Below are 89334 nucleotides of genomic sequence, written 5' to 3'. Positions count from 1 at the left end.
GTATTTCTAGATCGGCATCAGCAGTTAAACCTTGTAAAACTACTTCCAAAGATGAAGGTGTATCAAGTGTAAATCTGAAGTAATCTTCCGGGTCAGAATTCCCGATCTCGCCGAAAGCACCACCATCTACTCCGGGAGTTAGTCTTCCTAAATCCACGGCTGTTTCTAGAGTATTATTATTGTCGTTTGAAGTGGATGTGGGAATTAAAACGAGGTCATATGGTGTCGGGCTTCCTAATTCATATACACGTGCAAAATAATCACCCGCTTCCAGTTCAAGTTGAAGATTTTCGCTGGTAGACCCGTAATTAATTGACGAAGTTATAAAGTTACCATTGCTGTCAAGTATTTCTAGATCGGCATCAGCAGTTAAACCTTGTAAAACTACTTCCAAAGATGAAGGTGTATCAAGTGTAAATCTGAAGTAATCTTCCGGGTCAGAATTCCCGATCTCGCCGAAAGCACCACCATCGACTCCGGGAGTTAGTATTCCTAAATCCTGTGCTGTTTCTAGAGTATTACCTGACATAATTTATTTATCCTAAAGTTAATCAATCAGTTTATTTCATTAAAAAGATAGAAAATACTCTACCCTTTCCCTTTATTACGCGATCGCAAAGTGTAGCGTTAAAGGGAAGCGTAACTTAAAACTATCTTCTTTGCTGAAGTTTGAACAAAAATTCTTCCTAAATTTCTTAAGATAGATGATGCTTGAGCGGGTTGAGAAACAAATACAGTGGCAGCTGTAACTGATAGTGAATAAAAGATGTATTTGAAAAGCTTCATTTTTTGTATTTCTCCTACTGATCTCATCCTGTTTCAATATTAACAAACTCTAAAGCCCAATGTCACCTAACAACTATTAGGAGTTTTCGATAAATTTTGTTAGGTAAACTAGACAAGGTGTTAGGTAACGTGTTAGGTTTATTAGGTACGGTAAAAACTATCCGGTAAAGTTTAAGTATTTTTACGGAGTATTTAGGGGTGGTTACATTAGCTTCTCCGTAATTTCACGCTCGTTCTGAGAAGAATACAAATAAGCTTTACAGGGTGCTATCAGCTTATTGTTATAACAACAAAAATTGAAATGGCAACTTCAACCAGTCAATCGAACCGTTCACTGGGCCAGAAGTTTCTCGAAGCGGAGGACAACTGGAACCTTGAACAACTCTACTCAGACCTCACCACCGCCAAACAATTCCATAAGAATAGTGAGAAACAAAAACTCACCAAAACAGAAAAAACTGTCCTGCGGGGATTGCTGTGTGGTTCGAGTCCCTCGGAAATTGCCACTGCACTTCATCGAAATTGTTCGGGTTTAAGGGTGGATTTATCCAGGGGATTGTATCGTTATATAGAAGTCATAACCCAGAAATCCCTACATCATTGGAAAGATGTTTCTGTATTTCTCGAAGCAGCAGAATATAAACTAGAAATTCATCTTAATAACGAAGAAATTCCGACTTCTGAAGCTGTAAATATCGCCCAAAAAATAGCCGAAAATCATCCACAACAACCCCTGACAACCTCGACTCCCCTCACAACCCCTTCACCTGTTAAACCCCAAAAAATTGACTGGATAGAAGCGATAGATGTTTCAACATTTTACGGACGGGAGACGGAACTGACGACACTCAAACAATGGATAATCGATGATCGCTGTCGGGTTGTAGCAATTTCGGGAATACAAGGGATTGGAAAAACTTCAATTGCTTCTAAATTAGCAGGACAAATACAAAACGACTTTGAATATATTATTTGGCGAAATCTCGATCATGCTCCGCCTTTTACTCATCTTCTCACAGATTTGATTCAATTTTTCAGTAAATCTTCAACCCCAGATAATCCCGAGGAATATTTAATCAGTCAGTTATTTAAGAAATTAGTTCAATCTAGAGTCTCGACCTCAAACTTTAACCAATCTGTTATTATTGCTGACGGGATACGAACCCTAATCAAGTTTCTCGAAAAACATCGCTGCTTAATAATTTTAGATCATTGGGAATCCCTATTTCAACCCAATACTTTAGTCGGTCACTACAAAGAAGGATATCAACCCGACGGAGATTTTCTCAACAAAATAGGTCAACTTATCCATCAAAGCTGTTTGCTGATTACTAGCAGTGAAACCCCGAGAACAATTAGTAGATTAACCGGGAAAAATCAAGCCGTTTGTTACTTAAAAGTTAAGGGTTTAAAACCCCAAAATGCACAAAAAATCCTCAAACATGAAGGAATAGTTGAGGAGGAAAATCTGGAACAGCTAGTGAGTGAATATCACGGAAATCCCCTGGCTTTACAAACCATTGGAAAAACGATTCAAACAGTATTTGCAGGTAATACAACCGAGTTTATCAACTATCCCGCCTTTTTTGGGGAGTTTGGCGATCGCCTCAGTTGTCAGTTTCAGCGACTCTCTAAAACTGAAAAAAAGCTTCTCTATAAAATAGCAGGTTCAACAGATTGTATAACTTTAACTCAACTTTGCGACCCTTCTCAATCCTGCGATTATTCAGAACTGATCCAAGTTTTGGATTCATTAGAAAAGCGATCCTTGATCTCCATAAAAATTGAACTAGATCAATGTTACTACTCGATCAATCCTCTGATTAATTACTATTTGCAAGAAGTTTTACCCTCTATTTCTTAACTCATTCATACAGTACAATTAATTCTAACCCCTAACACTTCTGCATCTATCTCCGAGTTGCGAAATCTCTACAAATCTGCCAAAAGTTAGAAAAATCTTGTAACAATCTGATAAAATACTCACAATACCCCAACCCTGGGCTATCTTAAAAAAAGTCCCAGTGGAGGAACCGCCATGTCATCTACTCCTCGTCCTCCGGCGTCGGGTTCAGAACAGTCCCCAGAAGAAACCCCTTCTCTGGAAATGGGGTTAGCGGCGCTGAAACAAAAACAATATCAAACAGCGATAACTCATCTCGAAGCGATCGCACAGTCTCAGTCTAACCGATCAGCCGGAATACAGGCGCAAATGGCGTTAGTTGTCGCCTATGAACGAACTCGCAACGTCAAAAAAGCGATCGCCCTTTGTCAAACTCTGACACAACATCCCAAACCCAAAGTAAAAACTTGGGCTGAAAATACTTTACAAGAATTAAAAGTCCGTTATTCGTTAGAAACTCAACCTCAACAAGACCCCGGTTTTGTTGCTTTTGAACCTTCCTCGCAACCCCCAAATATTCAACCCCCAAAAGATGCAGGTTTTGTTCCCTTTGAACCTCCTAAAAAACAGTCTTCTGTTGACGAACAACTGAATAATTACCGTTCAAAATCAGCCCAAAAACAATCCCATATTTTTAAAGAAATTAATAGTAATAAATCTGATTTTTTAGAAAAAAATGTCATTAATAAAATGGCTACTGACACTTCTTTAAAAAAAGAAAATAATATTCAATCTCAAGAAACATTAGATAAATTTTCAACAAAATTTGAACAATTAACTTGGCGACAAGCAGAACGAGCAACCGAATGGCGGCGTTTAAAATCGTTGAATCTAACGCGATTTTATCTCGAACAAGCTCTAACCGTTTTAGCGTTTCTTTGGTTCACGCCTCGTTTGATAGAGTTTTTAATGGATACCACGAATAATGTGTTATTGTGGTTGCCACTTCTTCAACCTCTACAACTATTTTATCAGAATCCGACTGAATCTGTTTATATCAGTTTAGCGGTATTATTTATGTTGTCGCCTTGGCTATTAGATAGCTTGCTAAAATTTGCCTATCGGATGAAACCCTTACCAATGACAGCGTTATTTAACTACAGTCAAGAAGCCAATCGAATTTTAAGAAGTTATTGTCAGCAACGCAATTGGAAAGTTCCCGCGTTGAGAGTATTACCGACAAATGCACCGATAGCCATCACCTATGGTTGGTTGCCCAGATTTGCTAGAATTGTTGTTAGTCAGGGATTACTTGATCAACTCTCGGAAGATGAAATTGCAGTCATTTATGCCCGAGAAATTGCTTCAGTCGGTCAGTGGGATTTTCGAGTGATGTCTTTTGCCGCTATTATTACTCAAATCCCCTATCAGCTTTATTGGCAATCTGCACAATGGGTTGAACAGTCTGGAGATTTGATCAACAGATTACCCGAAAAAGTCCCCAATTTTGTTCGGTCTATTCTATCGTTGATTATCCCAATCCTCAACGGAATTTTCACAATTATTTCACCTTTGAGTTATGGGTTGTATCGAATTTTGCGATTGCCCACATTGTGGCTGTCTCGCCGACGAGTTTACTACAGCGATCGCACCGCTTGCAACCTGACGGGAAATCCAAACGGACTAACTCGCGCGATTGTCAAAATAGCGATAGGAATGGCTAAGGAAATTCAGCAGCAAGGTACTAGCAGCTTACTAGAGGGGTTTGATCTGTTGATGCCTGTCAGTTCCTCTCAAGCGCTAACATTCGGTAGTGTAGCGGCTGATTATGGTAAGATCGAATCTCTGCTCACATGGGATTTAGCAAACCCCTATCGTCAATGGTTGGAAATCAATAACACACATCCGGTAATTGGCGATCGCTTGTTGATATTATCTCAGTATGCAAGTTTTTGGAATTTGAACACCGAGTTGGATTTATCAGCGAAAAATTCTGCATCTACATCGGATCGGTCTTTGCAACACCGTCGATTGCTTCTACAAGGTGCGCCTTACTTTGGGCTTCCGGCGGGTTTGATGCTAGGAAGTCTCATCTGGTTATTGGGCGGCTTTTTGTCGGCTGTGGGCGTTTGGCAATTAGAATGGTTGTTTGGGGATTTTTGGATTTTGGCAGGTTGCATTCCCCTGGCTTGCAGTTTAGGAATTTTCCTTCGCATCAATTCTTTCTTTGCTGAGATTAAACCCTCAACGCCACTACAAAACCCGAGTTTGGTGAGTCTGTTGACAGATGCTAATGCACTACCGATAGATAGTCAACCTCTGTATTTAGAAGGAAAACTTCAGGGGCGAGAAGGTTTGAGTAATTTGATGGGACAGGATTTAATTTTAAAGACGGCTACAGGTTTGATCAAGCTGCATTATATTCCTGAATTGACTCCTCTGGCAATTTTTGGCAAATCAAGCCATCCGGTTGAATTAATCGGTGAGTCGATTAATCTTAGAGGATGGTGGCGACGAGGTGCAACACCTTGGATAGATGTCGAAAGTTTACAAACTCAAGATCATCAAGTGACTTTGACAGGAGGACATCCAATTTGGTCTACAATCTTAGCTTGTGTCCTGGCTTTTTGGGGGGCTTATATGATTTCTCAAGGAGGATTCTAAGTTTTTGTAAGTTTTAAGAAGGTTGGATTTGCATTTTGCTCAACTCAGTGTTACATTTGTTTACAAAGCTTTAATAATGGATGAACCTTTCGGGTAACTCGGAGGAAAACTTAAATCAATCGGAAAAAGATTGCCAAAGACATTCAGATTGTAGTCAGAAAAAATTTTGAAGCAATTGCTAGAATTCTGCCCACAGATATGATATGTTAGAGAGTGGCTTTAAATTATCCGGTTATGGATAGTAGAGAGCAGAGTTTTATAAAAGTTGCTGTTTTTTACCGAACGGGTATTAAAGCAGGCGACTTTTTCTCCAAATGTTCTATTTTGTACCCTTGGGTGTACTAAACTTGAGTAGGCGTTACATCGACAGGAAGCTGAAATCCATTGATATTAGTTTTAGAGTCTGGGTTAAAGATGTTTTAATCGACACTCAAGGGAATTGAAAGCGTATACGGCAGTAAGTTGTTAAGAAATGACCGGAAGTTTACAAAACAGCCTAAAAAATTATAGGTCTCTGCATCAGCGAATACAGGTGGAGAAGAAGTTTCAAAATCACCCGTTCGGTTGGTATAGACCTATAAACTGTTGTAAAGTTTTTTTATACGTGAGGCAAAAAAGCTCTCAAGTTCGAGAGTATTTTTCGAGAACAGATGTTTATTATTCAAAGGATAGCAGTCAATGTGCTGTTATCTAGTTCACTCATTTTAGTTGATATTCGGAGGTTTTAGTCATGCCCGTTCGTCTTTATGTTGGAAATCTTCCCAAAGAACTTGAACGCAAGGAATTACAAGACGTTTTTGCTGAAGAAGGAGATAGCGTCTCTGCTAAAGTGATTACGGATCGTAAGACCGGAAAATGTCGAGGTTTTGGTTTTGTCACCGTACAAACCGATGAAATCGCCGATCAAATTGTTGAAAAATACAATGGCTTCATGTTCAAGGAAAATCCCCTGAAAATAGAAAAAGCATTGCCCCGTAAAAAAGGCAAAAATGAAAAAGGAGAGGGTTCACCCGAAGAGGAAGTTCGCCCAGTAGCCACTAAAACGGCAAGCAGTAAGAAGAAAAAATCAGGTCGAGGCAATTCTTCATCAAGTCCTTCGGGAAGTTCATCAAGTTCTAGCTCGGACTCGGTTCAACCCGATCCTCGTTGGGCGAACCAGTTAGAGAAGCTCAAAGAAATGCTAGCTCAAACCACAAATACCTAGCCCTCAGACTAGATTTTCAGCTAAACAAAACCCGCCCGAATCAACTTCAGGCGGGTTATTTAATTCAATAGAGCCTTATTAAAGACGTTCAAGATTACAACACAATGGACCTCAAAAGCGCAACAGGTAAACAGAACATTTTACGCTGAGTCGGAACATAAGCCCGTCGGGTAAAAACATCATACCGATTGCGCTCAATTTCATCGAGAATCTTGCTGTAGAGAAGTAATGCAGACCAAACCGGCCAGCGAATATCAGGACTCAAAGCGCGAATCCCTCGTTCAGCCAGAGTATAGAACTTACGCGCTCGCTGAATTTGAAAACGCATCAGTTCTCGCCAGCGATCATCGACAACTCCCTTCAATAAATCCTCTTGCGTGTAGTTGAACAGGGCTAACTCTTCTAGGGGAAGATAAATACGACCTCGGCGAGCATCCTCACCGACATCTCGGAGAATGTTCGTCAATTGATTAGCAATTCCAAGGGCGATCGCTTCTTCTGTCGGGATATCAAAGCCAAGTTCATGATCCCAGGGTGCCTGATAGTCCGGTTGGGCAACGCCCATCACGGCCATAGACATTAACCCAACTGTACCCGCCACCCGATAGCAGTACAGTTTCAATTCTTCAAACGTTTCATATCGACTGCGGTAAAGATCCATCCGTTGACCCGCAATCATATCTCGAAACGGCTGAATATCCAGAGGATACTGGCTGAGAGTATCCACTAGAGCCACGTCCTCATCGTCAATGGGATGACCTGCGAAAAGAGATTCGAGGTGTTTTTCCCAATGATCCAAAGTTTCAGCCGTTGTCGAACTCGCCATCGGCCCATCGACCAGTTCATCGGTACGGCGACACCAGACATAAATTGCCCAGATCGCCCGACGCTTGGCTTCTGGCATGAGCTGAGTTCCCATATAGAAAGTTTTGGAATACTCCGCAGTAATCTGACGACAGAGTTCGTAGGAGTCTTCCAAGGAAGCCAGAGTTCTCATCCGGAGGGACTTAGACAGTTGTAGCATTCGTCGTTTTTCTGCTCTGTCGCTATCAGCCGTAAATCGGTTGGTTATTGTGTAACAGGGGTGCGGGTTGGGGAATTGACAGAGGCTGAATTACCGTTAAGGGCAGAATCAACCCGAGCAGCCTGGGCTTGCTTGTCAATTGAGGCTGAATGCTGACTAATAGCTTGCGCTGTTAGTTTACCAGAAAGTACAGCACCTTCCATACTACCCAGGTATCGTTGCATCGTATAATCCCCAGTTAGAAAGAAATTGGGAATCGGTGTAACTTGGGAAGGACGACAAGCTTGAGCGCCTGGAACAGCTTTGTAAACCGAACGTGGGGTCTTGACCACATGAGACTTCAACAACTGCGCCTGATGGGGAATTTGAGAGGGAAATAATTTTTCCAATTCTGCCATCGTTGCTGCCACAATCTCCTCATCAGACTTCGCGATCCAATCTTTGGCTGGGGCTAAAACTAACTCTAACATCGAACGATCCGGATCGGAATAAGCCTGACAAGTATTACTCATGTCGGCGTACACACTCAGAAGCGGCGATCTCGAAAACAACAGATGATCAATATCCGTCAGCTTGCGATCAAACCACAGATGCACGTTGATCACCGGAACCCCCTCTAAACCGTCTAGCTTTTGAAAATCATCCAATTTTTGCCAAGCTTCCGGTAACATCAACTTCAGGGGATCAACAGGCATCGCCGAAACATAAGCATCAGCCGTTAACACCTCCTCTGACCCACCGACTTGAAAGCCACTGATGCTGTGATCGGCATTGAGTAAAAACTTTCTAATAGGTGAATTGAGTCGGACTTCACCACCTCGCTCCGTGATATAATCTACAATCGGTTGACAGAGGCGTTCTGTAGGCGAACCATCCAAAAACGCCATCTTGGAGCCATTTTTCTCTTGTAAGAAGCGGTTGAGTGCTGTTAGGATAATCGTTGCTGAAATCTCATCCGGGTCAATAAAGTTCAGAGCTTTTGACATGGCGATAAACACTTCCTTCTCAACCCGAGGCGGAACATTTTGCCGTTTGAGCCAGTCTGAAAAGGAGTATTGATCCATCTCCTCAACATACTTTTGCCCCTGAACCATCGCCGGAATTAACCCCAAGCCAAACCGGATCTTTTCCGGCCAAGTGAGCATATCATTATTACGCAGGATCGCGATCACTCCATTAATCGGAGCAGGTAGGTCAGGAAAATCAAACCGAGAATAGGTACCAGGCTTCTCAGGCTGGTTAAAAATCATCGTGTGTTCTTTCCATTGCAGCCGATCCTCGATGCCCAGTTCTTTGAAAAGCTGCAACATATTGGGGTAAGCACCGAAAAAAATGTGCAAACCCGTTTCGTACCAGTCCCCGTCTTCGTCTTTCCATGCAGCCACCTTGCCCCCTAATACATCTCGCCGTTCCAGAACAATGGGCGTATGACCCAAATCTGCGAGATATTTGGCACAAGATAAACCTGCTAAACCTGCTCCGGCGATCGCAACTCGCATTGATAACCTTTAGTCTGTGTGCTTATATTTCGTTCTCATTATACTTTACATCTTGTTACATTCAAGTCCAAGATTTGTTAAAGAAGGGAATAGGCAAAAGGCAATCTTGCAAAAGGCAATCTTGCAAAAGGCAAAAGGCAAGAGGCAACAGGCAAGAGGCAACAGGCAAGAGGCAAGCGAGGGAGAAACTGTTCCCTGTTCCCTGGTCACTGCACGGTACTTGGTAACTGGTCACTGTATAAAGTTCCAGAGCTTTACGCGATAAAATAGATAATCGGACAACTAAGGCAAATCGAAGCACAAAAGGAGAAAACCAACGCATGGGAAGAGTAGTCGGCATTGACCTGGGGACAACCAACTCTGTGGTCGCTGTCATGGAGGGCGGTAAGCCTGTTGTGATTGCCAATTCTGAAGGAATGCGGACAACCCCCTCCGTCGTTGGTTTTACCCGAGAAGGGGAACGCATTGTCGGACAAATGGCCAGACGTCAAGCCATTTTAGATCCCCAAAATACCTTTTTTGGGGTGAAGCGGTTAATCGGCAATAAATACGCTGACCTCACCCCCGCCTCAAAGCGGGTTCCCTACACCATTCGCCGGGATGAGGTCAGTAACGTTAGAATCAATTGTCCTCGACTGAAAAAAGACTTCGCCCCAGAAGAAATCTCAGCAATGGTTTTGCGAAAACTGACTGAAGAAGCCAGCCGTTTTCTGGGGGAAGAGGTAACTGGGGCGGTGATTACCGTTCCCGCCTATTTTAACGACTCCCAACGCCAAGCCACCCGTGACGCCGGACGGATCGCCGGACTGGATGTAAAACGCATTCTCAACGAACCCACCGCCGCCTCTCTGGCCTACGGACTGGAAAAACGCGAATATGAAACCATCCTCGTCTTTGACTTAGGCGGAGGGACTTTTGATGTTTCCATTCTCGAAGTTGGGGATGGCGTATTTGAAGTCAAAGCCACCAGTGGCGATACTCAACTCGGTGGAAATGATTTTGACCAAAAAATTGTCGATTGGTTGGCCGATAAATTTCTAGATCAAGAAGGCGTCGATCTCCGACGCAACCGCCAAGCCTTACAACGTTTGACTGAAGCCGCCGAAAAAGCCAAAATCGAACTGTCTGGCATCGGTGTCACAGAGATTAACTTACCGTTTATTACAGCAACTGAAGAAGGGCCGAAACACCTGGAATATCGACTCACCCGAGGTGAATTTGAAGGATTATGTGCGGACTTAGTTCAACGCTTGCGTCGTCCGATCAAACAGGCTTTGATGGATGCTAATCTTAATCCAGATCGGATTGATGAAGTGATATTAGTCGGCGGATCAACCCGAATGCCGATGGTTCAACAAGTGGTTTATAGCTTAATTGATCGCGAACCCAATCAAGGCGTTAACCCCGATGAAGTGGTTGCAGTGGGGGCCGCCATTCAAGCCGGAATTTTAGCCGGAGAAGTGCGAGATATCTTACTCTTGGATGTAACACCTCTATCTCTAGGGTTAGAAACTATTGGCGGTGTGATGAAAAAACTCATCCCTCGCAATACGACAATTCCCGTGCGACGATCTGATATTTTCTCGACCTCAGAAAACAACCAAACCTTAGTCGAAATTCACGTCTTACAAGGTGAACGGGAGTTAGGCAGCGATAATAAATCCTTGGGTAAATTTAAACTCACGGGAATTCCGCCCGCCCCTAGAGGTGTTCCGCAAGTTCAGGTTTCTTTTGATATTGATGCCAATGGAATCTTACTGGTGACAGCCTTAGACAAAACCACTGGACGGGAACAAAGCGTTACCATTCAAGGGGCATCCACTCTCAGCCAAGAAGAAGTGAACCGCATGATCCAAGAAGCCGAACAATTTGCGGATCAAGATCGCTTACAGCGTGAACGAGTCGAAAAACGCAACCGCGCCCAAGCTTTAACCTACCAAGCGGAACGACAACTGCGAGAAGTCGCCTTAGACTACGGAATGCAATTTGCCCAACGTCAGCGAGGACGCATTGAAACCCTAATTCGGGCTTTGCGTGATAGCCTGGAACGGGATGATGATCGCGGAATTGACCAAATTGGGGCGGATCTACAAGATGCTCTTTATGAACTCAGTCGAGAAGTGTCTGCTTTTGCGTCTGAGGACGAAGATGATTTGTTTGGATCGATCAAACGCACGTTTTCAGCTAGCGATCGCCGTCGAGAAGAACGATATGTCAACCGCGACTATCCCCCTCAATCCGAACGTTTGGACGAAGGTCGAACGACTAAACGCTATTATCAAAGTGATGACTGGGATGAACAAGATGATGATTGGCTATAAAGTGTTTTCAGAAGCATAAATTCGGTCGATACTTTCAATTTAAAACGTAAAAATCGTCAACCCAATCATGCAAAACTTCCGGAATTATTATCAAATTCTAGGCGTTCCCAAAGACGCAACTTTAGAAGAAATTAAAAGAGTCTATCGCCGACTAGCCAGACAATATCACCCCGATCTCAATCCCGGTGATAAAGAGGCTGAGGAAAAATTTAAAGACATTGGAGAAGCCTATCATATTCTGTCTGACCCCGAAAAACGATCGCAATACGATGAATATAGTCAATTTTGGAAGCAAAAAGGCTTTCAAGGTCGCAAGAGTTCGCCTTTTTCGGGCTTGAAAACTTGGGCTAGTAAATCAACCAATGGTCGGACTCAAACTGAAGAAGTTGATTTTGGAGACTATGCCGATTTTAATACGTTTGTCGATCAATTGTTAGGGCGACGGCGAGAAGTCCGAACAGTGACGGCTGACGCGCCTCGGGTGGAGTCTTCTGATCCCTATCGTTCCCCTCGCACAAAAGCGGTTTATACAGCAGGTTCTCGGGAAGCCAAACGAGATATTGAAGCGCGACTGACTTTACCCTTAGAAAAGGCTTATACAGGCGGAACAGAACGCATTCGCTTAGAAGATGGCCGCAGTTTAGAAGTTAATATGCCTTCTGCAATGATCACAGGTCAACGCATTCGTTTAAGAAATCAAGGCATTGGAGGCGGAGATTTATATCTGAAAATCAATATTTTACCTCATCCGTTTTTTCAAGTGGAACGTTCAGATATTATTTGTGAAGTTCCCATTACGCCCTGTGAAGCGGTGTTAGGAAGTGAAATAGAAGTTCCGACTTTAGATGGTTTTGTCAAACTAAAAATCCCCCCCGGTGTAACGTCTGGGAAACGCTTACGTTTAGCCAATAAAGGTTATCCAACCGGAACGGGAAACCGGGGTGATCAATTAGTCGAATTAAAAATAGTCGTTCCTAAAGATCCCAGTCCTCAAGAACGAGAATTGTATGAGAAATTACGTCAAATAGAAGCCTTTAAACCCCGCAAAGATTTACCTGTATATCTCTAGATTTGTAGTTGCGCTAGAGCGCATTTTTTAACAATCTAAAAAGTAGGATAGGGAGAATCTAGTTAAGTCATGGAACTTCAGCTAATGTTCTCCTCAGTTTCCTCAATCTGTTCGGAGAGTTTATTGATTCTGTGCTTAATTTCGGTGTAAGCCTCTTCTTTTGTTGAAAACCATTCTAGTAGACTTGCAGATCTAATGCTATCGTCTCCATTTGCTTGGATGAATTGGGGATGACTATAGCAGAGCTTATTTACTGCTAATGCACTCCAATCCTCATCTATTGAGTCAAAAGAAACCAAAATAGTCCAGCCGTTATAGTGTGCCATGTGATGTTCGCAGAAGGGATCGTTTCGTCCCCCAACATAAATCAATTTATCTTCTGCCCATATCTCTGCTAACAATTCGTCATACACTTCAGATCTAGCAGCCGATTTGTTATATTTTTTGACGGACTCTTCAGTCTTGGGGGATATAGTAATGCAAGCCCGTTGATATAAAAAATTATTTGGGATTTTGGGGCGATAACTTTCTGTTTTAATATCGTAGTTGTGAATTGCAATTTCTCGATCTTTAAAAACCTCTATATCTAAAGGGTTCTTTGCAAATGGATTTAGGAGAACATGAAAACCATCAAGTAATGTCTCTTGATAATCTGGCTTTTCAGTAACGAAACGCTGTACTCCTGTTTCAGTTTCTGATTTAATAGCTCTAGAACCATAAAAGATCACAGGATATTTCCCAGATCCAGCAAGAGCGCGAACTTTGCAGAAAGCTGCTCGATTATTAAAGAATACGGCACTCACATCAGCCATATCAGAATTAGTAAATAATCCTAAAGGAATGTCAACTCCAGGTTTCTTCTGAACTCGATAGCTTCTAGATTCACCTACAATCAGCATTTCTCCATCTTGAGAACCTGGAAGAATCAGGAGCTGATCAAATCCATAAAGAACTCGAATAATAGCTATAGAATCTTGAAGAAAGAAAAAGGGCTGTTCAAATGGACTGACGCATATAACAAATGGTTTATTTTGAACATGAGGAAGTTTTGAATAGGTTTTGATAAATTTCTTGTGTTTATCAGTAATAGCCTGCAACAACCGAAGAGTAGATAACCGTAAAATATCCTCCATGCTGATTTTATCTAGCTGACGCAAATCCTGATCCCACTCGGGGCGAAACCCTTTAGGATTGTTTGTTGTAACTGCCTCAGCAATGATTTCTCCATGGGGAGATGTCATCACAAAATCAGGAGTTTCGTAGGATAGGTTGACAGTAAATCCAAGTTTTTTGAAGCAAGCGAAGAGGTATAATTCCCAAAATGATGAATTGAATGTTGTTTGAAATTCCTTCACGAACTTCCCATCTCGATCAGTAAACCCATCAGCCCAAGTTTTCAGAACTTCAATTTCTGGATCGCACAAGCCTGGTTGTGTTATAAAGCGAAAATATTGATGCTGTCGTTCAGGAGAAACAATAGGTGTAAAGAGATCCATATTTGCAGTCGCCAGAAAAGGAATTCCCGGAGAAAAAGAACTATAAATACTGCTCACTAACAATCGTTGTTGCTTTTCCGAAAAGATATTATCCATCGGAGTATCATCTTCTGTAATAATATGGCTCAGATCGGGAGCTTGTACTTCGTCTTGCCAGTTCGGGAATTCCTCAATATTATCAGTAGATTGTTGTTGAGAGGGAGAAGTTGTTGGGTTAGCCATTTTCAAATAATTCCTGTAAAATTTACCTCACCCCTCTCAATTATAAAATTCTACAAAATAATCAACTCGGGTCTCTGTCTTTACCGGGATTTTCAGGTTCAATCTCTTCAATTGACGTTGAGTCTCTATCTACCTTAGCAGGATTTTCAAGGTTTTCAGGTGTTGGTTTGGTTTCGCCTCTGTCTACTTTCCCCTGATTTTCAAGGGGTTCAGGTGTTGGTTTGGTTGGGCCTCTGTCGCGTCCAGGATCGCCCCGAGATTGAGAAGTTTCTTCTATATTTTGATCTTCTGGAACCGACTTTTTTTCTTCGTTCATCTTAAAATAGCACCCCATAAAACAAAAACTTTTAGTATTGTACTATGAATACTGTTAAGCATAAACCTGATTGATAACAAACTTTATATTTCAGGGGTTATATACATTGAAAAACCAGATTGAACGGTGGGAGATAAGTAGTATTTCCTGAGTATTTTAAACTATCACTCTTCCACTGCTCCTAACGCTTTTAATGCTACTTTTTGGGCGGAAGTTAAACCGATTGCCCCCGTCATTTTCATTCCTTCATAGGGACGTGCTAAAATCATTGTACCTAAACATTTCCCGGTTTTCATTTCCCACAATTTAATCGTTTGATCATCACCGCCACTGACAAAGGTTTTTCCATCAGGACAACAAGCCACAGACCAAACCGTTTGACGATGTTCGTGACAGGTATAAACACAGTTTCCCGTTTGCAAATTCCACACTTTCACCGTATGATCATCGCTGCTACTAACAATTTGACTGCCATCATTATTAAACGCGACTGACCGCACTCGCTGGCGATGTCCTGTTAAAGTCAGCACACATTTTCCCGTTTCAACTTCCCACAGTTTAACAGTGCGATCGCCTCCTGCACTCGCCAATATTTTACCACAAGGACTAAACGCCACGCATAACACCCAGTCGGTATGTTCGGACAAGGTTTGTAAACAAATTCCCTTTTCTACATCCCAAATTTTTAGGGTTTGATCATCACTTCCACTCGCCAATATTTTACCACAAAAACTAAACGCTACCGACTTTACCCGATGCCAATGTCCGGCTAAAGTTTGCAAACATTCTCCGGTTTCAATATCCCAAATTTTTATTGTTTTATCGCGGCTTCCCGTCGCCAACAAACCCTGACAACTAAAACTCACCGAATGCACCCAACTCTCGTGACCCCAAAGGGTTTTTAGACATTCTCCCGTTGTCACATCCCAGAGTTTAACGGTACTATCATCGCTGGCGGTTGCTAATAGGTTTCCGTTGGGATGAAAGGCGGCTGAGGAGACAATATTGGTATGACCTATTAAGGTTTTTTCGCAGGTTTTGGTGTTAATATTCCACAGTCTGACTAAACGATCTTCACTACAACTGACTAATATTTTACCATCAGGACTAAAGATAACAAACGACACCCAATTACTATAAGCATCTAAGGTTTTTAAACATTGACCTGAAGCAAAGTGCCAAAATTTAACACTTTGATCTTGACTGACACTGACTAAGGTTTGATTATCTAGACTAAACCCCACCCACCAGACTAAATGACGATGTTCTTGTAAGGTTTTGACACATTCACCTGTGCAAACATTCCAGATTTTTATCGTATTATCATTGCTTCCGGTTGCCAGTTTTTCACCATCTGGACTAAACGCCACCGCCCAAACTCGTTCTTCATATCCGACTAAATTTTTCGTGCATTTTCCGGTTTCTATCTCCCAAAATTTTACCGTATTTCCATCACTGGCTGTTACTAAGAGTTCACCGTCTGGACTGAGTGCCATTGAAGACATCCAATTCACTTGTGTTTCTAAAATATTAACACAGTTTCCCGTCGCTATTTCCCAAAATCTGACGGTTTCATCTTCGCTACTACTGATAATGATACCCCGTTTTAAATTAAAAGTAATCGCTAAAATTCGTCGGTAGTGTCCTTGTAAAACCTGTAGACATTCTCCGGTTTCTACATCCCAAACTCGAACCGTTTTATCATTACTTCCACTAGCGATCAGTTTGCCATCTTCGCTAAATGCTAGACACTGCACCCGACTATTATGACCTCGTAATGTCTTTAAACATTGACCTGTTTTGACATCCCAAAGTCTCACGGTTTGGTCATTGCTTCCACTGGCGAGAATATTGCCATCAGGACTAAAACTAACGGCCATTACCCAAGCTTTATGTCCGGGTAAAATAGATAAAGGTCGTCCTTCATTTATTTGCCAAAAAAAGATATCTTCATCAATTCCTGTGGCTAATAATTCACCATTGGGACTGAGGGCAATTGATAATACACCGCCAACAGTTTGGGTGAATACACATTGATTGAGATCGGCGTGATCAAAGTTAACTTGATGTAAATTAACCCCTTGTAAATAGGCTTGCCAAACGGTTAAATTGGAAAAGTCTAAATCGTTAATGGGTAATTTTAATTCTATCAGAAGATTAAGCAGATTTCCGGCTGCATATCCTCGTTTTTGCGGGAAACGCGATCGCAATTTATCTAAAAGTTGGGTTAAGCATTGATAGACGGCTTCTGGATGTGAAAATAGGGTTAATAATTTTTCGCTGAGAGGTTTGAGAATCAGGCGAATTTGAGCGGTTCTTAAATAGTCTTTGGTGGTGGCTTCTATTAAAGCATGGGTGTCAAAAAGATTGATTTCTCCGGTGGTGATTTCTTCAAATACTTGCTCGATCAGTTGTGCGGTGATATACTCCATCACAACAGGTTGCTGAGTAAATTGGGCGGATTGTTTTTCAATCAGCGATCGCTGTTGCAAAGATTCTAGGGCTTCTAATAAGTCTCGTTGAGATATAGCGGTTAATAAGCCTTGTTTGAGTTGAGATAAAGACATCCATTCCTGATGAATGGCTAACCAATACATCACCTGTTGTTCGAGAGAGGATAACCGAGCAAACTGTTGATCCAGTAAGTCAGCAATATCCCCAAAAATAACCGTTCCTTCGGCTAAAAACTGGGCAACATCTCCCTCAAACAGTTCGGCGATTGTGGTCGATACAATTTTTAACGCGAGAGGATTTCCCGAGTAGGATTCTATTAAAATATTAGCATCTTCTGCGGCAATTTCAAAGCCTTTTTCTCGAAAAATATCTTGACCCGCCTCTGATTTTAAGCCTTCGAGTTGCAAAGAACGAATGGGTTGATTATTGCCTTCTCGATAGCCAATTCCTCGGGGTTTTTCTCGACTGGTTAACAGCAAACAACTTTGATGTTGTGTTTCTCCAATACTTCTAAACAGTTGTCCGTAGCGTTCATATCCTTCTCGATAACTTCCCGCTCGTTTCTTGCTGTCGAGAATCGATTCAACGTTATCTAAAATGATTAAAAATCTTGAATTTTGGAGACATTGGATTAAGGTAGAAATTTGCTCATCAACCGTTTTTGCAACAGGGGTTAATTGTTCATTAGAGAGGAATTGAATTAACTCCGTTAGCAATTTTTCTAGAGGCGGTGCATTGCGGAGACTTCGCCAAATTAATTCAGAAAATTCCCCTTGAATTTGTTGGGCGAGTTTCACGGAAAGAGCGGTTTTTCCCATTCCTCCCATTCCCAATACTGTGACTAACTGACAGCGTTGTTCAAGAATCCAATTTTTCAGGGTAGAAAGTTCAGTTTCCCGATCATAAAATTCGGCACAATTTGGGGCTTCTCCCCAATCTTGACGGGAAATTTTATTGATGGTAATATTATGATTCGGTAAGATTTCAGGAGATTGTGTTGAGGAGATTTCCCCCGTTGACTGCTTAGATTTGGGTGAACGGCGTTGTTCCCATTGTTGCTCAAATTCTGCTAAATTTGCCGCAGTATCCCGTCGATGATGCCACAATTTTAAAGTAAAATGCCAGCTATCCGATCCTTGAGTCGAAGAGCGATTATCTTCTAATATTTCGATAAAATCTTGGAGACTTTTTAGGCTTTCTTTGAGTTGGGTACCATTTAACTTTTCTCCGGTTCCTATTTCGGCTGTCAAGGCTTCAAGATATCTTACCTTTGTACGGACAACTAATTGTTTCTCTGTTTGCCAGTTTACCTGAATCTGTGACTCATAGCGATCGCATTTTTCTAACTCTCCATTAGCGTAGGTGATCAAGACTTCCAAAAGGCGTTTTGTCCGTTTTTTGGACTGGGGGCCATAGTTAGGTCTTGGCATAAATACATCCCTGAGTTATTTAATTGATTCTCTCAAAAATACACGCATCAACCTAGTTTTTCAAGGGAATTTCCAGATTTCAACTCAATTGAGTGCAAACCGCAGTGTAAAATATGGCGATACACACTCAAATTTATAGTAAATTGTAGGATGAGCTTATGCAGTACCTCTGGCTACCCTCTCCTACGAGGAAAGGGAAAAGGAAGTTTGAAATAGCCATAAGTTTACAGTAGGGGTGGGTTCCCATAGATTTAGCCAATAAACAATTTCAATAAACCCGCCCCATCCCACTTATTTAAAATCCACAATAACGAGGTAAATTAACGTGTCAAATATTGATCAATTAATCGAGAATTTGCAACAGTTTGACGAAGACGAACTCAAGATAAAATTGGGGACGTATATACAAGAATTGGGAGACAATTTGAATGAACGCGGTGCCATTGATGATTTAGAAGAAGTCAGTCGGGGAGGGGTTCCGAGAGGGCCGATGGCGGATAAAGCGTTGGCAATGGGTGAACGTTTATTAACAAAATTGAATGCAGAATCCTATGATTTGTTGTGTGGAAATCCCTTCGGAGATCAGGGGGAAATGTTGCAAACCATTGAAACGGCAATGAAGGAAAACACAACAAAAGCTGCAAGTTTGATTACGCCTATTTTAGTGGCAAATTTTGGGTTAGCACCCGCAGTGGCGGCAATTGTTTCAACGTTAATTGTTCAAAAAATTGCCAAGTCTGTCGGGGAAACCATTTGTTCGAGTTGGGAAAAAGTGATAGAAAAATGATTTAGATTAGCCCCCAAACCCCCAATTATGGGGGCAATATTCAGAGTGTTGAGGAGTCAAAAGCTTTGCCCAATTGGGTTTGTTCGTTCTAATTTTAATTAACGGTAAATTGAACAACTGTCCACTTTGAACTGGGTAACGGTGCTGGGGTTACATTGCGATCGGGCGGTTGTTCTGCGGTCATTTCTTGTAACAGTTGTTCTAGGAAATTTTTAGGGTTATCTCGTACAGGTTGTTTCTGTTGAGCGAGAGGAGGTAATTCCAAGAACCGAAAGTTAGTATCATCAACACTAACACAAACTTTATAAATATTCTGCCAATTTTCTTTTTTCTCAAGATTTGGTAAAGGAATTGTTTCTTTTTGTTTGGGTTCAAGGGATATAACTATCCCCCGTCCGGGAGTTTCTGGTAAAACAGAAGAAATTGCCCAATTTTGCTGTAAATTGAACACAGCGACATAAACAGGTTGTGAATAGTGATTTTGAATTTCTAACGAATAGGTTTGATTTTCAGTTATCGTGATTTCAGTGGGATTTTCTCCGGCGTTTAATTCTTGATTTTGGTCGGGTTTCGTTGTTAGACGAACGGCGATTTTCTTCAGCATCTCTGAACGAGGATCATGGTTTTTTAGGTTGTAAACCGCTTGATATTTAGCCAAATGAACCAGGCGTTGAATGAGGGGAGAAGCCAACGTAATTTCATTAACTTTCAACGCGGGTCTTAAAATAATAGGCGTTTGAGTGCGATCGCAAACTTCATAAATAACATCGTTCACTTTCGCTTGATATTGTTCGGCTTTTTCTGCATCTAAAATTGCCACCCGAACCAAATAATCAGCTTTTTCAACCTCATCAACAAACTCAATCCAAGCATTCTTAAAAATTCGAGTTGAACTTTCGATTTTTTGTAAAGCAGCCCGTTGATTAATTTCCTTCGGTAAGGTATCATTTTCTAGTAGGTAAACTTTACGAATTAAATTAGAGGAAACTAAAGTCAACATTGCTAAATCACCCACTTTAATCGGTTGTTCGGAAAAAACCGTCTGAACTTCTCCCCAAGAAGTCGATCCTTCAACTTCCACCAGTTTAATTAAAGCTAACTGTTGTTTTGTTGAAAAGGCTGTTGTTCCAAAGGGATAAAGAGTAAATTCAGCCCCTCTTTCTAAACCTTGAAGTTCACCAACATTTAATTCAATTCGTTGTTTTTTTCCTATTTTAATATCAGTCACATTGGCGGTATATTCACTCGGAATAGACTCCCATCCAAAAATTAAGCGATCGCCTTCACCAATTAACATGGGAGTTTGCTGACGGAATAGCTTGTTAATGTTAGGCTTGATATAATCCTGTAACATTTGGTAGGTAATCATCAGTTTAGAGGGGTCTGGCGTTAATGTTTTCAATAGCCAATGAGTTAAAACCCCATTCCGTTCTTTTCCGTCAAAGGCATATTCATAAGCAGCTTCATAATGTTGACAAGCTGCTAACAATACATAACCTTTAACCTTTGCTAACAAAGTCCCTGTACGATTTCCGGCTGGATCGCTGGTTTTTCCAGTAATATTTTGCCAATTTTTTATTATTTCTTCCGAAGAAGCAACGAGGCTGTCTTGAGGACGAACTGTGTTATCAACAACGCCTGAACCCCGAACATTTTCATCTTCTCCACCTCGAACAGCACCACCCGAATGACAACTATCTAAAACAACAGTAACCTGTAACTTTTTATCGACCATTTGTTGTAATAAATAGGCAAATTCTAAATCTCGCAAATAGCGTCCGTTTTCGCTACCAATATCAGTCGGAACGAGGGTTTCATCTTGTCCAGATTCTCCTTTATATTCAGGATAGATGGTTTTTGCGCGTCCGCCATGTCCCGAATAGTGAATGTAAATGCGATCGCCAGGTTTAGCGATTTGAGTAATATGTTGAAAGGATTTGATAATATTTTTGTAAGTGGGTAATTGTTCGGGAGGTTCAACGGGTGAGTTGTTTTCTGGGTTGGATGCAGTCAGTTTAACAATTTTGTTCGGACGGGTGGGTAATTTTTTGAGAAAGTCTTCGACTTGGTTAATATCCCGAACACATCCTTTCAAACTTTTGTAGGATGAACCATCCGATAAACGGTTTTGGGAATAATAGTTAATCCCCATGAGTAAAGCGTAGAACGAAGAATTTTGAGTAGACATAATTGAGGATTTTATCTGGATTGATATCGTTTTAACTCAGAACGGAACTTCCGTTATCGTTCCCATTTTTCCTAACTTCAGACTTGGTGACTTCAGACTTCTAAAAGCTCCCGACACCCTCACACAACCCTTTATCCTTCTCTGGAGCATTATGCTGCAAATAATTTTTCACCCAATCGCAATTACGCTCCATTAACGAGTCAAAGTCTATATCCCAGACTTTGATGGTGTAGTCATCACTCCCAGAAACAATGGTGCCATCGTTGCTGATACTGACGCTATTGACCCAGTGCTGGTGTCCTTTGAGAGTGCGGATTAATTCTCCGGTTTCCAGATTCCAGACTTTGATGTTGTTGTAGTCGTTGTCATTACTGCCAGAAACAATGGTTTTGCTATCGTTGCTGATGCTGACGCTTCTGACCCAGTAACGGTGTCCGGTGAGAGTGCGGATTAATTCTCCGGTTTCCAGATTCCAGACTTTGATGTTGTAGTCTGCACCGCCAGAAACAATGGTTTTGCTATCGTTGCTGATGCTGACGCTCCAGACCTGGCCATTGTGTCCAGGGAGAGTGAGGGGTTCGGCGTCGGGTGTCTCGAGATTCCAGACTTTGATGGTGTTGTCATCACTGCCAGAAACAATGGTTTTGCTATCGTTGCTGATGCTGACGCTATTGACCGAGCCATTGTGTCCTTTGAGAGTGAGGGGTTCGGCGTCGGGTGTCTCGAGATTCCAGACTTTGATGGTGTTGTCACCACTGCCAGAAACAATGGTTTTGCTATCGTTGCTGATGCTGACGCTATTGACCTGGCCATTGTGTCCTTTGAGAGTGAGGGGTTCGGCGTCGGGTGTCTCGAGATTCCAGACTTTGATGGTGTTGTCATCACTGCCAGAAACAATGGTTTTGCTATCGTTGCTGATGCTGACGCTTCTGACCGGGCCACCGTGTCCGGTGAGAGTGCGGATTTCTTCTCTGGTTTCAAGATTCCAAACTTTGATGGTGCTGTCTTCACTGCCAGAAACAATGGTTTTGCTATCGTTGCTGATGCTGACGCTATTGACCTTGCCACCGTGTCCGGTGAGAGTGCGGATTTCTTCTCCGGTTTGGAGATTCCAAACTTTGATGGTGTTGTCACCACTGCAAGAAACAATGGTGCCATCGTTGCTGATGCTGACGCTCCAGACATGGTTATCGTGTCCTTTGAGAGTGAGGGGTTCGGCGTCGGGTGTCTCGAGATTCCAGACTTTGATGGTGCTGTCTTCACTCCCAGAAACAATGGTTTTGCTATCGTTGCTGATGCTGACGCTCCAGACCTGGCCCTTGTGTCCTTTGAGAGTGCTGATTTCTTTTCCGGTTTCCAGATTCCAGACTTTGATGGTGCTGTCAGCATTGCCAGAAACAATGGTTTTGCTATCGTTGCTGATGCTGACGCTTCTGACCCAGCTATCGTGTCCGGTGAGAGTGCGGATTAATGCTCCGGTTTGGAGATTCCAGACTTTGATGGTGTTGTCATCACTGCCAGAAACAATGGTTTTGCTATCGTTGCTGATGCTGACGCTATTGACCGGGCCATTGTGTCCGGTGAGAGTGCGGATTAATGCTCCGGTTTCAAGATTCCAGACTTTGATGGTGTTGTCAGCACTACCAGAAACTACGGTTTTGCTATCGTTGCTGATGCTGACGCTATTGACCTGGCGATTGTGTCCGGTGAGAGTGAGGGGTTCGGCGTCGGGTGTCTCCAGATTCCAGACTTTGATGGTGTTGTCAGCACTGCCAGAAACAATGGTTTTGCTATCGTTGCTGATGCTGACGCTCAAGACCCAGCTATCGTGTCCGGTGAGAGTGCGGATTAATGCTCCGGTTTCTCTATTCCAGACTTTGATGGTGTTGTCATAACTGCCAGAAACAATGGTTTTGCCATCCTTGCTGATACTGACGCTTTGGACCCAGTTCTGGTGTCCTAGCAAACGGTTCCGCTCCCGGCCTTCATAAACATTACCGATTAAAGCACCCAACACCTGTGGGTCTTTGGCTCGGTATTTTTGCAAGATTTTCCCGGCCCGAATGGCCTCCAAAAAAGCCTCTAAATCCTTTCCTTCAGTCAATTGAGCCTTAGAAGTTTGACCGAGAGAATTTGCTAGATTCAGTTGTGCTTGTATTGTCTGATTCTGGGCTTGTTTTGTCTGATACCAGGCCCCTACAGCAGCAGCGATCGCGGCCACTGTTACAACACTGAGAAATATTGCTCCTATCCGCAGCTTTTTGTTGGCTTGTTTTTGTTGTGCTTCCCTGGCTTGCGATGCTTCTAGAGCTTCTTTCTGTGCTTTGGCTAATTGCTCTTTTCGTTCTTCCTCCTGTAGTTGGAGGCGATCGCGATCTTGAATACTCTCCTGAATAAAAAGTTTCTCAGCTTCTAAATCTTCGGGACGCTCTTGCAGTTTTTCTTCTGCTTTTAGTAGAGCCGATCCTCGTAACAAAGAACCTTGATCTCGATGGTTTTCTTCCCATTGTTTCTTTGCCGATCGCAGTTGTTCTTGCCAGGTTCTAAATTCTCGGTCTACTTCCATCCATTTCCTCAGTTGCCCCCAATTTCTAATTAATGCTTCATGGACGACTTCAACGGTTTCGGTTTCTTGTTCGGAATTCTTTTCTGTACGACTGGTGACAACTAACCGCGCATCAGCTAATTGTTTGACCAAATCCCAATTGCTCTCGTTGAAATCGGCCTGAGTCGCGACTCTGCGGGTGTCTTCCCTTCCCGCCCCCGGTTGCACCAACTGAAGAAAAATTCGGCGTACTCGTTCTTTTTCTTCGGGTTTAAGTTTACTAAATTTCTCATCAGCATAACCCGTTAAGGCGCCGGAAACTTCTCCGATTTCTTCGTAGGCTTTATGGGTTAATTGTTTACCTTGGCGTTTTTTCCAAAGTTCAGTTAAAGCAAATTCTAACAACGGTAAATTACCCGGTTGTTGCTCGACATCATCGAGAATGCGTTCAACCAGTCCGTGTTCAAAACTCACCCCCAATTTTTGCGCGGGTTTTTCAATCACATCTCGCAGTTCATTTTCATTCATCGGCCCCAACATAATATTAGCATTTTTCAACACATCTACTAAGGGCCGATAAGACAGCGCATTTCCGAGAAAATCCGCCCGCATGGTGGCAACTAACACCGTTGATAAAGAAGATTGTTCGGCGAAAGTTTTAAAAGTGTTTAACAGTGTATCTAGAAATTGACGACGGATTTTTTCGTCGGGACAAAGGGTGTAAAGTTCCTCAAATTGGTCGGCTATTAATAAAGTCCGATTTTGAGGATTATTCTGTTGTATTGTTGCAAAAACATCGGATAATAAAACAGTATTGTTTTTAAAATATCCCGCTAATTGACGCGCTTGTGCAATGAGTTCTGTTTTATTCAAATTCGGTTCATAGAGCGGAACTAACGCTTGTGCGAGTGCATTAAAAGGGTCATTTCCCGGTCTAAAATGGGTAAATTGCCAGCGTCCAGCTTGAACCAATTTCGGCACTAATCCCGCTAAAATTACCGAAGATTTACCGCTCCCCGACGCACCCAACACCGGAATAAAATTGCGGGTTTCGGTATATTCAAAGAGTTCTTCGACAAAGACTTCCCGCCCAAAGAAATATTCTGAATTCTCGTAACTAAAATGATATAAACCTTGATAGGGACAGATTAAATTATCATCGATATCATCTTCGGTGGATGTGGTAACGGTGCGTTTTTCATAATAATAATTGTAAATAATCGTTCGAGATTGATTGATGCTGACATCGTTCGCCGAATTCAGCAAATTCATGGCGTTTTCATTGCCAGAAAATTCTACGTTTCCGGCAGTTTGGCTTTGAGAGTAGGGTAGGTTTTTCTTGGCTTCTTCTTCAGTCATAATCTTATTAGCGAGTCTGTTTTTTTAGGCTGAGAAAATGAATAACCCTGTCATTGCGAGGCGGTGAAAATAAGTTAACCTCTTGAAAGAAGCGTTAAACGAGCAGACACCATCTCATACTTTAACCGTTATAACCAAGATTACCACAGGGGGCAACTGGAGCAACTAAAATTATGACTGTTTCCGTCCCCCCTGGCAATGATATTAATAGACAACAACAGATGGTTTAATATTTGTTCAGGCTCGATTAAACCCACACTTTCGCTAAAATTGCTGCAACTTTCATCACAGGCCCAGCAAGCGTTTCTACCCCTTCTAATCCTTTTTTGAGTGCTTCAACTGCTTCATCAATTAAGCTTTTATTGGGTTGGGGTTTCTTTAATTCAGTTTCGAGTATTTCAACAGGAATCTCGGCTTGTTTTTTCTGAAGAACACTGAGAGAATTTGTTGAACCAATTTCCTGTTTAAGTTTTTTCAGTTCATTTAATGCCGCTTGTAATTCAGAATTTCCCCCGATAGTTTCAGTTTTACTTTGGTCAATATTAACGTTACCATGCACACGATTAAATGGGTTAAAATTATTACCCGTTCCCCTAAAACTAACATCACCAAAAGATTGAGATTGATCAGAGGTTTGAGTCTGGTCGCGTCCGGCTTGACCTACTGGACTGTTGGAAAGATTACCATTAATATTGATGGCAGGTTTAAAGCCAGGTTGAGAAGATGAATCATCTGTGTTTTTTGCTTGCTGAGTTTCCTGAATATCAGAAATATAATGTCGAGGACGATAGCGAATTTGTGGAGTATCCGACTCCGGTATTCCTTCTAAATCAATAGCATTGCAAGCAAAGTTGAAACATTTATCATAGGTTTTTCCGGCGCCCAAAGCTTCATAAAACGCCGTCGAAAAGTTAATCGCTGCAACATCTCCAACGGCTTTATTCATCCCTACAACACAGTCAATATATTCATGGATGGCTTGGGCTTGTTCTTCGCTGTAGCAAGCATTGAGAACAACACATTGAACTTCTTGTTGAAACTGTTTAAACAGCTTGGCTAAAGCCTCACTACTCACGAGTTGAGTTTCTCCCGAATCATTTTCTAATATCAGTCCGTCACTCCCAGAACCATGACCCGAAAAGTGAACAATTGCAGGTTCATATTCTAATAATGCTCGTCGCAAGTCTTTCACCCGAACGGCTGACTCACTCTCAACTTGAAATTGTTCTCGATTTTTGGACTGTTTCAATGCTTCTTTGATTTCGCGTGTTTCTTCTCCTAAACGTAACTGAACCGAATTTTTGGGATTGGATAATAAAATCAGTATTTTCTTCATGGTTGAATCTCCTTAATGTAATACCATTTCTTTCTAATCATGCAACTTTTGACGTTCGCGTAGTGTGCCGTCAGCCGTATCTCCTTATCCCCCTTTATCTCCCCCTTTTTAAGGCTCCCAGGGCTGTTTCATTCTCGACCAGAAATTGTAGAACCTAACCCCCCAACCCCCTTCCCTACCTCACCGCAACGCCCTCTCTATCCCCCCTGCCCCCTTTGAAAGGGGGGTTAGGAGAGGGAAAAGGAAAAAAGTTTTTTATTTGGAATGGGGAGTAATGAATAGCTTTAGATATTTAATAAACTTAAAAGTCCTCCCCTCGCCTTACCCCCCACCCCCCCTTTTTAAGGGGGGATCAAGGGGGGATTAAGGGGGGATCAAGGGGGGATCAAGGGGGGTTGGGGGGGATCAATTAGATGCAGCTTCATAAAGAATTGATGTAACGAGTTTAGTTCTAAATTTTCTAGGAATTTAGTGCGGTTCCACACTTTGAACAAAAGTTAAAGTGAGGTAGATTTTCATGTTGGCAATTTCCACAAACTTTATGAGAGACTGATTCGGGTTCTAACGCTTCAACGGTTTTTAAAGTCTCAAGTTCTTCTGAATTAACCGGATTTAATTCTTGTGTAGTGGACGCATTCATAAGGTCTATCGACTGAGAAACTTTCACCGAACTTTCTGGAACTTGTTCCGGTTCAACTTGGGCAAAATGTTCGAGTAACATCCGGTGAATAAAGATGTAACCGCCCCCAACTTTTTGCAGGAATATTAGTTCTGTCGCGTAGTCCAGAAAACGAGCATAATTCCAGGGTGCAAAGCCTTTTATGTAAAGCATTGAACGTAAAGTTAAGTGTTGGATGACAGCATATCCACCACCGAAAGATAAGCCAATAATTAAACAAAATGATATAGTCAGTAATAAAAAAGAACGGAATATATCATTATTGTGGCCATTAATCCCCGCTATGAAGTTCAGACCTAATGATCCTATCAGTCCTGCCACGATAGGTATAATTATCCCCAAAATTATAGCGTTAAGTATTGATTTTTTAATTCCTTGATTCGGGATTTTTTTGACCTCTATTTCTGGGCCTTTTAATCCTTGAATAAAAGCATAAAATATGCCGACAAACAGCACTCCAAACAGCCCGACAATACATCCTACCCACGTGCCTTCAATCACCCCTAAAATCAGCCCTAAAATCAGCCCTAAGATCCACAGTAAAGCCGGCATTTTTTTTAGAGTTTTTTTGAATTCTTGAGCCGACCATGTTAAGCTTTCAATAGGTTTAATTTCCCCTCCAGCCAGCGCGACAATCAGCCCTAAAATCGGCCCTAAAATCGGCGCTATAATCGGCCCTATAATCAGCCCTAAAATCAGCCCGACAACCGCGTGTTCATCAGTCAGCTCGAAAAACTCCCTTGCAATCAGCCCTAAAATCAGCCCTAAAATCAGCCCTAAAATCAGCCCTAAAATCAGCCCTGAAGCCAATACACTAACAATCCGATACAAGATGCGTTCACCCTTTTTTTCTAGCCAAGTAGGTTGTATTTTTTCGATGAGAAATACCGTTTGAGACTCTTGTACCATCCGAGTCGCTAACCAAGTAATCCAATGTTTGGTTTTTTCTCGCGTATATTTCATCCTCATAGCACGTCCATGACGCTGAAACATTCGCTTAATATAAGTTTCAAAAAGATGGCGACGACGTTCTTCAGTGGAACCGAATTGCTGTAAATTTTCAACAGAGATATCTTTGTAAGCCATGCTGACAATACTGAGAGTCAGGGGAGATTTCATCATCTCCTGCATCGCTGTATCTTGTTGCAATAGGGTTTTGACTCCCTGAAGTTGTTCCCCCGCTTGGTCTAAATATTGGTTAATTTGTTCTGAGGTTAAAGGTTGAACGCAGATAGCACCCCGCACTTGTAGACGATTTGAGAGGGCTTGATAGTCTTTAATTCGACTACAAACCACCATCTCCGTTAGTCCATACTCTTTCAGATTCAGAAATTGGTTGATGGCTTCTACACAAGCTTCTCGATGTTTGGCTCGCACCTCATCCAAACCATCCAGTAGAAGTAACAATTGTTGATCTTTTACCCATGCTTTACCCAGAGACTTAGAAACGCCATAGTTGCTCTGAAGTTCATCCACCAACCAATCGGCGATTTTTTGCTGTTTTTTTGCCCAAGAAGATAAGTTAAAAACCACAGGTATGGGTCGATTCAAATTGTCCGAAGTTCGATCAATTAAATCCCGCGTTAATTTCAACAATACCGTTGTTTTTCCGGCGCCGGGTTCACCCAAAATCAGCAGCGTTCGCCCTTCTCCCATCCGATTAAATGCAGTGGTGATTCCTCGATGTATAGATAAAGATTGTTTGGACTCATCTGGGGAGATTTGAACATTACTAAAAGGACGCTCTACCAAATCTGGTCGTTCTTCCAGTCCGAGTTCAATTATCGCTAGATTATGCAATGACCGTTCTAAGACATTCTCTACCCAAAACTCTTTAACTTGGTTGAGCAGTTTTTGTCGGAAGCGATATTCTTGTTGGGTTGGGGGTTTGACTTCTCGACGAAATAAACCTTCAAAACTCAAACTTTCATAGACCGTTACAGTCTGAAAGAGATCCCGTCCAGCTTGACCATTTGGAGAGTTTTCTATGGTCTGAGCATCAATATTGAGTCGTGGGTTGAAAATGGGTTGTTCGCTCATAGATACCTGATCACAAACTTAATTCCTAATTAAACGGGGACTCTAATCTAGCTAATACTTTAAGTATCTTCAAATTAATTCCAACGGTAAAGTCACACAAATATGCGACATATTAACTTGATCCGAAATTGGCCATGAACCCCCCAAACCTTCTTGACTGGGGGCCAATAATCGGGGACTGAAATGGCCTAACCTCCCCCTTTTGATGGCCAGGGGGATAAAAGGGCGTTTGGGGGGATATTTTGAGGGAAATTAGAGACTTTCTTTAACTACCAATTTAACCTGTTCAGTTGTCCATTCATCACTCGCAAAAACTGCACGAGTTACATTCTTAGGATCGGGATTTTCATCTGCGATCGCCGAGAATAATTCTTCAAGAGGATTACTCGCTGCTCTGTTTACAGGTGAACCTGGGGGTTTATCTAAGGCGGGTAATTTTAACCAATCAAAACTCGTTCCTGTGACTGTTGCAAAGACTTTAAGAATGTCATCCCCTTCTGTATAACCTTCTGGAAGGCTTGCGTTAAAACGAATATCAGGTTCAAGTTTTTGTCCGGGTTCTAAAATTTCATAGTTGACTTTTTTCGGATGAAGTTGAGCAATACTCCAATCTGGCTGAATTGCAAGTACAGTAATATTCAGAGTTTGAGAAGACTTATTGCGAATGCGAAGATAGACTAACTCATCGACATCAACAGTGGGAATATGACCCTGTTCATCGAAAGGTATAAGTTCGCGTCCTTCTCCTGCTTTACACAATTCGACTTTAATTTTTCCGGCTAAAGCTGATGCTGGATCGTTGTTGTCAAGCTGCAAAATTGTCTGATATTTTGTCAGATGAACTAAACGTTTAATTAGAGTTTCTGCGGCTTGGGGTTCATCGACTTTTAAAGCAGGTTGAATGTTGGGAATCGGTTCTCCCACTTTATTGAGGATTTCATACTCGCCGCTTTCATTAATACGAACTTGATAGGCAAAGTCATCGCCAGCTTGATCGCCGGATACAAACTCAATCGGGTTACTGGGTTTAACAGTTGGTACACTTCTATCGGCATTTGATGGATCGGTTAACTCAACATTTTTGAGTTTAGATAATGCGGGTATTTCCGATAACAAACGTACTTTTTTAACCAGTTTAACACCAGGATGTAAAAGTAATGTGTTCGCCCCTTTTTCGATGTTTTCAAATGTATTTTCTCCGATAAATTGTTTAATTTCTGCCCAAGAATCGACCGCACCGACTTCGGTGAGTTTAACAACTGCGACTCGTTTATCCGTTTGACTAAAATCGCTAATTCCGGGTGAATAAATCACAAATTCTGAACCTTTAGACACACCCGTTGCTTCCCCAACTTGCAACTGAACTCTGTTTTTAGCTGCATCGATATCCATCACTGGAACTGCTAATTGATAGGATGTTCCCTCACTGCTTAAAAATAAGCGATCGCCTTCACCATGTAACATCGGGGTTTGCTTATTATTATCGCTGTTAATATTAGCGAGTAAGCGATTGTGAAGGGATTGATAGGTGATTTGTGAACCCAATTTTTTGAGGGAATTAATCAGCCAATAGGTCATCGCTCCGTGACGTTGACCTTCAAAAGTTGTCTCGTAAGCAGATTCATTATCCTGACAAGCTGCTAACAGCGTATAACCTTTAGGTTGAGGTAACAAACCTGCGGCTGTAACGTTGCGTTTTCCTTCTGTTAATTTATCCCAAGTTTGCATTAATTTTTCGGGAGAAGCAACTAAACTTTCTGTTGGTCGGGGAGTAGTGTCAATAATATTTAAACCCCGAATATAATAACCGTTTTTTTCTTCATCTCGGCTTGCTCCCCCCGAATGACAACTATCCAATACAACGGTAACAATTAATCCTTTTTCGACCATATTTTGCAGCAATTGAGCTAACTCTAAATCCCGCAAATGTTGCCCATCATTTGTACCCAAATCATTCGGAACTAAGGTTTCATCAACTCCATCATCGCCTTTTAAATCAGGATAATTTGTCGATGTACGTCCGCCATGACCCGAATAATGAATATAAACTCGGTCATTGGGTTGAGCTATTTCTGTGATTTGTTGGAATTTGGCGACCATGTTTTTATAACTTGGCCATAGGCTCGGATCTTCTAACGGTTGCTTGGGATTATTTGGATCATTTGTAGAGGTTAATTTTAATAAATGCTCGTCTTTGAGGTTGTAACTCTTTTTCAGATATTCCTCAACTAAGGTAATATCTCGAACGCAACCTCTTAAACTTTTAAAGGTACTGCCATCGGGTAATGTGTTGGGAAGATAGCAGTCATTTCCGATGAGTAAAGCGTAGAGTGTAGAAGTCATGTTTTGTGTTCCTTTTGAGTGTTTTTGGATTGAATAAAATTGCTGAAAAAGCAGAGATTAGTCTATGGCAATTCTACATCGATTGTAATCTTTTTGACTCCTTTCTCCTTACTCCCCTCTCCTCACCCCCCCACCCCCCTTTTTAAGGGCAGGGCCGTTTCGTTCTAAAATTTGGCGATCGCTAAACCTTTGATGGGGGGCAAGTTTTAGGCTCTATTTAAACAGAAAATATCAAAACTGTTGAAATAATCCTCCTTTTCTTTACAGAGAAAGGCTTTTAAGATTTGGCGATCGCATTTTTGAACCGAGAATGAAACAGCCCTGCCTTTCTAAGGGGGGATCAAGGGGGGATTAAGGGGGACGGGAGGGGGATTTAGGGGATTTAGGGGGATCAAAAAGCCTTCTCATATCAGTTAATTGGAGTTTTAAAAATGAATTCTGAATCTTTTATTTTCCTCGCAGGCGCTAGTCGAGGTGTGGGGCGAGAAATTGCTAAATATTTACGCGAACAAGGTAAAATGGTCAAGGCTTTATTGCGCTCGCCTGACACTCAAGCCGAGTTAAAAGCGATGGGAATAGAAGTGGTAATGGGAGACGCATTAGACGCCGAAGCCGTTAAACAAGCGATGTCAGGTTCCCCTATTTCTGCTGTTATTAGTACCATTGGTGGCTTACCGAAAGATGGTGAAAGGGCTGACTATTTAGGGAATAAAAACTTAATTGATGCGGCGGTTCAAGCAGGCGTTGAAAAGTTTATTTTGGTTTCTTCTATCGGTTCGGGTAACAGTCGAGTGGCTTTACCGCCTCAAGCTTTAGAAACCCTGGGCGCCGTGTTAATAGAAAAGGAAAAAGCCGAACAACATTTAATCGATAGTGGTCTGAATTATACCATAATTCGTCCCGGTGGATTAAAATCTGAACCCGCCACAGGAAACGGTATTTTAACTGAAAATTATAGCGTTTCTGGAACCATTCATCGCGCAGATGTTGCCCAGTTAGCCTGTCGCTGTTTGCAGTCTCCTGCGGCGAATAACAAGGTATTATCTGCACTGGATAACCAAATGATTTGGAGTCAAATTGAGTTTGAAGTTCTCAGTTTAGACTAAGGGAAAATCTCATACCAATTCTCTATGAAGTTGCATCTAATTGTTCCCCCCCTTAGATCCCCCCTAGCCCCCCTTTAATCCCCCCTTGATCCCCCCTTAAAAAGGGGGGTGGGGGGGTGGCGAAGCCGGGGGGATTCCCTTAAAAATGGGGGTAACGAGGGAGTGAGTTGCACTATTAAAGAGAAATGGTATCAGTTATTCTTTAGCTTGACTCCCTGCTAAACGCGCATATTCGAGATTTTTCTGATATTGTACAACCCGTTCCTGTGCAGCTTTGTAATTGGTGTCAGAGGGTTGTACTTGTTTCATATAAACGATTGCATTTTGCCATTGTGTCGCGACAAATTCCCATTCAGGTTTAGATTTTGCTGTCTGTACAAAAAATGCAGCACTACTGGCTTCTTCTAAACCTTTTTTGAAGTTTAAGTCAGGGGGAATTAACGCTTCATATTGTGCGTTTTGATTGGCTTGTTGTTGACTGTAGTTGAGATTTTTTTGATATTCTTCTATTTTATTTTGAGCAATTTCTAAGTTTGGACTAGACTCGGGAACATCTTCTAACAGTTCAATGGCTTCTTTCCAAATTTCGCTAACTTTGTTCCATTCTTGAGAAGATTTTGCGGTTTGTGCTAACATTGCAGCTTCCATTCCTGCGTTCAACGCATCATTAAAAGTGTCATATTCTACATCATCGTATACATCATCGTAACTAGCATCATGTTCAGCAATTGTGTCCCATAGATCAGAATATTCTTCTTCTAGTGTTGAAGATTCATCTTCAGATGAGGAGATCTCAGACGCTAAAGAAGAATCTGATAAATATTGAACATCTTCACCCTGAAACGTAATAATTCCTGAAGAAATAAATCCAATAATTAAGCTCATAAATATCAGTCTTGAAAGTGTCTTGGGATGAATTATTCTGCGGACTTCATATTCAATTCTATAAAGAATTGTAGCACTAATAAACCAAACGCTAATTGCTACAAATGAAGCAGGTTGAGCGGGATTTTGTAACATCTTAAAGGCTAAGTATCCCAGATAAGAACCTACACAAAATCCTGATGAATATGCTGTATCAAAAAAGAAAGAACACATGATTTGCCCCTGAATCAAGATTCCAATGAAGCTCATTAGAGAAGATACAATCATAACAAAGAGTGCATAAGATCCTTCCCAAAAACTACTCCATCTGGGTATCCATTTTCCAAATAAGAGTCGGGTGATAAAGTAGAAGATTGAAAAAACTGATATCGCCGAGAATATAATTAGCGTCCCCAAAAATAGTAATGAAGATAGTGGATTTTCAGTTGTGAGTAAAGTAATTGATCCTAAGCCAAAAAATGAGATTAAGAATAAGCCAGGAATGTTGATTTGAAGAAGAATAAAGGCTCTAACAAAAGGCAACCATATCGGTTGATTACCTATCTGATCATTTGGATTTCCTTGTGTTGCATCTTTTAACGAACTCATAGTAGTAGCACTCCTAAAACGAGGTGTTGAGTTGAGTAGAGGTTATTTATTAAATGGCTGAAAATACTAAAATAATGACTAGCTGTTTCTTTTCAGTCTCTAACTCAAAGATAGCAAAGGACGAAAGTAAAAGCATCAGTAATTACACGGAACTTTTGCCTTAATTATTGTGACTTTAAAAGTAGTCTATCCAGCTTTTATCTCCGTAAATATACGGAAAAAAATAAAATCTTTCGTTATTCTGCCAGACTTCCTACTAAACGCGCATATTCAAGGTTTTTCTGATATTGTACAACCCTTTCCTGTGCGGCTTGATAATTTGAGTCAGAGGGTTGTACTTGTTTCATACAGTCTATTGCATTTTGCCATTGTGTCGCCACAAATTCCCATTCAGGTTTAGATTTTGCCTTTTGAACTAATAATGAAGCATTCGTCGCATTTTCTATGCCTTTTTTGAAGTTTTCATCGGGAAGTTGAGGTGTGACAACTTCAGATAAATTGGCATCTACATTTTGATGTTCTGGTAAATCTACAACTTCAGATGATTCTGATATCGAAAAAGAGTTGCCGACATTGGCAAATGCACCATAAATATAATCCCAATTTGTTGCGGTTGTGTAAATTAAAACCGTTGACATGAAAGATAAAAAGACTAAAGCTATAAATTTAAGGACTTTGTGAAATGGAACTCTTGTGCGAATTAAATACTCTATTTGGTAAAGATATAAACCTGAAGTTATCCAAATAATAGTCGCTATAATTTCTAGACTCGCTAAATAATTTTGAATACGATTTTGACAATTTGTATCTTCTAATAGGAGTTCGGTTTGACAAGTTTCCCAGGGCATAAAAGGTAAAATAACTAAGAAAACAGTTAAAACGGATAAGGTTAAAACTATCGGCGTATATATTCCTTCCCATAAACTGAGACGTGTAGGCAACCATTTAAAAGATTTCGATGATGATTTACCAAACAAAAATTGACCTATATAGTATAAAATATGATAAAAATACGTTAGAATGAATATTGAACCAATAACGCCAATTCCTAAAGCTTGAAATAACGGCATTACATCTTCCGATATGACAGACACAGTTCCCCCAATAATAACTCCCCAAAAGGCAACAATTCTGATAACAATAAATAACCATAATATTAATAATGTCATCCTTAACCATGAACTTGGATAAGGAAACCAAGCAGGCCATTTTAATTGTTTTGATACTGGAGGTTCAGGTGAGGGTTTTTCTAATTCTTTGGTTAAATCAATACGTTCTTTACAAGGTTTTTTAGGGTTTTTCTGGATGCTAGGTTCGATTATTACAGATTCAATATATTCTATTTTAAACATTTTTAACCCATCATAGATGTATTTTTTAGACGAGTAATTGAGGGGAAATTGCGAAGATTCTACTTGAATATTTAGACAATTATTTTTAATAGTAGCATTGTCTTCTATAATAGTAGCAATTTCTTCTGAACTGTTGAAACGATTTAAAAACATCACAATGGCTTTAGGGTTTCCTTGTTTAGCCAATTCTAATAAACGTTTCTTTGCTTGTTCAGATGCTGAATGAGTTGAAGTCATAATATTAACGTCCCTGAGAGTTAATCATAGATGAGTCAGTCTCATTGAAGGATTGTTGATCAGATTTCTGATATAACAATTTTCCTTGATTTAAACTCACTCATGCAAATGATAGCAAGGACGACAATCAAAAACCTCAGTAATTTTACGGAATTATTACTCTGTATCCGCTACTGGTGATAGTTTTGATTCCGACAGACATTGATTAACAATCAATTAAAGGTTTTAAAAAAGCTGACTAATTTGTTTTAAATCCACATTTCCGCCACTAATAACCACCCCAACACGAGAACCCTTTGCTTTCACAACACCTTGAATTAATGCAGCAGCAGCTAACGCACCCGTTGGTTCAATCACTAACTTCATGCGTTCCCAAACAAAGAACATTGTTTTAATAATATCTTCTTCTGAAACTGTTACCATATCATCGACATTCTGCAAGACTAACGGAAAGGTTAGCTTTCCTAAATAGGGAGTTCTCGCCCCATCTGCTATCGTTTTTGGATTCTCAATTTTCTGTAACGTTTTCGTTTGAAAAGAACGAGTTGCATCATCAGCATTTGCAGGTTCAACCCCGATAATTTTACAATCAGGCGCAAGCTGACGAGTGGCGATCGCACAACCGGATAATAAACCCCCACCCCCACAACAAACCAATAATAAATCTAGCGTTCCCACTTCTTCTAAAAGTTCAAACGCCGTTGTACCTTGTCCGGCTATAATATCAGGATGATCGTAGGGTGGAATAATCGTAGAATTTCGTTCGGTTGCGATTTGTTGACATAAGACTTCACGGGCAACTTCTGCACGTTCATAGAGAATAATTTCCGCCCCATAACCCCGTGTTGCCGCTTGCTTGACAGTGGGAGCATCAGACGGCATAATAATAGTGCTGGGAATGCCTAAAAGCTGACCAGAACGAGCGATCGCTTGAGCATGATTTCCCGAAGAAAATGTTAAAACACCGCGAGATTTTTGTTCCTCAGACAGTTGAGACAAAGCGTTAAAAGCACCCCGAAATTTAAACGAACCTGTGCGTTGAAAGTTCTCACATTTAAAGAAAACTTCAGCTTGGGTTAATTCGTTAACGGTTCGAGAAGTCACAACCGGGGTTCGGTAAGCATATCCTTGAAGGCGTTGGGTTGCCTTTTCAATATCTGCGAAAATAGGTAAATTCATTATTAAATGACAGGTGAGTTCTATAAGGTTGATTTTTTGATTATAATTATAGTGTGGAATAAAAACCCGGTTTCGCTAAAGTTACCGGGTTTTTGGGGTCTACTTACTACTTACTGTGGGTGGGTTTCGCTAAAGTTACCGGGATCAACCTGATTTTGATTATAATAATAGTGGGGAGAGGGCGGGTTTATCTCAATTCTTGCCAAGAAAACACAGATAGAGACAGAACCCGCCCCTACAAAATGATCATTAATAAATCGGACATGATATGACTTCAAACGCAAACTGCTATAAATCTAACTAAATTCTATGTCTAATCAACCTCCAACAAATTGGCTGCATCAATATCTTCGTCCTATTCTTGCAGTCGTTGCAGGAACCGCTATGATTGCAGGGATTGCAGTTACAGTGTGGAGTCAATCTGCAAATCAAGCGACAAATCCTGTTCAAACGATAGCATATTCTGATATTCCTCTCAATATTACCGTGCATCGAAGTCCCACTTGTGGATGCTGCAAAGCTTGGGTACAACACCTCGAAACCAATGGCTTTCAAGCCACTAATATTGTCACAGAAGATGTCGCGGCAGTTAAACAAGAATATGGGGTACCGGATGAGTTAACCTCTTGTCATACCGCAGTCGTTGACGGATACGCCATAGAAGGTCATGTTCCCGCCTCAGATATTAAACGCTTGTTAGCAGAAAAACCCCCAGTCTCCGGTTTAGCTGTCCCTCAAATGCCGCTCGGTGCGCCAGGGATGGAGTCAGGTAATATAAAAGAACCCTTTTCTGTGTTGTCGTTTCGTCCTGATGGCAGTGTGAAAACCTTTAATCAATATTAATCCGATTTGTAGGCGATAATCAATTTAATTTCACCAGAAAAAATAGAAGGCACACTGAGAGAAGTAACTTAGTAGACGATTTATGGTACAAAACGGTACTATCTGTAAGATCAGATAATAGATCTATGCAACGAGCCTTCAAGACCAAACTGAAGCTGAACAACCGTCAAAGAACCTTAATGGCGACCCACGCCGGATATTCTAGGTGGGTTTGGAACTGGGCGTTAGCGATGTGGAATGAAGCTTACAAACAGGGTTTAAAACCTTCAACGAATAAGCTAAAAAAGTTCTACACCAATCACATTAAGCCAAACTATCCCTGGCAGTCAACGCTAAGTTCTAGAGTTTATCAATTTGCTTTCATGCACTTAGGGGAAGCTTTCAGTCGCTTTTTTCAAGGCGTTGCCAAACATCCTAAATTCAAGAAAAAAGGCAGAAACGATAGCTTTACGATTGATAATTGTGGCAAAGTAATGAGGTTTTCAGGGAGGAGATTGAAGCTTCCTTTTATTGGATGGATATTCACTTATGAACCCCTACCTGAAATCAACACAAAGCGAGTCACAATTAGTCGAGTAGCTGATTCTTGGTATCTGTCTGTAGCCTACGAATTTCAACCAGAACAGACTGTTAAATCAAGAGTTTATCTGGGTGTTGATGTTGGGGTTAAGGCATTGGCGACCTGTTCAGATGGTACTGTTTTTGCCAATCCCAGAGCTTACAAAAAAGCTCAAAAAAATCTAGCCAGACTTCAACGCGAACTCTCAAGAAAACAGAAGGGTTCCAGTAACAGGAACAAAGCTAGATTGAAACTCGCAAAAGCATATCAAAGAGTGGCTAACATCCTAAAAGATGGAATTCACAAATTAACCTCATGGCTATGCAAAAACCACGCAGTTATCGGGTTAGAGGATTTGAATGTTTCTGGGATGTTAAAAAATCACAAGTTAGCGGGTGCTATTGCTGATTCTGCTCTCTATGAAATTCGTCGCCAAGTTGAGTATAAATCTGAGTGGTACGGCTCAGTAGTAGTTTTTGCTGATAGATTCTATCCGTCAACTAAGACCTGTTCAAGTTGCGGTCACGTTCAAGAAATAGCTCTGAAAGAACGAGTTTTCAACTGTAATAATTGCGGTGTAAGCGTTGACCGTGATTTGAATGCGAGTCTGAATTTATTACATTATGCCGAGGGCTTCTCGGTAAAAAGCCTGTCTGACCGGGTGCTGCCGACAGTCCGGGGTGATGCAGGAACGAAACATTAATACGGTTTATACCGTGTTATATCAGTTTTCGATAGCAGGGATGAGAGAAAAGTAAATTCGGTGAAGCCGAGATTTTTTTATCGAAAGGGGGGTTGAGTCGTGTATTCTTCTCGGCCACAATGAAACCGAGAATTTTTGAGATTTTTCTCAGGAGAAACATCTTCGTTGGGTAAAGCGTCCTGAATGCAATCAGGTTTGGCCCGTTCCCCAAAAAAGCGAGATTCTTGTGCCATCACCTGAGATGTTGTTAGGGTGAATAGCGTTGCAGTTGTGAGAATCATGCTAAGACTAAATCGATGGAGTTTCATCATTAACCTCCTAATGTTTAAGCGAAATTCGGGTAAATTAGTCCTGCTTGACTGTACTCTTTCACAGCCAAAAGCGACTTCTACCAAAGGTTAAGAACCTGGGTATAAAGCCAGTCAAAACAACGGATTAGTTGCAGGCTGTGCTAGAGTTTTCCCTACCTTAAAGATAACATTCGGGTTTTGAGTCATCAGGAATATTTTCACCGCGATCGCTTAAAACAGTTATCAGTCAACAGTTGTAGGGGTAATTCATCAATTGTCCGTACCAGTGATCAAAGTTTCCCATCTCCCCATTCCCTTTTGCAAGATTGCCTATTGCCTCTTGTAGCATTCTTTTTTCAATTTTAAAAATAATCTTCTCAAAAAATAATACAGATTCAAATTCCCAGCTTCTTGGAGAAACCGGGAATCTGGAGTTTAAAAATCATTTAGGATTGCAATAGGATCAAAGTTGATGAGAAGATGTTTCTAACGCTAAGGTTAAATGGTGGAAGCTTTCTAAAAGACCACTAACATACTAATTGTCGCGCTTCTAATTCTAGCAATTTGAGTAATCTCTCATCACCTCGCGCCTGTGCTGCTTGTCGGCGACGTTCAAGAATTCGACAAATATTCGTGGTATGAACAGCCATAATATTTTCTGGAGTCGGTTCCCGTTTGGGAGTTTGGGGTTGAATTTCCGGCGATACATTCATCATCCCATTACTCTCAACGCTTCGGACGTCCTCTGAACAGTAAGCGACACCACGATACTTTAAATGTGAGTTTGCAACAGGAACAGGAATGTGTCTTGGATAGTGAACCTGCCAAGCATTTCCCCGATATTTACCCCCAAGTTCGCTTTCAACCATGTCAATCGGGGGCTGATTGAGTTCATAACTAATTGTACGATAGGTCAGTTTCATCTTCTGTGATCACTCCTAATCTCTAAACAAAAAAAAAACTTAGGTTATTAAGGTAAGTTGTTTTTCTGTATTCATTGTTACACTTTACGCTTGAGTTTGCCAAGGATTCATAACAAATCAAAACAAATGCTTGAAAGTCAGCCCTGGACTACAATCTAGTCAATCTATCGGCTAGGCTGTATATCATATGCTGAGTGAACCTGCTTTATAAAACTGATATAACGCGGTACAAACCGTGTTAATGTTTATTTCCTGCATCACCCCGGACTGTCGGCAGCACCCGGTCAGACAGGCTTTTCACCAAGAAGCCCTCGGCATAACCTTCTAAATTTAGGCTGGCATTCAAATCGCGGTCAATGCTTACACCGCAATTCTTACAATTGAAAACCCGTTCTTTGAGTGGCATTTCTTGAACATGACCGCAATTTGAACAGGTTTTAGTTGACGGATAGAATCTATCAGCAAACACTACTCTTGAACCGTACCACTCGGACTTATACTCGACTTGGCGGCGAATTTCATAAAAAGCAGAATCAGCAATAGCACCCGCTAATTTATGATTTTTCATCATCCCAGAAACATTCAAATCCTCTAACCCGATGACTGCGTGGTTTTTGCATAGCCATGAGGTTAATTTGTGAATTGACACTTTGCGAATATTTGTGACTCGCTGATAAGCTTTTGCTAATTTGAGTTTGGCTTTATTCCTGTTATTGGAACCCTTCTGTTTTCTAGAGAGTTTGCGTTGAAGTCTGGCTAGATTTTTTTGCGCTTTTTTGTAGGCTCTGGGGTTAACAAAAACAGTACCATCTGAACAGGTCGCTAATACCTTAACCCCAAGATCAACACCCAGGTATTCTCTTGATTTTACAGTCGGTTCTGGCTCAAACTCATAGCCTACAGAGATATACCAAGAATCGGCGACTCGACTAATTGTAACTCGTTTAGTCTGGATTTCGGTTAGGGGTTCGTAAGTGTTAACCCATCCAATAAAAGGAAGCTTTAATCTCCTCCCTGAAAACCTCATTACTTTGCCACAATTATCAATCGTAAAGCTATCATTTCTGCCTTTTTTCTTGAACTTAGGATGTTTGGCAATGCCTTGAAAAAAGCGACTGAAAGCTTCCCCTAAGTGCATGAAGGCAAATTGATAAACTCTAGAACTTAGGGTTGACTGCCAGGAATATTGAGGTTTAATGTGATTGGTGTATAATTTTTTAAGCTTGTTTGTTGAAGGTTTTAGTCCTTCTTTATAAGCCTCGTTCCACATCGCTAAGGCCCAATTCCAGACCCATCTAGAATATCCCGCGTGTTTAGCCATTAAGGTCTTTTGACGGTTATTAAGTTTGAGTTGGGTCTTGAAGGCTCGTTGCATAGATGTATTCTGTTATCTTACAGATAGTACCGTGTTGTACCATAAATTGTCAACTAAGTTACTGCTCTCAGTCCAAACGCGACGACTGGCTCATTTTTTATTTTTGATCCTGTCTCTAACCATCAGTCAGGCTTTATTCGCGCTGTTGGCCCGTTCTTTATTTCTCGATCGCGTTGGCCCTGGGTCTCTTCCGCTTCTATTTACAATTACACCCCTCGTTTTAATTGTCGTCTCGACAGCATTTATTGGCGTTGTTAACCGCATTTCCCACATCCAACTCTTTCGCTGGATACTGTTTGGGAGTATTTTGTTCGTTGGCGCTATTCAAGTGCTGATCACTCAACAAACTAGCAGCACTTTACCTTTTTTTGGTTTATATATTCTTTCTAATCTTATTAGTGTTTTACTGATAAAAATCAGCTTTTCGACCTTATTTTCTGACTATTTTACCGCTCTAGAACTGAAACGATACACCGCATTTTTGTCTTTAAGTGCGAATCTAGGATTTCTCATAGCTAATAGTTTGGGTAGCATTATTGTACAGTTTATTCCGCCCGAAAATTTACTCTTAAGCATTCCTTTTCTCTATGCGATCGCGATCGCTCAATTAGTTTACCTCGAACGAGATCAAAAATCGATTGAAATCAACCCCCCCGACCCCAGCCAATCCAGTCAAGGATTGATTGATAGTCTTCAGAAATTTCCGCGACTTGCCAAACAGTATCCGATTATTTTTGATTTAGCAGTCAGTATCTTTATTGTCTTATTACTCAGACTGTTAACCGAATTTCTCTTTTCTACCGTATACACTCAACAATTTCCCAAAACCCAAGATCTAACGAGCTTTTTAGGAATCAGTTCAGCAATTTTTAGCTTAGTGCAATTATTACTGACTTCTCTGGTTACAACGCCCTTGATCCAACAACTCGGAATTAGTCGTGCTAACCTGATTTATCCGATCACAACCCTAATCAGTTTTATCGGGTTTTTAGTTAACTTTGGGTTTCCGACTGCTGTTTTTGCAAACCTGAATCATGTGGCGATTTATCGAAGTATTGCTGACCCTTTAAAAAGCCTCAACTACAGTGCAGTACCTCCTCAAGCGCGGGATACATTTAGAATTTTGAGTGAAGGGTTATTTTCGCCTGTTGGTGAAATGCTAGGCGGTTTAATTTTACTGGGCTTGATGAGTTCAATGAATTATTTTCCGATTAGTTTGTTGGGTGTTATTTTAAGTTTAATATTAGTCGGAGTGAGTATTAAAACCGGGAAAAATTATGTGCGCTCCGTGATGAAAATGCTGATTTCAGGTTCAGTGAATTTATATCAAGTCCGAAAAGGATTAACCCTTCCTTCAGATTATCAAAGCGAAGTGCAGCATCTCCTCACCAGTCGCGATCACAATAGTCAAATTTTGGGCTTACAATTAGCAAGTTATGTGCAACCCCCGCAGCAATTTCTACCCGAAGTTAATACTTTATTAACTCAAGCCGATCCACAGTTAAGACAAGCAATCGTTTCTTTTTTGCGGCAGTTACCGAAACCGATAATTTTAGATTGGGTGCAACAAGGGTTAAACTCAGACAACTCAATGAATAAAGCCGTTGCACTCGAACTTTTGATTGATCAAAATCAGTCTATTCCAGAAACTCAACTCACGACTTTACTCACAGATGAACAAGAAGAAATTCGCGCCTTAACTTGTGTGGCGGTAACGGCACATCAACAAAGTTTGTATCCACAAATACAGAAAACCTGTCAACAATTGTGGCAAATGGAATTAGATTGTCCGATTGCTCAAGCTACCATTGATGTGATTTCTCATACAGGCAGACAGGAGTTAATCCCGATTTTATATCAAATTTTACCGCTTGCCAGTTGTGAGATCAAACAACAAGGGTTTAAAGCTTTAGTGAATTTAGCTTCTCCTCAAGATATTCGTTTAAAAGAACTAGCCGCCTCAGAATTAACCAATACTAACCCCGAAGTTCGGGCGGCGGCTTTACAAGTTTTGGGAGTCATTAAAGATCCACAAATGCTTCCCTATTTGGCGACTTTTTTACAGGATATAGACTGTCGGGTGCGATCTCGGGCTGCTGAAGCGATCGCATTTTACGGAGAAAAGGGTTTATCCTATGTAGAAGAATGCTTGCTCTCCGAGCGTCAGGAAGTCGTAGAAACAGCGATTACAGCAATCGGTTATATTGGAACTAATCGGGCGGAAGATATCCTTTATGAGCATTTAAGTTTAGAGTTACAACAGGTTTCTAGAACTTTGAAATGGCAACTCCCTGATGAACATTCCTCTTGGAAACTGTTCGCTATCGCCATTCAAGACTTCCAGTTCCGAGTCATTGAACGAGTGTTTTATGCGTTATCCGCTTTAGGATGTCATCACACCTTAGAAGCGATGCGGGTGTTGCGTTATTCTACCAATAAAAGAAGTCGAGCCAATGCCGTTGAAACGATTGCTTCCTTGCGTTATCGTCGGTTTATTTTACCGATTTTACCCCTTTTAGAACAATGGGCAGATGGACAAAGATCTAGAGTAGAAATCACCCTCAACGCCGACTGGATGAAAACAACGGGATACAAGTTGCTGTTAGAAGCTTTAGAATGTAAAGATCGTTGGATAGAAATCGGCGCGATCATGGCTTTGGCGAATGTACCTTCTTTGTTAATTCAAACTCCTGATCCTTTTGTTCAAGAAGTCGTCCAACAGGTTTTTCCATCGACAGCACCCCTATCGGATATCAATCTATATTTTATGAATCGTATACTGTTGCTGAAAAATATTTCTCTATTTCAGAAGATGTCTTTAGATGAATTATTGATTCTCAATCAAGAGTTCGTCGAAGAAGAGTTTAGGGAAGGAGAGGTGATTATTTCCGAAGGAAGTATCGGCACTCATCTCTATATTGTCAGTAGCGGGTGTGTTACTTTGCTGAAATCAATTGCGGGAACTCAACAGATGATTAAACAGCTTTCATCGGGAGAATATTTTGGAGAATATCAGCTCTTTGCCGAATCTCCTTCTCGGGTTGGAGCGATCGCGGTAACGGATTGTCAACTCTTAAAACTGGAAAAAAATCGCTTACTCAGTTTAACCTATCAACGTCCCGATATTTTGATTGAAATTTGCAAGCAGTTAAGTCAGATTATAGAAGAACTGCTGATTGATACTAATAATCCCCCTCATCTATGATTTCCTGCTGTCAGAAACCCGGTTTCTGGTAACTGCAATAGGCAAGCCTATATTTTTCGTTATCGAACCCAGTTTTTTAGGTGTTGTTGAGTCCCGGTGGGCGTGGCGTGAGTTAAAACAGTTGAGATACCGATGTCTCAAATCAAGGGCGATAATTAGAATGTGGAAGATCCTTTCAAGGCGCGAATGATAAACAAAGACTTAAACTCAGGTATTATTTTAGTGGTTGATGACTATCCACTCAATCTGGAAATATTTTGCGCTTGTCTGTTGAGAGCCGAGTATGCAGTCTTGGTTGCTGACACCGGAGAATTGGCTTTAGAAATTGCTGCTTCTCAACAACCCGATCTGATTTTACTCGATATCCGAATGCCGGATATGGATGGGTATGAGGTTTGTCGTCGGTTAAAAGCCTCACCCTCTACCCGAGATATTCCCGTTATCTTTATGACGGCTCTTTCAGAAACCGATAATAAAGTTCAAGGGTTGCTGTTAGGAGCAGCAGACTATATTACTAAACCCATCCATCCTCAAGAAGCACTGGCTCGCATTCAGGCTCATTTGTCTGTGCGTCATCTGACTCAATTACTCGAACAACAAGTTGAACGTTTACAACAGGAAATACAGCGCCGCCAACAGGTTGAAGAACAACTCCGCCAAGTCAATATCCTGTTAGAACACAGAGTAGAAGAACGCACCACAGAACTATTAGCAGCGAATACTCAACTCAAACAAGAAATACAACATCGAGAAGAAATCGAAAAAGCTCTGATTCGAGAAAAAGAACAGGCTCAAATTACCTTAGAATCAATTGGAGATGGGGTGATTACCACCGATGAACAGGGTAAAGTTGAGTATCTCAACCCAGTCGCCGAGCAACTCACAGGCTGGAAAAATCATCAAGTTCGCGGACAGTCCCTTTCTCAAGTGTTTAGGATTGTTGATGAACTGACGCGACAACCTTTAGAAAATCCCGTCGAACAGGTTTTACATCATGCGGAAATTGTTCATCTGACCCATCATACCCTACTCATTTCTCGGGAAGGAACAGAGTATGCCATTGAAGATTCGGCAGCTCCCATTCGAGATCATCAAGGTCAAATTCGGGGTGTGGTATTGGTGTTCCGGGATGTCACCCAATCGCGTTTATTGAGCCGTCAGCTCTCTTGGCAGGCAAGCCATGACCACCTGACCGGATTACTGAATCGACAAGCCTTTGAGCAGAAAATCATGGCGGCAATTACCTCGGCTCAAACCGAAGAGCAAAATCATGTTTTTTGCTTTCTGGACTTAGACAAGTTTAAACTGGTTAATGATACTTGTGGTCATCCGGCTGGAGATGAGTTGCTGCGTCAAATTACCGCTCTACTGCAAACCCGAGTTCGCACGGCTGACTGTTTGGCTCGTTTGGGCGGCGATGAATTTGGTTTGTTGCTGCATGGTTGCACGCTAGCGGATGGAAAAGAAGTTGCGGAAACGGTGAGAAAGTTAATTCAAGATTTTCGTTTCAGTTGGCAGGATCAAGTATTTTCAATTGGAGTCAGTATTGGTTTAGTGAAAATTGATGGTTATACACCAGATTTATCGAGTGTTTTGGGTGCGGCTGATGCGGCTTGTTACGCGGCGAAGGCTAGGGGTCGAAACTGCATTCATGTCTACGAAATTGAGGATGAAGAACGAGCAGAGCGACACCGAGAGAGACAATGGATTTTGGAGATTAATCACGCTTTGCGCGAAGATCGGTTTCGTCTCTATGCTCAAAAAATTGTACCTCTAAACAGCACGACGGACAGTAAAAAATATTATGAACTGTTGCTCCGTTTGGTTGATGAGACAGGGGATTTAGTACCGCCTATGGCGTTTTTGCCAACGGCTGAACGTTATAATTTGATGCTGGCTATTGATCGATGGGTGATTAATACTTTTCTTCAAAACTACGAACAGTTAATCTCTGAAGAACAGGAGCAGCAAACCGAGTGCTTATATATGATTAATTTAGCGGGGAGTAGTATTAAAAATCAGGAATTTATCGACTTTCTCAAAGTTCAACTGACGCAACATCAAGTGATTGCTCAAAGCCTCTGTTTTGAAATTCCTGAAACGGTGGCGATCGCTTCTTTATCTCAAACGAGGGAGTTTATTCAAACCCTCAAACAATTGGGATGCTGTTGTGCAATTGATCATTTTGGAGGCGGGATGAGTTCCCTGGCTTATTTGAAGCATCTTTCTTGGGATTATTTAAAAATTGACAGTAGTTCTGTTAAAGAGATTCAAACGGCAAAGATCGAATATGCTTTGCTTGAAAGTGTGAATAAAATCGGTCATGCGATGGGGGTGAAAACGATAGCTGAATTTGTCGAAAATCCGGCGACACTGGAGATTTTAAGAGAGATTGGTGTTGATTTTGCTCAGGGTTATGGGATTGATCAGCCTCAGCGTCTTTTAAGATAGTTTTCTTTTTTTCACATCTCCTCAATTTTTCGGGATGGGCAAAGTAATTATAAATATTGTACCTTTGTTCAGCTCTGTTTTCAATTGAATTTGACCTCCGTACAAATTCACACATTTTTTGACAATCGCTAAACCCACACCTTCTCCTTGAATCGTCCCAATATTATCCCCCCGATAAAACGGATCAAAAATTTTCTCCTGGTTCTCGGCGAGAATACCAATTCCTCGATCTTGTACCTGAAACTGAATGGTATCTTGTTGTTGAATTAATTTTAAATCAATCTCACTATCAGCCGGAGAAAATTTAATAGCATTCGAGAGTAAATGGCTCAACATTTGTCGTAAAATTCTCTCATCCCATTTAGCCAAGAACTCATCTCCTTGATAGGAAAAGTTAATTTTTTGTTTAACTTTTCTAACCAACTTTATCTCAGAAATCAAAATTTTACCAAATTCAATTAAATTTAAAGTGATAGGTTTCAGAATCACTTGGTCTTGTTCAAATTCATTAATTAATGCCACATCATTCACCAAACTGCTGAGATGTTGTACCATTTGTTGAATCCGCTTAATATGCTTTTGCTGCTTTTCATTTTCAGAATCACAGTAATGTTCTAGCAGTTCCGCCGAGCTGAGAATCACCGATAAGGGCGTGCGATATTCGTGAGAAATAGTTGTAATAATTCGTCGTTTTAATTCCGTCAGTTCTTTTTCTTTAATTAGAGATTGTCTTAACTGTGCTTCGAGTTTAATATGTTGTTTCAGCTTTCGTAAACCCAGTTGATTCTCAACCCGAGCCATCACTTCTAATGACTCAAAAGGTTTCGTAATATAGTCTGATCCTCCTACTTCAAACCCTTTGACTTTATTTTTTACCTCATCTAAAGCACTTAAAAAAATCACCGAAATATCTTGTGTTTTTTCATCCGTTTTAATCTGTTTACACAGTTCATAGCCATCCATTTCAGGCATCATAATATCGAGCATAACTAACGCTGGAGGTTCCTTGGAACGCAGTAAATTTAAGGCTTTTTGTCCATTCAAAACTCGGCGCACCGTGTAACCTTGTTGAGCCAATAAAGCTGAAAGAACAGTTAGATTATCCAACTCGTCATCAACCAGTAAAATATATTCAGAAGGTTCAAGATAGGGTATAGTATTCATAGAGATTCAGGTTTAGTTAAAACTTCAATTTCTTCAAACAGAAGACGATTGACCAGTTCTGTTAGTCGTTCAAGCAGAAACGTTTCAGTTCGAGGAATCTGTCGAATTAACTGAGCAATTTCTGCTTCATTGGCGAGATAAGCCGCTTGATGAAGTTGCTGTCGCCATGAAAGAGGCATCACCGCAAAATCTTCTCGAACGAGGTGATTTCGCTCCCGGTTTGTCGGGGGTTGATGGGTCAAGTCTAGCTGTTGATCTTGATAAACATAGGATACATCCAAATATTGCTTAATTTTAGCAAAAATCTCCTGTTCTTGAAAGGGTTTCCGAACAAAATCATTGCAACCGAGAGCGAGAATTTTGTGGTAATCTTCCTCAAAAGCCGAAGCAGTTAAGGCAATAATAATCGTTTCTTTCCCTTTGGGTGTCGCTTTAATTTTTTCAATCGCCTGATAACCATTCATCACAGGCATTTGCATATCCATCCAAATCAAATGAGGCGACCAACTCTCCCAAAGTTCAACCGCTTCTCGACCATTTTGGGCTGCTTTCACTTGAAAACCTACCGTTTCTAAAAGTTTAACAATCAATTGACGATTATCAGCACGGTCTTCAGCCACTAAAATCCGATATTCAGGTTGATCTTTCATCAAACCCATAACCCGATGCTGGGGAAGTTCGGGTTCAATATCCTCCAACTCTACCTGTTCTAACGGGAGATAAAACTGAAATATACTTCCCATCCCTAACTGACTCTCAACCGTAATATCACCTCCCATCAACTCCACAAATTCGCGACAAATTGCCAAACCGAGTCCAGTTCCTTGTTTAACTTTCTCACCTATTTCAGTCTGAGTAAAGGGTTCAAAGATTTTATCTAGTTCATCAGGTGCAATTCCCATCCCGGTATCTCTCACCTCAAACAGAAGTTCACAGTTTGAATTGATGTCATCGGAAACATTTTTAGAACGAACCGTTAAAGTCACGCTACCTGTTGAGGTAAACTTAACCGCATTAGACAGCAAATTAATCAGAATTTGTCGCAATTTTTCCTCATCGGCTTTCAAACCCCGAGGAACATCTGCACCCATTTTAAACTCCAGCGTTAATCTTTTATTTGCTGCGCTGAGGGAAAACATTTCTTCGATGCTTTTAAGCAAAGCATACAAATCAAACGGTTTTGCTTTCAGGGAAACTCGACCCGCTTCAACTTTAGACAAGGTAAGAATATCATTAATTAAGTTGAGGAGATGTTTTCCACTACGATGAATAATTTTCAGATACTCGCTTGTTGGTTCATCGGAGAATTGAGGCTGTCTAAGCAACAGTTGAGTAAACCCCAAAATGGCATTTAAAGGAGTACGAAGTTCATGGCTCATATTTGCCAAAAAACGACTTTTAGCAACATTCGCAGATTCAGCCGCTTCTTTCGCTCGTTGTAGTTGTTGGGCGCGTTGACGTTCGAGTTCGGCTTGTTTGCGTTCGGTAATATCAAGCGCAACACTGGTAAGCCCAATAATATTATTATGGCTATCTCTTAGAGGTTCTACATTAATATCAAAGTAACGTAATTCTCCGTTTTGATTATTCAAAAACTCCTGACGATTTCTCACGCCTGTCTCTAATACAGGTTGCTTAATTGCGATGATTTTTTGAGCTTCTTCCGCCGATAATATATCTGTTTCTAACTGACCTATAATCTGTTCAACCGTAAAGCCGGGAGCGGGGTTATAAATCCAGCTATAACGTAACTCACAATCTTGAATACAGAAGGTAATGGGAGAATTTTGCAACGCTAAACGAAACCGTTCTTCGCTCTGACGTAGGGCTTCATTAATGCGTTCGAGTTCAGCAGGACTTTTTAAAGCTAAAACTTGGGGAACAATCGGAATGATAGCAACGGCTGTCAAAACGGAAACAAAGGCTGTAATTGCTTTGACGATTCCCGATACCCAATAAATCGGATACCAGAGTGTGACAATTCCCAGAAAGTGAGTCAAACCACAAGCAATAATAAACGCAGCAAACAGCAGGAAAATATGAACATAGGGCAGATCTTTTCGCTTACGGACAAAGTAAAATAGGGTAGCCGGAATCGAGAAGTAAGCCAAAAAGATGAGTAAATCAGAAATGACGTGTAAGCTGACCAGTTGAGGTTTCCAAAGATAACAGTGACCATGAGGAATGAAAGAACTGGTTGTTAACATTTCCGGCAGAATACCCATAGTGAAATGAAGATAGATGATTTCAGTCCATACATTGATTTTAGCTTGAAAAAACCGGTTTATTCAATCGAGGTCTTTTTAGGTGATTTTTTGGATAGAATCTTGAGAACGGGCTGTTAATTGCGGTAGGGAGTTCGTATGAATACTTAACCAATCACTCATTTCTTGTTTCAGCCATTCTAGTTCTTCAATTTTTAATTGCTGTCCGAGGTGATAGGTTTTACGTTTAGAGAGGAAAAACATCATTTGTTTGTAGATGGCAATTTCTAACGTCGGGTAAAGTTGACCATTTCCGGCTTTGCTTTGAGTTAGATTAATATTTTGAATTTCTGACAAGTTAATCACTTTTCGTTTAGGGAAACCCCAAGATTGCCAACAAATCTCTAAGTTTTTTTCATCTAACTCTAGAGATATTTTTTCAAAATAATCCACACCCGAATTGAGGAGTAAAATTAAAAATATCAATCCCGCAGGCACACCCAAAATTATTAAAATAAACGGTAAAAACAACAAGGAAGAAATTAAATTCAACCCAATTTTGTCTAGGGGAAGCGGTAATAACCACAAAACCCAACTGGCCAGGGCGACAACCGTAACAATCTGCAATTTAACAAATAAACGCAAAGAAAAAAGTCGTTCTCCCCAATTCCAAAGACTCTTTTGAAGCGTTTGTTTACTGGATCGAATATATTCTATTGCAAACCGAGAAGGAATTTCTATTTTCAAATTATTCGCCGACTTCGACAGACGAATCCCCGTATTTTCTGGAGATTGTATCGCGGTAGAGATCGAAGCATTCAACGCAATTAACGCTTGACTTGCATTCAGATAACGTGCCTTAACTGATGGATTGATTAACCGTTCTAACCAATCACAAAATTGAGGTTCTATCGAAGAAACCGCCCGATCTTTAAACTGAATTTGCAGATTATCTTGCGGTAACTCTGCCGGAGAAATCCCCGTTAACAGATGAATTAATGTTGCTCCCAACGCATACAAATCCGACGCCGGAACCGCTTCTCCGCCAAATTGTTCAATCGGAGTATAACCATAGGTTCCCACAACGGTAAACGTCGCACCTGGAGTTCGTGGTTGAATTTGTACACAGCCAAAATCAATCAAATGAATATGATTATCCGTTCCCCAAATCAGGTTACTCGGTTTAATATCGCGATGTACAACCGGAGGATTTAACTGATGTAAATAGTTGAGAATTTCTAAAACTTCTGCGGCGATCCATTGAATTTGGGTTGGGGTAAATTTTTGACGTTTTTCTAGTCTTTGTTTGAGAGAAACTCCCGGTACATATTCAGTCACTAAACAAAACCAAGGATTCAAACTATTAACAGCAAAATAATCCCGATAACGCACCAAATGGGGATGATGAAGTTGTTGTAAAATTTGCGCTTCTCGTTCTAGAAGTTTCAAGTCATCCCAATCCATTGAACCACTTAACGCTAACAATTTCACCACCACTTGATCTTTAAACTTCAAGTCTTCCGCTAGCCAGGTTTGACGGACAGAGTTGCTATTGAGGGTTTCTTTGAGTCGATAACGAGTATTGAGGACAGTCCCAGGAGATAGCATGAGTTAGGAGTGAGTCTAGAAGTCTGTTACCCTAATTGTACCGATATTACGCTTGTTGTTGCGCTAACCGCGCCTAATTTGCTTCGTCTGAACTCTATATAATCCGATAAACTGAGGAGATTTTACAATGGATAAGCTAGAACATTATCGCTCTTGCATTCAAACTTTGCTACAATCTCATAGCGATTTCCCCTCAGAAGACGTAGAAAGCCAACTCCTTTTTGATACGGTACGAGATCATTATCAACTCATGCGAGTGGGTTGGAAAGGGCTAAAACGAGTTTATTACATTGTTCTGCATTTTGATATTAAAGAGGATAAAATTTGGCTTCAGCAAAACGCCACTGATATCGATGTCGGAGAAGAATTAGTTTCTCTGGGAGTTCCTAAACAAGATATTGTTCTGGGTTTGCATCCGCCCTACAAACGGCCTTATACTGGATATGGTGTTACTGAATCTGTTCGGGTAAATTAATCAAGTTCAACCCGATCTTTAACAGGGTTCTTCAGCAGGATTGCACATGGTATTGGGGTCTTCACCAGACGAAAACGGAGCAGTATCCCAATAAATATAAATGGATTCTTCAGACATTCGGAAAATCTGTCCTCTATCTTCTAAGCCACTTTGTCGATAAACCTCCTCACCGGATTTATCTTTAAAATTTCCCGGTTCATCCCCAACAGGACTCAATTCATATCGAGTTCCATTTTGGCGTTCAATTGAGATATTACCTTGACGTTGAGAAAAGGTACAAACCTCCGAAGCCGAGGCTTTATCTTCTCCTTTTGGATAAAAATCACAGCGAACTTTGACGGTATCAGCCTTTGCTGAAAAGCCAAGATTCATTAAGATAAAATATAAAGCAAATGCAGCCAATTTAACGGTTGTTCTTCTCATTATTCACACCTCTCTACTGTCCTGAAATTTTCCAAGCTAGAACTATCTACATCAATAATAAGATAAATCCTCATTTTTGCTGCTAGCTCTTAACAAGATTTAGGAATCCGTCAGCAACACATGAACCCGTGATCCCCATTCTAGCTGTAAAATCAATTGAGCATTGGCTTGATTGGCGGCAATTTCTACCCAACCATGAGAACCCACCAACGCCACGAAATTTCCCGGTTTCACATCTTCATAAGTGCGTCCACCCGGAATAATTCGCGACACCTGAGAGAGAGATTCAATCTCTGAAGCGGTTTTCTTCGCAATTTTATCCTTATTATTTTTGCCTTTTTTCTTCTTCTTCTCCTTATTTTTATCTAAATTTTCCTGAATCAATTCTTCTGTGTTTTCTTCCTTCAACCCTCCAATGGCGACAAACCAAGTTTTTCCCTCAATAAAATGACCGGGAATATTTGTAATTAAATTCCCAAAATGATCAATATGTTGAATACAGCCTTCAATTCCTTCCTCTGTAAAGCTCGATTCTGATAAAATCAAATCCGTCAGTGTCGCCGGATCAATCGGATGTCCCAGTTCTCTTAGAGGCACCCCACTCGCTAAATAAGCACCTGCCGCCGCAAAAATATCCCGCCCGTGAAACGTGGTACTGGGGATAGGAGTCCGCCAATAATCAGGATTCGTCAATTCCACGACAGTAAACTCATCAGGCGTCTGACATTGGGCTAACATCGCCCCCATCGCCCCTCCTAAAACCCCATTATCCGGCCCGACAAGGTATCCTGTAGGCAGTTGTACAGCGATCGCCCTGCGTTGAGTCCCGACTCCTGGATCAACCACAGCAATATGAACCGTTTTTGGGGGAAAATAGGGAACAGCATTCATTAGACAAAATCGACCTGCCGCAATATTCTGAGGGGGAATATCATGAGTTAAGTCAATTACTCGTAATTCAGGATTGATTTGAGCGATGACACCCTTGATTACGCCGACATAGACATCACTCAAGCCAAAGTCAGTCAGCAGGGTGACGATTCCAGATAGAAACATGGGGAAACCGTTTTGAGATTGAATGAGGTTTAGTTATGCGATCGCAATGGGAAAATTTTCTCGTAAATTTGGGCGAATGGCACGGTTCGTTTACACAATTTTCCAATCAAGGGGAAATCATCAAGGATACGCCCAGTATTTTGCAGTTAGAGGGGTTGAACGACAACAAAACCGTTCGTCTAACGTTGCGTCGTTTTCCGCCGAGTCCTGATGGTATCATAAAACCCCCCGTTGATGAATTAGTTCGAGAATTTCAATCTTTGGGGCGAGAGATCCTGTTTTTTGAGACTGGGGCGTTTTCTCAAGGCACAATTCAGTTGGCGCCGTTTACCAAGTCGGGGGCGGAGTTTGGGTTTATGGCGGAAAATCGCCGTTTGCGGTTAGTTGAATTGTTTGATCCCGACGGAAACTTAGAACAACTGACGTTAATTCGAGAAAAACGCGCCAATACAGACGCCGTTGAACGTCCTCCTCTGACGGTTGAAGCGTTACTGGGAACTTGGAACGGAGAAGCAATTACACTTTATCCCGATTTACGTTCTCCTGATACGTTTTCCACTCAAATGCAGCTTCAATTAGATAATACCGGAAAACTTGCTCAAAGTTTAACGTTTGCCGATCAAACGATTTCTTCAACGGCGACAATAGACGGATCAATTCTACATTTTGATCAAGGTTCCCAACCTGTGAAAGTTTATCTGTTACCCGATGGCGCTTCGGCAACGGTTCCCCAACAGGTTCAACTGCGTCAAGCGTTCTTTTTTGAGGCGGGATGGCTCATTCATCCAAACGAACGTCAGCGTTTAATTCGTCGTTACAATGACAAGGGAGAATGGCAAAGTTTAACGTTAGTCATTGAACGCAAAAACAATTAAATAAAAATTGGCAATTTTAACTATACTGTCCGGTGGGTGACGCCAAAAAGTTGGTTATATTAATCATTAAGTTATCGGTTCTCACCCACCCTACTATACTGTCCGGTGGGTGACGCCTAATTTCACCCCTGTAGGCTGGGTGACGCCAAAAAGTTGCTAATTTCAGTAGGGTGGGTGATGCCTAATTTCACCCCTGTAGGCTGGGTGACGCCAAAAAGTTGCTAATTTCAGTAGGGTGGGTGATGCCTAATTTCACCCCTGTAGGGTGGGTGACGCCAAAAAGTTGCTAATTTCAGTAATTAAGTTATCGGTTGTCACCCACCCTACTATACTGTCCGGTGGGTGACGCCAAAAAGTTGCTAATTTCAGTAATTAAGTTATCGGTTGTCACCCACCCTACTCAACCTCAGCTATTACAACCTGATCTCGTCCTTGTTTTTTTGCTTGATAAAGAGCGTTATCTGCAACTTGGATGACTGCATCCCCGCTTATTCCATGTTGCGGAAAACAAGCCACTCCAAAAGATGCTGTAATTGTTCCCAGGCTTTGACGTTTGTTTTCAATATTAATTTGCTTGATGAATTGGCGAATTTCTTCCGCCCGTTTATAGGTAATTTCTAGAGAAGCTTCCGGTAAAATCAGCGTCATTTCTTCGCCGCCATAACGACAAGCAATATCAGAACTTCGCAAATGACTTTTTAACAGTTTCCCCACTTCTTTGAGTACCGCATCTCCGCCATCATGCCCAAAAGTATCATTAAAGCGTTTAAAATGATCAATATCAATCATGATCACACCGATACTGTGTTGATGGCGACGAGCGCGATTAATTTCTTGCTCTAAAGATTCTTCTAGGTAGCGACGATTGTATAATCCAGTTAGGGGATCACGAATACTTTGATTTTGTAGTTTCTCCCGCAGTTGCAAGTTCGTGATCGCCAGCGCCATTTGTTCGGCGACGGTACGGGCGAGTTGTCGTTTATTTTCATCTAAATGATTGCGAGAATCAGAATAGAGGTACAGTAATCCTAGTGTTTCTCCTTGTGCCATCATCGGTAAACAGAGGGTGGCTTTTGGTGGTAAAATGCGATCGCTATGATCACAAAATAAGTCAATCTCATCCCCATCAACCCAATGTTCTCGTCCTCGTCGCAGACACCAACAATCTTTCGGATGAAATATCGTTTCTCCGATGGGAAGGTTTCCCCAAGTGGCGACAGCTTCTAGAAAATCACGGGATGCTTTAGTGATAAAAATCCCTCCAGAACAACCCGGAAATAGGGGTTTAATCAGGGTTCTAAAGGCTTTGTAGGCTTCTTCTAAAGTCAGACAAGCTTGTAGAAAATCGTTCATCTGACTGAGTAGCAACATTTCTAGATTGCGTTGTTGAAGTTGATTCAGGCGAGATTCTAATTCATCATTGAGTTGTTGAAGTTGCAGTTCTGATTGTTTTGTTTGGGTAATATTGCGAAACGTGACTGCAAACCCATCTTCTAATTTAACCGCAATATTCATAAACCAACATTTGATCCCTTCGTGTTCATAGTAAAATTCATTTTCTTGAGGTTCTCCGGTTTCTACGACTTGAATATAGCGCTCAAAAAGTCCTTCTTCTTTGTTTACCGGTAATTCTTCGAGCATCCGTTTTCCTAATAATTCTGTTTCGCTTCGTCCTATGATTTCACAAGCCGAGGGATTAATTAATAGCCATTCAAAATCAATAATTTTTCCGGTTTCATCTCGAACTGATTTAAATGCCATAATTCCATCTAGAGAACTATTGAGAACCCCAGCTAGCAACATTTGTGAGGTTTTGAGTTGCTCTCTAATTTTCACCGTTTCGGTGATGTCTCGGTTCACCCCAATGGCGGCGATAATCTTACCCTGTTCGTCTTCGAGAGGAACTACAGTCGTTTCACAAATCCGTTGAGTTTTATCTTTCCGAATGACTGTAATTTCTCCAGACCAACGACAGTTTTTGATCATTGAGCGAATGATTTTAGCGGTCAGGGTTTTGGCTTCTTCAGGTGTGTATAAAAATTCAGCACTTTTCCCTAAAACTTCGGCTTTACTATAGCCAAACATTCTTTCAGAAGCCGGATTCCAATCAATAATAATTCCTTCTAAATTCGTGATAATAATGCCATCGGAAATATTGGCAAACGTTAATGCTTGTCGTTTAAGTGCTTCTTCAATTTGCTTGCGTTCTGTGATATCATAGACAACCGCATAAATCAGTTTACTTTCCAGCACAGCCGTAGAATTCCACACCAACCAGCGATAACTTCCATCTTGGCAACGATAGCGATTTTCAAAGGAGATTACATTTATACCTTGGCTCAGTTTTTCAGCTTCTTTTAAGGTCTTTTCTCGGTCTTCTGGATGAACAAACTCTATAAAAGGTGTGGCTAAAAGTTCAGCTTGAGTATAACCTAACGTTCTTTCCCAAGCGGGATTAATCCGGGTAAAATAACCGTTAAAGTCGGCAATACAGAGTAAATTTATGGACTGAAAAAAGAAGTGATTTCGTTCTTCTTCAGCTTGCTTTCGTTCGGTGATATCGGTTTGAATACCGATATAATGCGTCACTTTTTGCCGCTCATTAATCACCGGAGAAATTGTCAACTCGTTCCAGAATAAGCTGCCATCTTTGCGATAATTTCTCAGGGTGACGTAGCAACTTTTTCCGGCAATAATTGCTTGTCGGAGTTCTTCTAAGCTGGGTTGATTTCTATCTGTTCCCTGGAGAAACCGACTGTTTTTTCCGATGACTTCTTCGCGGTTGTAGCCTGTAATCCTTTCAAAACCGGGGTTAACGTAGATAATCGGATTATCGGCATTCGTCGCATCGGTGATCACAATTCCGTTACTACTGGCGGCTACACCCCGTTCCAGCAGTTGTAACCAATGTTGGCTTTGTTGAGATTGTGTAATATCATGGGCTACCCAAAGAACACTTTGGGATTGAACTTTCGGGGAAACACAGGCGGAAAACCAAAAGGTTCGCTCTTCTACTAACAAGCTATACTCAAACTCGAGGGTTTGTTGGGTTGTGAAAACTTGTCGAATCAACTCTAGCCACTGTTCGGACTGTTCAGAGTCATAAAATTGTTGAATTGTTTGATTGATAATTGCAGCTTTGAGACCCGATTTTTCATCAAGACGAGTGGGGATAACAGTAATATTTTTGCCTTTGGCTTCGATAATCAGAATAATCTCTGAAATCGATTCAAATACAGCCAGGGTCTCTTGGTCGCGTGCTTCTAGTCTACGATACCATAACTGCTGGCCCGTCATATCCTGTAGAGAAGTTTCAGAAGTTTCAGAGGTCTGTTGAGAAGTTCCGATCTGCTGCGGTGGTCGGTTGCCGCCTATGTTAGAATTGGGATCAGAGTTGATCTCCTTTTTCAGATGAGTTTTCATAGGGGTTAATTTGGATTAAAATTAGTTCAATACAACTTTTCCTCACCAGGTTTAGAACAATTTTTAACAGTATTGTATTTTTTTGAGGCTAGTAGATGTGAGCGCTTTTCTATTGATCCTTGAAAATTAGACATTTTTTGGAGTTCCCCGCGAGCTTGATGAACCGTTTATTGATTGTATTTTTTATTTCTATTATAATCGAAATTGCCTATTTTTGTCAATGTTTTTTTATTTTGTAAATTCTTTTAAAGAACAGTTACGAACCCAAGCTTTATTGAGTAAATTTTTGTATTCTCTATGACTAATAATATAAGCTCCAAACCGATCCAAATGAGGATTATTCATCTGAGCATCAAACAACACAAAATTACGTTCTCGTAAGCGTTCAACCAGCTTCACCATTGCTACTTTTGACCCTTCGGGAATGCGATAAAACATCGACTCTCCAATAAAAGCCCCGCCAATGACCAGCCCTAAAATTCCGCCAGCGAGTTGATCACCTTGCCAAGTTTCAAAACTATAAGCATACCCCGCCCGATATAAAGCGTAATAAATCGATTTGAGTTCAGAAGAAATCCAAGTCGTTTCTCGGTTCGCACATCCTTCAACAACAGCATTAAAATCACGATTAACCGCAACACTAAATCGATTTTGATTAATCACTCTTTGTAGCGATCGCGGATAGCGAAAACGTTCATCAAGAGGAATCAATGCTCTTTGACGAGAAGTATACCATCCCAAATTCTGATCATCCTCATCTGCCATGAGAAAGTAGCCTTGAGCATAACCCTGAATAATTGCCGCGACATCGTATTGCATAATGCGATGATTTTGATATATTAAATGAGTAGTCTATGTCGATCTAAAGTAGCCGATGCTAGCCTTTGATGCCTGTCCCTCCCTGGAAAACACCCTTGAAAGATTGATCAATAAAACCGAAAAGAATTGGGGCTATTTACAAATTTACAAGAGAACGGATTTTTATGCCATTAATATTTTAGGTAAAACCGAGAATATTCTCAAGTTCAAAAGTAGTGAATCCACCCACTCTTACCGTCTATTTTGGTACAAACGCCCCGAACCTTCGGTATTTGTCCAGTCGAAAACAACAAAGACTTACAACCGTTTGACTCGCACCTATGATAAGTCAAAAAGTTATCAAGTGTGTTTCAAACAAGAAGCCAACGCGATTGAGTCTTCGATTAACCAACGATTTGCCGATCTCGTCAAAAAGAAAATCTTGCTATCCTACGAGTCGGGTAACGCACCAGCGATCGCCATTGTACGGCAGTAAAGCGGTTCTGACGGCGAGCGAAATTGAAACGATATAATTTGATTAAATTAGTCCTAAACTGAGTCTACCGCTCTTCTAGACCCATGTCTGAATCTATCAAACCGATTACACTTCCCCCAGCTCAAAATCCCCAGCAAGAAGGGGAATGGCTGCAAAAAGCCTTACACGCTTGGCTCGATCAAGAATTCATTCCCGAAGCGATTAATCAAACCATAGCCCAAAGAGCCGCTCAAATCTTTGTCCGTCAACGGATGGAAGGAGAAAACGATCTCGGTTGTTTAGTGATTGCCATTGTAACGGAAATGCAATCGTTTGACTTTTCTCAAAGCTTTTATGGAGAGTTTGCGATCGCCAACGCCGTTAGTGATTTACTCTTAGATAGTCTGGGATATGAGCGCTGCTGTGGTCGATAAAAATCCCATCTTTTCAGTGAACAGTTATCAGTGACCAGTGACCAGTTAGAAGTTCAGGAGTTCAGAATTTTATATTTCCATTGCATGATTGCCTCTTGCATGACTGGATGATTGCCTCTGACCTGTCCCTTGTCCTCTACTCCCTACTTGGGACTGAAAGAGTTGCGGAGACGAGGACAATTCCCCAATCCCCTGTTCCCATTAACTTCAGCCTACCAACTGGATTTAACCACACCCGGTAACAGCCCTTTGTGTGCCATTTCCCGTAGTTGGTTGCGGCAGAGTCCAAAATCGCGATAGTATCCTCTCGGACGTCCAGTAGCCCAGCAACGATTCCTCACCCGTGTTGGTGAACTGTTACGGGGGAGTTGCTGAATTTTGCGGTGAATTTCCATTTTTTTGGCTTGATTCTCCGCCTGTTCAAACTCCTCTTTGAGAGCTTCCCGTTTTTCGGCGTACTTTTCAACAATTCTCTTGCGCTTGATGTCGCGCATGATCATACTTTTCTTAGCCATTAGAGCTGTTTTTCCTCAGTCAATTAACATTCGTTTGGATTTCATCAGACTCACTTTAATTGAGCTGATGGACACAGATCAGACAATTTACAATCATAGCACGTTGGATTTCGAGCCGTACAGACCGCCCGACCGTGGTAAATCAAGCGAATTGACCAATTTTCCCAGTCGGGCTGCGGCAGCAACAACATCAAATCTCGCTCAATACGAACCGGATCAGTCTGTTCAGTCAGTCCCAAGCGTTGGCTCAGACGCTTAACATGAGTATCAACCGTCACCCCCATATTAATCCCAAAAGCATTCGCCAGCACCACATTAGCGGTTTTCCGAGCCACTCCCGGCAGTTCGAGCAACTCTTCCATACGTTTCGGCAGTTTCCCGCCAAACTTCTCCTCAATCATCGAACAAGCGGCTTTAATATTTTTAGCCTTGTTGCGATAAAAGCCCGTTGAACGCACTAACGCTTGCAATTCCTCCAAATCCGCCGTCGCCAATGACAACGCATCAGGAAAGCGTTTAAACAAAGCTGGAGTCACCTTATTCACCCGCTCATCCGTACATTGGGCCGATAAAATCGTTGCCACCAAAAGCTGCACAGGAGTCTGGTAGTTGAGCGTACAAGCCGCATCGGGATAAAGCCGTTTCAGCCGCACCAAAATCTCTAAGGCTCGTTGCTTCGTGCTTAATCGCTTGCGAATGGTCATTTCAGTTACCTCAAAGGGTTCACTGTTGCAGAAGCGATCGCACCCAACCCAAGTTCGCCGTATCGCGTACAATCAGGAAAATTCCCAACCCCAACAGTAACATTAAGCCTGTTTGCATCACACTTTCTTGCAGGCGAGTGGGGAGCGGTTTACCACGAATCGCTTCAATCAATAAAAACGCCAATTGACCCCCATCGAGCGCCGGAAGCGGCAAAATATTGATAAACGCCAGGTTAATGCTAATCAATGCAGCAAACTGGAACAAATCCCCCGCATCCGAACGAGCAATATCCGCACCAATGGCGACAATTCCCACTGGGCCAGAAAGCTGATTCGCCGTCTGACGGAAATTGCTAATCAGTTGACCAAAACCGGAAACCGTTAAGTTAATAATCCGTTGGAACTCGTTCGCCCCCTCGCTAAAGGCTTGAACCAAGTTATCCGCCCGACGACGCACCACCTCTCGGTTATGAGTCAGTTGTACGCCAATTCGCCCTTTACCATCGCTTCCCAATTCAGGAATGACTTGCACGGGGATAATCTCTTCACCCCGTTGGACTTCTAGATCTAACGGTTGGTTGGGGCGAGATTGAATCTCGCTGATCAAATCCTGAATGGCTTCCTGGGAGGGTTCAAATCTTTTACCCTCCATTGAGATAATCACATCATTCGGCTTAATTCCCGCTTTGGCGGCTGCGGAACTTACATCGGTTGCCACTTCTGGCACCTTGACTCCTGGATTGTAGTTAAATTCAGGGATGCCAATTATTCCCACTTGAGCAACCAAGAGAAAATAAGCAAAGATCAGATTAGCAATTACTCCCGCACTGATCACAATAGCGCGATCTAAAATCGGGCGGTTGCTTAACAGATTGGGATCATCTCGAGGAATCGTACTTTCAGGATCTTCGTCGGGAAATCCGACAAACCCACCTAACGGAATTCCTCGTAAGGCATATTCTGTCTCTGAGCCTTGATATTTGAGCAAGATCGGGCCAAAACCGATAGAGAAACGGTTAACGTGAATATTTTGCAGTCGTGCCGCCAGAAAGTGACCGAGTTCATGGACGAAAATCAAGACTGCAAGAACTGCGATCGGTGCCAAAACGGACATGAATATACTTCGCTGAAACAATAAGTGTATTAATTTTATTTATTGTGACACACTTTATCCAGTGACCCTTCGGGTGAGCAGTCCCTCTTCGACGGAAACCGCCAAGATCTCGCTGTTCACAAGTTGCAGTTGTAGGGGTAATTCATGAATTACTACCAGTTTTTTCCCTCTTGCTTCTCTTGCCTGTTCCCTGTTCCCTGTTCCCTCTCTGACAATTTACCGATAGAATCGAGAAAACCGAGCAGAATAATGGGAAAGACGACCTGTGGCTAAGTCAACTGAAGTCCAAAACACAGAACCCGAACATCCAGAACCCAAGCAACCTCTTTCTCGCACACCTTTGTACGATGTCGCTGTGGAACTGAAGGCTCGCATGGTTCCGTTTGCGGGATGGGAAATGCCTGTACAATTCTCAGGGATTAACAAAGAACATGAGGCGGTACGTTCACAAGCGGGAATGTTTGATATTTCCCACATGGGCAAGTTTATTTTGATCGGAGAGAACTTAATTGAGACGCTGCAACCTTTGGTTCCTTCTGATCTGAGTCGCTTACAACCCCATCAAGCCCAATATACGGTTTTATTGAGTGAGCAAGGCGGTATTCTGGACGATATTATTTTTTATTATCAGGGTGAGGATGCAGATACAGGCTGTCAACGGGGTGTGATGATCGTGAATGCGGCAACTTGTTCTCGCGATAAAGCTTGGATATCCGCACAGTTAGAACCAACCGATATTACCTTAGAAGATTTAACAAAATATCAAGCTTTAATTGCTGTTCAAGGGCCTGAAGCTGTATCAAAGTTACAGCCTTTGGTGAGTGAAGATTTGCAGTCTATCGCTCTTTTCGGACATCTGAACGCGACAATTTTCGGACATCCGGCTTTTATTGCCAGAACCGGATACACCGGAGAAGATGGCTTTGAAATTATGGTTGATCCCTCAGTGGCGGTACAATTGTGGCGGAGTTTGTTAGAAGCTGGAGTGACGCCTTGTGGTTTGGGAGCGCGAGATACGTTACGCTTAGAAGCGGCGATGGCATTGTACGGTCAGGATCTCGATATCTCTACAACTCCTTTAGAAGCCGGATTAAATTGGTTAATTGACTGGGATAGCAAGGAAGATTTTATTGGTCGGTCTGTTCTCGAACGTCAAAAAGCCGAAGGCGTATCTCGACGACTGGTGGGCTTGGAAATGCAAGGACGCCATATCGCCCGTCATGGTTATCCCGTGAAGGTCAGGGGAGAAATTGTTGGGGAAATTACCAGTGGCACTTTATCACCCACCCTCGGAAAAGCCATCGCTTTAGCCTATGTTCCCAAAGATTTTGCCCGAATTGGTCAGTCTCTTGATGTGGAAATTCGCGGGAAAACCTATTCAGCCTCAGTCGTCAAGCGTCCTTTTTATCGTTCGACCTCTCGTCCCCAAAAATAAAAGGCTCAAGTTTCGAGAGTTCAACTTTTCCTCGGCTTCCCTGTGGCTTTCATCCAGTTAAAACCATTCGGAAATCCTGACTTGAGGGGGTAAAAAAGCGGATTCTATTCAGCGTCAAAAGGGAAAACTGACTGATCACCTTTACAGAACCCTAGTGATTGTAAAGATAGTGCCTTTGCCGTGTAAAAGTTTGATGAAATCCTGCTAGGAAATCTTGCGCTAAAACCAATGACTCGTATAGGATGTCAGCAAAGTGATAGATTGATATATCAAAAAAACTTAGCTGTTCAAAAAGCAAGTCACAAAATATCACTAAAGTCTTTGCAATCACTTGGGTTTTTCTTGCCTAAGTGTTTGTTTCATATAGAGCCATTCTTTCGGGCAACCAACCTTCACGATGAAAACACCTTTTCTGATTTCTGGCATTTTTGCCGCCGCAGCAACTACTGTTTTTGCCGCCACGACTCCTGCTTTTGCTTTTAACGTTGCTCCAAATGGAAGTTCCGTGGGTGTTAATAGTGGTGATATTGGCGACTTTTTTGAAGTCAACTTTGATGGTAATGTGGAGGAAAATGATGTTGAGGGACTCTCGGGACAAGCTTTATTTAGATTAGATAACTGGGGTCTAGAAACGATTGGCGGAAACCAATATACCATTGCTTCATTCTTTGTTAATTTGACCAACACCTCCACCAACCCTATCTCTTCGAGAATTTCTCGTTTAGGGTTTGACACCGACCCGAATATCGATGAAGGTGCTTCTAGCGTCAACGGAACGTTTAATGTGATTAGTGATGAGAAAAAAACTTCCTTTCCCAATGGAGTGGGTGCCATTGAAGTCTGTCTAATTCCCGGCACAGGTAGCTGTGAGGGCGGGCCTGGTGGAGTCGATACTGGAGAAACAGGCACTTTTAACCTCAAACTTGCTTTTGCCAACACCTCATTAACCAGCTTGAACCTCAGCAACTTCCACCTGCGTTATCAGAGTATTACTGGAACTACTTTCGGCACCAGTGGCACTGGAGATGGTAAGGTGATAGCCAGTTCAACAGATGCTCCCGAACCTCTTACCATTTTAGGAACAGCAATAGCACTCGGCTTTGGGGGAGTATTCCACAAAGAACAACAAAAACAGAAGCTAAAACAGCAAGTCAAAGCTTAATTGTAATTGGGAATTAGCCCCAAGATATTGATCAGAATGCCTCTTTAAATATCAAGAGAGTTGGGGCATCGACTCTTGAATTAGACGGTGTAAGACAGGTATTCGCTTCAACTGTTGTTTGAGTTCAGAATCCCCGTCATTTTAATGCGGGGAGTATGTCAAAAAACTATTAACTTCAGGCTGATCAAACTTAAAAAAGTTGATGGATAGAGTCTGAAATGAGACAATATCTGGCAAGAGGCAGGGGATTTACAGAGAGGATGAAAAGCCTGGTTTCGTAAGAGTTACCGGGTTTTTGGGAGGGTTTTTGGGGTGTATCTCACCCGATCACACACTGCTATATAACCCGAGTTCAATCTTTTTAAAAAAGTAGAATATTTTAACTCCCCACATTAGCTTAAAATTAAGTTGGGGAGTTTATTATGAACTCAGAACGGTTGCAATGCTCAGGTTGAAAGCCATGAACGCACTTGAAGAGCTATCCCTCAAATCTCTAACTGAATCTCGGTTCTGGCTGTTAGGAATTGCAGCCGGACTAATGACAATTCACCTGACGCTGACTCTACATCATGGAAGTCCAGATTTACAGGCGATTAGTTTTTTATTTTGGTTTGTGGTATCATCGTTAGTCTGGCAAAAACGCGATCGCCTCAATTTAGAAAGCGGGATTTTCCCCAGTTTACTGGGTTTGATGATCATTGCGGCAGTGTTACTCAAAAGTGCAACTCTGCCAACTTCTAACTTTTTAGGGGTATCCCCCTTTATTTCCGGTATTGGTTTAACCCTAATTGCTTCGGGTTTTCGAGGGTTTAAACTTTATTGGCGGGAATTGTTAATTTTGTTTTTTCTGGGTGTCCCAAAAGTTCTGATCTGGCCTATTATCGATATATCGGGATTAACAGCTCGCTTCGCCACGTTTATTCTCTGGTATTCTGGATTTGAAGCCTCTCGTCGTGGCTTTGAGGTGATCATGCCCGGAGGCGGAGTCAATGTGAATATGGGATGTTCAGGCTTTGCGGGAATGTTCTATCTATTGGGGTTTGCGGTGTTGTTTCTGATTCTGTTTCCTCTCAAGAAACTTCACAAGAAAATTTTGGTTTTGGCTGCTTCTGTTGCGATCGCTTTTGTGGTAAATGGGTTTAGAGTAGCAATTATGGCACTTTTTGCCAATGCTCAAGATGAGGAAGGTTTGCAATACTGGCACGTGGGAGACGGTTCACTGATTTTTATGATGATTTCTGTAGGACTGTTTGGCTTGCTTTGCTGGTTCCTACTCCGTCAAGAGGAACCTTCATCGGATGAAGTATTAGAACAGTAAAATCCTATGAAGTTTTGGCAACCCTTGCGTACTTCGTTACTGATTCTCACCTTTGGAACTGTTCTTTTAGTCTTCGGAAAATCAGTCGTTTCCCCGGCATCCAAAGAGTTAACAGAGACACCGTTTGTCTTCCCATCTGAAGTGCCTTTACCGGGATGGCAACCTGTTAAGAGTAAAGTGGTAGAGGACACAATACCCAGAAATTTATATGAATATACCTCGGCAAATCTTCTATTAGAGATAGAGATGCAATATGTGGATCATCCTCACGTTAATGAAAAACTATTCCGTCAGTATGATCCGCGTTTATCTAGTCCTGAGAAACTCGAAAGTGTTCTAAAACAGCAAGATAAAACAGGTTTTTATAGCCTAGAAATTGCAGAGAATCGAGCCTATCTCCGCTCTTGTATTAACCCAAACAGCCCCAGTGCAATTCTTTATGAACAGTTCATCCAAAACCGCTATACTTATGATTTGAAGGTCAGTCGTTTGCTACCGATTTTACTGGGTCAAGAACCACTCAGAGATCATCGTTGTTTGTGGACTCATCTCTCTGTACCTCTGGATGATCTCCCCACTGAACAAGCTTATTCAATTTTAGAAAAAGCCTGGTTATCTTGGTATCAATGGTGGCAGCCGCAATTTCCCAAAATTTAATCCCAAAAACAACTATTTTTAGTAATCTAACCCATGACTCAATCTAATAGTAATCCGCTCACCGAAAAAGTAGATGCCCTGTGGAAATTTAGCTCTAGTTTACTACAAACAATCCCGCCTTTGCGCTGGGTTGGCTACACCTTGTTATTCCTAACCTTCGTTGATTTAGTTATTTTACTGATTCCGCCTCAATTGACAAATCCCGTGTGGGAGTTTCAAACAATGGGAGCGATTGTTGAACGAGTTGCGGTTCCTTTAATTGCCTTTGTTTTAATCTTTTATGGAGAACAAAATCTCCGTCCGAAATGGGAAAGACCCCTTTTAAGCCTTTTATCACTATTGACGTTGTTGTTTGGTATTTTCCTGCTAATCTTAGTTCCTTTAGGCATTATTAATACGCTGCGAATTGATAAACAGAGTAATACTCAAATTGATACTCAAGTTGAACAACGGATGACTCAAATTCAGCAAGTTCAGCAACAACTGGAACAAGCAAACACTGAAGAACTGATGGAAAACCTGTTAAGTCGTCTCGATACTCAAGGTCGAACTCCAGAAATACAATCGGCACAAGAGTTAGAAGAAATTAAAAATCAACTTTCTGACTTTGTTACTCGGACAGAAAGCAGCACCAAAACCCAAGCAGAAGAGACACGCAGAAACCGTAGAATCTTATTGTTTAAGAACTCGCTTAAATGGAATTTAGGTGCTTTAGTCTCCGGTGTGTTGTTTATTGCCATTTGGAAAGCTACAGGTTGGACTCGAAAACGGGCCTAAAACCTGAATTAATCTGATTGACATTTGAACAGTCTTTCCCTCTGTCAAAGCGTTGACAGGGGATTGGCTATTTCTGGTTTTGGGGAGTATGTCAACGAACAGGATACAATACAGGGATGAAGAAAGAACCCCCAGCTAACTCAACAGTTGGTCAGTGGTTTGTCATTTAGGATGTGGGACTTCGGCACCTCCCCCAAATCCCCGCCACTCATTAAATTAGCTTTTGAGAAAAGAAAATGTCACAAAGTTCTTAACCCACTGACCAACGGTTACACAGGGCTACCGTCGTTTTACAAGGGGTTGTCCCATTCTTGCGGCGATCTCAACTGTTTTCCTGGCGATCGCATTCCCCACGCTGATAATCTGTAATTTACCGTTGCTAGACAGAGTTTTCCGACTATTGCGACTTCTGTCACCCTAAGCTGTCTAACGCGATCTCAACTTAAAGAATGTCAGAGACATAAAATTATGAAAATTGCAATTTTATCACAAGACTCTAACCTCTACTCTACAAAACGACTCAAAGAAGCCGGAGAACAACGAGGCCATGAAATGTATGTCATTGACTATCTGCGTTGCTATATGAATATAACCTCCCATAAACCGATGGTCATTTATGGGGGAAAGCCGTTAGAAGGATTTGATGCGGTGATTCCTCGCATTGGGGCTTCACAAACTTTTTACGGTACTGCCGTTGTCCGACAGTTTGAAATGATGGATGTGTTCACGGCTAATGAGTCTCAAGGGATTTCTCGCGCCCGTGACAAGTTACGCTGTTTACAACTGTTGGCTAGGGAAGGAATTGGTTTACCTGTGTCCGGTTTTGCTCATTCAACCAAAGATATTGACGGTTTGATTAATACCGTTGGCGGTGCGCCTTTGGTGGTGAAGCTTTTGGAAGGAACTCAAGGGATTGGGGTGGTTTTAGCGGAAACCTATCAAGCTGCAAAGTCGGTGATTGAAGCCTTTCGGGGTTTAAATGCCAATATTTTGGTGCAGGAGTTTATTGAAGAAGCTAAGGGTTCAGACTTACGGTGTTTTGTGATCAATGAACGAGTGGTTGCTTCGATGAAACGACAGGCGGTAGAAGGAGAATTTCGTTCTAACCTGCATCGGGGTGGAACAGCAGAAAAGGTTAAATTAACCCCAGAAGAACGTTCAACAGCAGTCAGGGCGGCGAAAGCGATGGGACTGAAAGTGGCAGGTGTGGATTTACTCCGTTCTAATCATGGCCCGGTGGTGATGGAGGTGAATTCTTCGCCGGGACTAGAGGGGATTGAAAAGGCGACAGGAATTGATGTTCCTGCCAAGATTATTGAATTTTTGGAGAAGAATGCTGCTAAGGGAAACTCACGCGATCGCATCCAAGGTTAAGTACATTAAGAGTTTATGATCAGCCAATAGAAGCCAATCAATGTTATGCTAATATCTGTCGATTTGATTGTTGACATAGAGGCTGGGTATCATGGAAACTAATGATCTTGGGTTTGTAGCAACTGTATTGTTTGTGCTTGTTCCTTCTGTTTTTCTATTGATTCTGTTCATTCAAACTCGGGGTGAGACTGAAGGTTAATCATTTTCACGATTATTGCTTCATCAACCGCGATCGCGAATCTCTAAAAAGCGCTGCGAAGTTATCAGCTTCACTGCGCTTTTTTCAATGTAACAAATCTTTATGGAGCCGCAGTCCGTGCCAATAATACGGGACATTCGGCATGAACCCGAACGTAATCCGACTGTGATCCTCCGAGTAAACGATCTAAGTCAACCAAGCTTTTCGCCACAGTTGGACGGCGATCAGGAGATCCTAAAATCAATAAGTCCGCCCCGACGTCACTGGCGATGCGACAAATTTCTGGCCCTGGTTTACCGATCGCACTAACGCAGCGATAACTCACACCCATTCTCTTAACAGGTTCAAGGGCGGCGGCAATCACCGGATCAGCTTCAGCCTTATTGGAGAAATCTTCGCTCGATTTGCCCGTAATATCTTTGTTCACATGAGCTAAAATCAGTTGTCCACCGTGAATATCTTTGACCAAAGACAACGCCAGGTCTAAGTATTCCTTCGAGGAGTCTGAAGCATCCAAAGCCACCATGATATGCTTGAGCTTCTTGACGTAAATCCCATCTTTAACCAGCAACATCGGCCGGGATGTCAATTGAAAAACGTATTGACTGACGGAATTTTCCAAAATCGCCCGCAAGCCTTGTAACCCTCGTGATCCGATAATAATCAAGTCAGAATTTTCTTCATCGGCAACTTGACAGACAATATCTTTGGGATCTCCCTGCTTCAAACGCGGGTTAACTTTACTCGGATCAACTTTGATCGACTGAACCGCTTGGGCTAAAATTTTTCCCCCCGCTTCTAATTTTTCAGACATCGCCTCTGCTGAGGCTTGGGAGGGAACAACGTGTAAAACAGTTACAGATGCTTGCTGAATGGATGGAATATCCATCAACATATTCAGCATCTCTTCACAGAGTCCACGTCCGGCAACCGTTACTAGAATTTTGTTGATATTCATCGCTTTTTCCTACGGTGTCGCTCAAGTGCTTTGATTGAATGGGATTTGAGTACCCGTCATCAAGTACACTGATAACTGCTAACTTTGATAGACGTTGCCTAGAACGTCCGTTTGTTGACTGATAACAAGTCTATACTTCAGCATAAGCCTGATAACTGACTGAGAATTTGTAGAAATGTAGCGTTTTGGAACAATTTGTAACGTGTCTTTCACTCAACACCCTCAACCCCTTTTATCTTCTGTCACTTTCTCCGATGGTTGGTTGATCCTCTCGGTGCGGGTCTTTCCCCATCATACCGACTATCTTAACGGGGGGACTGGGGGGCTATAGCACTGCCTCCATAATCTTTGATTTGGGGGTAGGTACATGGACACCCCAGGTAAAAAGCGAGGCATTCGACCTGTCCGCTTTTTACAATCTCCGTATCAATTGTTAAACTTAATGACATAGAGTCAAAACAGCCATGTTGGTATTTGAGGCAAAATTACGAGGAACAAACGAGCAGTACGTCATCTTGGATGAGATGATTAGAACTGCTCTTTTTGTGCGTAATAGTTGCCTGAGGCACTGGATGGATAACAAAAGGGTCAACAGGTATGATTTGAACAAGTATTGCAAAATACTCAGAGAACAATTTGAATGGTGCAAAAAACTTTCAGCGCAAGCCTGTCAAGCCAGCGCAGAAAGGGCATGGAGTGCCATTGCCAGGTTCTTTGATAATTGCAAAAAAAAGGTTCCGGGTAAGAAAGGCTTCCCTAAGTTTAAGAAGCATCAAACTCATGGCTCAGTCGAGTACAAAGTTGATGGATGGGTGTTATCGGATGACCGATTAACCATTACATTTAGGGATGGTTTCAAAGCTGGAACTTTTAGAATGTGGGGAACTCGCGATTTGCATTTTTATCAAAAAAAGCAGATTAAACGAGTGAGTGTTGTGCGTCGAGCCGATGGATATTATGTTCAGTTTTCCATCGACCAAGAGCGAAATGAACAACATAAACCCACAAATCGGATGGTAGGCATAGATGTTGGTTTAAACTATTTCTACACTGACTCTGATGGTAAAAAAGTAGAAAACCCTCGGTTCTTGAGGAAAGCCGAGAAGTCTTTAAAACGCGCACAAAAACGTGTTTCTCGTAGAACCAAAGGGTCAAGAAATCGCTTCAAAGCCATTAAGAAATTAGGTAAAACGCATCTCAAGATATCAAGGCGGCGTAAAGACTTTGCGGTTAAGACTGCTTGGGCGCTTATCCTGTCGGCAGACTTGGTAGCCATTGAAGACCTAAAAGTGCGGAATATGATTAAGAACCATCATCTAGCTAAATCAATATCTGATGCTAGTTGGACGTTGTTTAGGCAGTGGTTGGAGTATTTCGGAAAAGTTTTTGACGTGCCAGTGATTGCTGTTGCACCTCATTACACATCTCAAAACTGTTCCAATTGCGGACAAGAAGTCAAGAAATCCTTGTCCACGCGCACACATAAATGTCCGCAATGCGGTTATTTAGATGACCGGGATACGAACGCCGCCATTAATATTTTGATGAAAGCATTGCAAGGGTTAGCACAACTACCGAGGGGCACTCGGAAAGTAACGCCTGGGGATGAGATGATCCACTACTTAGAGGGAGAAATCCCGAAAAGCAAGGTTGCTCGTAGAGCCAGGAAACCCCATCAGTGATGATGGGAATCCACCTCCATAATCTTTTGATTTGGAGGTGGAGGATGTCAAGCGGGTATTGTTTGGCATGGGACTTATCTGAGTTGGATGGAAGAGTTGCGGGTGGAGAGTTTACGCTGGCTTTGCGTTGAATATAGCGACTTAGTGGCCGAGGGTTGCGATCTTCCCGTCGTCGAGTTGATGTTGCGCTATCATCAATCGGTGACAATGGGGATGACGATTTTGATCAAAGGACGACTCGTCCCGACAAAAGGCCTGCGGATGATTTGGGAATACCAAATTGTCTCCGAAGATAGTCAACAAAATTATGTTAGCGGACAAGTGACTTTGGTTCCTCTGAGTCGAGAAACAGGTAAAATTATGCGTCGCCTTCCTCCTAGATTACAAGAGGCTTTGGAAAAAATCAAAATGCTATCGATTTAAAAGCCTCTATAATTGCCAACTTATTGTAAATAGTCTTGGGTTAATTCATTGTCTAACAAAACATCCGTATCATACTCAATATTATCGAGCATAATCGAAAAATTAGTCCGGTCGTATTCTCCTTCAAAAAATGTCTCTAAAATCAGATCATCGTCTTCATCTAGATAAGCTTTCAGAAAAGTAAAATACAGATTTAACTCATTCACATATTCTAAAAGGTCTAACCGATCCAAATCTGGTTCAAAAGAATAAACAATGCTAACCAAAACTCCCCGATCCGAAATGGGATTTAAAATCAAGTTAGACTTGCGAGAATGACGACAGTAGAGCCTATCTTCTATTTCCTCTACTCGATAGCCGTTAAATTCGAGGTGGTTGCGATACTTCGCTAACGGATGAGAAGTCGCCTCATTCAAATCTAGATCACTCATCGTTCTCAACCTTTCACATTGCCCTACACTATTCTATCATAATCGGATTTTCATCCAACCTATCTTCCGAAAAAAATTCTCAAAAAAACAGGGAAATCACACCCTAAATTCATCTCCACACCCAAGAGGTCTGATGTCTTGAAATCCAACTCGCACTCAAAACACCAGTCGATTTGAGTCTCTTTGTCACGAATCCTTGAAACTCAAAAGTTATGATCAAACAATGGACTCAATCGGTAGAAAAAGCTTGGCTCATTCTCGGTACAATATGGCATCTCAAATTCAACCCTTACCTGAAGATATCATCTATTTAATCGCCGCAGGAGAAGTCATTGACTCTCTGGGGGCCGTTGTGCGAGAATTGGTGGAAAATGCCCTAGATGCCGGGGCGACTCGCATCACGATTTCCGTTTGGCCAGACCAATGGCGCGTGCAAGTGGCAGATAACGGCATCGGCATGGATCTGACGAACCTCGAACAAGCCGCCACCGCCCACAGTACCAGCAAAATTCGCACCATTGCCGATCTCTCCAATATTACCAGTTTAGGATTTCGCGGAGAAGCCCTCCACAGTTTAGCCCAGTTAGCCCAACTGGAAATTCTCAGCCGCCCAGTGGGGGAGATGGGATGGCGAGTCCTCTACAACCGCCAAGGAGAACCCCTCGAACCGGAAGCGGTGGCGATCGCACCGGGAACCATTGTCACCGTTTCGGACTTGTTTGACAACTGGCTTGGCCGCCGTCAAGCCTTACCCTCAGCCGCCCAACAACTGCGAAGCATTCATCAGATCGTCGGTCAAATTGCCCTCTGTCATCCTCACGTCAACTGGCAGGTACGCCAAGGTTCGACTTCTGGGTTACAAATTAGTTCCGGTGTCGGGGCTAATTCTATTTTGCCTCAAATTGTCCGGGGTGTGCGTATCGATGACTTACAACCTCTTGAGGTTCAACTGGCTAGCCCTGACGGCGATACAACGTCAATTTCTTCAATTCAAGGGGTTTTGGGTTTACCTGATCGCTGTCATCGTCATCGCCCCGACTGGGTTAAAATTGCCCTGAATGGTCGAATGGTGCGATCGCCTGAACTTGAACAAACGATTTTATCTGCTTTTAGTCGTACTGTGCCACGCGATCGCTTTCCCGTGTGTTTTATCCATCTACAAATAGATGCGTCTTTCATCGACTGGAACCGCCATCCGGCTAAAGAAGAAGTTTATTTGCATCATTTGAATTATTGGCAAGACCAAATTCAGGCTTGTATTGATCATAGGTTGCGTTTGAACCCGGAAACAGCATCTACTCAACTGCATCATGTCGATCAATTGCTGAAAGTCTCTGAAGAAAAAGGACGTTATCAAATTCGTCCTTCTATTCAACCTACAAAAGAGCAAACAATTTCTGAAGAATTTAGCTTAATTGAACTGCAAGCGATCGCCCAAGTTCATCATACCTATATTGTGGCAGAACACCCCAATGGTTTATGGTTGGTTGAACAACATATTGCCCATGAACGAGTCTTGTATGAACAACTCTGCCAGGCCTGGAAACTGATCAACGTTGAACCCCCTATCCTGCTACAACACCTTTCACCCCCTCAGATCGAACAATTACAGCATCTCGGTTTACAAGTTGATCCCTTTGGGTTGGAGTTGTCAGCCGTGCGTACCATCCCCGAAATGTTAGCACAACGAGAGGACTGTCGCGAAGCGTTAATAGAACTGAGTTTGGGGAAAGACTTGCAAGCAGCCCAAGTCGCAACCGCTTGTCGGAGTGCTATTCGTAATGGTACACCATTGAGTTTACGGGAAATGCAAACTTTACTTGAACAATGGGTAAGAACTCGCAACCCTCGGACTTGTCCCCACGGACGACCGATTTTTTTGCGTTTAGATGAATCTTCCTTATCGCGATTTTTTCGCCGCCATTGGGTGATTGGAAAAAGTCATGGAATTTAACAAGGTTTGGTAAAATTTAACTATAAATTCATTGAGGATATTTCTGTGAATTCTCAGCCACAGTATCCCCCAGTTCCGAGTTCTTCTGAGGACTCATCCAAAGCTTCTCAGTCTCCTTCTGTTCAGGGAAGTTACACGGAAAAAACCGCTCGAATTTTAGCTTGGGTTCAGGTGATTCGTTCGATTTCTCCTTTAATTTGGGCAATAGTCATTTTTGTCGTTATTGTTCCTTTAGTTGGTCAACTTTTTATTAATCAAGCGTTTGATTCTGCTTCAGTCAACAGCAACTCTCAGCCTCCTCAAACGATTGTTGTTCAGCCCAGTATTAATTGGCAGAAAGTTGATGAAGTCGTCGCTCAAGCTTTAACAACCGCTCACGAACAAGCTGAACAGTTTGCTTCTGAAAAACTCGATCTTTGGATAGATGACTTGATCGGCCGAGTGGATGATAATTTTATAGAGTGGTACTTTGGTTATTTTAATCAAAAACAGATTGAATTTAAAAGCGTTTTTGTGCAATTAAGTTCAGGTGTGGCGAATTTAGTTAATCCTGAGTTACCGAGTCCATCAGAGAAAGTTGCTGAAGTGATTACTCAAGATTTTCAAGAAGAATTTGCCAAGCGAGTTCTTCGTCCTCAAATTGCTCAACTTCAGCTTGAACGACTGACTCAACAAACCGTTAAACAGTATTTGCAGGAGTTATCGGGAAATCTCAATCAAATCCCTTTATCCTATCAAATTCCACAAGCTGATTGGAATCGTTATTTGAGTGATATTGCCCTGAGCATTTTTGATACAGAGGGGGAAGTTTCTACCTTGTCTCTCAAAGTTTTAGTCGGAGGAAGTGCTTATTTAGCAGTCAAACCGTTAGTTGCGCCTTTGGTGTTGAAAGTCGGGAGTAAAGTTGCAGCCAATTTCGCCGGAAAAGCGGGTGCAAAAATTGCCTTAAAAACGGGTGCAAGTTTAACCGGAAAAATGGCAGCCGGATTATTAGATTGTACAGTGGGAGTTGGAATTTTACTCTGGGATATTTGGGATACTTACCACACAGCGAATATTGAGAAGCCCATTTTACGAGCTACAATTATTGAATATTTAGAGGAGGTAAAAGCTTCAATTTTAGACAATCCCGAAACGGGAATAATGACGGCAATTGAGCAAATAGAATCGAAAATCATTGAATCTCTTGATTTCTCCGACCCGATCAGTTATTCGTTAGATGACCTAAAAGGATAAAGGCGGTATAATGAGGAATAAAAAGTTAATTTCCTCTATCAAAAATATGAATTTTTCACAAGCCAGACAACGATTTTCTCAAGAAACCCATCAGCCAGATGAACAGATCGATCTGGCGAAAGCGGCTCTCTATATGGCTCAAGAAGAGTTTCGGGATCTAGACGTTGAAGAATATCTCAATGCTATTGATGAAATGGCGGCGGAGGTGTTAGAAAGACTCGATGAACCGCGATATCCTTTGCGGGTGATTAAAACATTAAATCAATATTTGTTTGAGGATTTAGGATTTGTCGGAAATACAACGAATTATTACGATCCCAATAATAGCTTTTTAAATCAAGTGATTGAGCGACGGACTGGAATTCCGATTACTTTATCTGTCGTCTATTTAGAAATTGCCAAACGCATTAATTTTCCGATGGTAGGGATTGGAATGCCGGGACATTTTCTCGTTCGCCCTAATTTTTCAGGAGCGGGAATTTATGTCGATGTTTTCAACCAGGGAGAGATTTTATTTGCCGAAGATTGTCAGGCTAAATTAGCAGAACTTTATGGTCAACAGGTCAAACTGCGTCCCCAATTTCTCAACCCGGTGAACCCTAGACAAATCTTAGCGAGAATCTTAACAAATCTCAAAGTAATTTATATGAATGCCGGAGAGATTGTCAAGGCAGTTGCTGCAATAGAAAGGATTTTGCTGCTCTTTCCCGAGGAGCCGAATGAACGTCGGGATCGAGGCATTCTGTACTATCAGCTTGAACGTTGGACAGAAGCTCGTCAAGATTTAGAAAACTATTTAAAAAATCAGCCCCAGGCTCAAGATGCGGTGATTATCCGACAACTGTTAGCTCGGATGAATTCCAACAGATGACCGATAAAAAATTAAGATTTGGGGAACTTTAACAAAGTTTGAGGAGACAGATTAAGGGTATGATCAAGACGACTATTACAAGGTCAAAGAATTGGTGAGGAATCAATGATGAATTTTAAATTTGGGTGGCAGTTTGCGGGAATTAACAGTCCCAATAAATTTTTCAATCGAGGAATTTCCAAGTTGATCAGTTGGGGATTAGCATTGCTACTCGGCATTCTGGCTAGTTTAGCAATCTTTACACAATCTGCTCCGGCTGTGGAAGAATTTCAACTCAGATATGGGGCGGCGAATCTTCCCTTATCCTTTACAGAGTTACAAACCTTTGCAAAAACAGGCGAACAGTCCAACCAATTGCGATCGCTGTTTGTCCTAGCTGAATTGACTCCAGAACAAATCAAAAACTTTCAGGCTGCCCTCAATTATGGGGTAAACGTACCCCCGGGTATTGTAGACAGCTTGTTGGGTTCTAGCTATGGTCGATTGATGGTGGGAGCCTTAAATCTGTTTATTGCTCCCGATAGCGAGATTAGTAATATTGTCGATGGTTTGATCAATGGCTTGAAAACAGCAGCCAGAGATGGCAATATAACCTTAGTCGAAGCGATAGTCAGCTACCAAGGACTAGAGGTGATCACCGTTGATGTTGAAGATCTCATCGGGCTTTACAATGATATGGCCGGTCTGGGAGAACAAGCAATCGCATTTCTCAAAGCACAACCAGAAGTTCAAGAATTACTCTGTAAGTAGTAACAACTCTTTAGGGTTCTCATCGATTTTGTAGCCTATTGCAAGCCCCGATATTGTTCTTCCGCCACTCGTTTGAGACGGCGGAGTTGGGCTTGCATATCGGCTTTTGTCCAGTGAGCCGCAAATTGATTAAACCCAAACGCCACTAAAGGGTTAGGAATCTGGAATTCAAAACGATTGACTAACAAAGTCCCCTGAAATTGAGGCTGACATTCCCAGCGATCGCTTCCCCGAAAAAATCCGTTAAATCCCCAGACGATAGTCCCCGGTTCCCGCTCGATCACCACAGCCTCTAGGGTGGGTTCCAACAGGGGAATTTTGAGAAAAAAGCGAAATTTGCCGCCGACATCGGTATTCCAAGCCTCAACTGAATCACAACGGAGAGCAGGATTAAGCCAACGGTGCATCAAATCGCGATCAATGATGCAGCGTTCAACCGTCGTGGCGCTGGCCGAAATTTTAATTGATTGTTCAAAGACTTGACGAGATTGCATTTACCCTGCAAGCTATAGGCAGATTATGACTCATATAACGGATTATAAACCGTTACACCGATGAGGTGGCGAGAAGGACAACAGAAAGCGATGGATTCGCCTCTGAAATCCTGATTTTTCAAAGAATGTGAGGATTTTTCCCAATTCTGAGGGATTTGAGTTGCTAAAGTTGAGATGGCAACTTTGGCTCTGGGGTTTGAATCATCCCGATCCACCTTAAACATCTCAGATAAAAGAGCCAACAATCCTCAACATTTCTGTCCAAAGCCAGATGTGAAGGGATCACTTTCCCTTTCACAATTCTAGACTTCAAGATTATCTCAAAGAACCATGAATGGAACTTGGCACGAAATGATATCAGTCTTCGGGACAACCATACCCACTCTTTCTCATCTGACATTGGCTCAGGATGCGACAGCTAACCCCTTTAATCTGGGGAACTACACCTTGGGTTCAATCAACCTAGTTGATATCGGAATATCCCTATTGATCCTGCTGGTGGGCTATCTGATCGCCCTATTTGCCCAGTCTTTGGTCAAGAGTCTGTTAAAGAAAACCGATTTCGACAACAAAATTGCCTCCTGGGTAACAGGGCGTTCGGATGGTGGGGAGAACATTCCGGTTGAAAACTGGGTGGGGACAGCAGTATTTTGGATCATCTTCCTATTTGCGATTATTGGTTTTCTCGAAAGACTGCAACTGACGGCTGCATCTACCCCTCTGACGACTTTACTCAATGAGATCACGATCTTCTTCCCGAGAATTCTAGCGGCTCTAATTTTATTGGGAATTGCTTGGGTCGTTGCAACCGTGTGTAAAGCGGTGACGGTGCGAATCTTAAATGGGTTTAGAGTCGATGAACGCCTAAACCAGCAGGTCAATGATGGCACAACTCAAGCTGACTTTTCTCTGAGTGAAACCTTTGGAAATGCTATCTATTGGTTTATTTTCCTGCTGTTCTTACTGCCGGTTCTTGACACTCTGAGTTTACAGGGATTATTAGCGCCTGTGCAGCAAATGCTCAATCAGGTGCTGTTCATCCTGCCCAACATCTTAGCTGCTATTCTGATTGCGGCAGCAGGATGGGTGATTGCTCAAATTGTGCGTCGTATTGTTACCAATTTGCTGATTGCAGTCGGTACCGATCGCTTAGGCAGACGTTTTGGTTTGGGCGACGCGGCGAATGGTCAGAGTTTATCCTCGATTATCGGAACGGTTGTTTACGTTCTGATTTTGATTCCCATTGCGATTGCGGCTCTCAATGCCCTGAAAATTGAAGCTATTTCAGTTCCGGCGATTGAAATGCTCAGTCGCATTCTGAATATTATTCCTCAATTGTTTGCAGCAGGCGTCATTTTGGCGGTTGCCTATGTGATTGGACGCTTTGTTAGTGATCTGGTGACTAGCGTTTTAACCAGCTTTGGATTTAATAGATTATTCTATTGGCTGGGCTTGCAATCGACTCCTCCCCATGAGGAAACTGTTGTCGGAACAGATCATCAAGTTAGAGTCGTGGATACGACTTCCCCATCAACCACTCGTACCCCTTCAGAAATTGTCGGGATTATTGCCTTTGTCGGGATTATGCTGTTTGCTATTGTCACAGCAACCGATATCCTACAGTTGACCTCGCTGACGTTGATCCTTGAGCAGATTATTCTGATTGCAGGTCGGGTTTTAATTGGTGTCGTTATCTTTGCCGTTGGCTTGTATTTTGCTAACTTAGCTCATCGCTTAGTGCTGAGTTCGGGTACGGGCAATTCTAAACTTTTAGCTCAAGCTGCTCGTGTTGCGATTATTATCTTTGTTGGTGCGATGGCTCTCCAACAAATGGGCATTGGTAGCGATATTGTTAATTTAGCTTTTGGACTTCTCTTAGGAGCAATTGCGGTTGCAGTCGCTATTTCCTTTGGTTTAGGAGGACGAGATATCGCGGCTGAAAAAATCCGTGAAACTCTCTCCAAAGTTCAACAGAAATAGGCATTTACGTCCTTTTTAGGTTCGTAATCCTTGGGCCGTGATTTGATCTCTCAGAAGTCGCTGGTTTTCTAACTTAGATAAATTAGCTTAAGCAACCAGCGACTTTTGAGTTTTGAGTCGGTTTTCAGTCAACTTAACTGTTGTAGATACTTTCTGAAGTCGATGAGGGTTCGCTAGACCCTTTAACCCGAGATTTGGCTTTGGCAGCACTGCGTTTCAACGCCTGGAGTCGCGCCTCATAACGAGCGCGTTGTCGCTTTTTAGGGGTTTGCTCGATTAACGTTTTTAAAGCACTTCCTAAGCTCTTATAGGCGTTGGGTAGCGTATAACCAAATCGAGAAGCAATCGCGATCGCTTTTTCGTCTGCATCAATCGATTCTTGTAAGGTTTTCTCGCCATTATTTTTCTGGTAAAGGCGATAACCCGAAACCCCACACAATGCTAAAGCCAGGAGCAACAAGAGTCCATCTTGAACCCAAAGTTCACCCACGGCTCCCCCCAAACCAATCGCTAAAGCCGCCATTTCCCATCCATCTCGGGGAATCGTATCATTTTGAATCCGAGCCACTTCATGCCAAAATAGCAGGTTACGCTGATCCATTGCCAATTGTTCCCAGCGAACTAAGTCTATTTGTATTTCAACTTGATCTTTGCCAATTTCTTCGCTACGGATTAATAAGGGGTTGACTTCTATGGTTTTCTCAACCGTCACCCAACTCTGTAACTCAGGTGGTAATAAGCCTTTCAGTCGCCGCAGTTCGCTCATCTCGGCTCTGGCTGTGGAGGTTGCATACGATGTCATAGTTTCGGCTCAATAAAATTTGTTATACAAACACAGTGAATCTAACTATCCTATCTCAAACGATCACGGATCTCCTTTCTATTCTACCATGTAGGTTTTTAGCTCTTGGGTTTCCCAAGCGTTTGCAGGATATCTTTAGAGGTATCTTTCTGGGTTGAATCTTATTTTAGATTAATCCAAGTTGATTTATCGGGTTTTCAGATGAATTTTAACCCGGTCAATGATCGCCTTCTGCACAATTGAGAACCTGAGATAGATGATGAATTATAATATATATTTTACCGGATTACGACCCTCAAAACTCATTGGTATATTTTGAATATAGGCATCTGTAAATGCAAGAACTAACTGACCATATTCAATTTTAAAACTATTCCTATTATCAAATTTACTGAGGATATTTTGAGTAAAAATTGTTTTTTAACTTAATAAATATTGAATGAACGCATTGTTTATTTCATAAAAACGTAACTTCAAGAGGGTAATTTATCTAGTTTTTTTGCTAATAAACCGATGTGTCCGGGTGAAAATTGTAATTGACCATAACTTTCTAGCACTTGCACGTGAAAGCCAATTTTGTTTAATTCGGCGATAATTTCTGTCCGTTCTAACAGTTGTAATTGATGAACTTCTTGATCTCGTCGATAAAGTTCTCCAACCTTACGAAAAGTTGTGATCCATCGGGTTAAACGTTTTTGTTGTTGATTTTCCTCTCCATAAACTAACACCGCCCAATCTTCAGTTTGTTTAAAATTTCGATAACTCTCTCCTCCAACAACTCGTCCGGGTTCAGCAATATCAAACAGAAATAAACCCCCTGAACTCAAAGCATCATAAACTCGCTGAAATAATTTTAACCGTTCAGTTTTCTTGTTATTTTCATCAAATAAATAATTCAAACATTCACCAATTGCAGTCACCGCAATACAAGCCGGAATTTTAACGGTAAATAAAGATTCTACTTTAAATGTTGCTTCTGGAACTCGTTGACGAGCGATCACAATTAAATCAGCAGAGATATCAATTCCCAAAACCTGATAACCTGCGGCATAAAGTTTTTGATCTAGAATGCCACTCCCACAACCTAAATTAACAATTAAACCGTTATTTTTTCCGGGTTGTTGCAGAGTATTCAACAAAAAAGATGCTGCATTTTCCGCCAATTCGCTAAAACCAACATCGTGAATATAAGCCAGATCTTCAGTATAAAAGTGAGTCATCGTTCTTAACGTTAACGAAAATTAATATAAAAAAGCAAGAGTTAACAGGTTGGGCGGGTTTATATCAATAGTTTGTGGGAAGATATAGATCTGTTTGGAACCCGCCCGTAAATCACTGATCACCGATCTCTTGTCAGCCCTACTCCCATCGGATAAGCTAAAGTAGGGAAATCTCCGCCAAACGTTGCTATTATGCTTCAGACAGCTACCCAAAATCCAGGTGCGATCGGGACGGACTCTCAACTCGATGTCGAACTTCGCAAAGTTTTCAAAGTCTTTAACGGAGAAACAGCAGTGCGAGGAGTCGATCTAGACGTGCGTCGAGGCGAGTTTTTTAGTATACTAGGGCCTTCTGGCTGTGGTAAAACCACAACTTTGCGTTTAGTCGCCGGATTTGAAACCCCCTCAGCAGGTGAAGTCTTGATTAGGGGACAATCCATGACTCGAGTTCCCCCCTACCTACGTCCAGTTAATACCGTTTTTCAAAGTTACGCTTTATTTAGTCATCTGAATGTTCGAGATAATATCGCTTTTGGCTTACGAGTCAAACGACGAGGCAAAGCAGAAATCGAGGAAAAAGTCAAGGAAGCTCTGAGATTAGTAAAAATGGAAGCCTTTGTGAGTCGGTTTCCTTCACAAATGTCAGGAGGACAACAACAACGAGTCGCTTTAGCGAGGGCTTTGGTGAACCGTCCGGCAGTATTATTACTCGATGAACCCTTGGGTGCCTTAGATCTGAAACTGCGTAAGCAAATGCAGGTTGAGTTATCCAACTTACACAAAAATCTCGGCTTAACCTTCATTATGGTGACGCACGACCAAGAAGAAGCGATGAGTTTATCCGATCGCATTGCCGTGATGCACGAGGGCCGTATTGAACAAATCGGCAGTCCTAACGAAATCTACGAATATCCTCAGACTCCTTTTGTTGCAGACTTTATCGGCGATACGAACCTGTTTCGAGGACGAGTGGAAGCGGCTGATGCTTCGAGTCAACTGATCGTTACAGAAACGGGATTAAAAATTGAGGTATACCCCTCAGCGCCGACTCAAACCTCAGTTTCTTCAAAGATCCAAATTGGTGATGGGGTAGTCGTCAGTGTACGACCCGAAAAAATTGTGATCAGTAACAATCCTTTAGGCGGTGCGGCTAACTGTTTTGAAGGCCGACTGATCAACAGAATGTATCTGGGAACCCACTTACAATATATTGTGCAGTTACTCTCTGGTGAAGAATTGACGATCCGACAGTCAAAAACCAGTGAAGCGATCGACAATGGAGAAACGACTGTTTATATCAGTTGGAAACCCACAGACTGCTTGGCTTTGAGTCAATAAGACGCTAAAATCTTTTGTTTGTTCGCTCGTCTTCTGCACGCCTGACTGCGGTTTGTGGGAAAATGTCAGGTGTTGTCTTCAACAGGCCAGATTACCATTGGGCTGAAATCGTGCCTCCAATTCATAGACCAAAACCATCTTTAACCAGGGCTGTTCAAACTCGACGTCAATTTCTGCAAACCTCGATAGCCGCCGCCGCCGCTTCTACGATGACGAGTTGCGGATGGACTCTGGCTGAGGTGAAAACCACGCCCAACACTCAAGTTGCTTCTGATACCCTGTATATTTACACTTGGACAGGTTACACCGATAGCGATTTACTGGATCGCTTTACCGAAGAAACCGGGTTGAAAGTCGTGGCGGATGTCTTTGACTCCAACGAGTCGATGCTTGCCCGCATTCAAACCGGAGGTGCAGGAGCTTATAGTGTTATTTATCCTTCTGATTACATGGTTCAGAAGATGGCGGATCTGGGCTTACTGATGGAGTTGGATCACTCCCTACTCCTGGGTTTAGAAGATATGTTCCCCATGTTCCAAAATCCGGTTTATGATCCTGGCAATCGCTACAGCATCCCCATCAGTTGGGGAACGACGGGATTAATTTACAACAGTCGAAAACTCAAACAACCCCCAGAGGACTGGGATTATCTCTGGCAAAATCAACGGCAAATTTCTAAACAATTTACCCTTCTCAATGATGTGCGAGAGGTATTCGGTGCAACCTTGCGAACCTTAGGCTACTCGTACAACTCCACTGACCCTCAACAAATTAGCCAAGCCTACGAAAAACTCATCAAACTACAACCTGCGATCGCCTCTTTTACAACAGATGCTTGGCGTCCTCAGATGATTGTTGGGGATTTGTTGATCGCCATGTGTTATTCAGCAGATGCGGCGGAAGTGATGCCGGAAAATGAAGATTTGAGGTATATTACTCCCCGCAGTGGCTCATCGCTGTGGACTGATACTTTGGTGATTCCGAAATCTGCCCCCAACCCCGATGGGGCTTATCAGTGGATGAATTTCATGCTTCAGCCGGAAATAGCCGCTCAAGTGGTTGAACGCCTCAGTTTTGCCACTCCCTCGGAAGTGGCTTTTAGAAAACTCCCGAAAACCTTGCGAGACGATCCGACACTGTTTCCGCCCGAGTCTGTGATAGAAAGAAGTGAGTCTTTGGCTCCCCTTTCAGCAGAGGCGAATGAAATTTTTGATCGCTATTGGACAAGACTGACGAGTGCTTAATCAACATTGCTCACCATTCAGGGTTCACTGAAAATGGCTGTATCGAGTAAAAATCCGCCCAATTTTCCCCCGACTTCGCCAAAAACAGGTTTGAAACAAAGGGCGACGAAACTAATCGGCCCGTTGGTGTTATTAGGGCCTGCTGGGTTGTGGTTGCTGTTATTGCTGGTTCTGCCCACATTAGTTATTTTTCAACTGAGTTTAGTTGAAAATATTCGACCGGGTGATGTAGTCATTCCTGATGGCATTGCGAACTATTTGCGGGTGTTTGATCCAGTCAATTTACAAGTGATTGGGCGATCGCTGTTTTTTGCTTTTGGAACAACCATTTTGTGTTTAGTCTTGGGGTTTCCTGTCGCTTACTGGATCGCCATTAACGCGCCCTCGAGATGGCGAAATTTGTTGCTGTTGGGGTTTGTTTTACCCTTGTGGACTTCTTCACTTTTGCGAACCTATGCTTGGATTACGATTTTACGACCAACAGGAGTATTAAACTCGTTTTTAGGAGTTTTAGGTTTACCTGCGTTGGAGTTACTGAACCGAACTCCGGCGGTTTTAATTGGGATGGCTTATAGTTATTTGCCTTATATTGTCACGGTTCTCTATGCGTCCTTAGAGAAGCTAGATCGGCGTTTATTGGAGGCTTCGGCTGATTTAGGAGCAAAACCAACCGAAACCTTTTGGAAGGTGACTGTGCCGCAAGCAAGGGCGGGTATTGCTGCCGGAGCGTTGTTAGTGTTTATTAGTTCATTAGGGGATTTTGTTGATCCTGAACTTCTTGGCGGTGCCTCGAGTATGACCGTTTCTCGATTAATTTTCAATCAATTTTTAGGGGCGACTCAAAATTGGGGTTTTGGTTCGGCGTTGAGTATGGTGTTAATTATGGGGGTGAGTTTAGCGATCGCACTTTTACTAAAATATGGGGATGGTAGACCGTCGAAATAGGGAACAGTAAACAGTGAACAGTGACCAGTGACCAGTTATCAGTTTACAGTTTACAGTTTACAGTTAACAATTTTGCCTTTTGCCTGCCTTTTGCCTTTTGCCTGCCTCTTGCCTATAGCAAGATTGCCTCTTGCCTAATTTGATAATTTTCTCATGCAACAAGAATTAAAACAACAACATCAAAATGAGGATATTCCGATAGAAATGAGAGATACAAAACCAAAATTTCAGGTTTCTTGGCAGGTCATTTTTGTAGGATTGATGTTTTTTTATATGTACCTGCCAATTTTTGTGTTAACGTTTTATAGCTTTAACAAATCTCGTTATAGTGCGGGATGGCAGGGCTTTACATTAGAATGGTATGCTAAACTCTTTCAAGATACTCGCATTTTATCAGCCCTACAAAATAGTTTATTGGTTGCCTTTTCTGCGATTGGAATTTCAGCCGTGATTGGAACTTTAATGGCAGTCGGATTAGCTCGATTTCGATTTCGCGGAAAAAGTTTATATCAAGGGGTTTCTTATTTACCCTTAATTATACCTGATATTGCGATCGCTGTTTCTACGCTGGTTTTTCTCGCGGCTGTAGCCATTCCATTAAGTATTTGGACGATTGTAGCAGCTCATGTGGTGTTTTGTTTGGCTTATGTAGCGTTAGTTGTTTCGACACGTTTAGCCGATCTCAATCCTCATTTAGAAGAAGCCGCTTTAGATTTAGGTGCGACTCCGGTTGAAGCCTTTATTCAAGTCTTATTACCGGAATTAATGCCCGGAATATTGTCTGGTTGTTTGTTAGCCTTTGTGCTGAGTATGGATGACTTTTTAATTGCCAGTTTTACCGCCGGAAGCGGAGCAACAACGTTACCAATGGAGATTTTTAGCCGCATTAGAACAGGCGTCAAACCCGATATTAACGCCTTGAGTGTCATTCTCATTATCGGTTCGGGAATGGTCGCTTTTCTAGGAGAATTTTTGAGAACTCAAGGCGATAAAAAACGCCAAGGATAACATTTATGATAACAGGTGGGGGTAATTCATGAATTACCCCGACAAAAATGGCTGACTGTCTCTTAGTGCCTCTGTACCGAGCGTGGTTTTTATGCTCTGGCTTTCAAACTACAATCACACAACATTAACCAACTTTTTGGTGTAATTCTCCACAGAACCCCGACTCAACAAAGGATCATAACCTAACTGTTGTGTAATTCGTTCTCGGGCTAAAACACGATACTCCCAAAAATGTTCTCCGGCGGCACAGAGGGCAAAATACAAATTCAGAACTTCAGGCTTTTTCCGCAAAATCATCCAGAGTTGTCGCCAAAACTGTCCGCGAATTTCTGGGCGGCGTATACCCTGATGCCAGATAATCTGAGAAATGAGACGTAACCCTTGACCAATAGGATACTGCATCGTTTGTCGTCCGGGAAGTGAACCCAAACGCAGACATTGTTCTAAACACCGTTTGAGATAATTTTTAGGTTCATACATTTTCCAAAACCCATCAACATATTCTCGGGCAATTTCAGAAATTGGACGAGTCGGAACAAAATTCATCAATGTATTTTGGTCTCCGGTGGGATGACTGCGCCCCTCTAATAAACGTCCTTCTCCCTGGAGTCGGTTCCACAAAGCGGTATTAGGTAAAGCCTGAAGAATTCCTAACATCGGTTGAGGAATGGTTGTTTTTTCTACAAAAGCTTGAATTCGTTCCCCTGCGCCTGTTCGTTCGCCATCAAAACCGAGAATAAACCCAGCATAGATCAATAATCCCGCATCATTAATTTTGTGACAAGCTTCTACGAGGGGATGGCGAGTATTTTGAACTTTGTGTGTGACTTGTAAACTATCTTGGTCTGGAGTTTCAATTCCGAGGAAAACCGAATAAAACCCAGCTTCACGCATCAACTGCAACAGTTCATCGTCTTCTGCCAAATTAACGGAAGCTTCCGTAATAAAGGTAAAAGGATAGTTGTGTTGCTTCATCCAAGGAATCAATTCTCGGAGAAAGCGTTTAACATTGCGTTGATTGCCAATAAAGTTGTCATCGACGATAAACAACGACCCTCGCCACCCTAAATCATACAACGTTTGTAATTCGGCTAAGGCTTGATGGGGTTCTTTTGTGCGGGGTTTACGACCATACAGGGTGATAATATCGCAAAATTCGCAGTTAAACGGACAACCCCGAGAAAACTGCATCGCCATCATAAAGTAGGAATTTCGTTGTAGCAAGTCAAAACGGGGTATCGGACTTTGGGTGACATCCGGTTTTTCTAGGGAACGAAAAACGCCTTGAGATTTGCCTTCTGTGAGTGCTTCTAGAAACAACGAAACTGTCATTTCTCCTTCATCGAGGATGAGATAATTCGCCCCAGAGTCGAGGGCATCTTGGGGAACAGAGGTTGGATAGGGGCCGCCGACTGCGACTTTTTTTCCTAACTGTACGGCTTTTTGAATTAAGCTATGAAAATCAGCTTTCTGCACTAACATTGCCGACAGAATCACCAAATCACACCAGTCCCAATCTGCATCAGTCTCTAGGCTAACATTGCGATCATAAAAACGAATTTCCCAGTCTTCGGGAAGAAGTGCGGCGACGGTCAGAATTCCCAAAGGTGGAATCATCGCTTTGAGTCCTGCCATTTTCATCGCCCGGTCATAAGACCAAAACGATTGAGGAAAGCGAGGATAGAGGAGTAGGGCTTTCATTGGATTTTAAACCTATGTAGATTGACGTTGATTGAAATAGAGATCAAAACTCGGTTGATTGAATAGCCCCTCCATGACATCAGTATACCTTAGTCAGTCTTTTGACATCCTCCACCTCCAAATCAAAAGATTATGGAGGTGGATTCCCATCATCACTGATGGGGTTTCCTGGCTCTACGAGCAACCTTACTTTTTGGGGTTTCTCCCTCCAAGCAGTGGGTCATCTCATCCCCAGGCGTTACTTTCCGAGTGCCCCTCGGTAGTTGTGCTAGACCTTGCAACGCTTTCATCAAAATATTAATGGCAGCGTTCGTATCCCGGTCATCTAAATAACCGCAATGTGGGCATTTATGAGTGCGAGTGGACAAAGTTTTCTTAACTTCTTGTCCGCAACTTGAACAGTTTTGAGATGTGTAATGAGGTGCAACAGCAATCACTGGCACGTCAAAAACTTTTCCGAAATACTCCAACCACTGCCTAAACAACGTCCAACTAGCATCAGATATTGATTTAGCTAAATTGTGGTTCTTAACCATATTCCGCACTTTTAGATCTTCAATGGCTACCAAGTCTGCCGACAGGATAAGCGCCCAAGCAGTCTTTACTGCAAAGTCTTTACGCCGCCTTGATACCAAGAGATGCGTTCTACCCAACTTTTTAATGGCTTTGAAGCGATTTCTTGACCCTTTAGTTCTACGAGAAACACGTTTTTGTGCGCGTTTTAAAGACTTCTCAGCTTTTCTCAAGAACCTTGGGTTTTCTATTTTATTACCATCAGAGTCAGTATAGAAATGATTTAAACCAAC

At 41.9% G+C, this 89334-nt stretch carries 67 protein-coding genes; 33 read left to right on the top strand and 34 right to left on the bottom strand.

What is annotated here, in order from left to right:
* A partial coding sequence (locus VB836_RS18150) for a PPC domain-containing protein (RefSeq protein ID WP_323221288.1) occupies positions 1-529 on the bottom strand: 529 nt, incomplete at its 3' end.
* A gap of 558 nt (positions 530-1087) precedes the next feature.
* On the opposite strand from VB836_RS18150, the gene VB836_RS18145 reads away from it, so the two are divergent.
* The 3 genes from VB836_RS18145 to VB836_RS18135 all read left to right on the top strand — a co-directional run bounded on the left by VB836_RS18145 (position 1088) and on the right by VB836_RS18135 (position 6497).
* A complete protein-coding gene (locus tag VB836_RS18145; protein ID WP_323221286.1) occupies positions 1088-2650 on the top strand; it encodes an NB-ARC domain-containing protein in 1563 nt (520 codons plus the stop codon).
* Positions 2651-2824: 174 nt separating this feature from the next.
* A complete protein-coding gene (locus VB836_RS18140) occupies positions 2825-5293 on the top strand; it encodes a zinc metalloprotease HtpX (protein WP_323221284.1) in 2469 nt (822 codons plus the stop codon).
* A 730-nt stretch (positions 5294-6023) separates the two neighbouring features.
* On the top strand, positions 6024-6497 hold the full coding sequence (locus tag VB836_RS18135; protein ID WP_046277864.1) for an RNA recognition motif domain-containing protein: 474 nt from the start codon (positions 6024-6026) through the stop codon (positions 6495-6497).
* A gap of 94 nt (positions 6498-6591) precedes the next feature.
* Here VB836_RS18135 and crtB read toward each other — a convergent pair whose 3' ends face one another.
* Positions 6592-7521, bottom strand: coding sequence for a 15-cis-phytoene synthase CrtB (gene crtB, locus VB836_RS18130; protein ID WP_323221282.1), 930 nt, complete (start codon positions 7519-7521; stop codon positions 6592-6594).
* A 44-nt stretch (positions 7522-7565) separates the two neighbouring features.
* A complete protein-coding gene (gene pds, locus VB836_RS18125; RefSeq protein ID WP_323221280.1) occupies positions 7566-9020 on the bottom strand; it encodes a 15-cis-phytoene desaturase in 1455 nt (484 codons plus the stop codon).
* Positions 9021-9340: 320 nt separating this feature from the next.
* On the opposite strand from pds, the gene dnaK reads away from it, so the two are divergent.
* Both dnaK and VB836_RS18115 read left to right on the top strand, forming a co-directional pair.
* Entirely contained in the window at positions 9341-11341 is a 2001-nt protein-coding gene (gene dnaK / locus VB836_RS18120; RefSeq protein ID WP_323221278.1) for a molecular chaperone DnaK, read from the top strand.
* A 67-nt stretch (positions 11342-11408) separates the two neighbouring features.
* A complete protein-coding gene (locus tag VB836_RS18115; RefSeq protein ID WP_323221276.1) occupies positions 11409-12410 on the top strand; it encodes a J domain-containing protein in 1002 nt (333 codons plus the stop codon).
* Between the two features lie 77 nt (positions 12411-12487).
* On the opposite strand, the gene VB836_RS18110 is transcribed toward VB836_RS18115, so the two are convergent.
* From VB836_RS18110 to VB836_RS18100, 3 genes are all read right to left on the bottom strand, one after another.
* Complete coding sequence (locus VB836_RS18110; protein WP_323221274.1) at positions 12488-14128, bottom strand: hypothetical protein; 1641 nt, start codon at positions 14126-14128, stop codon at positions 12488-12490.
* 61 nt (positions 14129-14189) lie between these two features.
* Entirely contained in the window at positions 14190-14444 is a 255-nt protein-coding gene (locus tag VB836_RS18105) for a hypothetical protein (protein WP_323221272.1), read from the bottom strand.
* Between the two features lie 164 nt (positions 14445-14608).
* Positions 14609-18328, bottom strand: a complete 3720-nt coding sequence (locus VB836_RS18100; protein WP_323221270.1) for a WD40 domain-containing protein — start codon at positions 18326-18328, stop codon at positions 14609-14611.
* Between the two features lie 325 nt (positions 18329-18653).
* Between VB836_RS18100 and VB836_RS18095 the strand changes: the two genes are divergently transcribed.
* Complete coding sequence (locus VB836_RS18095; protein WP_323221269.1) at positions 18654-19115, top strand: hypothetical protein; 462 nt, start codon at positions 18654-18656, stop codon at positions 19113-19115.
* Positions 19116-19209: 94 nt separating this feature from the next.
* On the opposite strand, the gene VB836_RS18090 is transcribed toward VB836_RS18095, so the two are convergent.
* The 5 genes from VB836_RS18090 to VB836_RS18070 form a co-directional block, all read right to left on the bottom strand.
* The gene (locus tag VB836_RS18090) at positions 19210-21303 is read right to left on the bottom strand and encodes a caspase family protein (RefSeq protein ID WP_323221267.1); all 2094 of its coding nucleotides are present in this window, start codon (positions 21301-21303) and stop codon (positions 19210-19212) included.
* A gap of 100 nt (positions 21304-21403) precedes the next feature.
* Entirely contained in the window at positions 21404-25207 is a 3804-nt protein-coding gene (locus VB836_RS18085) for an nSTAND1 domain-containing NTPase (RefSeq protein ID WP_323221266.1), read from the bottom strand.
* A 247-nt stretch (positions 25208-25454) separates the two neighbouring features.
* Positions 25455-26543, bottom strand: coding sequence for a CHAT domain-containing protein (locus VB836_RS18080; protein ID WP_323221264.1), 1089 nt, complete (start codon positions 26541-26543; stop codon positions 25455-25457).
* Positions 26544-27003: 460 nt separating this feature from the next.
* Positions 27004-29262 (bottom strand): NACHT domain-containing protein, encoded by a 2259-nt coding sequence (locus VB836_RS18075; protein ID WP_323221262.1) that lies wholly within the window; start codon positions 29260-29262, stop codon positions 27004-27006.
* A gap of 252 nt (positions 29263-29514) precedes the next feature.
* Positions 29515-31605, bottom strand: a complete 2091-nt coding sequence (locus VB836_RS18070; protein WP_323221260.1) for a caspase family protein — start codon at positions 31603-31605, stop codon at positions 29515-29517.
* A 431-nt stretch (positions 31606-32036) separates the two neighbouring features.
* Between VB836_RS18070 and VB836_RS18065 the strand changes: the two genes are divergently transcribed.
* Positions 32037-32711, top strand: a complete 675-nt coding sequence (locus VB836_RS18065) for an SDR family oxidoreductase (protein WP_323221258.1) — start codon at positions 32037-32039, stop codon at positions 32709-32711.
* A gap of 195 nt (positions 32712-32906) precedes the next feature.
* Here the strand turns inward: VB836_RS18065 and VB836_RS18060 are convergent, their stop codons facing one another.
* From VB836_RS18060 to VB836_RS18050, 3 genes are all read right to left on the bottom strand, one after another.
* Positions 32907-33809: a hypothetical protein gene (locus VB836_RS18060; RefSeq protein ID WP_323221256.1), complete on the bottom strand. Its 903-nt coding sequence runs from the start codon at positions 33807-33809 to the stop codon at positions 32907-32909.
* Between the two features lie 611 nt (positions 33810-34420).
* Positions 34421-35773, bottom strand: coding sequence for a hypothetical protein (locus tag VB836_RS18055; RefSeq protein ID WP_323221254.1), 1353 nt, complete (start codon positions 35771-35773; stop codon positions 34421-34423).
* Between the two features lie 225 nt (positions 35774-35998).
* A complete protein-coding gene (locus VB836_RS18050) occupies positions 35999-36952 on the bottom strand; it encodes a threo-3-hydroxy-L-aspartate ammonia-lyase (RefSeq protein ID WP_323221252.1) in 954 nt (317 codons plus the stop codon).
* Positions 36953-37261: 309 nt separating this feature from the next.
* On the opposite strand from VB836_RS18050, the gene VB836_RS18045 reads away from it, so the two are divergent.
* Positions 37262-37795, top strand: coding sequence for a DUF411 domain-containing protein (locus tag VB836_RS18045; RefSeq protein WP_323221250.1), 534 nt, complete (start codon positions 37262-37264; stop codon positions 37793-37795).
* 125 nt (positions 37796-37920) lie between these two features.
* Positions 37921-39057 carry an RNA-guided endonuclease InsQ/TnpB family protein gene (locus VB836_RS18040; RefSeq protein ID WP_323221248.1) on the top strand — a complete coding sequence of 379 codons (1137 nt, stop codon included), beginning with the start codon at positions 37921-37923 and terminating at the stop codon, positions 39055-39057.
* Between the two features lie 77 nt (positions 39058-39134).
* On the opposite strand, the gene VB836_RS18035 is transcribed toward VB836_RS18040, so the two are convergent.
* The 3 genes from VB836_RS18035 to VB836_RS18025 form a co-directional block, all read right to left on the bottom strand.
* Positions 39135-39368 (bottom strand): hypothetical protein, encoded by a 234-nt coding sequence (locus tag VB836_RS18035; RefSeq protein ID WP_323221247.1) that lies wholly within the window; start codon positions 39366-39368, stop codon positions 39135-39137.
* A gap of 506 nt (positions 39369-39874) precedes the next feature.
* Positions 39875-40270: a DUF4278 domain-containing protein gene (locus VB836_RS18030; RefSeq protein WP_323221245.1), complete on the bottom strand. Its 396-nt coding sequence runs from the start codon at positions 40268-40270 to the stop codon at positions 39875-39877.
* Between the two features lie 238 nt (positions 40271-40508).
* The gene (locus VB836_RS18025) at positions 40509-41645 is read right to left on the bottom strand and encodes an RNA-guided endonuclease InsQ/TnpB family protein (protein WP_323221243.1); all 1137 of its coding nucleotides are present in this window, start codon (positions 41643-41645) and stop codon (positions 40509-40511) included.
* 46 nt (positions 41646-41691) lie between these two features.
* On the opposite strand from VB836_RS18025, the gene VB836_RS18020 reads away from it, so the two are divergent.
* The gene (locus VB836_RS18020; RefSeq protein WP_323221241.1) at positions 41692-44850 is read left to right on the top strand and encodes a HEAT repeat domain-containing protein; all 3159 of its coding nucleotides are present in this window, start codon (positions 41692-41694) and stop codon (positions 44848-44850) included.
* A 186-nt stretch (positions 44851-45036) separates the two neighbouring features.
* Positions 45037-47301 (top strand): EAL domain-containing protein, encoded by a 2265-nt coding sequence (locus VB836_RS18015; protein ID WP_323221239.1) that lies wholly within the window; start codon positions 45037-45039, stop codon positions 47299-47301.
* A 21-nt stretch (positions 47302-47322) separates the two neighbouring features.
* Here the strand turns inward: VB836_RS18015 and VB836_RS18010 are convergent, their stop codons facing one another.
* The 3 genes from VB836_RS18010 to VB836_RS18000 all read right to left on the bottom strand — a co-directional run bounded on the left by VB836_RS18010 (position 47323) and on the right by VB836_RS18000 (position 52277).
* Positions 47323-48465: a hybrid sensor histidine kinase/response regulator gene (locus tag VB836_RS18010; protein WP_323221237.1), complete on the bottom strand. Its 1143-nt coding sequence runs from the start codon at positions 48463-48465 to the stop codon at positions 47323-47325.
* Positions 48462-50690, bottom strand: coding sequence for a PAS domain-containing hybrid sensor histidine kinase/response regulator (locus VB836_RS18005; RefSeq protein WP_323221235.1), 2229 nt, complete (start codon positions 50688-50690; stop codon positions 48462-48464). Before VB836_RS18005 ends, VB836_RS18010 begins: the two co-directional genes overlap by 4 nt.
* A 78-nt stretch (positions 50691-50768) precedes the next feature.
* Positions 50769-52277 (bottom strand): serine/threonine protein kinase, encoded by a 1509-nt coding sequence (locus VB836_RS18000; RefSeq protein WP_323221233.1) that lies wholly within the window; start codon positions 52275-52277, stop codon positions 50769-50771.
* 127 nt (positions 52278-52404) lie between these two features.
* Here VB836_RS18000 and VB836_RS17995 point away from each other — a divergent pair, with 127 nt between their 5' ends.
* Positions 52405-52752 carry a XisI protein gene (locus VB836_RS17995; RefSeq protein WP_323221231.1) on the top strand — a complete coding sequence of 116 codons (348 nt, stop codon included), beginning with the start codon at positions 52405-52407 and terminating at the stop codon, positions 52750-52752.
* Between the two features lie 18 nt (positions 52753-52770).
* Here VB836_RS17995 and VB836_RS17990 read toward each other — a convergent pair whose 3' ends face one another.
* On the bottom strand, positions 52771-53175 hold the full coding sequence (locus tag VB836_RS17990) for a hypothetical protein (RefSeq protein WP_323221229.1): 405 nt from the start codon (positions 53173-53175) through the stop codon (positions 52771-52773).
* A gap of 99 nt (positions 53176-53274) precedes the next feature.
* Positions 53275-54231 (bottom strand): SAM hydrolase/SAM-dependent halogenase family protein, encoded by a 957-nt coding sequence (locus VB836_RS17985; RefSeq protein WP_323221227.1) that lies wholly within the window; start codon positions 54229-54231, stop codon positions 53275-53277.
* Between the two features lie 35 nt (positions 54232-54266).
* On the opposite strand from VB836_RS17985, the gene VB836_RS17980 reads away from it, so the two are divergent.
* On the top strand, positions 54267-55106 hold the full coding sequence (locus VB836_RS17980) for a DUF3598 family protein (protein ID WP_323221225.1): 840 nt from the start codon (positions 54267-54269) through the stop codon (positions 55104-55106).
* Between the two features lie 396 nt (positions 55107-55502).
* Here the strand turns inward: VB836_RS17980 and VB836_RS17975 are convergent, their stop codons facing one another.
* Positions 55503-58529, bottom strand: coding sequence for a sensor domain-containing diguanylate cyclase (locus tag VB836_RS17975; RefSeq protein ID WP_053221573.1), 3027 nt, complete (start codon positions 58527-58529; stop codon positions 55503-55505).
* Between the two features lie 228 nt (positions 58530-58757).
* Positions 58758-59348 carry a leucyl/phenylalanyl-tRNA--protein transferase gene (gene aat, locus VB836_RS17970; RefSeq protein ID WP_046282317.1) on the bottom strand — a complete coding sequence of 197 codons (591 nt, stop codon included), beginning with the start codon at positions 59346-59348 and terminating at the stop codon, positions 58758-58760.
* 55 nt (positions 59349-59403) lie between these two features.
* Between aat and VB836_RS17965 the strand changes: the two genes are divergently transcribed.
* Both VB836_RS17965 and VB836_RS17960 read left to right on the top strand, forming a co-directional pair.
* Positions 59404-59823, top strand: a complete 420-nt coding sequence (locus tag VB836_RS17965) for a hypothetical protein (RefSeq protein ID WP_323221222.1) — start codon at positions 59404-59406, stop codon at positions 59821-59823.
* Between the two features lie 83 nt (positions 59824-59906).
* Positions 59907-60236: a hypothetical protein gene (locus VB836_RS17960; protein WP_046277032.1), complete on the top strand. Its 330-nt coding sequence runs from the start codon at positions 59907-59909 to the stop codon at positions 60234-60236.
* A gap of 212 nt (positions 60237-60448) precedes the next feature.
* Here VB836_RS17960 and rpsN read toward each other — a convergent pair whose 3' ends face one another.
* The 3 genes from rpsN to rseP are packed head-to-tail and all read right to left on the bottom strand — an operon-like array spanning position 60449 to position 62569.
* Positions 60449-60751 carry a 30S ribosomal protein S14 gene (gene rpsN / locus VB836_RS17955; RefSeq protein ID WP_323221219.1) on the bottom strand — a complete coding sequence of 101 codons (303 nt, stop codon included), beginning with the start codon at positions 60749-60751 and terminating at the stop codon, positions 60449-60451.
* Between the two features lie 50 nt (positions 60752-60801).
* Entirely contained in the window at positions 60802-61455 is a 654-nt protein-coding gene (nth, locus tag VB836_RS17950) for an endonuclease III (protein WP_323221217.1), read from the bottom strand.
* 19 nt (positions 61456-61474) lie between these two features.
* Positions 61475-62569 (bottom strand): RIP metalloprotease RseP, encoded by a 1095-nt coding sequence (gene rseP / locus VB836_RS17945; RefSeq protein ID WP_323221215.1) that lies wholly within the window; start codon positions 62567-62569, stop codon positions 61475-61477.
* A gap of 265 nt (positions 62570-62834) precedes the next feature.
* Between rseP and gcvT the strand changes: the two genes are divergently transcribed.
* The 7 genes from gcvT (at position 62835) to psbM (ending at position 69491) form a co-directional block, all read left to right on the top strand.
* Complete coding sequence (gcvT, locus tag VB836_RS17940; RefSeq protein WP_323221213.1) at positions 62835-64004, top strand: glycine cleavage system aminomethyltransferase GcvT; 1170 nt, start codon at positions 62835-62837, stop codon at positions 64002-64004.
* 397 nt (positions 64005-64401) lie between these two features.
* On the top strand, positions 64402-65166 hold the full coding sequence (locus VB836_RS17935; protein ID WP_323221211.1) for a cistern family PEP-CTERM protein: 765 nt from the start codon (positions 64402-64404) through the stop codon (positions 65164-65166).
* A gap of 460 nt (positions 65167-65626) precedes the next feature.
* Positions 65627-66484, top strand: coding sequence for a cyanoexosortase A (gene crtA / locus VB836_RS17930; protein WP_323221209.1), 858 nt, complete (start codon positions 65627-65629; stop codon positions 66482-66484).
* Between the two features lie 6 nt (positions 66485-66490).
* Positions 66491-67141, top strand: coding sequence for a cyanoexosortase A system-associated protein (locus VB836_RS17925; RefSeq protein ID WP_323221207.1), 651 nt, complete (start codon positions 66491-66493; stop codon positions 67139-67141).
* 33 nt (positions 67142-67174) lie between these two features.
* On the top strand, positions 67175-67918 hold the full coding sequence (gene hpsJ-A, locus VB836_RS17920; protein WP_323221205.1) for an HpsJ-like protein, cyanoexosortase A-associated: 744 nt from the start codon (positions 67175-67177) through the stop codon (positions 67916-67918).
* A 468-nt stretch (positions 67919-68386) separates the two neighbouring features.
* Positions 68387-69292 carry a 30S ribosomal protein S6--L-glutamate ligase gene (gene rimK / locus VB836_RS17915; RefSeq protein WP_046277024.1) on the top strand — a complete coding sequence of 302 codons (906 nt, stop codon included), beginning with the start codon at positions 68387-68389 and terminating at the stop codon, positions 69290-69292.
* A gap of 91 nt (positions 69293-69383) precedes the next feature.
* Entirely contained in the window at positions 69384-69491 is a 108-nt protein-coding gene (psbM, locus tag VB836_RS17910; RefSeq protein WP_072075628.1) for a photosystem II reaction center protein PsbM, read from the top strand.
* Positions 69492-69591: 100 nt separating this feature from the next.
* Here psbM and VB836_RS17905 read toward each other — a convergent pair whose 3' ends face one another.
* Entirely contained in the window at positions 69592-70449 is an 858-nt protein-coding gene (locus tag VB836_RS17905) for a universal stress protein (RefSeq protein WP_046277023.1), read from the bottom strand.
* A gap of 464 nt (positions 70450-70913) precedes the next feature.
* Between VB836_RS17905 and VB836_RS17900 the strand changes: the two genes are divergently transcribed.
* On the top strand, positions 70914-72131 hold the full coding sequence (locus tag VB836_RS17900) for an RNA-guided endonuclease InsQ/TnpB family protein (RefSeq protein WP_323221202.1): 1218 nt from the start codon (positions 70914-70916) through the stop codon (positions 72129-72131).
* Positions 72132-72188: 57 nt separating this feature from the next.
* Entirely contained in the window at positions 72189-72554 is a 366-nt protein-coding gene (locus tag VB836_RS17895) for an acyl-CoA thioesterase (protein ID WP_323221356.1), read from the top strand.
* Between the two features lie 20 nt (positions 72555-72574).
* Here VB836_RS17895 and VB836_RS17890 read toward each other — a convergent pair whose 3' ends face one another.
* Complete coding sequence (locus tag VB836_RS17890) at positions 72575-72985, bottom strand: YbjN domain-containing protein (protein ID WP_046278202.1); 411 nt, start codon at positions 72983-72985, stop codon at positions 72575-72577.
* Positions 72986-73253: 268 nt separating this feature from the next.
* Between VB836_RS17890 and mutL the strand changes: the two genes are divergently transcribed.
* The 4 genes from mutL (at position 73254) to VB836_RS17870 (ending at position 77796) form a co-directional block, all read left to right on the top strand.
* Positions 73254-74939, top strand: coding sequence for a DNA mismatch repair endonuclease MutL (gene mutL, locus VB836_RS17885; RefSeq protein WP_323221354.1), 1686 nt, complete (start codon positions 73254-73256; stop codon positions 74937-74939).
* A gap of 45 nt (positions 74940-74984) precedes the next feature.
* Positions 74985-76175: a hypothetical protein gene (locus VB836_RS17880; RefSeq protein ID WP_323221200.1), complete on the top strand. Its 1191-nt coding sequence runs from the start codon at positions 74985-74987 to the stop codon at positions 76173-76175.
* 46 nt (positions 76176-76221) lie between these two features.
* Complete coding sequence (locus VB836_RS17875) at positions 76222-77046, top strand: SirB1 family protein (RefSeq protein ID WP_323221198.1); 825 nt, start codon at positions 76222-76224, stop codon at positions 77044-77046.
* A gap of 105 nt (positions 77047-77151) precedes the next feature.
* A complete protein-coding gene (locus tag VB836_RS17870; protein ID WP_323221196.1) occupies positions 77152-77796 on the top strand; it encodes an alpha/beta hydrolase in 645 nt (214 codons plus the stop codon).
* A 35-nt stretch (positions 77797-77831) separates the two neighbouring features.
* On the opposite strand, the gene VB836_RS17865 is transcribed toward VB836_RS17870, so the two are convergent.
* The gene (locus VB836_RS17865) at positions 77832-78290 is read right to left on the bottom strand and encodes an SRPBCC family protein (RefSeq protein WP_323221194.1); all 459 of its coding nucleotides are present in this window, start codon (positions 78288-78290) and stop codon (positions 77832-77834) included.
* Positions 78291-78620: 330 nt separating this feature from the next.
* Between VB836_RS17865 and VB836_RS17860 the strand changes: the two genes are divergently transcribed.
* Complete coding sequence (locus tag VB836_RS17860) at positions 78621-80270, top strand: mechanosensitive ion channel (RefSeq protein WP_323221192.1); 1650 nt, start codon at positions 78621-78623, stop codon at positions 80268-80270.
* Positions 80271-80403: 133 nt separating this feature from the next.
* Here the strand turns inward: VB836_RS17860 and VB836_RS17855 are convergent, their stop codons facing one another.
* Together VB836_RS17855 and VB836_RS17850 are read right to left on the bottom strand one after the other, a co-directional pair.
* Positions 80404-81072 carry a DUF3318 domain-containing protein gene (locus VB836_RS17855; protein WP_323221190.1) on the bottom strand — a complete coding sequence of 223 codons (669 nt, stop codon included), beginning with the start codon at positions 81070-81072 and terminating at the stop codon, positions 80404-80406.
* 473 nt (positions 81073-81545) lie between these two features.
* Positions 81546-82292 carry a class I SAM-dependent methyltransferase gene (locus VB836_RS17850; protein ID WP_323221188.1) on the bottom strand — a complete coding sequence of 249 codons (747 nt, stop codon included), beginning with the start codon at positions 82290-82292 and terminating at the stop codon, positions 81546-81548.
* A gap of 192 nt (positions 82293-82484) precedes the next feature.
* On the opposite strand from VB836_RS17850, the gene VB836_RS17845 reads away from it, so the two are divergent.
* The 4 genes from VB836_RS17845 (at position 82485) to VB836_RS17830 (ending at position 86827) form a co-directional block, all read left to right on the top strand.
* Positions 82485-83630: an ABC transporter ATP-binding protein gene (locus tag VB836_RS17845; protein ID WP_323221186.1), complete on the top strand. Its 1146-nt coding sequence runs from the start codon at positions 82485-82487 to the stop codon at positions 83628-83630.
* 110 nt (positions 83631-83740) lie between these two features.
* Positions 83741-84874 carry a polyamine ABC transporter substrate-binding protein gene (locus VB836_RS17840; RefSeq protein ID WP_407659693.1) on the top strand — a complete coding sequence of 378 codons (1134 nt, stop codon included), beginning with the start codon at positions 83741-83743 and terminating at the stop codon, positions 84872-84874.
* 33 nt (positions 84875-84907) lie between these two features.
* Positions 84908-85819: an ABC transporter permease gene (locus tag VB836_RS17835; RefSeq protein WP_046281860.1), complete on the top strand. Its 912-nt coding sequence runs from the start codon at positions 84908-84910 to the stop codon at positions 85817-85819.
* A 153-nt stretch (positions 85820-85972) separates the two neighbouring features.
* Positions 85973-86827: an ABC transporter permease gene (locus VB836_RS17830; RefSeq protein ID WP_323221184.1), complete on the top strand. Its 855-nt coding sequence runs from the start codon at positions 85973-85975 to the stop codon at positions 86825-86827.
* A 114-nt stretch (positions 86828-86941) separates the two neighbouring features.
* Here the strand turns inward: VB836_RS17830 and VB836_RS17825 are convergent, their stop codons facing one another.
* Entirely contained in the window at positions 86942-88528 is a 1587-nt protein-coding gene (locus VB836_RS17825; protein ID WP_323221181.1) for a B12-binding domain-containing radical SAM protein, read from the bottom strand.
* A 152-nt stretch (positions 88529-88680) separates the two neighbouring features.
* The coding region (locus VB836_RS17820) for an RNA-guided endonuclease InsQ/TnpB family protein (protein ID WP_323221179.1) at positions 88681-89334 on the bottom strand (654 nt) is incomplete at its 5' end.

This window comes from Limnoraphis robusta BA-68 BA1, assembly GCF_034932365.1.
Taxonomy (GTDB): domain Bacteria; phylum Cyanobacteriota; class Cyanobacteriia; order Cyanobacteriales; family Microcoleaceae; genus Capilliphycus; species Capilliphycus robustus.
The sequence above is the reverse complement of the archived record's forward strand: the minus strand, read 5'-3'. Positions and strand labels throughout refer to the sequence as shown.

Excerpts from the sequence above, each read along its gene's own strand:
- VB836_RS18145 (WP_323221286.1), top strand. The coding sequence starts at position 1,088 with ATGGCAACTTCAACCAGTCAATCGAACCGTTCACTGGGCCAGAAGTTT.
- VB836_RS18140 (WP_323221284.1), top strand. The coding sequence starts at position 2,825 with ATGTCATCTACTCCTCGTCCTCCGGCGTCGGGTTCAGAACAGTCCCCA.
- VB836_RS18135 (WP_046277864.1), top strand. The coding sequence starts at position 6,024 with ATGCCCGTTCGTCTTTATGTTGGAAATCTTCCCAAAGAACTTGAACGC.
- crtB (WP_323221282.1), bottom strand. The coding sequence starts at position 7,521 with ATGCTACAACTGTCTAAGTCCCTCCGGATGAGAACTCTGGCTTCCTTG.
- pds (WP_323221280.1), bottom strand. The coding sequence starts at position 9,020 with ATGCGAGTTGCGATCGCCGGAGCAGGTTTAGCAGGTTTATCTTGTGCC.
- dnaK (WP_323221278.1), top strand. The coding sequence starts at position 9,341 with ATGGGAAGAGTAGTCGGCATTGACCTGGGGACAACCAACTCTGTGGTC.
- VB836_RS18115 (WP_323221276.1), top strand. The coding sequence starts at position 11,409 with ATGCAAAACTTCCGGAATTATTATCAAATTCTAGGCGTTCCCAAAGAC.
- VB836_RS18110 (WP_323221274.1), bottom strand. The coding sequence starts at position 14,128 with ATGGCTAACCCAACAACTTCTCCCTCTCAACAACAATCTACTGATAAT.
- VB836_RS18105 (WP_323221272.1), bottom strand. The coding sequence starts at position 14,444 with ATGAACGAAGAAAAAAAGTCGGTTCCAGAAGATCAAAATATAGAAGAA.
- VB836_RS18100 (WP_323221270.1), bottom strand. The coding sequence starts at position 18,328 with ATGCCAAGACCTAACTATGGCCCCCAGTCCAAAAAACGGACAAAACGC.
- VB836_RS18090 (WP_323221267.1), bottom strand. The coding sequence starts at position 21,303 with ATGTCTACTCAAAATTCTTCGTTCTACGCTTTACTCATGGGGATTAAC.
- VB836_RS18085 (WP_323221266.1), bottom strand. The coding sequence starts at position 25,207 with ATGACTGAAGAAGAAGCCAAGAAAAACCTACCCTACTCTCAAAGCCAA.
- VB836_RS18080 (WP_323221264.1), bottom strand. The coding sequence starts at position 26,543 with ATGAAGAAAATACTGATTTTATTATCCAATCCCAAAAATTCGGTTCAG.
- VB836_RS18075 (WP_323221262.1), bottom strand. The coding sequence starts at position 29,262 with ATGAGCGAACAACCCATTTTCAACCCACGACTCAATATTGATGCTCAG.
- VB836_RS18070 (WP_323221260.1), bottom strand. The coding sequence starts at position 31,605 with ATGACTTCTACACTCTACGCTTTACTCATCGGAAATGACTGCTATCTT.
- VB836_RS18065 (WP_323221258.1), top strand. The coding sequence starts at position 32,037 with ATGAATTCTGAATCTTTTATTTTCCTCGCAGGCGCTAGTCGAGGTGTG.
- VB836_RS18060 (WP_323221256.1), bottom strand. The coding sequence starts at position 33,809 with ATGTGTTCTTTCTTTTTTGATACAGCATATTCATCAGGATTTTGTGTA.
- VB836_RS18055 (WP_323221254.1), bottom strand. The coding sequence starts at position 35,773 with ATGACTTCAACTCATTCAGCATCTGAACAAGCAAAGAAACGTTTATTA.
- VB836_RS18050 (WP_323221252.1), bottom strand. The coding sequence starts at position 36,952 with ATGAATTTACCTATTTTCGCAGATATTGAAAAGGCAACCCAACGCCTT.
- VB836_RS18045 (WP_323221250.1), top strand. The coding sequence starts at position 37,262 with ATGTCTAATCAACCTCCAACAAATTGGCTGCATCAATATCTTCGTCCT.
- VB836_RS18040 (WP_323221248.1), top strand. The coding sequence starts at position 37,921 with ATGCAACGAGCCTTCAAGACCAAACTGAAGCTGAACAACCGTCAAAGA.
- VB836_RS18035 (WP_323221247.1), bottom strand. The coding sequence starts at position 39,368 with ATGATGAAACTCCATCGATTTAGTCTTAGCATGATTCTCACAACTGCA.
- VB836_RS18030 (WP_323221245.1), bottom strand. The coding sequence starts at position 40,270 with ATGAAACTGACCTATCGTACAATTAGTTATGAACTCAATCAGCCCCCG.
- VB836_RS18025 (WP_323221243.1), bottom strand. The coding sequence starts at position 41,645 with ATGCAACGAGCCTTCAAGACCCAACTCAAACTTAATAACCGTCAAAAG.
- VB836_RS18015 (WP_323221239.1), top strand. The coding sequence starts at position 45,037 with ATGATAAACAAAGACTTAAACTCAGGTATTATTTTAGTGGTTGATGAC.
- VB836_RS18010 (WP_323221237.1), bottom strand. The coding sequence starts at position 48,465 with ATGAATACTATACCCTATCTTGAACCTTCTGAATATATTTTACTGGTT.
- VB836_RS18005 (WP_323221235.1), bottom strand. The coding sequence starts at position 50,690 with ATGGGTATTCTGCCGGAAATGTTAACAACCAGTTCTTTCATTCCTCAT.
- VB836_RS18000 (WP_323221233.1), bottom strand. The coding sequence starts at position 52,277 with ATGCTATCTCCTGGGACTGTCCTCAATACTCGTTATCGACTCAAAGAA.
- VB836_RS17995 (WP_323221231.1), top strand. The coding sequence starts at position 52,405 with ATGGATAAGCTAGAACATTATCGCTCTTGCATTCAAACTTTGCTACAA.
- VB836_RS17990 (WP_323221229.1), bottom strand. The coding sequence starts at position 53,175 with ATGAGAAGAACAACCGTTAAATTGGCTGCATTTGCTTTATATTTTATC.
- VB836_RS17985 (WP_323221227.1), bottom strand. The coding sequence starts at position 54,231 with ATGTTTCTATCTGGAATCGTCACCCTGCTGACTGACTTTGGCTTGAGT.
- VB836_RS17980 (WP_323221225.1), top strand. The coding sequence starts at position 54,267 with ATGCGATCGCAATGGGAAAATTTTCTCGTAAATTTGGGCGAATGGCAC.
- VB836_RS17975 (WP_053221573.1), bottom strand. The coding sequence starts at position 58,529 with ATGAAAACTCATCTGAAAAAGGAGATCAACTCTGATCCCAATTCTAAC.
- aat (WP_046282317.1), bottom strand. The coding sequence starts at position 59,348 with ATGCAATACGATGTCGCGGCAATTATTCAGGGTTATGCTCAAGGCTAC.
- VB836_RS17965 (WP_323221222.1), top strand. The coding sequence starts at position 59,404 with ATGCTAGCCTTTGATGCCTGTCCCTCCCTGGAAAACACCCTTGAAAGA.
- VB836_RS17960 (WP_046277032.1), top strand. The coding sequence starts at position 59,907 with ATGTCTGAATCTATCAAACCGATTACACTTCCCCCAGCTCAAAATCCC.
- rpsN (WP_323221219.1), bottom strand. The coding sequence starts at position 60,751 with ATGGCTAAGAAAAGTATGATCATGCGCGACATCAAGCGCAAGAGAATT.
- nth (WP_323221217.1), bottom strand. The coding sequence starts at position 61,455 with ATGACCATTCGCAAGCGATTAAGCACGAAGCAACGAGCCTTAGAGATT.
- rseP (WP_323221215.1), bottom strand. The coding sequence starts at position 62,569 with ATGTCCGTTTTGGCACCGATCGCAGTTCTTGCAGTCTTGATTTTCGTC.
- VB836_RS17935 (WP_323221211.1), top strand. The coding sequence starts at position 64,402 with ATGAAAACACCTTTTCTGATTTCTGGCATTTTTGCCGCCGCAGCAACT.
- crtA (WP_323221209.1), top strand. The coding sequence starts at position 65,627 with ATGAACGCACTTGAAGAGCTATCCCTCAAATCTCTAACTGAATCTCGG.
- VB836_RS17925 (WP_323221207.1), top strand. The coding sequence starts at position 66,491 with ATGAAGTTTTGGCAACCCTTGCGTACTTCGTTACTGATTCTCACCTTT.
- hpsJ-A (WP_323221205.1), top strand. The coding sequence starts at position 67,175 with ATGACTCAATCTAATAGTAATCCGCTCACCGAAAAAGTAGATGCCCTG.
- rimK (WP_046277024.1), top strand. The coding sequence starts at position 68,387 with ATGAAAATTGCAATTTTATCACAAGACTCTAACCTCTACTCTACAAAA.
- psbM (WP_072075628.1), top strand. The coding sequence starts at position 69,384 with ATGGAAACTAATGATCTTGGGTTTGTAGCAACTGTATTGTTTGTGCTT.
- VB836_RS17905 (WP_046277023.1), bottom strand. The coding sequence starts at position 70,449 with ATGAATATCAACAAAATTCTAGTAACGGTTGCCGGACGTGGACTCTGT.
- VB836_RS17900 (WP_323221202.1), top strand. The coding sequence starts at position 70,914 with ATGTTGGTATTTGAGGCAAAATTACGAGGAACAAACGAGCAGTACGTC.
- VB836_RS17890 (WP_046278202.1), bottom strand. The coding sequence starts at position 72,985 with ATGAGTGATCTAGATTTGAATGAGGCGACTTCTCATCCGTTAGCGAAG.
- mutL (WP_323221354.1), top strand. The coding sequence starts at position 73,254 with ATGGCATCTCAAATTCAACCCTTACCTGAAGATATCATCTATTTAATC.
- VB836_RS17875 (WP_323221198.1), top strand. The coding sequence starts at position 76,222 with ATGAATTTTTCACAAGCCAGACAACGATTTTCTCAAGAAACCCATCAG.
- VB836_RS17870 (WP_323221196.1), top strand. The coding sequence starts at position 77,152 with ATGATGAATTTTAAATTTGGGTGGCAGTTTGCGGGAATTAACAGTCCC.
- VB836_RS17865 (WP_323221194.1), bottom strand. The coding sequence starts at position 78,290 with ATGCAATCTCGTCAAGTCTTTGAACAATCAATTAAAATTTCGGCCAGC.
- VB836_RS17860 (WP_323221192.1), top strand. The coding sequence starts at position 78,621 with ATGAATGGAACTTGGCACGAAATGATATCAGTCTTCGGGACAACCATA.
- VB836_RS17855 (WP_323221190.1), bottom strand. The coding sequence starts at position 81,072 with ATGACATCGTATGCAACCTCCACAGCCAGAGCCGAGATGAGCGAACTG.
- VB836_RS17850 (WP_323221188.1), bottom strand. The coding sequence starts at position 82,292 with ATGACTCACTTTTATACTGAAGATCTGGCTTATATTCACGATGTTGGT.
- VB836_RS17845 (WP_323221186.1), top strand. The coding sequence starts at position 82,485 with ATGCTTCAGACAGCTACCCAAAATCCAGGTGCGATCGGGACGGACTCT.
- VB836_RS17835 (WP_046281860.1), top strand. The coding sequence starts at position 84,908 with ATGGCTGTATCGAGTAAAAATCCGCCCAATTTTCCCCCGACTTCGCCA.
- VB836_RS17830 (WP_323221184.1), top strand. The coding sequence starts at position 85,973 with ATGCAACAAGAATTAAAACAACAACATCAAAATGAGGATATTCCGATA.
- VB836_RS17825 (WP_323221181.1), bottom strand. The coding sequence starts at position 88,528 with ATGAAAGCCCTACTCCTCTATCCTCGCTTTCCTCAATCGTTTTGGTCT.